This window comes from Paenibacillus hexagrammi (assembly GCF_021513275.1).
In the GTDB taxonomy this organism is placed as follows: Bacteria; Bacillota; Bacilli; order Paenibacillales; family NBRC-103111; genus Paenibacillus_E; species Paenibacillus_E hexagrammi.
This window is the reverse complement of record NZ_CP090978.1, coordinates 288,356-403,698: the sequence shown is the minus strand read 5'-3', so window position 1 is coordinate 403,698 and position 115,343 is coordinate 288,356. Positions and strand designations below refer to the sequence as shown.

Below are 115,343 nucleotides of genomic sequence, written 5' to 3'. Positions count from 1 at the left end.
CTGCGTATCCGTGGGATCGGACCTTGGACAGCTAATTACGTGATGATGCGCTGCTTGCGCGATCCTTCCGCTTTCCCCATTGCGGATGTGGGGCTGCACAATGCACTAAAGCTCGTTATGGACAGATCGGAAAAACCGAGTCTGGATGAAATTAAAGAGCTAGCTGTACATTGGAAAGGATGGGAAGCTTACGCCACTTTCTATTTGTGGAGAACATTATATTAATACTATGTTATATTTATGTTATATATTTGGGTATTTATAGAAAATAGTTGGAGTTTTCATAAAAATTCTTTATTTGAACGAAGTATTACGTTAGTTTATATTACATATAAAGAGAGATAGAAAGTGGTCGAACAAAGGAGAGATTGCCATGATCCAAATCAAACGCTATTCCACACTTGACCATGATGATGTATGGAGAATTCATTTGCTTGTCATTTCTGAAGCCGGAGTTGAGGCCACACATCAGCACTATCATGATATTCTTAACATTGATGAGCAATATTTAAAAACAGGCGGAGAGTTTCTAGTCGGCATTAATGATAGCGGCACTGTCATCGCGATGGGCGGACTTAAATTATTAGAAAATGGAAAAGCGGAAGTCAAGCGGCTTCGCGTCCACCCCAGCTATCAAAGAAAAGGCTACGGCCAGATGCTGCTGTCTCAATTGGAGGATAAAGCGCGCAGTCTGGGAGTGCAGCAGCTCATTCTGGATACATTAACCTCCCAGCATGGTGCCCAACACATGTTCACCAGCAACGGTTATATTCCACAAGGCTCCGCAGTGATCGATGGATTTGATGTTCTTCTCTACGAGAAAGCCCTTGCTTAACCCCAACAAGAGCTGCTGAAGCTCGTAATGAATCTCACTTCATAATAAACAGAGGTTGTTCCGTCGGAACAACCTCTGTTTATTTCATTTATTGTGCAGTCGCAGCAGACTGGTTGGACGCATCAGAGCCAGCACTAGCACTACCGTCCGCTTTCGCCCCGCGCTTGCCTCTATCATGGCCAAACTGCGGAGCCGTTCCTTTATGCTCAATGAACTGCTTCAGCGTATCGGTCATGCTATCCTTAAGCTTGGCAATCAGTTCCTCTTCCTTCATGCCTTTGCTTTCTGCAATTTCGGCCAATGACTTGCCAGCTTTGCGCTGGGCATCCAGCTCATCCTTTGTGATGCCGAGAATTTCGGCCATCTTCTCTGAATTCCCCAAGGGCCCGGCATCATGCCGCCCATCCGCCCCTGCGGTTTGCCTTGGAAGCCCATCGATTTCGGCGTGCTCTCGACCATTTTCTTCAGGCGGTCAGCAAGTCCCGCTTTCATCTTATCCGCCTGCTCCTGAGTAAGCTTGCCGGCTGTTACCGCATCGTCGATACGCTTGGTTTCTGCTTCCGTCAGCTTTTGGAGAAGCGCATCTTCCGTAAGATTTGCTTTTTCTTCAGCAATCTGGGCGATGGTTTTTCCCTGCTTGATTTCTTCTTTAAACACGCTAGCATCGATACCCAGAACTGAAGCCGGATCCATCATGCCTTTGCCGCCCATGAACCCTCCGATGAATTGCTCTTTATGAAAACCGCCTTTGCCACGGCTGCCGAAGCTCTTATGGTCTTTAGCCGCACCGGTCGACGGAGTTGAAGCTGCAGCAGCCGTACCCGCCTCGTCAGCGAACGCTTGATTATGCTGAAGCGCGAAGCCTCCACCTGCTAGCAATCCAACTGCCAACGTGCTCGCAAGCACCACTTTGACTACCTTTTTCAATTCACTTACCACCTTTACGTAGAATTTGTCCTACGCTCTCAAGTATAGGCAGTATTTGTGAAGAAACTTTGAAATCAAGCTTAATAGAAGCTAAAAATTTTGCCTATTTGCGAAAAAATGATGAATTCACGAACGCTGCCGGGCCAGCAGAGCAAATGACAGCACAGCACCGGCTTCCATTACTGCAATAATAATGGCCAGGAGAACCGCCGTCTGGCTGCCGCCACCCACAAGCGGAGCCATGGCACCGCCGACATCACAGTTGCCATAACAACTGATTATCCTATCAATGGTCAGGATGTCTGTCTAGCAACTGATCAAACCGATGGCACCGATAGGCAGGATGTGTCAGATGGGTCGGATGGGTCGGATGCTTCAGACGTTTTGAATGTTTCGAGTGAGTCAGATCGGAAAGACAAGGAACGCATTCGCATTCGCGGTCACACCTTAAACTTTCCAACCAAAGCCTGCAGAGTTTCCGACATTTCATTCAACTTCAAGGCGGTTTGCAGCATCTCCTGGCTGGCCGCAGTTTGCTCTTCGGTCATGGCCGCGACCTCTTCCGAGAACGAAGCTGTCTCTTCCGTAATCCTCGTAATTTCATGAACGGAGGTATCTACAGATTTCGCACTTGCCGACATTTGTTCTACCGTTGCTGTTACATCCATCACCTGAGAGCTTACGTGAGAGATTCGGAACATAATGTTCCGGAACGAATCCCCTGCACTCTTCATCGCTTGGACGCCGTCTTTGACATCCAGGCTGTTTTCATCCACTTTCTGTACCAGACTGTTAATGCTCCCAAGCATCACTTCAATTGTTTGGTTGATATCAAGCGTGGAGTGTGCGGCTTGCTCCGCAAGCTTACGAATCTCATCCGCCACCACGGCAAACCCCCGTCCATGCTCTCCCGCACGCGCTGCTTCAATGGCTGCATTGAGCGCAAGCAGGTTCGTCTGATTCGATATTTCTTTAATATGTGAAACGACCTTGCGAATTTGCTCCGATAAGACGGATAGCGCTGTCGCCGACTCCTGGATCTCAGAGAAGGTCTCCTCAATCCGGCCGATTTTACCGGCATTATCGAGCATCCGCTCCGCACTTTGGGTTGCTATTGAGTTCGTGTTGGCTGCAAGATCCGAAAGCTCCGTGGAGGTAGCCGCCACTTGATCGAGCCCGAATACCGTTTCTTGAAGTGCTGCGGAGATTTCCTGTGTTTGCGAAACCTGATGCTCCGCTCCTTGCGCAACCCGCTGTACAGAATGGGCGATTTGCTCAGACGCCTTGGAGCTCTCTTCCGCTCCCGCCCTCAGCAATCCGGACGATTGCTTCAGCTCCTCAGCACTTGCTTGTATATCGGTGATCATTCCTTGAAGAGAAGTCAGCAAGGCATTGGTCTGATCAGCCAAATCCTTCGTCTCGTCCTTCGTAGAGACTGATATCCGCCTTGTCAGGTCGCCGCCGGATAAAGCGATCTCCGCGATGGCTGCACCAACCTTCCGAACATTTTTCCCTGTACGTACACCGGTAAAATAATACGAAAGTGCAGCAGCGGCGAGCACCACCACCAAAGAGATATACAGCTGCATGCGAAGCTGATCATTCTTCTCCTCAAGCGCCCCGACCCGCTGCGCCGTCAACGCTTTCTCCGTTTGTCGGAAGGCGGAAATTTGCTCACGCAATGCATCCATATACGTTTTACCCGGATCTTCCTGGAAAAATTGCTGGATCCCTTTCGTATCGTTATTCCCTTTCATGGCAACCACTTTCTCCCCTGCTTCTTGTATCCAGCTCTCAGCATTTTTCTGAATCGCCTTTAGCTTATCCTGCTGGACGGGGTTATCCGCAACGAGCTGGAACAAGGCCTCAAAGTGCTTCTGCCAACCGGCTTTACCATTCGTATAAGGATCCAGATACTTCTTGTCTCCGGTAATCACATAGCCGCGCTGGCCTGTCTCCATATCAGCAAGGTCCTTCTGAATCGATTGTGCAAGGCTGTGGACTTCCATATCGTGATCGGTAATAAAATCACTTTCTTTTTGAAAGGCAGTTAACTGACTGCTCACACTTAAAATAGAGATAACAAAGCAAAGGACGACAACCAGAAAACCAAGTGCAATTTTATAATGGATTTTGTTCATTCGTTTGAGTAGTACTGTCATGGCTGCATGGCGCTCCTTGTTATGAGAATAAGTATCTGAAAGAATGACATATAATGCCTTACCTTTTTTCTTCAAAATCGCTCTGGCCGCATAGTATCCGCTTAGCGCAGAAGATAGCGTGCCGGGTCCGGGAAAGACCTGTTCCCCCACCTTATACATGCCCGGTAGAGACGTCCGAACACCTCTTGGATCCGTAACCGCATGAGCTATGGTTAGAGGAAATCCACCAACCTCGGCTTTGCCGATAAATTTCCGGTACGTTTTGGGGGTCCCTGCCTCCAGATACACAATGTGCTCCCTGACTGGAATCACTTTCTCGATTTCAGCGAGAATGGCGTCTGTACCCTTCTGCTTTTTAAAACTGTAAACCTCTTTAGGGCATTCTAACCAGCTCTCAGTTCTGGTATGGACAGAAGCCGTCATGGTAAGCTCCCCGGAAATCGGTTCTTGCTTTGCATTCAGCGCCTGCTGAAAGGTCACGTATACAGGCCCGTGTTGGTCCCCAAACAGATAAGAGTGCTGAGGTTTAGGAGCAATCTGAAAAGCAAAGGGCAGGGTCATGTCCTTCAGCCTCTCGGCTGCTGCAGCCTGCTTGATCACTGCATCCACACGGAAAGCCCCCCAGGAAAGGGAATGAGGACCACCAATCTCAGGCTCCAGCCCCAGACTGCCTCCTGTATTGTTAATCACGATGTCGAACGTGTACGAAGCTTTACGGGTTTGAACCAACCACTTCCCAGCTCCCTCCTCATACTGCACATGCTCCGCGGACTGACCGAGAAGCACTTCGCCTCCTAACGCGGCAATTCGCTCGGCGATCGCTTCGCTCAGCTGTCCGAGCCCTCGCTCCAGAGCAAAGCTCCCATACCGATAGACGGATAAAGCCAGACAGGCTGGGAGCAGAGCCGCCTTGCTTACATCCGTTTGCACAGCATCCACAAGCTGAAGATCGAGAAGCCTGCGAAGAGGTTCGTAGGAGTCCAGACGATATGCCCACATGAAGTCCTCCACAGTCCAGCTCGCATATTTGGCGAGCTTCAGAGAAGTCCAGGGATGTCTACACACGAAGGCAGGCAAATTTCCTACATCAACGAATCGCTGAATAGGTAGAGCAACCCCTGATTTCGTTACCCCCAGCACCCCTTTACTCAAGCTCTCCAGATGCCGCCAGAAGCGAAGAACGTCGTCTTTACGTTCGAAGAATTTGCTCTGCAGCTCCTCCTCCCATCGCTTTCGGTCCTTATAAATAGAAACCGTTCGATCCTTTAGAACAACATCCATCGGATGGAGCAGCTCCACTGCAGACAGCTGGATGCCCAGCTCCTGAAGCCTCTCGCGAAGAAGCCCCTGCTCTTCAAGACCAAAGGCTAACGTAGCTCCCGTAGGAAACATTCTTCCTTGACGAACATAGAACCCTGCCGAACCGCCGACTGTCGAAGCCTTTTCCAGAACAGTTACCTCGCAGCCACCCTTCGCCAAGTAAGCGGCAGCGGTTAGACCTCCTATTCCAGCTCCAATAACGCCTATCTTCATCGCCAATGCCTATCACCAGCTTTCCGTTTTCATTGTTGCAAAGACAAGGGCAGTCAATTCTCTTCTTGACTAATTTTGTATAACTTTTGTATCATTTTTGTATAAGATATTACCACCTTTTGTATAAGGTGTCTAGTCGTTTAGGCAAAGCAGTCCCACCAATACGCCAAGCAGAGCCAGCAATCTGTTTATTTAGGACCCGGCCAGCGGGTAGCTGAGCGGATCAGCAGCAGCTGGTAACCATTTTTTAGCAACATTCTTGTTGAATATTTGTATAAGTTTTGTTTACAATGGCGAGAGGAGGGAAGGAAGGGACAACCCGATGTATAGTATAAAAAAGGTATCTGAAATGTTGAATATTCCGGCTGTAACCATTCGCGCATGGGAGAACCGGTACCGGATCGTTACCCCTTTGCGTACAGAGGGCGGTCACCGATTATATAGCGATGCGGATATTGAAACGCTGAGATGGGTGAAGCAGCAGACTGAGGACAATAAGATGAAAATCAGCGAAGCTGTTTACCTGCTGCAGCAGCAGAAGAAGCCTGCCGTTCCGAGCAGCCTTCACAAAGTAACTCCCCAGCACCGAAATGAAATCATTGAACGATTGATTCAAAGCTTCATTAATCTAAGCAGCGAGCAGGCCAATGAACTGATTGATTTCGCCTTCTCCATGTATAACTTTGAGGACGTATTTCACACGATCCTGACTCCAGCTTTGTATAGAATTGGAGAGCTATGGGAAACGGGTCATATCACGGTCGCACAAGAGCACTTCGCAACCCAGCTCGTGCTGCAGCGGCTTCATCAGTTCTTTCGTATCCTACCTGTTCAGCCTCATTACCCGAAGGCGCTAGCTTTTTGTCCTGAAGGGGAATTTCATCAAATGGGCATTATGCTGTTCAGCTTATTTTTGCGAAATAAAGGTGTCGAAGTGATCTACTTGGGGCCTAATACCCCGTACGAAGGACTAACTGAGCTGATAGAATCAAAATCTATCTACGCCGTGGCAGCCTCGATATCCAGTCCCAAGCTGTCTCCCGCGTTGGAGGAATGGATCGGACATTGGAAAAAGCAGTTCCCACAGCTCGTGTTTGTTCTTGGCGGAAGCGGTCTTCATCCCTGCCCCCACTCTTTGCAGTCCTATGTGCTGGACAACACGCAAGAGGTCTGGGAAGCTTGGTTCCAAGCGAACATGAAGCTTTAACGCTTAGGCCATACACGAAAAACGACTTCATTGTCCTAAAAGGACGGTCGTGTCTGTTAACAAAAAAAGAGGGTGTCTCCAAATTTACTTTGGGACACCCTCTGAAATTTAATGCAACGCTATTGATGATATCTATAATTAGCAAAAAAACGCACCTGTTCACTGCAGGCTAGTATTTCAGTCGAGCTCTTTTGGCCCCCTTTTAGGAGGCAAATGTTACGCATAGAAAGAACACAGTTGTTGTGTTCACAGGGGACAGCATCGAAATTGACTAATCCGACGCACCGAGGGAACTAGCACGAATAGAGCTCCCGGACGTTGTGGAAATTATACAAATTAGAGCGCTAAGCCCCTGCTCCGCCTTCCGTTCTTCGATACTGCTGAGGCGTCATCCCGGTCTCTTTCTTGAAGACTTTGCTGAAGTACTTCTCGTCCGCGAAGCCAACCTTCTCGGCGATGTCCGCAATCTTCAGGAAGGAGTTCCCCATCAGCAGCTTGGCATGGCGGATACGCAACGCAGTGACGAATTCTTTAATGCCAATCCCGAATTTATGTTTGAATAAGCGCGCTACGTATTCCGCGTTCAGATAAAATTGAGCCGCTAAGTCCCTGATCATGAAGGGTTCGCAATAATGCCGCTCTAGATAATCCCGAATATCGTCTACCGTATTCGAGCGCTTTCTTCTGCTTGCTGCGACCGATATCCTCGACAACTTCTCCAAGCAGCCTACAAGACTTTCCGCCAACTTCTCCAACGAGAAGGCTCCCGCATCGTCCCAATAAACCAAAGCAGGCAAACCAACGCTTCCCTCCTCTTCGGCTGCTTGCGCTCCCAGGAGTTCTGGCAATTCCGATTCAATCCAGGGTTCCCCAAACCACTTCAATTCCCGCTCCCACCAGAGGATCTGCCTGTTGGTTAACGAACCGCTCTCGCAGCATTCATTCAGCAGCTTCCTTGTAAATCGATGAATGCCTTCGGCATTCCGTATGGACAGCAGCATGTCGCGCAGCTCTCGCTCTCTCTCGAGCAGCGAGAGCAGACCTGCAAAGTCCGCCGGCCGGTCATACACCCGATCCGGATCCGGCGCTAGCTGGTTGATTCCTTCCCAGGTCGAGAAAGCTGCCGCACTGACGGTTCCTAAGTCCTCAGGGAATGAGGCTCCGCGAGCGATCGCGATCTCAATCCGGATTCGGAATAAACCGAAGATACGGCGCGCAAGCTCTCTGCAGCTGGCAGTAGCATCGCCCGTACCGTAAACGATGAACATCACCGTGTTCGGTGCACTCAAATAGCGGAAGCCCATTCCGTGCTCAGGGAAATGCATCAGCTCTCCAGCCGCCTTCAGGAAGGAAGAGTCGAATGAATGCTTGCTATCCGCATGGAGACGCTCCATTCGCCCCGCTCTTTCATTCACCCTGCATAAGCAAAGTGAGTAAGGCCGTCCGAAGCCGGGACTCCAGTCCTCCTCCAATTGGGAGACAATGTCTGCCCGCATGCCCGGCCGATCGATCCACTGTGTCATCAGGCCGTCCTGCAGCAGCCGCTTCTGCTCATGGAAGACCATGGCGGAAATGTCTATGCGAGCGGCAGCTTCCTTCTCCTGCTCCAGCTCCCTCACCGCTTCCCGCAAGCGCGCGGTCACTTCGATCTCGTCAATCGGCTTGGTGAAATAATCGAACCCGCCGTATTCGATCGTTTTCTTCATATAATGGTAATCATCAAACCCGCTGACAACAATTGTTCGGTGCGGATAGGGTAGGCTGCGGAGCAGTTGAAGCAGCTCAACCCCGTCTTTGCGCGGCATGCACATGTCGATGAAGAGGATCTCGGGCTTCTCTTCCTGGATCAAGTGATAAGCCTCTTCGCCGTCGGAGGCTTCGAGCACGTCGTCAATCCCGATCGACGTCCAATCGATGACAGAACAGAAGAACTTCCGCGTCCGTCGTTCATCATCCACGATGATAGCCTTCATGCTTGGATCCCCCCGTTTCCGATGATCATGATGTTGTCCCGTTTCGGGATATGCCGAGGCAGCAGCAGGAAGACGCGGAAGCCTCCGCCATGGCGATTCTCCAGCCGAATCTCGGCGGAATCTCCGTAATAAAGTTGGATTCGCCGGATCAAGTTGACGAGTCCCACCTTCCTGTAAGGTTCCTTCTGATCGCGCTGTCGTTCAACGGCCTGCATGATCACTACAATCTCCCTCTCATCCATCCCCTGCCCATCATCTTCGACCGTGATGGAAAGCTTGCCTTCATCCCCGTCCTCGACCCTCAACGTTCGGATTCCCAGCATCCCTTTGCTCGACTTCGAATCGAAGGCGTGCTTAAAATAATTCTCTACCAAGGGCTGAATGGTCATCTTCGGCACCAGCCATTCGCCGCATTGTCCGTCTGTCTTCAGGTCCACCTGGAGCCTTTCCTCAAATCGATGCCCCTGAAGCTCCAAGTAAGCCCGGACATGCTCGATCTCCCTGGCTAGCGGCACCAGCTCTTCTTCGATATTCATACTGTACCTCATCATTTTGGACAAGGATCGAATCAGACGGTACACGTCATAATCCTCGTTCTCGTAGGCGAGTGCTGCCGTCGATTGAAGAGCATTGTTTAGAAAATGGGGGTTGAGCTGCGCCTGGAGCGCGTTGAGCTGCTGCGTCTTGTTCTGGAGCTCTAGGTTGTATTCCTTGATCATGAGAGAGCGGATCGTCTCCACCATCGATTTGAACTGATCGCCCACCACCCCGATTTCATCATTGCCGAGACTGTCATAATCGACCTGGAGATGTCCTTTCTTAATATGGCGGATATTGCGGATCAACGTACGAAGAGGCGACGTAATTCGGACCGACACGGCCATCGTTGCGATTACGGCCAGCACTAAGGCCAGCGCGCCGATTTGCAAGTTGATGCGGACAATCTCGCGTGCATTGCGGTTCAGGACCGCATACGGGATTCGCTTGACCATCACCCATCCCTCGTTCGTACCCGTTAGCTTGTTGAACATCGTAATACCGCGGAACCCACCATCCTCCCACTCCAAATACCCGCTCAAGCGGGAATCATTCTGGATCTTGACGTACCACTCCGGAGCGACGAAAGCGTCCTGCAGAAGGCCATCGTCTACTCCCGGCACAGATTGGAGCAGAGGCTGATTTTCCGGATTGAACAAATAAAATTCGCTGTCACCCCGAACGAACAAATCGTGAACCAGATCCTCCAGCTCCTGCTTGTCGATGGTAATCGTTAAAGAGCCCAGCACTTCGCTGCCGGGAATATCGATAAACGCGCGCTGATGCACGAGGTTCTGCCCATCCTGCATCGCGAAGTAACCCTTGTACGGATTACGCAGCAACGGCTCGCTCAGTCGGGCTTTGCCTGGATCCTGCCAGGTTCGCATCCAAAGCGCGGGTGTCAATGTATAGGTGTTACCGCTTTCAAAAAATTTCCAATCAACTCGTTTGATATTCGAGTTGGAGGACAGAATGGTTAGCAGCATATCCTTAACCTTTTGATAGAAGTCATCGTCCCCTTGGCTGTTTCTGCGGAACAGGTTGTTCGATACCGCTTTGTTATATAAGGTCAGCCCCAGTTGGTCGATCCGCTTCAGATACGAATCGATGTTCCGCTGTCCCGCCGACAGCAATTTGACGTTCTCCTGAAGCGTCTGCTCCCGAACCATACGGCTCGTATGCTGGTAATTGAACAGAATGGACAAGCCGAAGGGAACGATCGCGGACAGCATTAGCAGCACAATCAATTTATTACGGATGCTGAATTTTAGATCATTCATCGTCGGTCCCTCCGGGTCGTCTATCGAAATTTTGCGGGATCATGGCAAAACAAATCTTAGGCCCTAAGGCATAAGATTTGTTCCGCGAATCGTGTATGGCAATTACTTCTTGTACAGGTCCTTCCACGCTTCGTCCATCTTCGCCAGGGCTTCATCGTATTTCAGCTTGCCTGCGACGTAAGCTTGCATGGACGCGTGGAATTCATTGGTCGCTCCATCCGGCCAGCTGGAGAAATTCCAAGGAATCGTCTTGTTGGCCTTCGAGTACTCCAAAACGACCTGCGACAGCGCGCCTAGGCTAGTCGCCTCGATATTGTTGTAAGCCGGGATGTATTTAAATTGCTCGGTCAAGTACTTCTTGCCCGCGTCGGACGTCACCATCCAATTCATGAACGTCTTGGCCGCTTCCAGATGCTTAGATTCTTTATTGAGTGCCCAGAAGAGCGGAAGGCCAACCTCCAGACGGTCCATCTTCTCCGCATCGTCGTTAATCGGCAGCGGCATAAGCCCAATGTTCCCCATATCCGGGTTCATCTGACGCATCGGAGCTTCCGCCCAATCGCCTTGATGAATCATAGCGACTTGGCCGCCCGCGAACAGCGTCTCTTGCGTTTTATAGTCGGTCGTAATCGGATTATCATTACCATACTTCAGCGTCAAGTCCAGGAAGTTCTTATAATCTTCGAACAGGGCGTTGCCCTTGATTGTTGCCTTCCCATCTGACAAGTCTTGGATGAATTGATCCGGGTCCGGCTGCTGCGCGAACGGGATATTCATCTGATGCATGCCAAATATCCACCATTCCCCGTACCCGTTGCCGAACGGCGTGATTCCCGCCTTCTTGAGCTTCTCCGCCGCGTCCCTGAGCTCTGTCAGTGTCTTCGGCGTTTGGGTAATACCAGCCTTGGCGAAATGGTCCTTGTTGTAGACTAAGCCGAAGCCCTGCAGATTGTATGGCATGCCATACAGCTTACCGTCGATGCTGGCGGCTTCCTTCGCGAAGGGGAGAGCGTTCCCGACCCATGGTTCGTTCGACAAGTCTGCGATCCGTGATTGCCACAATTTCAGCATGGAAGGGCCGTCAACGGCAAACACATCAGGGCCATCACCGGCGGCGAATCGGGTCTTCAGGTCGGACTTCCAGTCGGTGCTTCCACCCACGATGTCGTTCACGATTTTAATATTGGGATATTTTTTCGAAAATTCCTCGGTCATGGCGTTGAACTGTTCCGAGATCTCTACCATGAAATGAAAGACGTGGATCTCCTGAACCTCGCCGTTAGTGGATGCGGATGACACAGGCGCCGCAGATGACGCCGTGGGGCTTGCCACCGATCCGTTGTTGTTGCTCGCGCACCCCGCTAGTGCAGATGTGGCCAGCGTCGTTACGAGCAGACTAGTCCATACTTTTTTCATGCTTACTGCCTCCCCATTTCTAGAATTATAGTTCATATCTGAATCTTTTTCTATGAGAAAGAGATCTATATCCGAGCTAGAACATTCCTTGCATCAAGATACATGCATTACCCCTTGACTGATCCTGCCGTGATCCCGCGGATGACATATCGCTGGAGGAACAGGAACAGCACGACGATCGGCGTCATAGACATGACAAGCGTAGCCAGCGCTAAGTCCCATTGATGGGAATACTGCGCAAAGAAGGAATACAACGCCAGAGGAATCGTAAAGTTCAGCTTATCCCGAATCACCATGGACGGGAGCAAAAAGTCATTCCAAATCCAAAGGCTGTTCAGAATGATCGCTGTCATCGTAATCGGCTTCAGCAGCGGGAACACAATTCTCCAAAACAGTCCCTGAATCCCGCATCCGTCGATAATCGCGGATTCTTCCACCTCGGCTGGAATCGATTTGACGAAGCCGTGGTACAAGAAGACAGTGAACGCAACGCCTAGACCGAGATAGAGAACGATTAGCCCCCACAGGCTGCCAATCAGATCCAATCCTCCCCCCACCTGCATGAGAGGAATCATGAGGGATTGGAACGGAATCACCATGGAGGAAACGAACAACAGCAGAATGAGTTGACTCGCCTTCCCCGGCCTTCTCGCCAACCGCCAGGCGGACGTCGAACTCAGCAGAACGATGCCAGCATTGCTGAACACGGTTACAAGTGCGGAATTGCCGAACACCCGGGGAAAATCCGTCGCTCCCCACGCCCGCTCGTAATTGCTCAGAATAAACGCCTTCGGCCAGTTCGCTGATCGCAGCATGATCTCGGGGAACGACTTGAACGAGTTGAGGATAACCAGATACAACGGGTACAGGAACACGAGGGCGCAGAGGACGATCGCCAGCTCGATCAACAGCGTTTTCCAAGTATATCGGGTCATCATGTTACAGCTGCACCTCCCGTCTCTTGGTCAGACTCACTTGCAGCAGCGTTATCAAGGAGACGACAAGGAAGAACAGGATCGCCTTCGCACTTCCAAGACCGTACCGGTTGTTCTGGAACGCTTCCTTATAGATGTTGAGCGTGACAGACTCCGTCGAATTGAAGGGGCCTCCCGCCGTCAAACTCAGGTTGAGATCGAACACCTTGAAAGACATGGACAGCGACAGGAACAGACAGATCGTAATCGACGGCATGATCAACGGTATGATGATATGAATCAGTGATCTCCACCCGCTTGCTCCGTCGATACGGGCCGCCTCTACAATAGAGGAGTCGACATTCTGCAGCGCCGAGATGTAGATGACCATCAGATAACCGCTCACTTGCCAGACGAACACGATCACCATGCCCCAGAAGCCGGTGCTGGCATCCCCGAGCCAGTTCATCTTAAAGAAGGAGAGGCCCGTCATTTGCCCTATGGAAGGAAAACCCTTCAACAGAATGAACTGCCAAATAAAGCCGAGCAGAAGTCCTGCCAAAACGTTCGGGATAAAGAAGGACACGCGAAGCAAATTCGTCAGCTTAAGATGGCGGCTCAGCGCCAGAGCGAATCCAAAACCGATTACATTGCTGAGCACGAGAGAAACGAGCATGAAACGGAAGGTGAACCCAAATGAATGAAGGAATCTGGTGTCTTCCGAGAATAGGCGAACATAATTATCCAGCCCTACCCAGGCGGCGGATCCGCTGACCCCGTTCCAGGAAGTAAACGAGTAATACAAGCCGAACAAAAAAGGGATCACTGTTATAACGAAGAAAAATAGCAGCGCGGGTCCGATAAATATACTGTCATGGAAAAGGTTTTTCGTTTGTTGTCGGTTCATTCGGCCGTCTCTTCCTTCCGTTCATGCTGTTTCGCTCCTTCGATCTGCTTTGCAACCTCCTTCAGCGGGATCGGGCCCCCTTTATGAACGGACTCATAAGCCGCAAACGCCACTCGGGCCGCTTGCAAGCCGTCTTCTCCCGTAACGGAAGGCTCGCGTCCAATCCGAAGCGAATCTGTGAAGTCGCGAATGAGCTCCAGATCCATGTTGTCTCCCCAGGATAGCCATTGCTCTCCTTTCGCTTCGAATACGCGAACCTGCTGAGCGAAGGCGTCGAGCGTCAGCGAGCCCTTCGTCCCGATCAGCTCGAGCGTGATATCTCCCCATGTCGGGTAGTTCTCGTTGCGTGACCAGCTGCAGTCGATCGTCGCGAACATCCCGTTATCGAATGTCAATGTCAGCAAGCCACAATCATCGATCTGGGTATCCGCAAACTTGCCGTACCCCGCTTCTGCGTACACCTCGCGGACCTCCATACCAGATATCCATCGAAGCAGGTCTGTGACGTGCACCGTATGATCGAGCAGCGCCCCGCCGCCGGAAAGGGCCGGGTCGGTGAACCAGCCGCTGGGGAACTTACCGCGATTGGTGCCTTTGGCGGCAAGCAGCGTCCCAATCTCTCCGCGCTCTACTGCGCGCTTCGCTGCAATGACCGGGGACACAAACCGAACTGGGAAAGCGGTCTGCAGACGAACACCGTGGTTCCGGCAAGCCTCGATCATGCGTAGGCCGTCCGCTTCGTTCGTAGCCAGCGGCTTCTCGCACAGCACGTGCTTGCCAGCCTCTGCTGCCGCCAGGACGTGCTCGCAGTGCCGGACGTTCTCCGACGTGACGATAACAGCGTCGAGAGGTCGGCTCAAGAGCTCGCGGTAATCGGACGTCCATTCGGCCCCGAACTGCTCGGCCGCCGCCCGCCCCCTGGCCTCGTCTTCATCAGCGATACACACCAAAGTGACGCCCGGCAATTGACGAATGGCATCCGCATAGCTATAGGCGTGCATATGGGCAAAACTGATGATTCCAATCTGAAGCATATGAGGTAGCCTCCTTTTGCCAGCTGCCACGAATTCACATGTGAATCATAGCAGCATAGAGTCATAAAATAGAGTCATTCAGATAGATAAATGGGTTGGCCGGTTGCGGCGGATCGGTTGACTGCACAGGCCATCTCCACTGCCTTGAGGCCGTCCTCGGCCGTCACTAGCGGCTCTTCGCCGGTAGCAAGGCAATGGAGGAAGTGGCGAAGCTCCGCTTCATACGCTCCGACGGCAAGCGGGCTCTGCGGCACCGCCACGCCAGGCCGTTCGTGTTCGGCGGAACAGGTCCTCACCACGAGCGGAACCTCCCGAGCGCTATCGTGCTCGAGCACACCGGCTTTACCCGCGAATTCGTAGGAAGTCACAAATTCGTCATGCGCCCATGAGCTCTCTACGTGTGCGATCGTTCCGTTACGGAAACGAACCGTCGCCAAGCCGTAATCCCTGTCCGCCTCAGGAGGCGTCATTTGGGCAAAAACCCGCTCCGGCTCTCCGAAGCACCACCGCAGGAAGTCCAGGTCGTGGATCATCAAGTCCAGGGCAAGCCCACCACTTCGATTACGGTCCTTGTACCAATCGTTCCACCCAGCCGGGAAGGGTCCGACCCGTGAGCACCGCGCCATTCCGACCTCACCGAAGGCTCCCTGTTGGAGTCGCTGCTTGGCCATGCGGTACGCTGGGAAGAATCGCACGACGTGGGCTACGAACAGTCTTACGCCCCGATCCCGACAAATATGGATCATCTCCCGCGCGTCTTCTGGATTGCCCGCCAGCGGCTTCTCACAGATGACTGCTCGGGCATGCCCAGCCGCCCGGATCGTAATTTCTTTATGGAGGTGTGTGGGTAAACAGATGTCAATGACGTCCAAATCCGCATGCCTCTCAGCTGCCTCCTCCATGGACGAGAAAGCTTCTCCTTCGCACAGAGCGGCAAGCTCCCTTGCACGTTCCAAGTCTGAATCAGCAATGCCGATCCAAGACACCTCGGGAATGTTGCGATATGCTTCCGTGTGAACGCTTCCCATTGTGCCTGCGCCTACTATCAATACTTTTGTCAACGTAATCACCCCGCGTCTTCATACCTGTATTGTAAGCTAACCCTTGCACAACTCCGAGCGGTACGGAATCGACTAAAAAGGTGGAATTATCCGAAAATTTAAAGCTGGATAACACGCAGGAAGTCTGAGAAGACTGGTTCCGTACGAATATGAAGCTGTAATGCTCATAGTGACAACAAAAAAGCGACCACTCTCCCTCGAAATAGAGGGAAGTGGTCGCTGTTTTTATCCTATTCGTTCATGCCGCTCTGGATCGCATCCATAATGGTATCGAGCAGTTCTTTAGCTGCATCGGGCTGCAGATCTCCTTTGGACACTTCCTTGCTGACCGCCTTCTGAAGCTCTACAAGCTTTTGGATCGTTTGAGCCAGCTTGCCTTTGTTGTACATATCCTCGGCTTGGGTGAGCTTGCTTTCGATGGAGGTACGAATTCCGTCATTCTTGAATTTGTCTTGCTCTCTCCATTTGTTTAGAATCTCCCGGATGATGTCGAAGATTGACTTCACCTTGAAGGTGTAGCTCTCCGACACCTGATTACCGGCCGCATCCCGCACAGCAAACTGTACGGTATGGGTGCCGAGCCCCAACTGCTTGGCCCGAAAGGTTTCGCCGGATGCAAAGACTTTACCGTCAAGCTGCAGCTCCTGCCAAGCAATCCCCGATAATGAATCTGACGCTTCCAGATCAAAGCGCACCGTTCCGAAAAATGGCACATCGTGAACAGCTTTTCCCGATTGAGTTAGGTTAGCAATTGGTGATGTTGTATCCAGTTGAATAGGCAGCGATTGCTCCGCCTCTTGATTTCCAGCAGCATCCATCGAATAATAGGAGATTTCATAGGAGCCTTCCGTCTGCACAGTGACGGGGCCTGTATATGGAATCCATTCTGTACCGCCGTTCAAGCTGTAGAATGTAGTAGCCACTCCACTTCCTTCATCGCTTGCCGTTAAAGTCAAAGTAACAGGCTCAGCGATCCATCCCTGCTCATTCGCAGCCTTAGATAATTCCGCTTTTGTAACCGGTGCCGACGTATCCGCTTGTACATGGAAATCCGCCAGTCCCCTAGGCTTCAATTGATAGACACCCTTGAAGATAGCTGCAACACCTGTAAGGTCAACGACCTGGCCTTCCTGATAAGGAAATCCACTCAAAATGAGCCCCGTTCTTCCATCCACGCGAACATGATTGCTGATCGCATCTTTCACTGCATCAAACTCGAAAGAACCGGTCGGCGATGCCGTGATGATATTTTGAATGGTGACACCGCTAAGCTGAACCAATTGCCCTTGATTCGCATCATTCACGGCTGTAACCGGAACTGCAGCAGGCAGATTCGACGTACCTGTCTTCGCAATTTCTACCGGATTAGAAAGCTCCAACTCGGTATTATATAACGCGGTAGATGCCGTAACCTTCACAACATCCCCTTGATGGAAGCCACTCTGGCTTTGGAATACATAAATGCCGCCCGTAGCATCCTGCAGATAAAAGGCTTGCCCGCCAAAAGCGCCGGGCTCCGTCGTCACAACTCCCTCGAGCGTAACCAGCGTGCCTTCCGCCTTACTGCGCGCTTCCGCTACCGTAATGGCCGCAGGAATCGGCGATTCTTCGTCCGGCAGCGGCTCCGCAGGAACATTGGCGATCGTTATCGCTTCTGTTTTGAGGTTGCTGCCGCTTTGCCTCAACCGCAGGTTCGCCGCTCCGTTCGTACCCGGCTTGATGCGAACCGTCAAATCTTTGTAAGCATGACCGTTAAGGTCCGAGGTTACGCTGAAATTACTGCTGTAGCCGTAAGACGTCGGCCAGGACCCGTCATCATTCTGCACCTCGGCAACCTGAGTACCCCCGGACAAATAAATCCCCATGCTATAGCCGGATGCCGTCGTGCCTGGAGGCAGATTGTCCACCGTAACACGGACTTGGAAGTCCTGCGCATTCGGCAGCTGCGCCTGATGGACGAAGCCGTAAGCCGCACTCGCTGTCGCTGCCGGGCCGCCGTAGGAGCCTGCCTTGAACGTGCTGCGGTCCCACCATTTGTAGCCCGCATCGGGAGCGGACCACGGCTCCGCTTGAGGCTCCGTAGAAGCCTCAGGCGCTTCAAAAGGCAGCAGAGCCGTTGGCTGATCCAGCTGCAAGCCCTCTACTTGAGCAAGGCTCGTATAACTTTCCTGCTTCGCCAGCCAATTCACCATATTGACGAGCAGCTTGTCGTCATTTTGTTCCTTGAAGCCATCGTAGGTTGTCTTCTTTTGGCCGTTCTCTTCTCTCAAATACTTGGGACTCGCGTCCTCTACCGGAGACGAATCGCCGATGAATGCCGCCTTACCTGCTCCAGCCTTAGCGATAGCTGCAAAAGGTCCTTCCGCAACTCCGCCGCCATTGTATACACCTTGATCCACGGCATTAGCCCAAGCCTCATTGGTTTGCGGCAGATAAACAATACCTTTGGCTTTCGTCGGGTCCATAATTGCAATCGTTGCGCCCGCATGCATGGCAACACTATTTACCGAATCTGTGATGCCCATCGACTGCTCAGGGGAAACGATGTTCGTCGCATTAATATCACCCAGCGCGTTATATCGGAAGCGAACACCGAAGTTGTCGGCCAGCCAGTCCGAGCTTGCTACTTCCTGCATAGCCGAAGATCCGGCTTCCTCCGCACTCATGCCCTTCGAAGGGTTGTCCCATGCGCCGCGGCGATATCCATTGAACACCTCCGAGGCATCCCAACGGTTTTTGTTCCGGTCAGCATTATAATGGTCCGCAATAAAAAAGATACTGCCGCCGCTCTCCACATACTGCTTCATGGCAGCTTGTTCGCTTGGCTTGTACGGTATATTGGCCTCACCGATAACAAATACGTTATAAGGGCTTAAATCTGCGAGCGTAATCGGAGCCGTCTTGCGAAGCTCCTTCACATAAAAACCATCGCCAGCCAAAGCATTGGCAAAATCGGAAAAGCCGCCGTCAATCACCCAATCCGCGGCACCTGCCGTCTGACCGTGCGTATTGTCAAACAGCACCTTTTTACCTGCATTCTCATTCACAACCTTAGCCTCGATGAATGGAGCCGGATCACTTGGCCCCTCAGCAAATACCTGCTGCAAGCCGCTTGTCGCCGCCATTTGCACAGGAAGTGCCACAGTTAGTGCCAATACGGATTTTGCCCATTTCGCCTTCCACCCTGCCATCTTACCCATCATATTCCTCCTTTGGTCAATAAAGTTAGCGCCTATCGACCCCATTCTATCACGCCAGTACTAGACTTAGTGATATTTTTTTGTAAATATGAGGAATTTTTGTGCAGAATGACAAAAGGATTGGAAGGAGGCGAAGCCGCAAATCCAGGAAGGCGATTCTAGCATTTTAGAAACTGGAGATAGGCACAGAAAAAGCGGCAGTCCATCGGACGAGACCTACATCCTGGACTACCGCTGTACCGATGACATGATTGTGATCCTTACAAATCATTATTGATAAACTTGATAACCTTAGCCGGGCAACCGCCTACGAGTGCGTGATCAGGGACGTCTTTCGTAACAACAGCGCCAGAGGCGATCACCGCGTTATTTCCAATTTTCACACCAGGGTTAATGACTGCCCTGCCTCCAATCCAGACGTTATTCCCAATGGTAACCGGCTTACCAAATTCAGCTCCGGATATTCGTTCCTTAGCTTCTAAGGGATGCGTAGCCGTATAAATATGAACGCCTGGGGCTAAGAAACAATTGTCTCCTATCCGAATCTCACACACATCCAGAAACACACAATCAAAGTTCGCATAAAAGTTCTCGCCAACATGGATGTTGTAACCATAATCGCAGCGAAACGTTGGCTCTACGTAATACTGGGTTCCAGTTGAACCGAATAGCTCCCGCAAAATTTCTTTCCTTCCTTCATCGTCCGTTTCCAACGACTGATTGAATAACCGTGTTAGCCGGCGCGCGTTCAACCGATCCTTCACTAGCTCCGCATCACCTGCTTGATACAGCTCACCGTTTAACATCTTTTCTTTTTCTGTTTGTGTTGGCATAGAAAACTTCCTTTCGAGAGGTGATAGATACAGCTTGCTTCACGATCCATGCTAGCAGCCATCCGTAATCATCAAATTGAGCGCTAAATGCTGCAAGCCCGCCAAATAGTCCTGCCTCCAATTACTCAACATGAGCATCGGCAAATGTTCCTTCGGAATGTAAGTCGAGCTGCGAGCTGCGATTCGAGCCAAAAGCGCTTCATCTACCTCGTCATCACAAAACACAACTGCCCTCGGATTAAGAATAGCTGCGAATGTGGCGATCAAACGGGCAACAGCGTCCGTCTGTTTGTCTCCAGCCAATACATTCCAGATATCCCCCTCTTCCAGCCGCAGTGCTTGCATAAAAGATAGTTCATCATACTGGGGTACAAAAGAAATCTCACCCGAAAAGAATGTACTGCCTCTGACGACATCACCATTGATCATAATGCCGGCGCCTGCCCCATTCTGACCGAAATACAGATAAACGAGCGATTCATTCTCGATCTCGAAGTTCGACGCATATCCAAAAACCGATGCATTCATATCATTTTCAATGACCACCGGAATTTGAAATCGAGATTCGAGCTCCCCTTTCAAATCATAGTCGTGAAAACTCTGATAGGAAGGGATATGGATGATCCTCCCATTGTTAACGGCACCGGGCACTCCGATAGCAATAGAGCGAAGCCTGGGGTACTTCTCGATCAGCGTCTCAATAAGGTCCGAGAGCAGCTGTACATCTTGCTGCAGTACACTTTGCTTTGTTCCGTGCTCTTTGACTTCCCCCATACAAGTAAATATCGAATAAGTCGTATCGCCCTTCTCCATGAAAATGGCCAGTCCCAACATGTATTCCGGGTCGTAGGTGTACCGTTTTGCCCTCCTGCCTCCGCTGGAATCGTCATCACCTGTGTAGGTGATTTCACCGTCCTTCTCCATCTGAGCGATAAATTTGCTGATCGTCGGAAAGCTAATGCCGAGTCGCTGGCTGAGCTCCGCTTTCGTGGCGCTTCCCATCATAATGAGACCCGCACGAATGCGGGAAATTAACGGCTCACTCATTTCATTCGGCATCTTAAACCCATTCGTCATACAGACCAAAGCCTTTCATCGAAATGTCGATACTTTTTAAAGTGTTTTAATAAGTTTAGATCATCTTAGCAGAAGTTGCTTGTAAGGGCAAATGATTTTTATTTTAAGTAATCTCCCCTAAAAAATCCTGCAATCGTGCAGATAAGCTGTTGACTTCAACCATGGTTTAAGTCGTATCATATTCCTGTCGACAAGAATAGAAACGATGCGGAGGCCTCCCGATGAACTATTGTTCCATTAGCGAAGCATCAGCCAGATTCAATATCCCGGAATCTACCATACGGTACTATGAGAAAAAGGGATTACTGCCGCTGATCGAGCGCAACGAAGCTGGCAGGCGGTTATTTTCAGAAAATCAAATGGCGCTCCTCGGAACGGTGATCTGTTTAAAAAACACGAATATGCCCATAAACGATATCAAACAATATATCGATTGGGTCGTTGAAGGAGACAGCACCATCGAGCTCCGGCTTACCATGATGGAAACTCACAAGCAAGCCGTTTTAGATGAAATTGCTCTGATGACAGCATCCCTAGAAGGAATTGACTACAAGATTGCCCGATACACCAAACATATTCAGGAGAGAAAAGAGGAACCATCATGAAGCTTTCAGGTAATACCATTCTTATTACAGGCGGAAGTGCAGGCATCGGGTTAGCTTTTGCGGAGCGCTTCTTACAAGCAGGAAATACCGTCATTATTTGCGGACGCCGCGCGGAAGTGCTGCAACAAGCAAAGGAGAAGTTCCCCAGCCTTATTACCCGTGTAAGTAACTTGGATATGGAATCCGAACGCATTGCCTTGTTTGACTGGGTAACAACGAACTATCCGGAAGTTAATGTGCTGGTGAACAATGCAGGAATTCAGCAGCGTTTCAATGTGTTAAAAGCAGATGTGAAAAAAGATTGGAGTTATTTCAATAAAGAGCTTACGACCAACATCGAAGCTCCTTTCCATCTAGCCATGATGTTTGCTCCCTTCTTTGCAGCCAAAGAAGAGGCGACCATCATCAACGTAACTTCCGGACTAGCCTTTACACCGTTTGCGATCGCACCGATTTATTCAGCGACAAAAGCGGCGCTTCATTCGTTTACCATGAGTCTTCGGCTCCAGCTATCCGATACATCCGTTGAAGTCATCGAAGTTGCTCCTCCTGCTGTGAATACCGACTTAGGCGGCGCAGGGCTGCACACACAAGGTGAACCGCTCGATGCATTTGCTGATGGGATATTCAAGGGATTAGAAGAGGGAAAACAAGAAATCGGTTATGGCACTTCCGTGGGTCGTTTACGCATGTCAAGAGATGAAATCGACGGATACGCGGCAAACATGTATCAGGCAACGAAGCATATGATTGAGTAGAGTATGGCATGCAATCATGTCAACAGTGTTTGGAGAAAAGCCACGAAGGCTCGTAATGGCCCGCTTTATCGATAATCTGGCGGCGGTAAGGACTTTAAAAAGTCATACCGCCGCTGTTTTTGTTGAGGTGGGCTTCCGATAACATAAAGTTCGAATATTCCATGCAGTTAAATCCACCAACTACAATCTATCCAGTGAAATGTGAAATGTAGAGACAATTCATGTGTTAATTGTGCTCATGCTCAAGCGCCGCAATCACCTCGGCAACCAGCCGATCGGCTCCAGCGACAAGACCGTCCGGGTGATGTGCCACACCTAAGCGAACTACGACCAAGTGCTGGGATGGGACGATGACAATATGCTGCCCCATATTTCCCATAGCGAAAAAGGCATCCCGCGGCACATGGGGCATCCCCCATGGAAGACCGTACGGCGCATTGCCGCTTGCGGGCAGATTGACCCAAAAACCTGCTCCATAGCCGGTGTTAAGCGTCTGTGAAGACGAGTATGCAACCCATCCTTCGGGGAGGACCCTCTCCTTTCCCGCCATGCCGTCATGTAAGTATAAGAGTCCAAAGCGGGCCCAGTCACGCGCGGAGGCTAACATTGACGCTGCACCGTTTGGTGTCCCCGTCGCATCAAACTCCAGCGTCACGTTGTTCATGCCGAGCGGACTGAATAGTTCATGCTGCGCAAACTGCCTTACATCTGAAGCTCGACCACCGACGGTGTCGCGAATAATACGCGAGAGAAGTATATAGTTGCCGTCAGTGTACGCCCACTTACTTCCAGGCGTAGTAACTAGTTTGGCATTCTCCGCGAACCCCGCCATGTCCCTTTCGAGAAAGACCATTCTAGATGCGGGGTCGAATCCTGAACTGGTCTGCTTAAGAGCAAGGCCGCTTGTTTGCCGTAACAATTCATCAATTGTAATCTTATGGCGAGGGTCCTTTTCATTCTGCCAAGCTGCAATTGGGGCAAATTGGTCGACATTCAATTTCCCCTGCCTGACTAGAATGCCAATCAGGGCGTTAGTGACCGACTTTGTCGCTGAAAACCCCAGCAGTTGAGTATCCATCCCTATGCCGGAAGCATAACGCTCGGCAACGATTTCCCCATTTTTGACCACGACGATTGCCTGGGTTCGTATATAAGGTGGTTGATCGCGCTCGGCAAAAGCATGGTCCAGCGCGGCGCGCAGCTGTTCGTTCTTAGGCTCCACTACAGCTGGTCCCGCTATTTCGGGTGCTTGTTGATTCGACAGACCAACTGGGGAAGCAGTGTTAGCAGCCGTGACCAGACTGATATCCTCAGGCTCATACACCAACACGCAACCTGTCCCTTCACCGTATATCGCACGAGTTTTATAAAGGCCCGCAATGGTCGTTGTCACTTCGTGTTCTTCACGGTCAACGCTAACGTGAATCAAACGGCTAATGATTCCAATCGCTCCTTCAGGCTGGACCATGTCGGCATATACCTGATTAGGATCAAGGCCTGAAACAAAGGTTCCGGAACAAATTTCCTTGCTGGCAAACCCCGAAGCAACCATCAATGGCTGGTACAGCAGAAGCCCTAACCCAACAGATAAAATCAGCACAATTGCTAGTACAAGAAAAGTAAATCTGCGTTTGATTTTATTTCTAAGCAGTACCGACACTGGATGAATGACGCGGAGTTGTTTCAATGCTTGATCAGCCCCCAACCTCTCAACTATACATTGTATACAGTGTATACAATGCATTATAAGTATACGGTGTATACCCGTCAACGTTCTGTGTTATACTGTGGCTATACTATTTGTTTTTGGGAGTCGTCGAATCGTGTTTAACAATAACAATGATCAAACACCTGAAGGTACAAAGAAAAGAAAAAGCTCTAGCCGCCTAAATCGAGAGGACATTGTGACGCTGGCATTACATATTGCGGATACGGAAGGAATCGACGCAGTGAGTTTTCGGCGCTTAGCCCAGGAGCTCGGAGTAACTCCTATGGCCATCTATCGACATGTACACAACAAGGATGATCTTTTAGACGCCATGACCGAGCATATGCTGGCTTCTTTTGATATCTCAGCAGTGAAGGAGACGAATTGGCGGGATCAGGTAAGGGGCTTGCTTTATGCTCTCCGTCAGGTGTTACTTATCCACCCCTCAGGCAAAACACTGCTGTCCAGGCGCTCTCTGCCCGCAACAAACAGGCTCAAAATTTTCGAGTTATCGCTTGGTATCCTTCGCAGCGCCGGGTTCGAGTCCCGGGAAGCGTTCTACATTTTTGAACACCTACTCAATCAAGTGGTATCGTTAGTTGCAGCCGGAGATGGGTACGTACAGGGGACGGAAGAGGAGCGCAGTTTGTGGGGAGCTCAATTGCTGGGATTCTATGGCAACCTTCCGCAGCAGGAATATCCTTCGCTCGTAGAAGCCGCCCCGAATATTGCAGCTAGCGTCGATAAGGACCGTCACTTTAAATTCGGTACTGACCTTTTAGTAGCTGGCGTGGAGGCAATGGCCGCATCCGTACGTTTAAATAATCCATAAGAAAAGATGCCCCAGCTATGAATTCGAACGCACAGCCTTGTTTGACTGGATTAGCAGAGGGAAAAGAGGAAATCGGACATGGCACATCCTCGGGGTGTTTACGCATGTCGAGGGATGAAATCGATGGTTACGCGGCAAACAAGTATAGAGCAACGAAGCATATGTCTGGCTCGTGAAGTGCAAAAAGCGACGATATGAACTTGTAAAAGTCTTACCGCCGCTTTTTATGTTATTACAGCTTCATTTATTTCACACTGAATCCAAACTGGTAATCCGCCCCCATTTTCTGATGTTGGGCATTTTCAATATTTCCTGAAACAATTACATCAATACCATTGCTTGAACCATATCCGGAATCTTCCGGGAGCTCGAGGTAAAGTCTTCGTTCGTTTTTTTCGTAACGGAACTTAAACATAGATTGAATCATACTGTCCCCATGTTTTCCGTCTAATACTAAAATGCTTGTTGCATTCAAAGAGTCAGGATTCATATCTTGAGCAAAAGTAATAGCAATGTTTGTTTTTTGATTTACATCAACCGCACCATTTCTGGGAGTGGTTGCCACGATCCAACCCGAAGGTTCAGGAGTACTCGTCACCATAGGGGGATTCAGAGGGCCATGCGTATTTTCCGTAGCGCTCATATAATTCCCGCATCCGAGTAACAGAAACAAAGAACATGCCAGCGCGACCACTTTGATTGTTTGATTACGCATGATTCCTAGCCCCTGTCAAAAACCCTGGTCGCGCAGGAATGATACAATCTGCTGCTGGTGATGCTGATCCCAATTCAGAAGATGCGAAACGATCTGACCTACAGACCACTTACCCTCCGATACCGGTGTCAGCCAAAGCCTCTCATCCAACGTTTCCAACGATGCCACCCAGGAGGAATAAGCGCCAAATACCCTAATAATAGATTCCACGTTCATAGGTAATCCCCATTTCAACATATATTGAATCACTAGACAAAAAATAATAACCCTGACTCTACATATTCGACGTAAAGTCAGGGCAAGTGGTTGCCTCACGAATTTTTTTATTGGTGTCATCTGAAGTTGTTTCTACTTGCTGCTTGTGAACTATGCGTACTTTGGTTCCAACACTTAGATCAGATCCGACTTTTGAAGTAGGCGTTCCACGATGGCCGCAACCTCGGCTCTTGTGATGTACTCTTTAGGTGCAAGCTCCGAATCGTCTCTCCCCGCAAGAATGCCTGCCCGCAAACTATCGGCAAGACTGCTTTTTGCCCAAGCGGATGCTTCCGTTGCATCCTTAAACGAGTTCAGCGTTTTATCCTCAGTCTTCTCAGTTTGATCTGTAAGCTTAGCTTTCAGGCCCGTGATCGTCATCGCCTTGTCTAAGATGACCGTTGCCTGCTCGCGCGTGATCTTGTCTTCCGGCCGGAAGGTTCCATCTCCGAAGCCAGATATCAAACCATACGACTGCGCTGTGTTTATCGCACCGTTATACCAGTCCGATGCCGCTACATCTGAAAATGGCGTTGCCCCTTGCTCCTGCTTGAGCCCCAAAGCACGGACTACGATGGCCGCAAATTCGGCGCGGGTGATGTCACGGTTGGGTTCGAAGGTGCCGTTCGCCGTACCGTCGATGATCATACGCGATCCCATATCGTTGACGGCTTCCTTCGCCCAGTGGCCGGTTACGTCACTGAACTCAACCGGATGCCAGATTACCGAGTACGTACTGTTGGTCAAGCTGTTGATGACCGCATAGTATTTTCCATTCTCCAGGACGATCCTCGTCGGCACATGGCGCACCGTTCCATCCGGGTCGACAACGACACCCGTCGTAATCTTCTTCGGATCGACGCCGTCCGGGATCGCAATTTTGCGCTCCACATACGCGCTGAACTTTTCTATTTCTACCGTTTTGTCTTGGTAGGCGCCTTTTACCGTAAAACTAACCGGCGGAGCGACGATCGTGAACTCCCCTTGGACCGCTGCATGTTCCTCGAATTTCACCTCATCGTTCGCCGGCTCGGAGATTTCGACCTGGACCTTGATGTCCTTCAAGTTGACATTGCCGCCAAGCTGCTTCGATACTTCAATGATGTTGATTTGTTGCGCTGGCAGCGTGTAGTCGCCCTTCTCCGTTTTGACTTGGAGAACGGCCCCTTTATCCTCCATGTTCTTGACCATCTGTCCGTTCAATTCCCCGACGATCTTATCGGAATTCGTTTTCACCGATACGGATACTACAGTGTGTCCTCCCGTCGACTGGAGCTTCTCGTCCAGTTTCTTCTCGTCGACGGTGATCGTGGTAATGGTCCGATTGTTTTCCTTTGAAGTTGATGCCTTCCCGAGATTTTCCTCATGACCATTGACGAATACCGAGGCCCCACTGTCGGATGGCTGCGAATCACCGGCGCTGGAACTGCTTCCGCTTGGAGTACCGCTCGACGCCGCTTTATGAGGCTCTCTCGGCGTCACCATATTGGAGGTGGAGGATGCGGCACCGCTGCCTACTGCGTTGATCGCTTTCACCGTAAACGTATAAGCCGTCCCGTTCGTTAATCCTGTTACCGTAATCGGGCTTGCCGTTCCGGTCACGACGATGCTGCCCGGCGAAGCAATCACTTCGTATCCCGTAATCACACTTCCGCCATTGTCTACCGGGGCCGTGAAGGTAATGTCGGCTTCGCCGTTACCTGCGGTTGCCGTAATGCCCCCCGGTGCTCCCGGAACCGTCACCGGAGTCGCCTCAGCCTGATTGGATCCTGCGCTCAAGCCACCCGTGTTGCCTGCCTTCACCACAAAGTAATAGGTGGTGCCATTTGATAGATTCCGAATGCTATAAGTTGAATAAGTCACTGTCGTTACCGTTGCGTCGGCAAATTGGCCGGATATCGTCGACATATACAGATTGTAATAGGTCGCACCTGGAATCGTATCCCAATTCAGATCTATTTGTCGATCCCCTCCGGTTGCCGCAAGGTTCTGTGGATTCGCGGGAGCATCAGGCAGGTCGACCACTTGCGTTACAGTAAACGTTACGTCCGTCATACCGGTTGCGGATACCGTGACAGCTGCCGTGTACGTACCTGCCGCCAAGCCATCTTTTACCCTGACCGTAAAGCTTGTTGCCGCGCCTCCGCTATTTAGCGTCGTTTCAGGTTGTGTGATCGTAAAATCATCTGCATTTTGTCCACTTAGAGTTGCCGCCAGTTGCAGGAGATTTCCAGTCCCGGTATTTAACACTGTGATCGTCTTCGTTTCCTGCGTACCGGATACGTAGCCTTGAATAAGCACATTTGACGTTTGATTTGCAATGGCGCCAATTGTATAAGTATGAGCATTCACCGTGACTGCGGCCGCGCCGCTCGCCGTTGTTGCCGACTTCGCTCCCGTCGCACCGTTGTTCGTGTTCGTTACAACGACGTAGTAGTATGTTGTCCCCAACGCGCCTGTCGGAGCGCTGTACGTCGCGTTCGTTTCGCCGCTGATTACCGTACCGCCTGTGCTGCTGTTGGTGTTATTGCTGTACCACTGGTAGCTCAGCGTTCCGCCGTCGCCTACCGTCGCGGCTATGCTCAAGCTCGGGCTCGCTTCGCCTTCGTTCACCGACGCTCCGCTCGGCTGTGTGCTGATCGCCGGAGCTTCGGCATCCATCAGCGCATTCACCGTGATTGCGGCCGCGCCGCTCGCCGTTGTTGCCGACTTCGCTCCCGTCGCACCGTTGTTCGTGTTCGTTACAACGACGTAGTAGTATGTTGTCCCCAACGCGCCTGTCGGAGCGCTGTACGTCGCGTTCGTTTCGCCGCTGATTACCGTGCCGCCTGTGCTGCTGTTCGTGCTATTGCTGTACCACTGGTAGCTCAGCGTTCCGCCGTCGCCTACCGTCGCGGCTATGCTCAAGCTCGGGCTCGCTTCGCCTTCGTTCACCGACGCTCCGCTCGGCTGTGTGCTGATCGCCGGAGCTTCGGCATCCACCAGCGCATAAGTGCGGATCGTCGTTCCCGCGCTCGCTGCCGATGCATTCTGCGTGTCCGTCGCCTTCACGCGAGTAACGAATGTATAATCCGTATCCGGCGTCAGGCCGCTGAACGTTGAACTGTCCTGCCACGTCAATCCGTTGTCCTTGCTGTATTCCTGTCCCGTTACCGCCGCCATTATAATGCTTGATGTCGTTCGGGCGTCCGGATTCGAGCCCAAGCTTGGAGCCGACGGTGCGTCCAGCCCGTCCGCCTTTGCCACCGCAGCTGTACCCGAGCTGGTCAGGCTGCCCGTCGCATGCGTTCCGTCCGCCGTAACCGTCACGCTGATCACCGCCCCGATGTCAGCTTGCACCGGCGTGTAACTGGAGCCTGTTGCGCCGCTGATCGCCACGCCGTCGCGGTTCCACTGGATTGTCGGCACATCGGCCGTAGTAATGGGAGTATAGGACACATAGGACCAGTCGACCGTCAGCGTTTGGCCATATTGGGCGGTCCCGCTGACCGATACCGTGCCGTACATCGCCGGAAGCGCATAAGTGCGGATTGTCGTTCCCGCGCTCGCTGCCGATGCGTTCTGCGTGTCCGTCGCCTTCACCCGAGTAACGAATGTATAGTCCGTATTCGGCGTCAAACCGCTGAACGTCGAGCTGTCCTGCCACGTCGATCCGTTGTCCTTGCTGTACTCCTGTCCCGTCACCGCTTCCAGTATGATGCTTGATGTCGTTCGGGCGTCCGGACTAGAGTCCAAGCTTGGAGCCGACGGCGCGTCCGGCCCGTCCTCTTTTGCCACCGTAGCAGTACCCGAGCTGGTCAGGCTGCCCGTCGCATGCGTTCCGTCCGCCGTCACCGTCACGCTGATCACCGCTCCGATGTCCGCCTGCACCAGCGTGTAGCTGAAGCCAGTTGCGCCGTTGATTGCCACGCCATTGCTGTTCCACTGAATCGTCGGCACATCGCTGCTAATCGATGACGTATACGTGATGCTGCTCAAATCTGCCGTCAGCGTTTCGCCATATGCTGCAGTCCCGCTGATCGCAACCGTGCCTCCCATCACCGCCGCTCGAGTTACCGTCACCGTATAGGTATTCGTCGTACCGTCCTGCGCAGTGACATCTACCGTAATCGTATTCGAGCCCACATCCAGATTCACTCCGCTCGGGCTGCCGCTTGTTACTGTGGAATTGTTAACCTTTACCGTCGCTGCACTGTCTTCAACCGTAGGTGTTATTGAGAGACTGCCCACCGCATTTCCGACACTTGCCGTATAACTTGTCGTTCCGCTTGCAAAACTCGGGCTCAATGTGCCCTGGCTTATTGTCAAATTACTGAGATTCGCATTGCTCGAAGCGGCTCGGGTTACCGTCACCGTATAGGCATTCGTCGTACCGTCCTGCGCAGTGACATCTACCATAATCGTATTCGAGCCCACATCCAGATTCACTCCGCTCGGGCTGCCGCTTGTTACTGTGGAATTGTTAACCTTTACCGTCGCTGTACTGTCTTCAACCGTAGGTGTTATTGAGAGACTGCCCACCGCATTTCCGACACTTGCCGTATAACTTGTCGTTCCGCTTGCAAAACTCGGGCTCAATGTGCCCTGGCTTATTGTCAAATTACTGAGATTCGCATTGCTCGAAGCGGCTCGGGTTACCGTCACCGTATAGGCATTCGTCGTACCGTCCTGCGCAGTGACATCTACCATAATCGTATTCGAGCCCACATCCAGATTCACTCCGCTCGGGCTGCCGCTTGTTACTGTGGAATTGTTAACCTTTACCGTCGCTGTACTGTCTTCAACCGTAGGTGTTACCGAGAGACTGCCCACCGTATTTCCGACACTTGCCGTATAGCTTGTCGTTCCGCCTGCAAAACTCGGGCTCAATGTGCCCTGGCTTATTGTCAAATTACTGAGATTCGCATTGCTCGAAGCGACTCGGGTTACCGTCACCGTATAGGTATTCGTCGTACCGTCCTGCGCAGTGACATCTACCGTAATCGTATTCGAGCCCACATCCAGATTCACTCCGCTCGGGCTGCCGCTTGTTACTGTGGAATTGTTAACCTTTACCGTCGCTGTACTGTCTTCAACCGTAGGTGTTACCGAGAGACTGCCCACCGCATTTCCGACACTTGCCGTATAGCTTGTCGTTCCGCCTGCAAAACTCGGGCTCAATGTGCCCTGGCTTATTGTCAAATTACTGAGATTCGCATTGCTCGAAGCGGCTCGAGTTACCGTCACCGTATAGGTATTCGTCGTACCGTCCTGCGCAGTGACATCTACCGTAATCGTATTCGAGCCCACATCCAGATTCACTCCAGCTCGGGCTGCCGCTTGTTACTGTTAATCCATTGACTTCTACACTCGCCGTGCTGTCAGATACCGTAGGTGTTACCGAGAAACTTCCCACCGCATTCCCAACACTTGCCGTATAACTTGTCGTTCCGCCTGCAAAACTCGGGTTCAATGTGCCCTGACTTAATGTCAAATTACTGAGATTCGCATTGCTCGAAGCGGCTCGGGTTACCGTCACCGTATAGGTATTCGTCGTACCGTCCTGCGCAGTGACATCTACCGTAATTGTATTCGAGCCCACATCCAGATTCACTGTGCTCGGGCTACCGCTTGTTGCAGTTAATCCATTGACTTCTACACTCGCTGTGCTGTCAGATACCGTAGGTGTTATCGAGAGACTGCCCACCGCATTTCCGACACTTGCCGTATAGCTTGTCGTTCCGCTTGCAAAACTCGGGCTCAATGTGCCCTGGCTTAATGTCATATTACTGAGATTCGCATTGCTCGAGGCGGCTCGGGTTACCGTCACCGTATAGGTATTCGTCGTACCGTCCTCGGCCGTTACGAGAACCGTGATCGTGTTGGAGCCTACACCCAAGTTCACCGTAGCCGAAGAGCCGCTATTGACAAACGCGCCATTCACTTTAATGGATGCCGTACTGTCTGCGACTGATGGCGTGACATTGATACTGGAGGTCGAATTCCGACACTCGCAGTATAAGACGTAGTCCCTGAAACAAATGTAGGAGTTAAAGTGCCCTGACTTAGAGTTAATCCAGCTAAATCTGAGTTATTGGATGGAGTATGCGATTCGAAGTAGCCTATGCTGCTGTCTCCGCCGGCTAACCACATCCCGTTCCCGTAGCTTATCCAATTGAATGGCGACACGAGCCCAGACTGTTCATTTTCAAGAACCCAGTTGGAGCCGTCGATGGAAGAGTAAAGATAACTATCTCCGCCAGCAACCCATTTGTTTCCTCCATACTCTACACTATATAGGTCCCCCCCAATCCATATTGAACCAATGTCCAAGTAATACCGTCAGGTGACGAAATAACGATTCCGCCAGTCCCTACTGCGATGAAAGAATCCCCACTATAGGCGACTGCGTTCAAGCCTGACCAATAATGACCGTCCGGGTCTCTTTCCGTCCACGAACCTGAACTTCCGTCGGCTGAGGTCCAAATGGAGCCGTCGTATCCAACAGCAACGAATTTCCCATCCCCGTAAACGATGCTCATGAGCGTAGTCGTGCCAACTGTCTGTTTTGCCCAGTTGTCCCCCGTCGAGGAGGTGTACACAGCCCCTTGATAACCAACAGCGACGAATTTGCCATTACCATATGCGACCCCGCACAAACCATCCGTTACCTGTGTGCCCGACGGATTCCCAAAACTTGGGGCCGATGTCGCGGATCTCATAATCGTAGAGGCTCCTGTATAATGAGGCTGCCCTACTATTACCCAAATAGTTCCGTTGTAGGCTACGCTCTTCACAGATAGATTCGAAATACTATTGTACTCATTCCAATTTGTTCCGTTTAGCGATACCCAATAACTGCTTTCCCCACCAACAACCCAATATCCCCCTCCGTATTTGGCACTGTACGTTTGTATGCTTGAGTCATTTGTTTGAACATTATCCCAACTTACACTTGCATGTGTCGTAGAGGCCCCACCTAAGAGGCCTGCCGCTACCGCCAGAACCGTCAATAAACCAAGCTTAACTGCATCTCGAAATCGCTCAAACCTTCTAATAATCTCTTCCATGTTTCCTCCCACTCCATACAATAAGTAACCTCCGCTTTCGGCTGAAGGATTGATCACCGATAAGAAATTGCTCAGAGTTGTGGTTGCCCAGCCCCTCCTCTTTCACTGACCTCCTTAACACCACCTGTTGCTATATAGGACTAATAACCCATTTCAATCGCTAATTATAATTCTTTTATCCCAAAAAAGAGTCAAACTAAAGTTGTAATCGGAATTTTTTTGTCATAAAACCTCGAAAAACAAAAAAAAGCCGACCCAGGCCTCTTTAAGGTCCCGGTTGCCGGCTTTACTTTTCCTATCGACTATTTGATGAATCCCAGGTCTCTTGCCCTGGCGATGGCCTGACCCCGCCGCTTTACCCCGAGCTTGCCATAGATGCGGAACACATGGCTTTTGACCGTCGCCTCCGCGATTCCGAAACGGAACGCGATTTCGCTATTGGACAACCCCTAGACAACTCCTGCAAAATTTCGGCTTCCCGCGCTGTCAGCGGTTCAACGGGCGCATCTTCAGCCGGCTTCGGAGCAAGGGCTCGATCGATAGCCGCGCTCCCGCCGGAATCGTTCAATACGCCAAGCTTCGCAAGACCGTCCGCAATCAGTCGCGAAAGCTTCTTGACCTGTTCCGGCTCCATCAAGGAGCCGGCCGCCCCACCCCGGTGTTTTTTCCGGATCTTGTCGAGGGTTTTGGCCAATCGCTGAGGGTCTACGGGCTTCATAATATAATCGAGTGCGCTCATATCGAAAGCCCGAACCGCATAATCGTCATGAGCGGTTACAAACACCACATCGATGGACGGATCCAGATCATGCAGCAGGCTGGATAGCCCCATCCCGTCAATGCCCGGCATCGATATATCCAGAAAAGCGACATGTATCGGATTCGATTTCACATATTCATATGCTTCCAACGAATGATGAAACGTATGGCAGACCTCGATCTCGCCGTTCCCGGACAGGAAATTGTTAAGCAGCTTAACCGACAGTTCTTCATCATCCACGATAATTGCCCGCAGCATGCTTCACCCTCCTGTCTGCTTGACCGGACGTGCGGGAAGCTCGAAAGAAATCTTCGTACCGATTCCCTCCACGCTTTCCACGCGTATACTCTTCCCATAAAGAAGCCGGAAGCGCTGATTGATGTTCCAAAGCCCGATTCCCTTCTTTTTCAGATCAGGGGTAAGAATTTCTTCCCGTTTCCATTCACTCATTCCGCAACCGTTGTCTTCGATTGTAAATTGGATGTAGTCATCCTTTTCCTGCTTGATGGAGATAGTGACGGTTCCTCCCTGCGGTCGGGACATCAAGCCGTGCCGGACGGCGTTTTCCACCAGCGGCTGCAGGATGAGCGGAGGAATCGGGGTGCCCAGATGGGCATCGACGTCATACGCTACACCTAAGCGGTCTCCAAATCGCACCTGCTCGATGTTGATATACGCCTTGACCAATTCCAACTCGTTCTCGATCGTGGTCAGCGAACCCATTTGTTTGAAGTCGAAGCCGCTTCGCAAATATTTGGAGAGATCCAGCGTCAATTCGCCCGCCTTGACGGCTTCGTTATCGAGACACAGCGCGGCAATGGAATTCAAGGCGTTATAAAGGAAGTGAGGCTTGATCTGAGAACGCAAAAAGGCGATTTCCGTCTCCTTCTTTTCCGCTTGCAGCTGCTGATTGTTGCGGATCATATTCACGATCGTCTCATTTAAAGCCGTGAAGAACAAAACAGCCGCCACATCAATGAGGATGTGCAGGAAATGGGTCTGCAGCACGGCGATCAGAGACTGCCCTCTCATGAGCGAGACGGTAATGAGTCCATCGAGACTATTGTAAACAACCAGCAAAAAGACAATTTGCAGCTTCCTTGCCATTTTTGCACCAATAAAAGTCTTTCGAACGATCAGAAAAACCGGGATACTGAGCAAAAGATTCAAAAATGTCGTAGTTAAACCCAAATTGATTCCATAATACAACCGGTACAAAAGGACAACTACAGACAGTACGATCCCTGACCACCATTCGCCATATAAGGTCCCGAGCAGCAGCGGAACGATGCGAATGTCCACACGATAATCGGCGGCGATCGTAACAGGAAAAGACATGCTCAGGAGAATAGCCAACCCGGCCAAGACGGAATGAACGATTTTTTCGTAACGGTTCCCCTCTGCCCTCTCCGCAAAAAAGACGCGATACGTAAAAAGCAGCGTTGCAATCAGTGCTAGCTGCAGCATAAAGTCCTTAAACACGCCCATGCTCATTCGATCGATCACCCTGGGAATATATAAATTTCGACATTATTTTATATAATTCGACTAATCCGCCAAAATTCCTGTTACTAGTTGTCCTTTCTCCCCCCTCGATCCGACATTCATGATGATGCCGTGTCCGAAGCGAGCAAGGTTCAGCTTACAGACGAAGTTGTTCTCAAAATGGCTAATGTTTATCAGGCACTCAGCGATAAATCGGTAAGCTCTTCCTTCAAAAAATGAAACAATTTAGCGCTCGCTGATGATGACGTAAAGGTCGATGTATTACATACTAAACCCATCAGCATATCGATAGATGCACCATCGAGCTTACGGGTTGTTAATCCCGGAGAGATTCCCTCCAGGGCGAGCTCAGGAACTAACGCAATCCCAAATCCCTCTTGTACATAAGGCTTCATCGCCGTCATACTGCCGATTTCCATCGTTTCTACCGCAATATTCCCTGTCTCTCGAAGGGTCATCTCTAGCTTTTTGCGATACGGGCAGCTCTCGGAAGTTACCAACAAAGTCTGCCCATTCAATTGCTCAGGCTGGATCGCGTCATATTGGGCTAGCGGATGGTCTTCAGGCAGTAGGACAACAAATTTCTCTTGAAACAGTGGTTGAAAATAAAGCTCCGAACCTACATTCGGAGATGAACAGATGGCGAGGTCGACCGTGCCTTTCGATAAAGCTGCCAGCAGGACGGGCGTCCCGGCTATCTCTAAGGCCACGCGAATTTTCGGATATTGCCTTGAAAACTTCTGCAGTAGCTTAGGAAATCGATAGCTTGCAGTAGGCTCTGTCAAACCAACTCGGATCGTCCCTACTTCTCCATTTTGCAAATCCGCTATGTTCGTTTGAAGCTGTTCCATACGTTCAATAATCAATAAACTCTGCTCCAAAAATAGCCTTCCCGCTGCTGTTAAGCTGCATTTCTTTCCACGCTCGATTAGCAGAATGCCTAACTCCGATTCGAGCTTCTGGATTTGCATCGTCACGGTTGACTGGGCATAGTTCAGTTCTTCTGCGGCCAGAGCGAAGCTGCCATGCTTGGCAATGGTTTGAAACGATTTTAAGGTTTTAAAATCCATAGTCCCCTCGTTGGAAATTCAGTAATTTTGAATTTTTCATTCAGATACTTCAATTATACAAAAGCATCTTTTCACATTACAATAATATTATTCCAATTACTGGAGGGGATTATTATGAAAGTAACTAAGCTGCCTTGGGCAGGCATTAAAGTTGAAACAGACGATACGACTCTTGTTATTGACCCGCTTTATCATTTCCCTACGAAATTCGGCCAGCCTCACGAGCCTTTCTTTCCACTGAACGAATTCGGAGATGTGGACGCCGTTCTGGTCACTCATCACCATCCCGATCATTTCGACCCAGAGGCCATTGCTCAAGCTTATGGCACAGAAATTCCTGTCTACATGTCATCTGAATCTATGAGATTCATAGGCCCCACTTCTTTGAAACAATTACATGGCGTCACTCTCGGACAACGCCTCCTAGTAGGATCAGCCGAGATCACACCCGCCTTTTCCATGGATGGATTCGGTGATCCTCAAGTTAGCTGGATCGTCAAAGGCAGTGGCCGCCAACTCATTCACTGTGGGGATACGCTATGGCACGGACATTGGTGGAATATCAGAAAAGATTACGGCCCATTCGACATCGCTTGTATGCCGGTAAATGCAGCTATCGTAAATTTCCGGGGTGATCCTCCAAGCGGCCAACCGATTTCACTAAGTCCGGAGCAAGCCGTTTCGGCAGCTCATGTATTAGGAGCGAAAACCTTGATCCCCATCCATTATAAAGCCATTGACTGCCCGCCTATTTACACACAAACTCCGGATTTGTTACATCGGCTTCATGCTAGTGCGCAGGAGCGCGGAGTAACGCTAGCTGTTCTCGATTCCAAGGGATCGATTGTGAGTTAAGCGGCCTTTCTCCATCCTCAGCAGCAAGTAATAAGATAACATCACAAACGCCAAGACTACGACTGATTTGATGCTTCCCATAGGGTTGCCTACAGCCATCTCAGACCAAAATGCGGAAATACAGTCAATCGTCAGGCCGGCATATACCCATTCTTTCAGCCTATAATAGTTAGGAATCAGCAGAATGATGATCGCGATCACTTTTGCTGTTCCAAGCAGAGTCAGAAAGTAGGCTGGGTAACCAAGATGCTGCGTGGTACTTACAAAAGTTTCCGGCGTGCGAGCAAGCTCATTAAAGGCACTGAGTGCGAAGCCTATGAGCGTGCATGCTGTAATGATCCAGTAGGCAATTTTGATTTTCTTCATTGTAGACAGCTCCTTTTATCATGTTTTCTTAACTCCTATGTAAATGATTGTAGATGGAATTAGAAACAGATGAAGCTGTGAAAAGTCATGAATTTACAAACAAAAAGACAGAACACTTGTGCAAGAAAGCATGATAATTTTCATGCTATGTGCCAAAAGTCATGTCTTTACTGGATAAAAGCTTGATGACGGACTGCAAAGAGTGCAGCCTGTGTTCGGTCTCGCAAACCAAGCTTGGCTATGAGGTTCGAAACGTGATTCTTCGCTGTGCCTTCCGTGATGACGAGGGTACCTGCAATCTCTCTGTTATTGAAGCCTTGACCCAATAAAACAAGGATCTCCTTTTCTCGTTCGGTTAGGGCTTCCAGACCAGCAGGATCTTCTGTGCTACGGGGATTCGGTTCCTCCATGTTCCGTTGCGACGTTTTCTTGAACTCGTTCAACAGCATAGCTGTGATATCCGATTGAAGCACTGTCCCTCCGTTATAAACCGTTTGAATCGCACTGACGATGGCCTCGGAAGGCATGTCCTTCAACAAATACCCATGAACGCCTTGTTCCAAAGCACGCATAATTAATTCCGCATCATCGAAGGTAGTCAGAATCAGGATTTTAGTCTCCGGCAGATGCTTTAAGATCAGCTGAGTTCCTTCGATACCATCCATGCCCGGCATACGAATATCCATCAACACCACATCCGGCCGCCATTCCAAAGCTTTAGCGTAAGCATCTCTGCCATCCATTGCCGTGCCAACTACCTCCATGCCCGGTTCAAAACCGATAAGGGCAGCCAGTCCCTCTCTCATGAGACGCTGATCATCTACGATCATAATTTTCAAAGCGGGACACGCTCCCTTTCTACTGCAGAATATGGAAATGCTCCTTCAACAGCAAATCCTTTGTGCCGATCCAGATGAAATCGCACCTCTCCATTCCATTCTTTCGCTCTTTCCTGTAACCCGATTAAGCCAAAACCCGGGTTAAGTTCATCCGGGACATGTCCGTCATTGTGTATGTTTAGGGAAAATCCGCTCTCGGAGTAGGTTAATGACACACTTACATTTTGGGCATTACCGTGCTTGTATGCATTCGTGAGGGATTCCTGAACCATGCGATAAACGGTTAGCTGAAGGTTGTGGGGCAGAGCGACGGGAACTCCTTTTAGTTCCATAGTGGTGTTAACTCCGGTGAATTTGGTAAACTCGGCACTTAACTTTTCGAGGCTGTCATACAGAGCGGTACCCCCCAAGGATTCATCCCGAATAGCCCTGACCGAAAGCCGAATCTCTTGCAGAGAGGATTTGATTAACTCTTCACATTCCAGATAGATTTGCCGACTGCGTGAGGAATCCGCATCACTGAGCTTGCGGGCTAACTGCATTTGAACCAATAAGGCCGTTAATTTATGACCTACCGTATCGTGAATATCCCGTGCAATGCGGATTCTTTCCCTAGCGGCTGCCCATTCTTCAGCATGGAGCGCATACTCCTTCAATTGCTCATGAGACTGCATCAAAAGGGTATACAACTGCAAGGCACTCTCCCGAGCCCGCTGATAATACTGGATCACAGCACTTACGATGCCCGCGAAAATAATAAAGGAGCAGGAAACGAAATAACCGGAGGTATCAAGCTTATGAGATACATACCAATCCAAACTGCCCATCGTTCCGGCATATACGGCTAGCAGCAGAAGACAGGTAAGGAGCAGCATCCGGGTATCCTTGACAAACATTAGAATCGCAAGTGTGGTAATCCCTATGAAAACATGGTTCGGGAAATTTCCACTTAGATAAACGTAGCTATAAGCCGCTGAAATGAGGAAATCGATAAGGAGGACATGAAGAAACCAACTTTGCCGTTTCCTTTTATGGAAATAGATGAAGTGAATCCAAAAGAACATCATCAATGAGATTACAACAATAACCAGATTCCAAAAAATCGTAAAAGAATGCTCAAAATAAAAAGCACTTGTTAAAGCTAAATCAAAGATCAGCTTGATGACGAAAAATGATCGCCATAAAAGGGGATTTTTTTAAGGAACTCAACCGCTTCGAGCATGCACTCCCTCACCTCGTTTCAACCCCATATTAGCACATTTCTTACTAAGCAGCGTGAAAATAATTCCATGTTTAACCAGAAAAAGGAGCCCCGTCGCAAACCTCGACAGGCACTCCTTGCTGCTTAATCTGTTTGTAGTTGACTTACTTCAAACTCCTGCCAAATCCTCAGCAGCATGACGCCGGCTTGAGCACGAGTCGCCGTATGCTGAGGCTGAAGCTCTACAGCGGTCATCCCCTGCATCCATCCTCTTGCCACTGCCTGACTGACAGCAGCCTTGGCCCAATCCGCCACCGAAGCAGCATCAGCGTAACTCTCCAAGACTGCTTGAGAAGCCGCCCTCGATGCAGGCAGTGCCCTCTCCAGCATAACCGCCAGTTCCTCGCGGGTAATCGGTGCATCTGGCCGGAACATGCCATCTGAGCCCTGTACGATTCCCGCTTCAGCAAGCGAGGAAATATACGGGTAATACCAAGCATCTCGGTTCACATCACGAAATTCAGCCTGAGCAGTTGGAGGGGAACGTGTTTCCGGGCTACGCCCCTCAGCCTCGAGAAGACGGGCGATCATTTTGGCAGCCTGAGCGCGGGTCACAGCTTCATCCGGCTTATAACTATCATCGCTAACTCCGTCTACCAGATGCTTGCCGACTAAGGCTTCAATATCCTTACGGCTCCAATGCCCCGCCAAATCGCTGAAGCTGCGGTCATAGAACAGCACTACGTAGCTTCCCCAATCGTTCATTTCAGCTGTTACCGTATGATGATGAACATCAACCAAACCTCCGATATAAACCCATCCAGAAGGTTCGGAAGCATCTAGCCGATACACACCCAATTTTCGCGAGTCCTTTCCATTTAATGACGCCGGGTCGTAAGCAAGGGTCAATCGGATTGAAGATCCCTGCAATCGTGTAGTCGATTGGAACGAAATCGTATCGGAAGCCGCACTGTAGCCCGATGCCGTTGTTTGCGGCTGCAAAGATGATGGTTGTCGCTTTGCTTCGACTTCTGCGCCAGTCAACGCCTGATTCGGCCTCATGCGCCACTTGGCCTTGCCATCGAACCAATCGTAGATCGCTTTACCCACTTCGATCGTTTGAGAGACTTCATCCTGATCAGGCTGCGGATCAGCAGGCGATTGATCGCTCCCTCCAGCGCCTCCAGCACCTCCAACGCTTCCAGTGCTTCCTCCGCCATGCCCGGATGAAGACGAAGAGGTCCGCTCTACCGTAACAGTCACCGCCTCCGATTCATTGCCCCGAATATCCACTGCGCTCAGCTTAACTCGGTACGTGCCGTTAAGAGTTAAAGGCGCAAAGCTGTACTGCCCGATGCCTTTCGCAACGGGCACTGCAGGACCGAACTCGGACTCGCCAGGCTTCTGCAACCTGAGCAGCAGCTTATTGAGGTCGGCATCCGCAGGATCCGTCCACCGAGCAATTAGCCCTTGCCCGTTGTCCGCGATAAGTGCGGAAGCATTCATGGGCGCAGCAGGCGGGGTCCGATCTGCAGCGGGCTGCTCCACGGTCAGAGGTTGACCGGTAACCATTACTCCGCTGGACTCTCTGCCGTCAGGAGCCACGGAAACAAGGCGAAGCTCGTAGCTCGTGCCCGGATGAAGATTGCGTGCGGCCAGCAAGCCCGCTCCCGGTGCTGCCGTCAGCTCTTGCGAGTACGCACTCTGTCCGGATTCACGCCACTGCAGCACATAATGATCAGGGTCAGCTCCGGACTTTTGCTGCCAGGTGATCCCGATAGCGTTCACGGCAGGCAATATCTGAACCTGCTCCGCTGCATCCTCGTAGGCAGGCAAAGTCTCCTTCACCTCAAGGTCTTGACTGAATTCATCTTGCATCGGTATTCCGGCATAGCTTTGTACGAACGGCTCCACTTGAACCCGGTAAGAGACCTCCGCCGTCCAATTCTGCTCGAGCGGTACAAGCCGGAACGTCCGGGCTAGAAGACGGCCTTTCCCATCAGCCTCCGCATGTACCGGCTCTATGCGGATCGGGATTTGCTGGCTGCCGTCACTCGTTTGTACATTAACCGTATCGGCTGTCAGCGACGAAGGCAGCATATACTTGCTGAACGTCAGGAGCAGCGCCGATGCGTCTTGCTCTTGACGTACATCGGTGACCTTCGGTGCCTGACGAGACACCATGCCCACATGGACATCGTAATGCGGAGGCAGCACCTGCAGCTCGGGACTGTAAGCCGTCTCGTAGCCTTCTTTTTCAAACTGTATTTGCCAGGAGCCTTCCGGCACATCCCAGCCATAGCGTCCCTCCCCTTCTGTGGAGAGCGGATTCTGCTGAAGGAACCATGAAGCGTCCCACGCCCGATACACGCCATCTTCCCCGCGCTGAAGCGCTGTTGCTTTTACGCCGGTGAGGCGATTGGAGGGTACAGCTTCATAGACATAACCGCTCGGGTCGTAGATCCAGAACGGATCAGCCCATCGCTTCTTACTGCTGCTGCCGGGAGGAATCCTTCTGTCCGATGGCAGCGGATGCTGAGAAGGGATGCCGCCGTTGTCGTTGTCATCCTTTTCTTTCTTTTTGCAGTCCGCGCTTGCCTGATCGGATGCAAATTCCTTTTGCAGACTATCCAGCTGCTCCTGAAAAAGTGAATTGAGCCTTGCGTTAATAGCCGCCGAAACACCCATGACAGCAACGCCGCCCAAGAAGCCCACTCCACTCGAAGCCAGCCCCATTGCGCTTAGCTGCAAAACGTACTGCGTCGACAGATTTTTTATCAGCCTCTCATTCAGATCATTAAGGCGATCGGCGTAGTACTGCTTATAGTGAGGCGGCAAGCACTCGGAACCTTGCGTCTGATCCATCATAGAATCAAGCGCGTTCATCTTCTGTTGATAGTCATATCCCGCTTTCAAGGCACCCAGTATACCTAAAGGCGAGGCAGCTCCAGGTGTCTTCACATCGAGTTTCATGTTCGCACCCACCCTGATGACCGCTTGAGCGTCCGCCTCTAGTATGCGAACCAGGTCCGATCTTTTCGGAAACAGCGCCACCGCCTGATCGACCGGCATGATGGCACTGACATCGATGACGCCTTTATCTTCATCAAAGCTGTACCGAAGATCGTAGACGGGAGGCGCTCCGACCGGCAATGGCGATGGATGAAAGTCGGATACGTCCTCGGTATAATACTCGACCGTAATCTTATCGTCCGGAAGCTCATCGTTAGCCAAGGTGACCGTCGCTGCTGTATGCCGCCCGTCTGTGGCAGGGGCAGCTAAAGCTGAAGCAGAAGAAGGTTCGGCCTGCTCGACGGTGGCATGATACTTCCTCAAGCCTTCCGGAAGCTTTTCCAATAGCTCTTCCTCACTGAGATTGGCATTTGAATACGGCAAGGGCTTGATGTCATAAGACGTCCAAATCGCATCCAAGCTCGTGTGAGGTGTCGTCTTCAGCCCTTCGAACCGCTGTGAAAGCGGATTGTACGTCAGCGGTATCGTTTCCCCTCCGATGTATAGGTTGACATGCTCCACGCGAGAAGGCTCTTGAAACTGAACTGCAAAGCGGAGAGGAGCTGAGGGATCGATGATGAAGGGAAACCTTGCAATACCGTTCGTCAAATCCACATCCATAACGGTCGGCTGCCCATGCAAGCTCGTAGATAGCTCTAATTTCGTTGGATAGGGTTGTGTAGGATCTAACTGAACCAAAGTCCTGGCAGACTCTTTAGAGGAACCGGAACCATTCTGATCCTGCATGCGGGCTATCGCACGAAGCGAATGAATGCCTTTTTCCGAATGATCCCCGAGTATAATTGGACTGAACCAAGTGCCGTTCGGAGAGGCTGTTGCAGAGCCAATTAGCGAATCTCCGTCCATCACAGCAACCTGACTGCCGGGTGGCGCCAATCCATCCACCATAAACGACGATTTGGATACAACCTCAGGGGCATGCAAGATTACATCATTTAGAAAAATGCTGGTCGTCCCGATTTGCTCGGTGACTGCCTCCGACGAGCCTGCGGCGGTAAACTGAATGCTTAGCTGCGGCTCAATCGAACTCCCACTGCTGGTATCTCCTGTTAGCTTTAACGTGTAGAGCGCGACTCCCTCCTGCCCCGGTGCGATTGCGCCAGGTAAAGCAGCACGATAAAGGCCTGGGCGAACCATTTCCACAGAGGCGGGTTGCCCGCCCACGATCACGCTTTCGGGAATAACAGAAGTTCCTCTTGGCTCTTCAAGAAGAAGCGAGGCACTGGCAGCAGACGCTGTGCCGCCGTTACGGAATTGTCCACGCAGACTCACTTTCCCGTCGTGCACGGCACTAGAAGGGGCAGACAGCAGATTGCCGGTCCTGTTCTGGAACCAACCGCCGGCATCTAATCGCATCGTGCCGAGGTTATGAAGCTCCCCTTCCTTGATCTCAAAGGCCGCAGCAGCCGATAGAGGCTCATTGCCCGAACGGTCGGTATCCGTCTGCAGGCGCAGCTCGTAGTGCCCGGCCCGTTCCAGCGCTATGCGGAAGCTGCCGTTATACAGGGAATACGCCGAAGAGGAACCCACCGTTTTTCCATCCTGATCTTTCTCCGTCAATACGGCAGTCACGTGCTCCAGCTCTCGATCTACAGGAAGCTCGATGATACCGGTAACGAGGCTTCTTTCGACTAGGTGTACCGTAGTTTCGCCTTCATTTTCTTGATTCAGCGCCGCTTCGGAACAACCTTCAATCCGGCCGTCCGTGACACAGATGCTGACCTTGTCAGAAGTAATCCCCGTGAGATGCATGGTCCCGTCGGTTTCGTACCCATTAACAAGCGTACCGTCCGCATTCATCGTGCGAATCGTATACTGACGGGAATATAACGGAATCTCCCGCTCAGGCTCGCCGAATCGATGCTCCACCAAATGAACCTTCACACTTCCTGTCTCTTCCGGCCGAACGCTTACGTCCAATCGGTTCGTCTGTGACGGCTGAACGAAAGCAGCGACAGTCCCTGATGTAAGACGCGGCCCGTCTCCAACCCGCTTCACCGTAAGCAGCGCACTTCCTTCCGGCAGTGTAAGCGTGTAAACTCCCTGCTCATTGACCGCTGCCGAACTGGTTCTGCCTGCGGATACCGCTTGAACAGTCAGACCGCTGACCGGATTGCCACGCGGGTCTGTTACGGTTCCCATGAGGGTACCGTAGCGGATGACCGCTGTTCTGCGAACCATCAATCCCTGCCCCAGGGTAACCACCTCCGGCTCCATCGGTGCATACGGCTGCGGCAGCTGGAATGTAAGCATCGCTTCATCTCCCACCTGACCTGCACGAAGATGTGCGACCCCTTCATCATCGGTGTATCCCGCTGTTAACGTCTTGCCGCCGTTCGGGTCAGCTAGTGATACAGCAGCAGAGGCAATCGCTTCACCCTGTTCATTGACAAGCTTCACCGTCAGGTCGGCGGGTACAACGACGTTGACAGCTCTAGCTGTCTTAAGTCCCGACTGAACGGTAATTCCGATGCTTTCAGCCAGTAGCTTGCCGTCCTGCGCAAGCAGCGTCGCCCGGTAATCATCCGCAGCAGGCAAAGCCGCTTCCAAATCAGTCTCCCCTGTATAGCTAATTGTTGCGCCAGTTTGCAGGCTTGGGCTCCAAATAACGAGCCGGGAGCCTGCGATGTACGACGCATCCGCCGTGACCAGCGTAAACGTGCCCCCACCGGTTACATGAACCGGAAGCCTCTCTGCGTCGCGTATGGCGGTCTGCCCTTCGCTATCCTTCATTTCCACGTGAACGGAGACGATCTGTTCGATCCCCTCTGTCAGAGGGAACGCCGCTTCATAGGTGCCGGACTTTCCTGCCAACTCAGGAAGCGGCAGCAAGGCCTCCTTATCCTCCGTCCCGCTGCCATTCGGCTTCCAGGCTTTATACCGAATTGTTGCGGCTACCGTATTCGAGGCGGTACCTTCTGCTCGGATCAGAAAATCGCTTCCCAGCTGCGCTTGCCCGCGTACCAGACTCGCAGCCTGCCAGCCTGCCCGGTCCAAGACAGGACCCGACGGGCTATCTGAGCTGCAGCCCTTCGGACAATCAGTCATGGCCTCTATATAGGGGTTGCCGAATTCGTCCCGCACACCGAAGTACTCGCTGATATAAACGATACGCCCGCCTGTTTCACTCATACCGATCTTGTCTGTATAGGTGGCGGGATGGCCCAGCTTCACCTGCTCGGACGTTTGCATATTCGTCCAAATGGCTCCGTGATTATTCAAATAAACCCCGTAGGGCGCTTGGAAATCCTCGTACTGATAAACGATACGCTGACCATCCTTGCTAGTAACCGGATCGCTGTACAAGATATGCTCGCTATCTCCGGCTGCCAGCAGCGAAGACGTGCCCATTGTCGCATCATACCTGTAAATGCTCCCCTGTCTTGCATAAGCTGTATACCTGCCGTCAGCGGATACGCTGTAATCCGTGACGTTCTGGGCGATGAATACCGGATCCTCATCGCCGAGCTTCTGCAGATATAGTGCAGTCGAACCGACATCCCAAGGCTCTGTTCGGTACACGACAGCATCCGTTCCGGCGATACAAAGGGAGGATAATCTTTTCCCGTCAAAAACCCGCTGGACGCGAAGGAAACTCTCTTCTTCCTTAGTCAAATCCGCAACGTAGATGTCAGTGCCTTCATCCGTATCATCTTTGGTAAGCGCAGCATCTGTTAAAAATGCCAGCTTATCCCCGCTTGGCGATATGCTGGGCGCATGTACGCCCGCTGCTGCGCTGGGGGCAATGGATCTCATACTGCCATCTGATCGGTCTACCACAAAGATGCGGCTTATTTGATCAGTATCGTGGGCGCCGAATGCCAGATAACGGCCGTCTCTGCTCAAGGACAGGTTCCCTATATCCGAAAGCTGCAGAGTCTGAGGCTGATATGCCGTAGTGAGCTTATTCGTTTTCAAATCCCTGACATAGAGAACCCCATTCTCCCCGTCACCGACACCAGGCAGCAGATTAGTTGCCTTGGACACGAAGGCCGCTGTGTTTCCGTCACCGCTGAGTGCCACACTCTCCGTGAGTCCGTTCCCCGCAATGCCCCCGTCCGTTCTGCTCAGCACCTGCTCTCCGGCCGTTGGCGTTCCTGCATAAATCACAAGCGGAGATGAGCTTGCGCCGGTTGCATCCACAGCCTTTACTTCATAAGCAGCTGCCGTCCTTGAAGGCAAACCTTGATCCCTGTATCCGAGACTGTCCGTTGAGCCGACATACGTGCCTTCCCGATATACCGCATAGGTAACTGTTCCGGTCAAACCACTCCAGGACAAGTCGATTTCATCGGCAGCAGTAGACAGCTAAGATCCATCGGTAGGGGCATCGGGGTTGATGAGTTGCGCCATCGGCAATGCGATTGGCACTTGCACGGAAGGCTGATCTCTTGCCGCCTTTTGCTCAATTCCGCTTCCATTCATAGTTCCATTCAGGCCAGTTTCCTCCGCCCAAACCCTACCTCCCCCGGGGAAGCCGGAATGGAGGAGAACAGAATGGCTGCCGTCAGCAGCGCACTGATCGGCTTACGTGTTCGTTTCCACATCATGCTTTATGCTCAGCTCCTTGTCCCTTACATCTTCTACTTGGGTCATCGGGCTAGTCAGTATGCTGGTCTTCACCGTTATTCTTGAACGTATTGCCCAAACCGGACCTGAAGTCCGTAGCTGTGCTATCTTCGTTCAACACCGCGATCCCATACTCTTCGTTGCTGCGAATCGTACAATTTTGGATCACAGGCCCCATGTCCTGCCAAAAGGACACTCCCTGCCTCGCATACTCGATGACGGCATACTGCACGTTCACTTCACCTGCCTGATCCCCTACATAGAGACCTTCCCAGGTACCGGGACGCGCCAATTCCGACGAGAAGGTTACCGGCTGCTCCGCCGTACCGACGGCATGCAGTCCGCCTCGCCCTGCTTCACCGACTCGCATGCCATAACCGTTCGACCAATTCGCTGTTACACCGGGCTCAACGGTCAAAAGCGGATTAGCTGCTCCTTCGATCACTACCGTCGTTTCGCTGTGATAAGGAACACCGACATTTCGCCAAATGGTGTTACGCGTTACTGTGTCCGTCGAAGTGCCCGGCGCAATGAGAATTTGATCCGCATCATTGCCCGTATAATCCCCGTCTGGCAAGCGGTTCGTTCCGTATACACCTGTGATAATAGGCGCGCCGCCTCCCTCGGCGGATGCCTTGGTGCCGGTAATATGCAGCCCATTGCTCTGAAGTGTTAGCTGACTAAGCCCTTGCAGCAGCATGCCGGCATACAAACTGTTCTTGATCTCCGTATCATTCATCATCACCGAAAGCGGCTGTGTATCGCTGTGCACGCCGACAGCCCCTTCGCTGATATCCCCGGCATACTCGATACGGGCATGCTCCAGCGACGCCCGTCCTTTCACGGTCTGGCTAAAGAATTGAATCCCCCTCCAGAAGCCGGGCTCAGCACCGGCGGTGTCAGCTGTCAGCACGACCGGTTGCTCCTCCGTACCTTCCACAACAAGTCCTCCGGGAGCATCCTCACCTATTCGAATCGAAGCCGCTTGTTCAAAATGAACGACAGCCCCCGCTTCAATCGTCAAAACCGGGCTGTCCTTGCCGCTGACAATGAAATCGCCCTTTACGAAATGCGGACTGCCGCAGACTCCCCAGGTTTCGCCGCCAGGCTGAATCGTACCGCTATGCGTCTGACCGCCATCATGCGTGCAGCCGCTATTTGTCGCTACGACGGCCGTATTGCGTTCGGAGTCGAAGGAAACTTCAGCCCCTAACGATTCCGATACAAACCGCAGTGGCACATAAGTGCTGCCGTTAATGAGCATGGGCGGCACATCCAAGGTAACCGCATGATCTCCCGACTGGGCATCTGTCCGTCCGATCCACAGCTGGACCTTCGTAGTTCCCTTCATCGCTGTAGCAGACTTCCTCACATCATCCCACTCGATTGTGGCATTCAATCTCTCGAAAATCGCCCGCATCGGCACCATCGTTCGCCCATCCACCAGATAAGCACTGACTGTCAGCTTACTGCCGTCCACCTCCACATCAACGGCCTGATAGTCGGATGCAAATGCCGGCACGGCAAGCAGCAGCAGAAACAGTGCCGAAACCATCGTTATTACCCATCTTCTCATACTTCCATTTCCTCCTATTCCTAAAGCGTATTTAGCCAATTCTCATGCTAGAGTCATCGAAGTCATCCCTCTAGTGACCGAAGTCATAAGGAAAGTCATGAACTGCAAAAATCCGTATACCAGTCAGGTTCTTTGCCTTATAATGGAACCGATATTAGCGGAAGTTCTACATTGGAATTAGGAGAAGATACCGTTGTCCACGAAGATAAGAATTGTAATAGCTGACGACCAGACACTGCTGAGAGACGCTCTTCAAACGATTATTAATCTCGAACCTGACATGGAGGTCGTCGGAGTTGCGGAGAACGGAGAACAAGCGACAGAACTGGTACGCCGGCATCAGCCGGACTTGGTGCTAATGGATGTGCGAATGCCTCAGCTCGACGGGATCGCCGCCACGAAAATTATCATGAGAGAATTCCCTGATACGATGATTGTCGTGCTGACCACATTTGCGGAGGATGAGTACATTGTGGAAAGTATGGCTCATGGGGCCAAGGGATTTTTGCTGAAGGATATGCCTGGCGAAAAAATTATTCAAGCCCTTCGGGATGTGTATCAAGGCCAACTGATGATGCCGTCCATTATCGCCAGCAAATTGGCTGCCCGCATTTCTTTTTTAACCTCAGGACCCCAGAAGCCTCTGACGCTTGATCGTACGAAGCTGCAGGGCATTACCTTCACAGAAAGAGAAAAGCACATTATCCAGCTCATGCTGGACGGCAAATCCAATAAGGAGATGGCCAAGACGCTCTACATGAGCGAGGGAACCGTCAAAAATTACGTCAGTATCATCTATCACAAAATCGGCGTTAAGGATCGCACGAAAGCGATTCTGTGCCTCAAAGAAATGTTCTCTTGAAGATATTTACACACAATTCGGAGGTTAGAGGTGCAGGCGTGTCCCACTTGGCTAAACGACTAGGAAAATTACTTCTCCAATACGCCGTGTTTTTGTCTATTCTGATTGGAATCGGCATCGGCCTTACTTATATGTTTAACGGCGGCTCGTTTAGCGAGCAAAATTTGCCCGATGGAAAAAGCCTCATAGAGAACACTTCTGTATATGTAGGCGAGCTTTCCGTAGAAAACGGCAATCTGCTGGACCATGGAGAGGTATGGAAACAGCTCCTCGATCCACATGCTGAATCCGACCTACAGCAAGTTCAGCCTGTATTCTGGCTTCGAACCGTGTTTTCAGATGATGCAGGAATTCGCGATCCGGTGCTTTGGGTACGGAATCTCAACCGATATGAAATATTTATTAATGGGGAATCCGTCTACCGATACCATATCGATGATCCTGACCCTCGCAGGAACACGCTCTCCCAGTTCCACCCCATCGATCTCCCCATACCATTGTCCGGGGCTGTCGTTACGGTTAAGGTGGTAGATGAGGTCCCGCTGCAGATGGATACTCATTTTAATCTAAGCGACAAGGAATCCACTTTTCGAGAGCTGCTTCTGGAAAGCGGCGTTAAAACGATCACGGGGATTATCTTTCTCTTCTTAGGAATCTCTTGCTTGGTCCTGTACCTAGCCGCTCCCAGGCAGCTGGTCTATATGTATTTTTCGCTCATGAATCTGTCTGCTGCCATCACCTGCTTGTCCGTGTCATTATTGCTTAATTATTATATGGACCTTTCAAAACTCGTTTATTGGGATAAAATAGCGCTGCCTCTCACCACACTCGCCTTCGTTGGATTTATTGAGCAAATCTACGGTAAAGGGTACCTATCCATGCACCGTTGGCTTCGCTACCTATTGACGGCTTTCACAATCTGGTTCGCTATTACAGGCTGGTACCATATAGACCTGTACTTATGGATGAACTCGGTCTTGAAAAAATGGATGGATATCTTCACCTTAATCGTAGTCTTGGTGTCCTTGTCTTTAGATCAAAGTCGCCGATCCGCTGGAAGCGGAGGAAGGGCAGGAATGGATTGGGTCCTGTTTGGCAGCGGAATCATGGCGTGTATCGCGATAAAAAGAATGCTTTTTCAATACCATCCCTCATGGAGCGGGTATCTCTATGAACTCTCACCGATGTTTGTGATGTACTGGAATACCGATCTGATCTTCGTCGGACAATTTGCTTTTATACTGTGTATGGGGCTAGTGCTCGTCAGGCATCTCTCCAGTATCCACATTCGCGTCCGAGAGTACGCCCTACAGTTGCAAAGCCAGAACACACGCTTGAAAGAGCTCGACCGGTTGAAGGATGAGTTTCTAGCCAACACGTCTCACGAGCTAAGAACGCCCATCCACGGCATTATCGGAATTACGGAATCGCTTCTGGACGGAGTGGCCGGCAGTCTGCCCTCACCTGTTCAGGCGAATCTGAAGCTCGTCGTAAGCAGCGGACTTCGTCTGACTCGACTGATCGATGATATTCTTGATTTTTCCAAATTAAAGCATCGGGACTTACTTCTAAAGCCCACAGCGGTACATCTGCGTCCCGTCGCAGCTCTTGTCTTTGCCATGTTTGAACCGATAGCCCGTAAGAAAGGCGTTTTACTGAAGAATGACGTGAATGAGCAAACACCTCTTGTATGGGCAGATGAAAACAGACTTCAGCAAATGCTGTACAACCTAATTGGGAATGCGATCAAATTTACGGAAAACGGTGAGATACGAACTTCTGCTAGAGTTAATGGAGATTTTGTAGCACTAGAGGTTCGGGATACGGGGATTGGCATTGCACAAGATCAGTTGGAAACGATCTTTGAGCCTTTTGAGCAGGCAGAGAGCGGTCAACTAAGAGGCGGCACTGGACTAGGACTTTCCATTACACGCAAGTTGGTCGAACTGCATGGAGGGAAGATATCCGTGCACTCGACGCCTGGAACCGGTACTGCTTTCTCACTCATCTTGCCCACAGCTGTGCATGCAGCAGATGCACCTGTATCGATACCGACCAGCGATTTGTTCGTGCACCTCCAGAACGAGAGACTTAATGATTCTCCTTTTGAAGATACTGAATATATTGTGGCATCAGGAAGAACTGATGCGGCAGAAGCTACGATTCTAGTAGTGGACGACGAGATTGTGAATTTGCATGTATTAACCCATTTCTTAACAGGATCACCCTATCGGATCCTAAAAGCCAGCAGCGGAAAAGAAGCTCTGCACCTCGTAAAGGAACACAGCCCTCAACTCGTTCTACTTGATGTGATGATGACCGATATGAACGGATATGAAGTTTGCCAAGAGATCAGACGGTATAAAAACGCATGGGAATTACCTGTCTTGCTGCTTACAGCAAGAAATCAACCCTCTGACGTTGTCAAAGGCTTCGACGTTGGCGCGAATGATTATTTAATCAAGCCCATCGCGAGAAAAGAGCTGCTTGCGCGTGTTCAGGTTCATTTGGAGCTATCCAGACTGCATCAATCTCTTGAAGAGCTTGTTATCCAGCGTACGGTAGAATTGGAGGAGACGCATCGTCAGCTCCAGGCTTCCATGCAGGAAACGTTTGAAGCGCTCGGCGAGGTTGCCATTTATGAGGAACGAAGCCGGATTGCGCATGAAATCCATGACATTCTCGGACATCGTCTGACCGGAGCAGCCATGCAGCTCGAAGCTGTCAAGCGGTTGGTCCGACATGACCCCGACACTGCATTAACCAAGCTGGAGACTGCACTCGCAGCTGTCCGTGGGGGACTTGAGGACGTTCGCAGCGCGGTCCGCATGATGAAGGATGATTTTGCCAACACCGAACTCGAACAGTCCGTCCGTGCTCTAATTGAAGAAACGGAGGCGCTGACCGGCGTCACGATCGATTGCCATCTCGGGGAGCTGCCTCCACTGGATGCCATGCAAAAAAAGGTCATCTACTATGCCCTGCAGGAAGGCCTAACCAACGGAATCAAGCACGGCGGGGGCCGCAGCTTCAGCTTCCATCTTCAGTTGACACGTGATTTTCTGGAATTCACTCTTTGGAACGACGGAGCCCCTTACGTTTCGGTGCCTCATGGGTTCGGACTCAGCACCATGCGGGAGCGTATCCAACATCTAGGGGGATTTTACAGCTGAACCCTCCGGATGACGGCCGGGGAACCGTGCTTTCTATCCAGATTCCTGTTCACGATTGATCCATAGCTTCGGATACAAATCAAAACGGTTAAGACCCCTGAATCAACGGGGCTTAACCGTTTTGTTGCTTGTATATAGAATTCACGTACTTCACGTACACCTCGTACACCTTGATAAAAGTCCATCTCTTTCACCCCGCATCAACCTCACATCACCTTAGATGCGGAAGCACGCTGCTCCACATGAACGGAAACGGTATCGGATGTGTGGAGCTCGTCGATCCGAACATAGCGGAAGCCCTGACCTCTCTGTTCTTCCAGCACCTCCGCCAGAGCGACAAGCATCGCAGCAGGCGCCTCACGATCTGCGCCGAAGGTCTCCCCGCAGTCGTGCAGCAGGATAATGGAGCCGTCTTCCATCCGGGATTGCAGCTTATCCTTCAGCGTGTTCTTACCTGTCCGGCTGCGCCAATCATGAGCCATGAGCGACCACAAGACAAAGGTATGTCCTCTCTTCCACATAAAATCGCATCCGTTCAGCACACCCCAAGGCGGTCGGTAATACGAAGGGCGCTCCCCTGTAAGACGTTCAACGACTCGGGAGGTTCGATCCACCTGCTTGTGCACGGTCCAGGGGAGCATGAACCAATTCGCCCGATGCACGTAATTATGGACGCCAATCTGGTGTCCTTCCCGATGCATGCGTTGAATGATCTCGGGATACGCTTCCGCTTTGGCTCCGAGAACGAAGAAGGTAGCCTTTACTCCATATTGATTAAGCAAATCGAGCAGCCGCGGCGTATACGCCGGATTCGGTCCGTCATCGAACGTAAAAGCAATTTCCTTCTCACCTGCTCCCCGGCGCACAACCCCGACGCCCAAGATTCTGGTTAGGAACCAAGGTACAAGCGTGTACAGCGCACTGAAGCCCAGAATCACGGTAAGGACGCTTTTCACAGCTCATCACTCCCTTCTGCACATGCAGCCTTCGCCTCTCCTGTGAAGGCGGAAGCAAACACCTCTATGCATTAGCATATGTGGCTACTAGTCTGCCATGTGCCTGAACATTGTGATGTCTTGTTTCCAATATGGCATTCAGCGTATCAATCGCCCCCAGACCGGAACGGAGGCTTTCGCTTTCTTTTTCAAAGCGGTTAGCAGTGCGCGGTTCTTCATCACCTGCAGCAGCTGCATTTTCAAATCCGCCGCATTCTTCGCTTCGATTGCAGCACCCAATCCCACCAGATAGGCCGCGTTGTCCTGCTCCTGGCCGGGTATGGGCTTGTAAAGCATCATTGGCAGCTCCAGCGCGAGCGCTTCGGATACCGTTAGCCCTCCGGGCTTCGTAATAATTAGATCCGATAAAGCCATCAGCTCATGAACATGATCGATAAATCCAGTAATCAACACGCGATGATGCGTTTTGGGTCCACCCAGTTCTTCTTCAAGCAGGTGCTTCAGCTTCTCATTGCGTCCGCACACGAAAATAAACTGTATCGGAGCGAGCTCATCCGACTGCAGCACAGATAGAAATTGCTTTCCGATCAGACCATGACCACCGCCCATAATGAGCACCGTCGGCAGCTGCTGATCCAATCCGTACCGCTCTCTCAGCATATTCCGGTCATACTGCCGTGTAAAAGGAAGACGGATCGGAATGCCGGTTACGCTAATCTGCTGCTCAGGAACACGGTAACGAAGCAGCGCTTGTTTGACATGATCAGCTCCAACGAGATACCTGTCTGTGCAAGGATGAATCCAATAGCTGTGCGCTGTGTAATCCGTTATAACCGTTACGGTTGGAATGCGAATCAGCCCCATCGACTTCAAATGAGACATAGCCGCGGCAGCCCCCGGAAACGTGCAAACCACCTCAGTCGGTCTCACTTGATGCAGCAGCTCCAGCATCCGGTCTGTGCTGAACGATTTCATACGCTTAAACATATGCGAGAAGGTATTGTCTTCTCTTGTTTTGCGGTATAAGTACCCGTAGACGGACGGCAGGCTTTTCACCCACTGCATGTAGCAGTATTTGCCCACCGAGTGCAGGTAAGGATGTGTCCATTCCAAAAAATCGACGATTTCCACATCAACATCGGGCCTGTAGTACTGCGCAGCCTCCAATATCGCCTGAGCCGCTTTATTGTGTCCGTCTCCCAATGAACCCGTCAGTATTAAAATCTTTTCTCTCTGTCTCTTGATCACTTGCGAAGACCCCCTTGTAACACACTTCCCGCTCTTTCTGTATATAGGGATTGTTTTATTCCTATTGTACCCATGTCTAACGATGTTCCTACGTGCGGAACCGGCCGTTTGAAAATCAGCCAACGATTCACTGCGTAGCTCAAGCCCTCTGCAATGATGACGGCTCCGACAATATCAAGCAGCACATGCTGTTTCACAAACTGCGTAGATATGATAATCAGCAGCGACATCCCCGTTACTGCCACTCTATAGAGCTTTGGAATCCTAACGGATCCCCAATACGCTTTCATGATGAGATAAGAGGTCAACACATGCGTACTCGGAAAGCAATTAAACGGCTCATCATTATCATATACCCATCCCATCAGCTTTTGTATGGTACCAGTTCCCGTAACCTCCGGTCTGGGCACATAGGTCTGATACACGGCATAAATGCCGTAACAGAGCAGCAGGCCCGCCAAGAATTGTATCAGTGTCCGGTAGTAGACCTCCTGGTGCTTACAAATCAAATAAACAAAGGATACCGCAAGAAAAACATACCAGCTTAAATAAGGAATCACAAACACCGGAAGAAACGGCAGCTGCCGGTCTAAATCCGTGACCAGACTGTGTGAAATACCTCCCGCATGGTTCAGATGCACATAGATCGTTCCAATAAGAGGGATAAGCCCCAACGAACCTAACGCCCAAAGCATTGACTTTGGTGATCCATCCTTCATCATATCTTCCTCCTCATGACTTGACGACTGTTTTATGAAAAAGTTCACTTATCCGTCATTTGTTACTTTCATCATAAAGGAGATTCTCAAGAGTCAAAACGCACTTTGGTTGTGTCTTGGCTCAGACAAAGGTCGTACTATTTCCCCGACTAAGGGCGGGGCAGCTGTAAGTTCGCCGACGCAGGACACATGAAAAACTAAGAATATGATAGACCTTTAACGGAGATACTTCTATCGATTCGAACAGGAAGGGAGGGGAACCGACATGCCGAATAACGACAACAGCAGCACAGGCCAAAAGCCGCAAACGAGCAACAACCAAGACTCCGAGGTTGCACAATCCAAATCCAAGAAAAACAAGTAAGCGAAATAGGCCGTCATAGAAAACGGTGTATGCAGAGATAGGGCGCAGGCTGATCCTTCCACGACCTTTGTCAACAGTTAAAGGGCGCAACACACGTATTCGTGTTTGCGCCCTGAACTGTTGCTCCAAGAGCTTTCATGACTAGCTTCACAAGCTGCTCTTCGAGAGCTCTTACCTGAACTTCCCGGCACTTTTATATTTTGATCGGGCATTCTTATGCAATGAAAAGGCGCAACACATGTATTCGTGTTTGCGCCCAATTTTATGGGTGGGAATGCTCATCTGTTGATCCCCGATATTGTGGATAAGTCAACCTGTGGATATGTGTACATCAATTACTGAACTTATACACAGCAAGCTTTGGGGATATGTTGATAATGTGGATATCTATGTGCATAAGTTAATTACGGCTTGCTCGCTGGCTCCATGATATATCTCCAGCCGCCGCTGGCTGTGATATCCTCCCCTTGTTCTGCTCCATAAGCCTCGCACACAAAGCCGGGAACCTCGGTTCCGTCAGCCAGTTCCACTTTGCCAATCCCGAGAGGTGCTGGAATCGCTGCTGCAAAGCCGCCGAATGAAGCGATCGGCATCTCCCATAGCTCGAGTTCTACCGAACCGCCTCCGGAAGAACATTTAATCAAGCCCGGCTTCTCAGGGCTTGTCGGCAGCTTGACCAGCCGATACTTCGCTGCAGTCCGCTCCAATCGCAGGAACGTCGCGCCGCAGCCTATCATTTGCTTCTCGAGCGGGAAGCCTCTCATATGCAGCCCGCAGACGGCTACTAACGTGGTGCCGGAGGAAGCATTTTCGGCAGCGGCAGTTCTAATCTTTGACGCCTCACCTATGCCAGTGCCAGTGCCAGTGCCAGTGCCAGTGCCAGTGCCAGTGCCAGTGCCTGCACCCTCTCCGCTATCAGCAATCAGCTCTATACTCATATCGCCATTCATAACGGCTGGTTTCAAAGCAACCCCGCCGGCTTGCAGTATATTATCCACAGCCGCAGCCGTTATCTCCGACTCGCTGTGAGCCCATTTGTCTGCCATGCCGCAAATGAGACTCTCATTCTCAGCCAGCGCAAACAGTGTGATGCCAAAAGGCGTGTCTGGCGCAGCATCACCCGCTGGCACGGCCACGGCGCATAGATCCAGCAGGTTGCAATGGTTCGTATACCGCCCCATATCCCGGTTCGTGCCAACCGGGTCCTGACGAACCTGCTCGCGGGTCCATGTCCCCCCGCAGGTGGGCATGACCAGCACGGCGTCCTGCAGCAGACGCCGCGCCTCCAGCTTCAGGCGCTGCAGCTTGTGATGCGCCTGGAAGACTGCCGCGGCGTCGTAGCCCGCGGCAGCCGAGCCCGAGCGCAGAATGCGCTCCGTCACTGGGAAGGCCGCGCCCGGTCGCTCCTCGATGAAGCTGCCGAGGGCAGCCCATCGTTCTGCGACCCACGGGCCTTCATAGAGGAGTGACGCCGCCTGCGCGAACAGCTCCGCATCCACGTAGTCCACGTGGATGCCCAGCTCTTGCAAGCGCCGGACGGCTGCGTCCCAGGCGCTGCTGTACTCGCTCGCGTTCGGCCCGTAGAACGCGAGCGGCTCCGCCGGCAGGCAGACCTTGGCCGGCAGCCGGTCTGCCTTCGGGCGCGGGACGCTGCGCGACCACGGGTCGGCCTCGTGCGCGCCCCGCGCCACGGCATCCACAGCCAGCGAATCCGCCAGGCTGTGGGCGAACACCGTGACGCAGTCGAGACTCGCGCACGCTGGCACTACGCCGAGGGTCGGCCACGCGCCAAGACTTGGCTTGTAGCCGACCAGGCGGTTCAAAGCCGCGGGCACGCGTCCCGAGCCCGCGGTATCGGTACCCAGCGCGAAGGCCGCTTGCCCTCGCGCCACACATACAGCGGAGCCAGAGCTAGAGCCGCCGCTGATCAGTTCGGGGCGAAGCGCGTTATGCGTCTCCCCGTAAGGGCTGCGCGTGCCGACCAGGCCTGTGGCGAACTGGTCGAGGTTGGTTTTGCCGACGGGGATAGCCCCCGCGGCGATGAGACGCCCGACCACGCCTGCATGATCAGCAGGCGTGTACGCGTATTCCGTGCAGGCTGCCGTCGTCGGCACGCCTGCAAGGTCGATGTTGTCCTTCACCGCGAAGGGGATACCCCAAAGTGGTGCTTTATCGAGGTCGAGCCCTGCGAGATCGTCCAAGTACGGCTGGATCAGCTCCCGGGAAGGAGGGGTAATCCAGATGTTCATGTCTCGGTCCGCCTCCGACCGAGCAATGATCACATCCATAACCTGAGAAGGCGTAATAGACTTGCTTCTATATAACTCGCGCAGCGTAGCTACATCCAGCTCCAGCGGCAGCAGCGGTTGATTAGAGTTTGAGTAAAAGCTCTGACTTGAGTTCCGGTTTAAGTTCGGATCCAAGTTCTGGCTCCAATTTAGGTCCTGATTCCAACTCGGGACCTGGCTCGGATTCTGGTTCAAGCTTGTGTCCGAGTTTGAGCTCTGGCTCACGTTCGGATCCGAGTTTGAGCTCTGGCTCACGTTCGAATCCGAGTTCGAGTTACGATTCTGATTCTGATTCTGACTCTGACTTCGGCTTTGACTCTGACTCATGCTTCTGCACCTCTCTTCCTTCTATTGAGCAATACCGACAAGAAGCTGACCGGCATGAACCTGATCACCAGGGTTAACGAAGATGGAAGACACGTAGCCGTCACAAGGCGCATGCTGCGGGAATTCCATTTTCATACTTTCCAGAATGGCTAATTTGTCACCTTTCTTCACAGGCTCGCCCGGATTCACGAGCACCTTCCACACGCTGCCTGGCATAATGCCGCGTACACCTACCGTACCTTCAGGCAGCTCATCCTCCGGTTTTTCCTCTGGTGCCTCTTGCTCGGATACGTATTCTGCGAGTCCTAAAGCCTTCCAGCTGTCTCGCTCCGCTTTGAAGGCTATCTGCTGCTGTTCTCGGAATGCAGCCGTGCTTTCCTCAATCGAAGCAAGGAATTGCAGATACTCGCCAAGATCAAAGGTTGTTTCCGTAATATCCGCCTCATAGCGGCCGCGCAGGAAATCCTCGCGCAATTTCAGCAGTTCATCCGCTTCGACCGGATAAAACTGAATCTGATCAAAAAATCTCAGCAGCCAAGGCTTGCCGGGCTTGAAGCTTTCGGTGGATCGCAGGCGATTCCACATCTGGATCGTACGTCCTACGAACTGATAGCCTCCGGGACCCTCCATACCGTACACGCACATATAGGCTCCCCCGATACCGACGGCGTTCTCCGGCGTCCACGTACGGGCAGGATTATACTTGGTCGTGACAAGTCGGTGGCGCGGATCTACAGGTGTCGCTACAGGCGCTCCAAGATAGACATCCCCGAGGCCTAGCACCAAGTAATTCGCTCCATAAACGATGTCCCGCACTTGTTCAATGCTATCCAGTCCGTTGATACGGCGGATGAACTCCAGGTTGCTCGGGCACCAAGGAGCATCCGGTCTGACACCCTGCTGGTAGCGTTCAATCGCCAGCTTGGTAGCCGGGTCGTCCCAGGAGAGCGGCAAGCGCACAATCCTCGACGGAACACGGAACGATTCCAAAGGCGGAAGTGCCTCATCGATTCGGATGATTCGCTTGCAGGCTTCTTTGACCGTGATGAGCGACAAATCAATATGCACCTGCAAGGAACGGATACCCGGCGTTAGATCAAGCACAGGAATCGCTTCGCTGTCGATAATCGCCTGCATCAGAGCCTGCACCTGAAAGCGAAGCAGCAGATCCAATTCCAGCTCACCGTACTCGACGAGCAGATTTTGATCCCCGCAGCAGCGGATCGTAATCGGGAAGCAGCGTCCTTCCGCCGATTGAAACAGCTTCGGGTATTCCGCTGTGATCGTTTCGCCCACATCCGACAACCCTGCCGATTTCAATTCCCATGGATCACCGGCGCCAGTCGGTTTGAGCTGCAACACATCACCACTGCCAGTCGCTTGCAGCTGTAACAGTTCTCCACTTCCACTTGTTTGCAGCTTCGTCAGATCATCGTCCCCTGCTGCTTGCAGCTGTGCTAGATCACCGCTACCTACCGCTTGCAGCTGTGCTAGATCATCGCTGCCTACCACTTGCAGCTGTCCTAGATCACCGCTACCTACTGCTTGCAGCTGTGCTAGATCACCGCTACCTACTGCTTGCAGCTGCGCTAGATCACCGCTACCTACCGCTTGCAGCTGTGCTAGATCACCTCTGCCTATTCCCTGCAGATTGCCCTCCTGAGCGTCTCGGAGGGCCTCCGCCTCTTCAAGCGTCAGCAATCGGAAACGCACCGTATCTCCCGGATGAAGCTGACCGATTTTCCAGAACTCCGCTGACGCCGTTGTCACCGGACACACGAACCCTCCCAAGCTCGGACCGTCAGGTCCTAACAGAATCGGCATATCGCCGGTTAGATCCAGCGTACCGATGGCATATGCATTATCATGAATATTCGAAGGGTGCAGTCCCGCTTCTCCGCCATCCTCACGCGTCCAGAGCGGTGCAGGGCCTTTCAAACGGACCCCCGTTCTCGAACTATTAAAATGTACTTCGTAGCTGATTTCCGTTAACTGCTGCAAATATTCTGGCTTAAGGAATTCTCCCGTACAGTGAGGCCCCGGGATAACGCCCAGCGTCCACTCACGGGTCATCACAGGCTGGAACTCCTTCGGCAATGCCACGCCTGCCGTCTGATCAGCTGCTCCCGACTTCGCTGCGATGCCGCTAATCAGCTCGGTAGCCTCTTCACATCCTGCTGCCGCCTGTCCTTGTGCCAATGTCTCCGCTCGCAGTCCTGTAAGCTCTTCAGCAGCCTCTTCACGTCCCGCTTCCGACGGCTCACCCGGTTCCTGACTAGCTTCCAGCCTATTTCGCTGCTCCGAAGCTCCCATGAGAGCTGAAGCGGTCGCTTTAGGTACACTCAATCCCGAACCGTACTCGACCTTGCCGTCGGCAAGACCCGCTGCCGCCTCGCGCACCGCAGCGGAAGCCGCTCTCGTTCTGACAACACCCAACACATCGCCAGGGCGCAGCGCCCGACCGCCATGACCGCCGAAGCCGCCCAGCGTAAAGGTCGAGGCGCTGCCCAGAATACGAGGCATATCGAGTCCGCCCTCGATCAGCAGGTAGGCGCGCATGCCCATCTTCGCTTCGCCGAAGCTGAGCACCTGCCCTTTGGCAGCCATGAACGCCTTGTAGGTTTGCACCGGCACGCCGTCCAATTCAGCCAGCATATCTGCTCCCGTTATGCAGATTCTCATATCACTGCGGAATTTATAAGCACCTCCGCGCAGCGTCAATTCAAGGCCCGGAGCATCGTCCGGATTGCCGAGCAGCTTGTTACCGATGCGGAACGACAACGGATCCATCGGCCCGCAAGGCGGTACACCGACATCCCAGTGACGGATACGTCCGGGATAGTCCTGGACGGTGGATTGAATGCCTCCGTCCACCACTTCAATGGCATGTTCAGCTGGCTCAAAACCGTTAAGCAGCTGTGTAAACACATGCCCTTCCACCACATCCCGCTCCCGCAGCAGCTCCTGCAGGTATTGCAGATTCGTTGTGATACCGTACATGCGCGTCTCTTCGAGAGCGCGGATCAGCAGCTGAATCGCTTCGGCACGGTCTTTCCCGTGCACAATGATTTTGGCGAGCATCGGATCGTATAGGGTGGTTACGGTTAAGCCGTCGCGAACCCATGTCTCGTTTCTCGCATTGGGCGAAAGATCAACATGGTCGAGCTGGCCTGCGCTCGGACGGAACTGCTGCAGACAATCCTCGGCATAAATACGCGCCTGGATGCTGTGGCCTTTCGGTTTCCCGACAAGGGAGGATAGCTGCTGAAGCTCGCCCGCAGCTTCACGGACCATCCATTCCACCAGATCGATCCCGAGCACTTCCTCCGTAACCCCGTGCTCTACCTGCAGGCGGGTGTTTACTTCAAGGAAGTAAAACTCACCGGTCTGAGGATCGTACAGGAACTCGACCGTCCCTGCGCTGCGATACCCTACCTCAGCAGCAAGGCTTCTTGCTGAAGCGAACATCGCTTCCCTCACCTCATCGGTCAGATTCGGTGCAGGACTTTCTTCAATTACCTTCTGATTGCGGCGTTGAATGGAGCAATCTCTCTGCCCAGAGCGACAACTTCACCAAAGGCATTGCCAAAGATTTGTACTTCGACATGGCGGGCTCTGGCAATGTATTTTTCGAGAAACAAGCCGCCGTTCTTAAAGTTCGTCTCAGCCAGATGGCGCACACCGTCGTAGGCGGATCCCAGCTCCTCATCGTCGGCGCAAACCCGCATACCGATGCCTCCGCCGCCTGCCGTGCTTTTTAGAATCACCGGGTATCCGATCCGCCCAGCTTCTTGCAAGGCTTCTTCCAGTTCAGTGATCAGGGACGTGCCCGGCAGCATCGGCACACCTGCCCGCTCTGCGATTTCCCTTGCAGAATGCTTAAGTCCGAACATCTCCATCTGCTCCGGAGTCGGACCGATGAACACGATGCCACGCTCCCGGCACGCCCGCGCAAACTCGGCGTTCTCGCTTAGAAAGCCGTATCCCGGATGAATCGCTTCTGCCCCCGTCTCCAGAGCCGTCTGCAGAATCAGCTCAGCATTCAAGTAGCTCTCCTTCGCAGGCCCCTCTCCGATACATACCGCTTCATCCGCATGATCGACATGAAAGCTGTCTTGATCCGCACTTGTGTATACAGCCACCGATGCAATTCCCATAGCCCGCAGCGTCCGCTCAATTCTTACGGCAATAGCGCCTCGATTCGCGATAAGTACTTTTTTGAACATAGGTACCACTCCTTGTCAGTTGGTTCTTCTTGAAGTCATCCGGTCTTCCAGTAAGCAGCCTACTTCTCCCAAATCAGGACCCGAATCGGCGTTGGGTTATACGCATTGCATGGATTGTTAAGCTGCGGACAGTTGCTGATCAACACCATCGTCCTTCCGTGTGATTGCATTTCCACATAAGCTCCCGGCGAGGAAACGCCGTCATCAAACTTGAGACCGCCCTCCGGCGTTACAGGTACATTCATGAAAAAGTTCACGTTCGGCGCCAAATCTCTCTTCGTGTAGGCCCCATCATGCTTAGCAAGCTGCAGCATAAAGGTATCCCGGCAATTGTGCATCGATAATTTCTCGTGCGCATAACGCACCGCATTGCTTTGCGCCGAGCAGGATCCCCCAACAGTGTCGTGGCGCCCGCAGGTATCGGCTACAATTGTTAACAGCTCCTTGCCGGACTCTGCCCGCAGCACCGAGCCTGCCGTCAAATAGATGTTGCCCTGGCCGGCGATTGTCGCGACCGCGCTGTAATGATCCTCCGGGTTATCCGCATCGTAAAACAGCGTATCCGCGGCCTGATTTCCCTCCAGGTCGACAATTCGCAGTACCTGACCTGGCTTTAATTCGTGCATCCAGCCGTCTCCGGCAAGCACAACCTCGTTATACAGCGCCTCTTCGGCCTTTCGCGGACTTTCCACACGGTTGAATACACCCATTCCTATCTCCCCTTTAACGTTCGTTCCATTTAAAATCCTGATAATTCGTAGTACTCCCATGTATTTTCAAACGCCCGACGATTCTCTGCGCGATGATTCAAGCAAGCATCCTGCTCATGCACCGGCTCTGCAGCCAGAACTTCCAGCTTCACAGGCACCGAAGGATAAAACTCTCTCGGATCAAGCGGATTCGGTGTATTTGACAGCACCATCAAAACATCCATTTCCGTTCTCAGCGTCACGGCCGCCCCAGCCGGACAATGATCAACGGCGAAGTGCATCTTGCCTTCCAAGTCACAGCTCACTTTTGAGAATAGGTTGACTACCGGCATCATATCCCGCATCCCGAGACCGCTGCGTACTAGCTCGACGGCAAAATTCTCCTGCCCGCTTCGCAGCCACTCATTGCGCAGCTCCTGATAGTTGGTCGCCCCGTATTTGGCATCCGTCGCAAGCCGGCTCGTATAACCAGAGATCGTATCATGCCAGCCCAGACTATCCTGCACAAAGCTGGCCATAGCTCTTCCGTTATCGCTCATCAAGATATTCCCTTTGGTCAAGTGAGCCGTATACTGGGCCTTGAGCGTATCCGGCATGTTGTAGCGCTCCGTCAAGTCTCTTGCGTTATAAAATTGAATCGATACATTCGCCCCGGCTTCCAGCGCCGTAAAGCAAATCAGCTTTCCTCTGCCGATGATCCCCGACCATTTCCCGCCAGAGGCGATCGTGATACTCCATGGCTTTGTCATATTGTCCAGCTCCCCTTCTCCCCACTTGAATATGCTGATGATAAACAAAAAGGAGACACCATGAGACTTGTCGTCTCGATGATATCTCCCAGGCTTTTATCCTTCCGTGGCGCTCTCGGTTTCCCAAAAGCGGTTTACTCTTGGACCAGACCCAACCAAGCTGCAGCAGCTTGTTGGCGGAACCCTAGTAAACAATATTATTCGTTTGTGTTAATTAACGTAACACCACCGCTACCAACTGTCAATCACTTTTCATGAAATCCAGCTTATTTTTCATTCCCTCTTCTCATTTTTCAATTAAAATGTTATATTAACTGACATAGATAGTGTAATCCTCACCATTTCCTCTTGCATGCTAGCAGAAATGAAGGTACAAAGTGAAGGTTCATTACATATTCATTGTTTTCTAGGGTTCCGCGGACTTCGTCCGGTCTGGTCCGAGAGAAAACGCACAGCGTCAGCCTGTGTTCACGGAGGGACAAAAGCCCGGGAGGATATTCAATCATGGATATCTCCGGGCTTTTTCCTATACGTATACGAATTCCGATCCATTCTACTAGGGGAGAGTGCCTGACATGACGAACGAAGTAACATTACGCAAATCTTTGAGCATGTACCAAGTGGTCTATATGGGGCTGGCCTGGATGACCCCTATGATTTACTTCTCTATTTATGGAATAGCCTATGAAAACTCACACGGCATGCTGACTCAAGCGTACTTGTTGGCCTTTGCCGCTATCTTCTTTACCGCCTACAGCTACGGAATCATGTCCAAGACCTACCCCACTTCAGGCTCTGCCTATACCTATACGTCCAAGAGCATTCATCCGTACCTCGGGTTTCTGGTCGGCTGGGCCCTGCTTCTGGACTATTTTTTCTCACCGATCATTGCCTGCCTCACCTTTGGCATTTATCTTCACGCGCAGTTCCCCTCCATTCCGGCTTGGATATGGATCGTGGGCTTAAATGTCATTCTTGCTTTCGTTAACATCGTGGGCATCAAATTTTCGGCGAACATCAGCAAAATCTTTGTCTGGATTCAGATCGTATTCATCGCCGTGTTCTGCTTGTTCCTGCTGCGGAATCTCACCGGAGATATTCACCCCATGCAGCCTCTTTTCCAATCAGAGGTGCCGTTCCCTTCTATTCTAGGCGGCGCTGCGATTATCTGTTTCTCATTCCTGGGCTTTGATACCGTAACAACCATGTCAGAAGAAACGGTTGAATCAGGGCGAACGATTCCTAAAGCGATCATGATTATTATTTTTGCCGCCAGCATCATCTATCTCGTCCCTTCGTATCTCACCCAGCTGATCTATCCGCATTTGTCCTTCCAGGATGTCGATTCGGCAGGCTTTGAAATCGTAAGAATAGTCGGCGGCGCAGCTCTCAGCTCGGCTTTCATTACGGTACTCATTCTGGCCATCTTCACACAGGGCCTATCGTCCGTTACCAGCGTGTCCCGTCTTCTGTATGTCATGGGCCGCGATTCTGTTCTGCCTAAGCGGGTCTTCGGCTCGCTTCACCCCAAATTCCAGACGCCCGTTACCAATATTATCATCGTCAGCGCGATATCCTTGTTAGCTCTAGCGATTAGCCTGGATACAGCAGTAAAGTTCGTGAATTTCGGAGCGCTTACCGCCTTTTTCTTCGTGAATGTATCGGTTATTGCCAAACGCTATGGCAGAGATAAGCAGCGAAGCTTCGTTCAGACGCTCAAATTCTTGATTTTACCGGCAGTCGGCGCCAGCTTCATCGGGTACTTACTGCTGCTGCTCGATCATGACGCCTTATGGATGGGGCTGATATGGGTGGCCGCCGGCATTGTATACAATGGGTTGAAGCGAGTGCGGATGAGCCTCCTGAACGAATTGAAAGCTTCCAACCAAGACGCGGCCCTCCCTCAGCGGATACAGAAGCAGTCCTAGCAACATGTCAACAGCGAACGAAGATACTCTACCGCTATTCAGAATGAACCTTGCCTGATCGACAAAATCCCTCATGAACCAACATGGGGGATTTCGTTATTTCACCCTACAAGAAAAAACCATATTTACTTAACTTAGGTCGTAGTTTGAAGGATTTCGTAAAAACATTGTAGAAATTGTCCCCATATTACACATTTTGCAATCTCCATTCTTACCCGCATAGCTTATTTACCATCCAGACCAAAAGGCAGGTAACCGAATTGAAATCGCAGACGCAACCTTACCGAATTGCGGTATTTACACCGCATATTGATGGGGAGTACTTTGGGAAAATATTATCGACCATCTCTGTAGAGGCTCAAACCAGAGGATCCCAGTTAACGATTATACAAACACAAATCAATCATCCGCATGATGAACCGAACGAGCACCCTGTCTTCATCGATCAATGCGATGCTTGTATTGTCATATTAGACGGCATCGGTTCTTCCACGGCCCAGCTCATTGCCCAGACCGGCAAGCCTGTCGTCTCTATCGGTCATGTTCAGCCTGATATCGATTGCCACTCCATCCTCATTGACAATACCGGGGGGATGAAAGAGGCCGTATTACACCTGATCGACCATGGTCATAGAGAGATCGTCTTCGTTGCTTTTACTCACCAACAGGATCAAATGGAGAGGTTTCAGGCCTACAAGGAAGCTCTTGCTGAGCGAGGCATCCCCTATAATCCGAAGCTGGTTTGCTACGTCTCGGATAACCTTCAGGGGGAGGAGCGGAGGCCGTACCTATGCTCCTGGAGAGTGGTGTTCACTTTACCGCTGTCGCAGCCGGTACAGACCGTAATGCCATCGGATTCCTATCCGCCTGGCATGAACATCATGCAGGAGTTGGCAGAGAATTGGCGGTCGTAGGCTTTGACGATATTGAGCAGGCTAATTACGAATCCGTTTCGCTCACAACGGTCAAGCAATCCTATGAGGGTCTTGGCACAGCCGCATGTAACGTTCTGTACCGTTTGCTTGAAGGCTTACAGCCCGAACAGCGCGCAACAAGAGTCCCAACGACATTAGTGGTGCGCACCTCCTGCGGCTGCCAGGACTCCAAGAAAGAGCTAAGTGAAAGGCTGCTGCAGAGCGAGAAAACCATTGAAGAACTTCGATCCTCCTTGCGCAAGCTGGAGTACAGTAACTACGAATTGATTCAGGGGCTTATCCGCGTTACCTCGAATGAGAAAATCGATCTATCGAATCTACTGATGAATACTTCACATTGGGGATATCTGGCTTTATGGGACCAGAACTCTCAGCAGCAAGAGCTTATCATAGATCGGGTATTCAGTAAAAAAGGATATCAAGTGCCGGAAGTAGGGGAACGCATCCCTATCAAATCTTTTCCCCAACTGAGTCACTTGCCCGATTCCACCCAAGCCGGGGGCTCGGATATTGTCTTCGTCCACCCTATTCAGAGCGAAAATTACGATTGGGGCTTCCTTGTGCTTGTCGGTCCACTCGAAACTTTACATTATCTGTTCATCAATGACCTGGGCAGGCATACCTACACAATTCTTGCCGCCGCCTTGGAAAGGGAGTTTCTGTTCAAGCACATCCGTTCAATCGCCGAGCGTTTGGAGATTGTATCGGAGACCACCAACGACGGGATTTGGGATTGGAATATTATCACGAACAAAGTGGAGTATAATTTTCGCATTTACAACATGCTGGGCAAAATGGCTGGTGACTTGTCCAGTGATCCTCAGGATCTATTGAACTTGATCCACCCGGATGACTTAGACGCTTTCAGAAACGGCATTTTGGAGCATGTTGATCACAAGACACCGTTCCAGCTTGAATTTCGAATTCGCCGTTCCGACAGCAGCGGTTATCTTTGGCTATACAGTACCGGAGAAGCAATTCGGAACGAAACAGGCAAAGGCATCCGAATGATCGGCTCTTTCACCGATATCACCAAGCGTAAAGAGGATGAGGAGCGAATCCGGCGGCTCGCTTATCACGATACACTGACAGGCCTTCCGAACCGGCTGAAGTTCTTGGACAAGCTGCAGACGAGCATGGAGCACTGTGAATCGGACAACAGCAAGCTTGCCGTCGTCATGATCGATTTGGACCGATTCAAATACATCAATGATACACTTGGTCACCACTCCGGCGATACGCTGCTCCAGCACATCGCCGAGATGCTGAATCAAAGCGTTCGAGACAGCGATACCATCGCTAGATTGGGTGGAGACGAATTCATTATTTTACTGTCACCTTTGCAGGATTTGGACGAGGCTGAAGTTATTGTGGACCGGATTATTGAAAGAATCAGCCAACCGCTCAATCTTGACGGAGAAGAGCTTTTCACAACAGCAAGCATTGGCGTGTGCCTGTTCCCTGATCATGGGGGCGATTGCAACACATTGATCAAATACGCGGACATGGCTATGTACAAAGCCAAAGAGAGCGGCCGCAATCAAATGATTGTGTACACGGAAGAGCTCAGCTCCAAAGTAAAGCAAAATTACAATTTAAGCACTAATTTACGGAAAGCCATCGAGCGAAATGAGTTTTCGCTGCACTATCAGCCTCAGGTCGATTTGAGAAGCGGCAGTGTGATCGGGGTCGAGGCGCTTATACGTTGGAACTCGCCGGAATACGGCATGGTGCCCCCGGGTGAATTTATTCCGTATGCGGAGGAAAGCGGACTCATCGTCCCCATCAGTAAATGGGTGCTCAAAGAAGCTTGCCTGCAATTAATGAAATGGCAGGCCCAGAGGTTCCCGACACTGGTGATGTCCGTCAACATATCGGCTCAGCAGTTCCGTTCCGCAGGCTTCTCCAAATGGATTAAATCCGTACTGGACGAGACCGGAGTCGATCCTAATCTGCTCTGTCTAGAAATTACGGAAACGACCGCCATTCAGGACATGGAGCATAGTGTCCAGATGCTGAAGGAAATCGTTCATCTCGGGCTGTATATCGCCATCGACGACTTTGGCACAGGCTATTCCTCCTTGGTGCTGCTCAAGCGGCTGCCGATTCACATGGTGAAAATCGATAAATCCTTCATCCGCGACATGAGCGGAGACCAGGATGACGCGGCAATCGTCAAAGCCGTCATCGCGATGTCGCACAGCCTTGGGCTGTCGGTTATCGCGGAAGGCGTGGAAGGCAGGGAACAGCTCGAACAGCTGAAAACACTCGAGTGTGACTATATCCAAGGCTATTATTTGGGTAAGCCCATGCCAAGCGATGCATTCACGGCATACATTCAGTCGTATTCCAAGGATGCCGTTCGATAGCCCGCGAGCTGACCAGCCGGCCCGCAAAGTAAAATCCCGACGCGATGTGTCGGGATTTTTTTGCCTCACAGGGAGCTTTGCAGCGCGAGGGACAACCTGCGGATGCCTTCCCCCAGCTCCTCTTCGGACGCTCTGGAGTAGACCAGCCTTATTTGATTGGAGATTGCACCATAGACAGTACCCGGGTACAGCAATACTCGATGGCGGATGCATTCTTCTACAAGCCTGCTGTCGCTCACTTTGAAAGGAAGCTTGACCCACAAATAATAGCCGCCCTCAGGGATGATCCATTTGGAACCCCTTGGCATATATTTGGTGAGCGCATCCAGCATAATGTCCCGCCTTCTCGTTAATTGCCTCGTAATGATTTGCAGCCTTCCCTTCCACTCTGGCGAGGATAAGTAGGCTTTAGCAAGCTGCTGCGAAAGCGCACTCGTACTGAAATCCATCTGCTCCTTAGCTGCGGTAAGCCTTTCCACCACAGACTTGGGGGCGACCATCCAGCCGATTCGCAGCCCCGGCGCAGCTATTTTGGACAGTGTTCCTAGATAAATCACAAAATCCCCGCCGTTATGCATCGCGAGCAGCGATGGCGGTGCGGCTGGAGACCCGCCGAGCGTCAGCAAGCTGTATGGGTCATCCTCGATGATGGGGATGCGCAGTTCTTCGGCAATCTCGAGCAGCTTACGACGGCGATCCGCAGGTAGCGTTGTCCCTGTCGGATGCTGGTACGTCGGATTCACAAAGATCATTCTAAGCTTATGATGGCTGTGAAGCTTCCGTATCTCCTCCGGGCGAATTCCGTAATCGTCCACCGGAATCGGATATAAACGAAGACCGGAAGCTGTAAATATCGTTCTGGAATACATGAAGGATGGACGTTCCAACGCAATTGCGTCCCCGGGAGAGAGCAAGCATTGAATAATGAGATTAAACGCCTGCTGAATGCCTGAAGTGATGAGAATTTGCTCAGGCTGCACCTCAACTTTATGCTCTGCTTGCATATGATCAGCGATCGTCTCCCGAAGTCCTCGATCTCCGCCTGGCTCCCCGTACTGAACGGCATGCTTCAATGAGATCTGCTTGAGCAGTTGATCCATCCATGCTACAGGAATCAATTCTTCCGCTAATTCGCTGCTGGCTAAATTGATATAGGACTCATCCCTGAGCAGCTCCTTGACCCGTTGGGCAACAGGCTGGTTCGGCAGGAACAAGCCGCCATTCACGTAATCCTTCCAATTAGGCGAACGCCTGGGCGTAATGCCCCACAGGTCCTCGCTTACCTTAGTCCCGCTGCCCTGTACCGATTTGATCAGCCCTGTTGCCCGCAGCTCGGCATACGCCAAGTTAACGGTACTTCGGTTAATTCCCCACTTGGAAGCGAGCTCCCGCTCCGAAGGCAGCCTCTCGCCGGGAAACATATGTCCCGTAACAATCCCATTTTCGATATATTGAATGATCTGCTTAAATAGAGGAATATGACTGCTTGTATCTGGCTGCCAATTCAAGACGGTCCCTCCCATTCCTAGTATAAATGACCGGATATCAACGAAAAATGAAGTCGTGCAAACTGGTTGGCTCGAAACCCGAGCAAGTGGTTGGTTACTTCCCCCACCATTTGCGTTATGATAGAGGAAATTCGAATCTAAAGGAGTGCGATCGTTCATGACTGGCGAATGGCTTTTTTACATTATCGTATTTGTTCTCATGGCTGTTGCCGTTGTTGCCACGGTTCTGGTCGGCATGTCCAGGAGCAACCGGGAAGGCAATCCGGACTATTTCAAGAAAACTGATCGAAAAATGACCCGGCTCACGATGTATTATGTAATTTGCTTTGGTGCCGCTATTCTGGCTCTTGGCATATATGTTTACAATCTATGAGTCCATCTACCGTTCGGAAGAGCCGAGAAGATCCATCAGCCGTCAGACTGCGTCCGCTTACGTAGAGTCTGATGGTTTTTTTATTTACACGGAGCTCATGAGTATACACAGCGTTACTTGCTAACACTGAGGTGTGTACTTGCTTTGACTGCCTGAATACCTAATAATTATTTTTGTGTCACTGAACGTGACTCATTTTACCATAAGCGAAGGAGTGATTCGTAATGAATTTGCAAAATAAAACAGCCATCATTACCGGCGCAGGGAAAGGCATCGGCAAAGCTGCAGCTATCGCCCTCGCCAAGGAAGCCGTACATCTGGGATTGATCGCGAGAAGCGGCGGCGACCTGGAAGCTCTTCAATCCGGGCTCACAGCCGCTCACGGCGTGAAAGTCTACACGGCCACCGCTGATGTGGGCAGCAAGGAGGAAGCGGACCGTGCCGTCAGTCTGCTCGGCGAGCAGCTCGGAGCTATTGATATCCTGCTGAACAATGCCGGTACGGCTCAATTCGGCACCTTGGTCGACATGGATCCTGCACAATGGGAACGTATTATTCAGACCAACCTGATGGGCACCTACTACATAACGAGAGCCGCACTGCCGACGATGCTGAAGCAAGATGCGGGCAGCATCATCAATATCGCCTCAACAGCGGGCGAACGCGGCTTTGCTACGGGCTCCGCCTACTGCGCCTCCAAGTTTGCCGTCATGGGCTTGACTGAAGCGCTGATGCAGGAGGTTCGCAAATCCAACATCCGAGTGACAGCCCTCACGCCCAGCACCGTGAATACGGAGCTTGCTGTAAATACAGGTCTGCCTATTGGAGATGAAGACCGTATGATGCAGCCGGAGGATGTAGCGGAGCTGATCCTAGCTACCTTGAAGCTGCCGCTGCGAGTGTTTGTGAAAACCGCGGGAATCTGGACTACCAACCCACAATAACAGCTTGCGCAGCATGATAGGAGGCGAATGCCACAATGTCCCAACCATCTACACCGATCCCATTCTCCATTCTGGATCTGGCTCCCGTTATTGAAGGAGGTACGCCGCGCGATTCCTTTCATCGATCACTTGACCTTGCGCAGCATGCCGAGAAGTGGGGCTACCACCGATATTGGCTGGCCGAGCACCATAACATGCCGGGCATTGCCAGCTCCGCCACATCGCTGGTGATCGGCTATATCGCGGCAGGCACCAAGCATATCCGCGTAGGCTCCGGCGGCATTATGCTCCCAAACCATGCGCCGCTAGTCATCGCCGAGCAGTTCGGAACGCTCGAGTCGATGTATCCGGGCCGTATCGACCTCGGTCTCGGTCGGGCTCCTGGGTCCGACCAACTGACGGCCCGCGCGCTGCGCCGCGGCTTGGGCGGCGACGGCCACGACTTCCCGGAGATGCTCAGCGAACTCCGCGGTTATGTAAACCCTGCCCTCGAGTCGGGCAGGCCAGGGGTCCGCGCCTTCCCGGGCGAAGGCCTCGACATCCCCATCTGGCTACTGGGCTCCAGCGGCTTCAGCGCTCAGCTGGCAGGCCAGTTGGGACTGCCTTTCGCGTTTGCGAGCCATTTTGCGCCGGATTATCTGCTCCCGGCGCTACACTTGTACCGGAGCGATTTCCACCCATCCGAAGCGCTCGAGAAGCCTTGCGCCATGGTCGGGCTGAACATCATTGCGGCTGATACCGATGCCGAAGCACAGCGGCTGGCTACTTCGCATCAGCAGCAGTTCTTGAACATCATCCGCGGTCGTACCGGCCTGCTCAAGCCTCCCGTGGACAGCATGGAAGCACTATGGTCCCCGCAGGAAAAAGCGCTGCTCACGAAGCAGCTGAGCTATTCCATCGCCGGCAGCAAAGAAACCGTACGAAACAGGCTGCGCGACATTCTCGACATCACGAAGGCGGACGAGTGCATCGTTACCACTCAGGTGTACGATCATAACGCCCGCTTGCACTCGTACGAGCTTCTCGCCGAGGTCGTACAGTCCTTATAACTGCCTTAAGAAAAACCTAGCCTGCGGCTAGGTCCTTGTCTGTACCCATACTTTTGAGCATGGGGAGGAATTGGATATGGGCTTCCAACCGCTGTTAAAGTCATGTTCTTTGAATATTTGAAGTGGTATGAACACGACTTTAAAGGCGGCCGCTTTCGCTTTTCCACCCCATATCCATTCCCTTTCTTCTACTTTGTGCTTCCTTCTACTTCTCTAGGACCGATCCTGTCTTCAATCCGGTACTCGTATCCATGAACTCCCTTGTAATACTCAGGGTACATTTCCCCCTCACATGCTTCGCATGAAAACTGCGGAGGTACTTCTGGATCTCCATCGTCCATCATGTCAAAATCTCGAACTACACTAAGCGGGATGCCTTCGCTGTGCGAGCACGTCAAACACAGATACTTGACGAACTCCTTGGATTGCAGGTGCTTGCTTAGGCTCAATTGTTTGCTTTTCTTTTTCTTTGCTGGTTTTCGTTTTTTCGATACTGGTGAGATCGTAAATCATCCTTTCTAAGCAGCCCTTCGTTTTCTTACATGCTGCGTATCTTATCTTGAGTTTTCCTTCCTCTAGGCAGACTTCTCCCTTGTATTCATAGTAGCATTCGCACTTCGGACAAACTAGCGGATCATTACCACTCGCCTTTTGAATCTTCTCCTCCAGCTTCTTCGCTGTAATCGTTTTTTTACTTGTACAATCCACTTCCTTGCTTCTTTCTGCCAATTGCTCACTAAATCTTTGCATATTTTCTTTATTCGCCTTGCATAAACACCATAATATCGGATGGTTTTGAAATTTCCATCAGGAATATGCCGAATAACCCGAGCAATAAACTCCTCTACGGTCACCTTTTCTACTCTCTCTTCTCCGCTGGTTTTATCATGGTAGCTGAACACCACATACTCACCGTCGTATTCTTTTATCCTTTTTAACGCTATCGCGGGTCGTTTCATATATCGTCCGATGTAACCCAGTTGTTCCTTCACATTCCCTCTTTGCTTCGGAGCATGCACATAGAAACCTTCTCCATTCGCTGAGTAGGCCTTCTGCAATCTTGCCTGTACTTTTCTTTTTTCTTCTCCGTTCAGGCTTCTTCGTATCAGCTTTAATACGCTTTCGGGCTTATAGCTTCTGCTTTTTACAAAAAAAAAAAAAAAAAAAAAAATTTCGTGCGGGGGAGGGTCTCCCTAGTTCCAAGCATAACTTTCACAGCATGCCGATCCTCTTACACCGGAGGTTCTTCCGCGCTGCACTTCCAAGGGCTTCACGCGTTCCATGGTCTTCGCCCATCATCTCGGAGCTCGACTCCCTCTTGTCCTTTTCAGGGTCTTTTTGACGATGCGGCAGGATTCACTTTACGTTACGGCCTGCTGTTTTGCTCGCTCCCTTCTCAGGGATACTTTGTCACAGGGCTTCAACCTTAGGATCTCTCCACCAGTTGCCTGTCAGCTACGAGGCGACTTGGCTCTTACCTCGACCGGACTTCCACCGGCTAGTTGTGCCTAGCTTGGCTAGGCGCGCAGACAACAAAAAAGCCAGTAGCTTACGCTACTGACTGGAGACCTGTTCGGAAACGGCCCCTATTTATCTTTTTCTTTATCTAATAAACCGTATAAAATCGAAATAATTCCAAGAATTAATAGTAAAGGAATAAAAATATTATCTCCAAAATGGGGGTAAGTAGGTGATGTGTCTACACTAGGATAACCGTTTGATATCATAGGTACTGCACTAATTGTCGCTACTATTTTCGCCACTAAACGTTCGCTTGTATACAAAAATCCGTCAAAGCTAATAAGAACGATACCATACTTGAAAAATTGCGTTTTCATTAGTTCGTATCTACAGACCAATCAATGTATCTAACTGGTTCAGTATAATTACCATACACAGTACCTTCATAGTTGCCACTAAAATAACCATATTGCTCAATCGACCATGTTCCACGGTTATAGATAGGGGTGATATAATATGAAGTAGAATTATGTAGGGTATCCGTTTGTGGTGGTCCAGAATAAGTACGTTCTGTTGTAAATGTAAAAGTAAGTTCCCTTGTTAGACTAGTTTCCATTTCGCTACTAGCATTAGCGGTTTCGCTAGCAGATAGGACACCGTTTGTAGCAGATACGCTAGAAGTAACCCCAATTGTATCTTTAACTCTAGATTGATCTGTCAGTTTTACGACTTCACTAGATGTTAATTTAATTGAACTTCCGCGAGCTACGGATCTAACGAATTTGGCTTGTCCTACAACATCCCAGTCTGTAACTTGCTTCACTTTATTTATGTATGTACTGAACATCATTGGGGAAACGCTTCGAGGAGCATCAATTACACTTCGGATAGTAAGGGTTGCGCCCGCTGGAAGAGATTTAGTTAGTTGATCGATTACTTTTTGTGATACCTTATCTGAAATCTCAGGTGCAATTTTTACTGTCACATTTCGCTTTACAATAGGAACCTCTTGTGCGTTTACAGTAGATCCCCCAATTGAACTACTAGCTAGAGCTACTCCTACTAAAGCAGTAACGGCAATAGTTTTAATATTTCTCATAAATTTGATTAATCTCCTTTATTTTCCTATTTTTTTGTTACAAATTGATAGTATCATAGAATATCGGATTTGTTAACATTTTTTTACTTTTTATAGTAATCCAAGGTACTTTCAGACTCACTATCACTTGCGCAGGCCCGCAACGTAGTGGGGATGGAACAAAACAAAAAGCCAGTAGCGTTAGCTACTGGACAGAGTGTTAACAAAGCCCCCAGTTTTCGGAATCTTTGTTGTTATATGGGCTCTATTTCATGAAAACGAGATGACCAATAAGGTAAAAATATAAGATTGCCACCTATCCGGCACTGTGGGCTAGGATATTGGCAATCTTTTTGAAGTTCTGGCATAATGGCGGTCATCAATGCAGGCCCTGAGTTTTAAAGCTTTTTACCGTTTGCCTAACGATCTTGTCGAACCGCCTCATCCAATTCGTCTATATAAGTCCTTGTACTCTTGCTGACTTCTTGTTTGATGAACTTTTGTTTATTGGAATTTGGTTACTATGATCCGGCACCAGATCTTTTAACCCAAGACCTAGAAACCAACGATAAGCGGTGTTGAAAAAAAACTCTTATTCCAATTTTTTGCACGGAACGAATGCCGTAAAGATAGCCGATAACCAGCATTTTGAAGTAACATTACGGGGTTTGCAGAGGGGGGCCGTTATCTTCACAGTAGAAAGGGCATAATGAATAAGAAGTCGATATATTTTTGAATGGATGATTGGAAAGGACCAGGTATTCGATACAGACGAATTCAAATTGATTTTGGACATAAAGATTAGAGTGAAGCATGAGGACCAACGCCTTAACAGTATAATTATACTAAATTAACGCAGTAACTCGATAAAGAAATTGATATAAAAACAGCCTGTTGAGATTTTTCAACAGGCTGGCCGTAGTATCGCCAAGATACTTCGGCCTTTTTTGTTAATCATTGCCCTCTTGGTGCATATGCTCGGTCTTCAGCTCGGAGCGCAGCAGCTTTATATGGACATCAACCGTGACAGGCGTTTGGCTGAACAGCTCATTCCAGCTCGCTTCCTTCAAGGCTTCTTGGTACTGCTTGTAATGCTTGCGGTACAGTTCTTCACCGAAACCAATCACGTCAAGCCCCAAGTCCTGCTGGGTTGTCTGAATCGCTCTACTCATTTCTTTCTGCACATACTTTGATGCGAGTTCTTCTAGCGTCTTGAATCCGGACACCTTTTTCAGCATTTCGTCTTGATCGATACTTCCGACTAAACCCTCACCCGTTAGCGATAAACGGATATTCAGCTTCCCCTGTTCAAAACTAACATTCCTCTTGGCCACCATATGGAGAACGCGAATAGCCGCATAATACCCTTCATTTTGAAGAGGTACGGAGAATACAGTCTGGTGTACGCGATTTCTAGCCATTAAAATCATTCTTGTTTCCTCATTCGTCAGAAAACCCTTTAGTTTATCCTTGCGCAGAACAGCCCCTCCGGCAATTCGTACGATCGCCTTTGGCGTCGAGCTTTTAACACTTTCCATACCGAAGGCTTTAGCCGGTATCCCCGCTACCGTGACAGCTCCGAGCAGTGTTTCTCTGCCATGAGCCAGAATAGATTGGGATAGGTCAAATAAACGACTGTCCTCAATCCCGCCCCAGGACCGATAATATCCCTCGACCTGAGATTTGATTTTTAAGCTCGAGAGTCCTCCGCGTGGATAGAGAACCTTTAGAATATCCGAGGCCGCGACATCCTTGGAAATTAATACAAGGACATCTTCTCTGACATATCGAGTTCGTTGCAGAGCATCCAAATAATGATCCATTCCCTTTCGGGCCAATCGCTCATCAATGATAATGACCCGGATGTGTGAGAGAATCATGGTCCGGTCCAGGCTCTCATTAAATCGGCCTGCCGCCTCCGCTATGGTGTTCATTTCCAGGGAGCTTACGATACTGGGCGCGGCTCCTTTACCGCTCTTTTGCTGCTGCGCCTCACTTGCATTCAAAGTCTCAATCGTGACGCGGATTTTATCTCCTTCGCCAGGCTCTAAGGCAATTCCCGTAATAAGGGCCGTCTTATTCAATTCCATCAGGTCCCAACAGCCTGTTAATAGAACCATCATACCGGCAAGTTGGAGGCCAAATAATATTCGAGCTATGTGCCGCATATCCGGATCGCTTCCTTTATTCAGCTTAGTGCACTCTCCATTACCATTTATCAACTAGGATTCTTTACCCGACTCTTCCCCTGCAGCAGGAACCGGTATGCGCACTAGAGCATCCTTCTGTCCCCGCAATCGAAAAGGGGCAAATGGAGATAAGTAAGGCTGCCCGAAGTTCTCTAGTCTCACTAAATGGATCAACAAAAAAGCCCCGCATAAGATAACACCGTATATACCCAGAACTGCAGCAAAGCATGTGACAGCGAAGCGCAGCAAGCGGATGTAAGAGCCAAAGGAATATACAGGGGATACGAAACTGGACATCGCAGTCAAAGCTACGACAATAACCAAAATATTGGAAACAATTCCCGCGGCAACCGCAGCTTGCCCTAGTACAAGAGCGCCGACAATGGATATTGCTTGCCCTACCACCCGAGGCATCCGTGTCCCGGCTTCCCGCAAAATTTCAAACGTAATTTCCATAAGCAGAATTTCTACAATTGTGGGAAATGGAATTCCTTCACGCTGGGCTGCGATGCTAGTAAGCAGAAGCGTTGGAATTAATTCCTGATGATAGGTCGTGATCGACACATACAACGCTGGCAGAAATAGCGAGATAAAAAAGGCAAAATACCGAAGAAGCCGCGCAAAAGAACCAAATGCATACCACTGGTAATCATCTTCAGGAGATTGAAAAAAATTCGTTCATAACCGTTGGAACAATGAGTACAAAGGGACTCCCATTCACAATAATAGCCAATTTATTCTTAATGAGCAGCGCACAAGTCTTATCCGGTCTTTCTGTACTATATATAGTAGGAAACAGTGAGAAGCCTCTGGGACGCAGCAATTCTTCCAGGGTGCCGGAGTCGAGCAAGCTCTGGACCTCGATTTGTTTTAATCGAGCTTTTACCCGCCTGATCACCTTGAGGTCCACGTTTCCTTCTATATAAGCTACATACACATTGGTACGAGTTTGTTTACCAACGGTATACTGGTCAAAACGAAGCCGCTCATTAAACAGTCGTCTGCGAATGAGGCTCATATTCGTTTGCGCAGATTCCGTGAAGCCTTCTTTTGGGCCTCGAACCACCGTCTGCGTGGTAGGCTCATCTACAGAACGGGTTTCCAGATTCTTGACGTCAATCGACAATATCATTTCCGCATCATTGACAGCAAGACCCGCATACCCTTCCAGCAATTTGCCGGTTAATTCTTCCAGCCGTTCGACCCATTGGGTCGTGAGACCTCCGAAACAAGCCTCCCTGAGCTTTTCAAATATCGCGCTGGATAGGTACTCGTCCGTTTCTAACGTAAACTGTGACATCGGCTTTATGATATTGTCCATCATAAACACAGAGCTTGTCATCGTTTTCAAATAACAGAGCAGCCCTTCCATCCCTGCTATTCGGACCGGTACCATCATCAGATCATCCGTATTTCCGAGAACCTGCTGCAAATAAGCCTTAACGTCACTGCTAGAAGCGATTGATAAGCTTTCATCAAGAGATTGGGTACGGCTCATGTCGGCCTCCTTTTCGTGGTTTGCGGATTTTCAGCAGCAGCCCCGTACATAGCGGAATCAGCAGCTGGAATGGGATGTGAAGAACATAGATGACATATTTCAGCCCTTCTTCGCTATGTTCGGCAAAGTTCCGTGTCACCAGCAGCGACATTGCGCCAACCAACAGGGCAAGCGGAACCACGTAAGAGCGACTGGCTTTTCGAAAGACAGTAGACAACCCCTGAGCGCCGGCATACAGAAAAACAGCACATTTCAAAACCACACCAAAAATAATAATCAATCCAACCAGCGTATCCATACGAGTGATAAACTCAACAACGTTAATAAGACGCGAGGCGTCGAGTAAGGGAAATGCGGAGAATTTCTCGTAATCTTTCCCCATAGCTGCGGTCTGGATCAAATCAGACAGGGTCAAAATCATACCGGCCGTTATGATCGCGAGTAAACCCGATTTTCGGAATTGTCGTCTATCGCCCAGACGTGGAGCAAACACAAGGAAAACAATTAATTCTCCGTATGGAAACCACAAGGTGGATGTCACGCTTTCTTTCAGTTCAGGTAGTATTCCATCCGAGAACAAGGGGAGCAATCTCTCTGGATCCAGGGAACCGCTAATGAGCAAGAGTATGGAAATGGTGAGGAAAAATAGCAGAATAAATACAACGATGCTTTCAGACAGCCTCCCTAACATTTGAATGCCTCCCGCTGCCGCGTAAGCAACTACGAGTACAAATAGAACAACAACCACTTGCCCAGGGGTGTAACGCAGAATGGTCGTCATCACAAGCTCCAGCATATCCCGGACGTTGCGGGCGCCAATGTACAAAAAGTAGGTGGAATAGCTAATCACAAGTGCTTTACCGGCGTATTTCCCCCAAGCTCGAATCAGTAAATCATAGTAGCCCTTACCGGCATCGGCGTACAAAAGAATGACGTACATCATGAACAGCATGACAGCAGGAATCAATGAGAATATCTCAACCAGCCACACATCGTTAACCTGCTTGGGCGTTCCGAAAATAATGGCGGTAGCTAGTAAACAAACCAACAGCAGCGTGAACGTTTGCATCGAGGATAAGCGACCGTTCATCGTCTTGATCCCACACGTTTGACGCGGTTTTCCCTTTGTTTGCTCCCCTGAATGTCCGCCAGGAGACCGGCACTCAAGGAGGCGGCTAGGAGCAGATAGGTTTTCCAATTATCATAGTAACCGAAGCTTTGACGATATAAGGTGGCCCCCAGCGATTCCCGATACACGAATGTATCCATAACGGCAAGCAGCAGCGAAGAACAGACGGTTACAACCAATATGCCGAGCGTTGTCATCCATATCTCCTCTCTAGAACAATGTTTCTAAATCTTCCCTATTTTTCGCAGTATAAATGGGAATTATGTATACACAAGGAAAGTGATATGATGCTTGGAGGAGGTGAACCTGAGTGGGAATTAAAGACATAGAATGTGTTACTCTGGGAATGGGTTGCTTTTGGAGTCCTGAGGCGCTATTCGGACAGCTGGCGGGAGTGCTTCATACGCGTGTTGGATATGCCGGAGGGACGACTGAGAACCCTCCTATCGACAGCTAGGAGATCATACCGAGGTGGTCGAGGTGAACTTCACGCCACATATCATTCATCTAAGAGATCTCCTCGAGCTGTTCTGGAACAGCCATCATCCAGATAACATCAATGATTACAAGGGGAATCAGTACAAGTCCCTCGTCCTCTATCGAGATGAGGAGCAGCGGCGTGCAGCGGAGGAACTTATGGAGCAGCGTAAGCAATCGGGGAAGGGCAGACCTAAGACAGAGCTCGCTCCTTTCCAGGCATTTTATCAGGCAGAAGATCGGCATCAAAAATACTACTTACAACGATATCCCGATGCCATGAATAAGCTCAGCCTGCTGTACCCGACCCAGGAAGAACAAACAGACAGCACACTGGCTGCAAGGCTGAACGGTATGGCGAAGGGATATACCAATCTGGGGCGGATTATCGAGGAGATAGCGGTTTGGCCGATTAGCGAAGGGCAGCGGAATAACATGATCAGCTTGATAAGACAGATTCGCTGGTAACGGGGGAACCCTGATGCAGATAGGGCTGTGACGGCCTTGAGTACCCTCGCCTTACAGCAGCTTAAACAACTCCTTCGCGGACACACGGGAAACGGGGATTTTCGTGCGGTTCTTATCTTTTAGAGTAAGCGTGTACGCTCCATTAAACCAAGGGATCAGCTCATCCACCTGATTCAGGTTAATCAGATAGCTGCGGTGGGGACGGAAGAAGTGGCAGCCCTGCAGCTTCTCTTCTAATTCATTCAATGTAAATTTGGACGAGGTGTAATGGTGATCTGTCGTATAGAGATGAATCACTTTATCCTCTCGCATCGCATATAAAATGTTCTCCGGGCCGATCACGACAATTTTCTCCCCGTCGTCCATCAAGATTTTATTCAGCTTCGATGCGGAAGCCGCTTCCTCTTTTGCACCAACCGGTGTTTCAGCTTGCTCCGCCTTTCTAGTGCGGACTCTTTGAAGCGTCTCCTTAAGTCTCAGGTAACTGTACGGCTTCAATAAGTAATCCACAGCGTTTAATTCAAACGCATCTATCGCATAGCCTTCATGGGCGGTCGTAAATACGATGCTTAGCTTCTTCATTCGGGCCCTAAGCATTCTTGCCGTTTGAATGCCGTCCATTTCAGGCATTTGAATATCCAGGAAGATGACATCAGGGATATGCTTTTCCGCAAGCGCCAACAGCTCTTTTCCATTGATAGCGCTTTCTAAAATTTCCAAATCCTCTTCTTGCTCCAGTAGGTAGATAAGCTCTTCTCGAGCCAAACGCTCATCTTCAGCTATCATCACTTTGATTTTCTTCAACAGCCTCACCTCCTACTATTCAATATACAAGAAGAAAAAAATACAGCCGGTTTTAGAAAAAACCGACTGCATTTTCTAAACTTTCATATCTCCTGTTTCATGAGTTAAGCGCCAATGTTGGCCTTCACCATAATTTCTCTGTATTTGGCTTCATCCTTCTGAGCGGATAGCAGAGTTCCGATGATACAACCGATAAAACCGATTGGGATCGAGATGATACCCGGGTTCGATAAGGTGAACAGCGGAGCCCCGACAAGAATGGCTTTGCCTGCTACAGGATTCCATACGCTTGGGCTTAGAGCTACCAGAATCAGACAGCTGAGCAGACCCGAAAGCATCCCCACTATAGCTCCTGTCGTGTTAAACCGTTTCCAGAATACGGTGAATAAAATAACCGGAAGATTCGCACTCGCTCCCACCGCGAAGGCCAGTGATACGAGGAAGGCTACATTCAGCTTCATCGCAAATAGCGACAAGATAATGGAGACGATCGATACGCCGACGGACGCCCAGCGCGCTGCCTTCATTTGCTCCTTGTCTGTTGCGCTTCCCTTGCGGACAATATGTCCGTAGAAGTCATGCGCGAAGGCCGAGGCCGCCGTAAGCACGAGACCGGCTACCACCGCAAGAATCGTAGCGAAGGCTACTGCCGAGATGAACGCGAACAGGAAGTCGCCGCCAAGCGCTTTAGCAAGCAGCGGAGCCGCCATGTTGCCGCCCGGGTCTACAGAAGTGATGGCTTTAGAACCGACGAATGCCGCAGCGCCGAAGCCGAGGAACATGGTCATCACATAGAACACACCGATAATCCACGTCGCATATACAACCGAGCTTCTTGCCGTCCGCGCGTCTTTTACCGTGAAGAAACGGGTTAAAATGTGCGGCAGACCTGCCGTTCCCAGGACAAGCGCCATATTGAGCGAAATGGTGTCGAGCGGAACCTTATATTTATTTCCCGGATTCAAGAACAATTCTTTCAGCGGGGTTGCGGTTTTCATATGCTCGAACATGGCTGTTACACTGAAGCCGAACTTGGCGAATACGATCAGAGAGATAATGAGAGTTCCACCCATCAGCAGTACAGCCTTCGTAATCTGTACCCAGCTTGTCGCGGTCATTCCACCGAATACGACGTAAACGGTCATCAGCACACCGACAATCAATACAGATGTATACATATCGATGCCGAGCAGCAGCTTGATCAAGCCGCCCGCGCCCACAAGCTGCGCGATCATATAAAAGGTACTAATTGTAAGCGTATTCAAAGCTGCTACGCCGCGCACCTTCTTGTTATCGAAGCGAGCTGCAATCATATCCGCCATCGTATACTTACCCAGGTTACGCAGAGGCTCTGCTACCAGGTACAACACGACGAGGTAAGCGACCAGGAAGCCGATACTGTAAAAGAAGCCATCGAATCCCGCTAATGCGATGGAGCCCGTAATACCCAGGAAGGATGCCGCCGACATATAGTCTCCGGCGATAGCGAGCCCGTTCTGCCAGCCCTTCAGCCCGCCGCCCGCAGTATAAAATTCGCTCGTGCTGTTCGTTCTTTTGGCTGCGTAAAACGTAATCACCAAGGTTAGCACAACGATGGCTATGAACAGAATAAATGCGGTAACGTTCATCCGGCTTGTCCTCCTCTTTCCTGCTTGATCTCGTCAACCATTTGATCGAATTTCACCGATTTCTTCGAGTAAATGATACACAGCACCCAAGTCATGATGAATTGCGCAAAGGCGAATACCCACGCCCAGGAAACAGGGCCGAATGCCGTTTGATTGAGGACTTTACTGTAGGAGGTCAGGATCGGCAGCGCAAAGTAAAATACCAAGAAAAACAAGGTCATCGGGAACAAAAATCTCTTCTTGCTGGCCACTAATGCTTGAAACTTCGGCGACTGCTCCACTTGGGCGTAGTCTTGATCGTTCATCCGCATGAAGATTCCTCCTAAGGAAACGAATTGTACAGAACTCATCTATGTAAGCGCTTAATCAAATTATAGTATGCTTCTCCCGGTTTGAATCGAGTTTCGCCCCAAATGTTAATTTTCCGGTATGAACGGCAAAAAAACAGCTGTGAAACGTCCGTGTTAAGTGAAAATACAATTGTAGACTGGTCATGAAAATGAGATAGCGGCGGACCAAGACTGAAAAATAGTGCTACTTGTTGATTTGTTTCGATAGCAGATAGTACTCTACATCCATCATTAAAAACACAGACAATATTAGAAAGTGAGTGATCAATAAATTCAATCTCGAAGTATTGCACCGAAGAAGCGAACGCTACGAATGGATATGAACTCTTTAACAAAATGGAAGTGCCGGAAAAAGAAAATCCTCGAAAACTCGCAAAGGCAACAAGTACCTCCGAGCGGCACTAATTGAAGTCGCCCACTCCGTATGCAGATCCGACAACTACCTGGGAGCCCAGTACCGTCGCATCGCCGCGCGAAAAGGTCGAGACCGTGCAGCTGTAGCTGTCGCACATGCGCTACGAGCAATTTTCGGGGTAGCTTAATCCACTATTGCATTTGCTGAGGGGCTTTTCATGATGACCGTCCCTGTCACGCCGAGTTGTTTTGCATTTGATGCTTATCTTACTGCGCGCCTTCTCGGCGGTAATAGTCGATGACACCACAAGCGCCGTTAACTCCTTCGCCGAACGTGCCATTCGACCGAGGAGGCACAGCCTCCTATCTCTATCGAATCCTCGTATAGAGACGCAACTGTTCGGCCAAGCGCTCGAGTTCGGCCATCGCCGCAAGTGAAGGGCTGTTGAGCTGTGTGGCCGTCGAGCTTCTCAAGAAGCGCCGTAGCATGACCGTGAGCAGCCCTTCTGGCAGAGTCTGCAATGCACCGAAAAAGCGAGGTACTGGTGACGTCGGCATGGCGGCCAGGTTCTGCCGCATGAGGCGGATCATGCCTCGGACCGCTTCCGGATCGTCGGCCAGCGCTACTGGGCCGCCCGCCGTGTTCACCGCTTGCAAGAGTGGTACCTCGAACGCGGCGTGTGTCTTGAGCCAAGTATCCATCTGTGGCTCAGCCTTGGCTTTGAACCCGGCAGTGCGGAACTCCTGTACGATCCGTTCCAGTCGCGGGGTGGTACGGCCATCGGGTTCGCCGATCGGCATCGTCGAGAAAAGGCGGGTCATGATGTTGGTCGGGCGGTAGCGGACCACGTCGCCGTCCATCATGCCGGCGAACGTGGGGAAGCCGAGCAGCGCCCTCTTGTGTCCGATCACCGCGCCAAGCGGCTCCGCGCCGGCCGCCCAGTTGAGTAGGAACAGCACGTCGCCTTTGAGACCAGCGAGTGTTCCCAGTAACTCGTCCACCTGATGGGTGCGGACGAACACGGCGATCAGGTCGTACCCGTTGGCAGGATGCTCGACCACTGGCACCGATACTTGCTTGACTGCGGGGCTGTCCCCTTCGGCGAGCTGCACACCGTGCCGACGTAGGGCGGCCAGGCGCTCGCCCCGGGCAAGGAGCGAGACGTCGTGCCCGGCCTCATGCATGCGGGCAGAGAACAAGCTGCCGAGAACCCCGGCGCCGTACACTAGCAGTTTCATATGACAGCCCCCTTTCGTACGTTTGTTTCAGTCATACGTCCGTTTGACTCAAATATATTGGAACAATCAGCCGCGACTTTGACATGCTCTGTCGCGGCACCTGCTGTATTGGCGATAGCTTCCGCTATGGTCTGATATTTCATTCTTATCCTCCTAACATCTTGACTATAAGACAACGTGTTGTATGATTAATCATACGGCTTTGTCTCAGTTTCAACAACCAACAGTTTTATTTCATTTGTCGGATTGTATTTTGTTTGCGAAAGGGGTAAGAGATATGAATAAGCAGCCTGAAATAACGGAAAAAACAAGACAAACTTTTATCAGTGTTTTTTGCGAACTTTATAGCCAAAAACCGATAGAGAAAATCACAGTACAAGAAATTGCAAACATATCTGGATATAACCGAAGTACCTTTTATCAATATTTTACCGATGTTTACGATTTGCTTAGCATCATCGAAAATGAAATATTGGATTATATCCGGGAAAAATTGAAGAATACAGAGAAAATCGAAACAAATGCACAGGATTTGCTCCTGCTTTTCCAAGAAAAAGAGGCATACCTAAATGCCTTACTAAGTGATTACGGTAATATTCGCTTTATTGAAAAGTTGAAAGATGAATTTTTTTCTGATGAGCAGAAATATTGTTTCCCTAAAGATAGTTCAGTAACACCCTATTTATTAGAATTTCACATCTCAACTTCGTTTTCACTGCTTCGTCTTTGGCAACGCAGGCAAAAAGATTTGCCTCCAGAAAAATTAATTAGTTTGATAGATATGCTATTTACTTCGGGAATATCGTCTATTACTAGAAACTGTTAGCCTGCTCGCTTTTCTATTCTTTGGATGCATAGGAATACAGGAGCGTGAAGCTACAGTACGCTCCACTGTCTTGAGAACATCCTGTGAGTCAGAGGCCTTTTATTAGGAATCCATTCGAACTAACCTGCCCTTAATGAAAATGGAGCAGATGCCGCCGGGCAAACTGCTCCATGAAGGGTTGTACTAACGTTCCCCGGTAGTTCAATCCAATTAGGTAATATTCATTTATTCCTCTGTAAGAAACAAGCATGTGAAGATACACTGTCGACAGCGTATCTTCGCCTGCTTGTTGTTTAATGGCGCATACCTTCTCTTCGCTAGGCGACGAGACTGATTAAATTGTTATCGGGGTCCTTTATAATCGCATATCGCTCTCCCCAAGGTGTATCTCGCGGCTCGAAGAAGCCGTCATACCCAAGCGCCGTCAACTGACGGTACACGTCGTCCAGCGCTTCGTTGCTGGAGAACTGAAAGGCGAGCTCGGTCCGGTAGCCGATAGGATCTTCCCAGCCTTCAAAAACACTCTTTACTGATTCCACCATATCGAATGCAAACACAATTCCTTCTTGCTCCACGTCTACGTGATGCGCTTCGTCGGCGCCGTCCGGAATAGCCAGCCCCAGCACGCGATAAAAATCCAACGCCCTCTTCATCTCTTCTACATAAATCGCGACTCGTTTCAACTTTACCGTCATGTTTTGCAGCACCCCTCGCCTTGATTGATTTTCACTCCCATTATAGTAATTATCTCTCATTGCAAAATAGTAAAAAACGGACTTCCTCACTCCTGCTTAGTCAGCTGTTTGAGTGGAAGTCCGTAATATCGCTTAAAAACGCCAGCGAAGTGCGACTGATCGTAGTACCCGTGTTGAAGCGCCAAATCCGTCAAGCTGAAATAGTCTCCGCTGTACAATTCCTCAAGCACGCTTTGAAAGCGGACGATGCCGAGCATTTCCTTCGGGCTAAGGCCAAGCTCCAGTTCAAAGGCCCTTCGCAGATGCCTCTCGCTGAAGTTCACTTTATCCGCCAAATCCGTAACGGAAAGATTACCTTTGACCTCGTATATATACTGCATGCTCTGGTAGACCAAAGTGGGAGCAGATGCCTCGGTCGTAGCCAGTATTTGGCCCAATTGCTGCTCGACGATCTCGATCCTGTCTGGTAACGATTGGGCAATCAGCAGCTTTTCGACCCAATCGAGAGCCTCTTGTCCCCAGAGATCCTCCAAAAACACACGATTTGCCGTTAATGTCGATATTGGAGACTTCAGGATCGTGCGAGCCGACTCCGAATACAGCCGGATGCCCCATACCGATCGTGCTTTTGAAAACTGCAAAACTTCGACCTGCGTCGTTAGCCCTACGACATAAGCGGCCTGCCTGCTTGATGAAGCGAACAAGTCCACTATAATATCGACACAGCCATCGGGGATGACTCGATGCCCCGGATTTCCCGGTACTGGCAGGAGATCCACCGTCCAATAGGCAGCTACATGCGACGCCAGGCGACGGCTCGGCGCAAACTCCCGGAAATTGTGGGAGTGGAAATGCAACTGCGGCTGCAATTGCGGAGCATGCAAGGGTCGGTAAGGATGGCTCATCTGCGCTTCTTCCTCCTACTACGTGAAAAATCTTACACCTTAGCGGCTTTCAAGGCTAACCTGGCTCACCGAGGACTGTATTCCACCTCATGAATGTATTGTAACAAATGAAAAACTCCGAAGGCCACTTCATTTTCACAAATCACCGTTTCTTATACAGCTTCGTTTGCATCGAGTCCATCTGTACCGCAAGGAATCGTGAAGGAAATGCGGCTTCCGCCTTCCGGCCTGTTCCTAATTTGAATCCTGGCTTCAGCTCCAAAAAGATGAATCAGCCTCTGGTTCACATTATAAACACCGATGCCATTGCCTTCTTTGCTGGTCACCGGCTTATCGCCAAGCACATGAAGGTGCTCCTCCGGAAAGCCTGCGCCATTGTCTTCCACGCATACTTCAATCCGATCGCCGGTCAGCCACAAGCGAATACGTATCCATCCCCCGCTGCCCTGCTTGTTCAAGCCGTGCATAATACTGTTCTCAACCAGTGGTTGGAACGTGGCAGGCGGGATCAGGGCGGCTTCCACGCGTGGATCCATGTCCAGTAGCACACTGAATTGGTCGGCAAAGCGTATCTTGATCAGCTCCAAGTATGTGCTGAGATGCTTCATCTCCTGCTGAATAGGGATCAGCTGTGAGGAGGTTATTTTCAAACTGAGACGCATATACGTACTTAACTGAATCATGACATGCCGGGCAAGGTCGGGATTGACCCGGATTAAGGAGTGAATCGCGTTCAAGGTATTGAATAGAAAGTGCGGATTGATTTGAGCCTGCAGCATCCGAAGCTCTGCCTCCTGAAGAAGAGACGCCATCTTTTCATGCGCCGCCACACCCAGCTGGTAAGTAAACAGCTTGCTAAGCCCTTTAGCCAGCTCAATTTCGACCTTGCGGATTTCATGATTTCTTTTGTAAAAAATAGCAATGAGACCTGCCGCTTTGCCCCCCTGCTGAAAAGGAACCAGAATGGCCGCATCCAATTTGACGAACACTTCCGCCCACTCTTTGTCCAGGCTGTACGCAATCTGAACCTCGCCGGTCTCGAACGCTTTGTTCGAGAGTTCGATAAAAGCAGTCTGCTCTAGCATACGGCTTGACGCGCCTGCACCGACATAGGCAAGCATTCGCTCCGTATCCGTCAACACGACGGCAGCTGCTTTCATCTCTCTAGCGAGCAGCTTGGCCGTTGCTTCGGCCGTCTTGCTCGTAAGACCCAGCTTCAAGTGCGGGAGCGCCAATTCCACAATGTGCAGCGCCCTCTCCGCTTCATGAGCGGCAGTTCGGTCCTCCTCCCGCATTGCAACCTGGAGCATGGTCATGAAGATCGCGATAGAGATGCTGTTGGTCAGCATCATCGGCAGCCCGATCGTATTGACCAATTGAATGGCCGCCCCCGAATCGGTCTGCGGGACGAGAATCAAAATCGTACCCATCAGTACGACTGGAGCGAACACACCGCAAAAAAACGCGATCGGAGTAGGGACAACCCGGTTTTGGATGAACAGCTTGGCGATCAGCCCCGTCAGTATACCGATGATCGGAGCGGCTACCGCACTGCCCAGTCCTGCATAACCGCCGATGTAATAGAGATGAAGACCGGTGATGATGCCAGCGCCAAGCCCGACGCTGATCCTACCGATCAAGCCACCTATGACTACGCCCACCAGCGCTGAATGAGCGACAGCTTCATAATGATGTAGAGGAAACAGCCACAAGGAGGATTCCAAGGTAAAATCATCCCGGACGACGATTCCCGCGTAGGTGCCAAGCACACCGAATAATCCGAAAAAAACGGATGAATAGATAGCTCGCAAGATCGACATTTCCTTATCGAATAACTGGCGAAAGAATGAAAAACGAGTCAAAATAAATGTAAGTACGAGCAGCATACCCATTCGTTCAAACAGCAGCAGAATTAAATCTTCCAAATGGTTCGTTCCCCTTCTTCTCGATTAACGGTCCATTTGCATACTATTCTACAAGCTCTATCATTTACCTGTCTTTTATTGTGCTGCTGCCCCCGCCGCCGCCTTATTTTTGATAAATGTTACAAATAGGAGCCGCACAATAGGTCCCACAACGATCAACTGCAGCGGCAGAGCAAAGATAAAGTTGATTCCCACTAAAGAGACATAGTCTGCAAGCAGAGACTTCTCCTCGAGCTGATGATTCATGAGATAAGACACGGCCAGCCCATATATGGACATACAGAGCACCATGCCTATTACCATACAGACGGATATGGAGAGAATCATCAGCCCCTTCTTGGATGGATCCAAGGGCAGGGATAGCACGAGCTTCTTAGCAGCCGGACCTACGATAAAGGACTCCACACTAAACGCGATGAGGAAGCCCAAAAGCAGTTGAAGCAGGATGCCCGTTACCGGTACGCTGCCTATTAATCCGTGAGTCCATAAATTATAGAATGTCATCCCTATGACCATTCCGCTGCACATCATCAGCCCAAAATACACATTTTTCCTTCTTCGTTGTCGGCAATTTTCATCATCCTTTCTTCATACCCTTGTCATTATAGAGATCGCACCACCCCTCGCATAAGTGACAAGTTTGTGAATCTTTTAATGATAAAGCCTTTATTCTCCATCGCTTAGGACTTTTGTCCAGTAAGATGGCAACATCCGATTGTCTAATTATGGCAATTATTGTTACAATGACAGGAAAAATATAACGATAGGGGGATTATCATTTGATAGGTTTAGCATTATCCGGGGGTGGTTACCGCGCTTCCTTGTTTCATCTCGGGGTGATGGCCCGATTGGCGGATGACGGGCTGCTGAATAAGGTGAGGGTCATTTCATCGGTTTCCGGGGGTTCCATCATCGGCGCCTACTATTACAAGAGAATGTGTGAAGAATTGGCAAACAACTCGCTGGAAACCGATGAAGATTATAAACAGCTGCTAGAACAAGTCATGAAGGAATTCCCTTACCTATGTTCAGGATGACGCTCGTGACCGTGTGTTGTATGCAGCCGGAATATCCCAAATCATACCGAAGCAGTTCATCCGTTTCCTTCTTCGCTTGGGCGTCGGAAGGACGTTTCTGCGAAGGCTCCCTTTAGAGCTGCTGCTCATGTCCAAGCTGGAGCTGGTCATGGGAAATCTGTTTTTTCAGACTGCCGAATTCAAGCAGCTGCTTGCTGCCGCCTCTCAAAGCGACACGGCCAAACCCGAGCTCGTTCTCAATACCTCCATCCTAGAAAACGGGAAGCCGTTATTCCTCTCTACAGACCCTGCTAGCCCTCTGTGGCTGGAAAACAAGCGCAATCATGGCATCGATTTTCAAGATGCGGCAGCCTTGCCTTTATCCAAAATGGTGGCTGCATCCGCCTGCGTGCCGGGCATTTTCAATCCCATCGAAATTCCCTTCAAGGATACCGCAGTCCATGGCGTGGACGGCGGCGTCCTTGACAATCTCGGCTATCATGCCATTCAGTTGCTTCAGCAGGATGGCATGCCCATCCTGATCAGCGATGCCTCTATGCCGATCGGTGCTGAGCATTACGGAAGTGTCAATTTTGTACAGTCATTTTTTCGCATTCAAGATATGTTCATGGACACGATCCGCGATTTACGGTTGGGTCATGAGCACAATCCTTTTCTTGTTGATATGCGTACTGATCTTCCCGGTATCGATCCTGCGGTACGGCAGCTTGCCATGGACATGAGAACGGATTTAAACTCATTCACGGAGGTCGAAGCCTACTCACTTCATGTATGCCGGTTACTGCGCATGCGCACAGCAAACCGCCCCATTACGGCAGCAGCAAGCCTCTTCAGACGCGGCAGCTGCGGAACAGCCTCTCGGGAATTGGCCTTTTATGCAAATAAGCCCGTATATGCAAACGCCTACTCCGGCATATCTGACAAGCATGGGACAAAAGTCTCGCAAGCGGGATCCATTTGCCGGTATGTCCGTCTTCCGCATTCTTAGCTTTTTATATCTCTTGCTATATATCGGTCTGTTCGTCTATATTGGCGTCGAGCATGGTATTTATAAAGCCTTATGGTATGTAGGACTTATCCCAGTTATCGCAGCTGCTGCCGGCGGACTATTGATCTTACGGCGAACCATTCGCCGGGGCCGTGCCCGAGGTACTCTCGCTTCCTTGACGGAGTCGATGTAAGAAACTCACACAATACAGGAGAGCCGCTAAAGTGATTTCCAAGCATCACTTTAGCGGCTCTTTGCATACAGCTTATTCCTTACAGCTGGGAAATTCGATCCGATTCAATCCATTTCAATCTGCCTCAATCCAGCTCACGCTGCCATAAGTCCTAAACCCACTTGTTATAGGTGCACTCTCGCCCACCTAAGCTTCAAACATAATCCGGCCTGTCTGAGACAGGTCGTACCCTTGAATCGGACGCAGCTCGCTGCGGAACGCTTCCGATTGCAGCACCTGCTTGACCTGCTCGATCCATGCGAGGTTTTCTGGCTTTTTGACCATAACAAGGTCGTACCGTTCCTGGATGAGCGGGATAAACTCCACACCCCCCACCATCTGGGCCGCCTTCTCAATACCGACACCGAAGTCCGCTTCACCGATCGCCACTTTACCGGCCACTCCCATATGATTGGTGGATTCCTGCTCATATCCAGCTAACTGCTCAGGAGAAATGCCGTGAAGCCGAAGCTGTTCATCCAGGAGCACTCGCGCTCCTGAGCCTTTCTCCCGATTAGCTATCCGCAGTCCGGGCTGAGCTAGATCAGCCCAATCTCGCAGCTGCTTGGGGTTGCCCTGCTGAACATATATGCCGGCCATTCGGGAGACCAGATTCACTACCACGTAGGAGGAGCCGATCAATAGTTTGCGGATATAGGGAATGTTGTACTCACCCGTATCCCCATCGAGTAAATGTGTGCTTACGATATCGGACTCTCCCTTGTACATAGAAATTAGGCTGTCCAGACTGCCTACATAGGAGCGAAGCGGTCTGTAGGGTGCCACTTTTTTTTCCATGTGCTTAGCCAGAATGTCTAGACTGATGTCCTGCCCCGTAATCACAATGGTCATCTTTGCATCCTGCGCAGCGAGTGGAGCGGCCAAAGTAGCTGGAGCTTCGAGCGGTTCCCCCTTGGGAGCGCTGGACAGACTCCCCTTGGCTCTAGCCTTATACGCTTCGAGATCCGATGCGTCAACGCGCATTTGTTTGCCAACCCGGTAAGCGGGCAGCTCCCCCTCTTTTGATGAGATCGTATACAGTTAGTTTGGATATTTTCAGGAGTTTCGAAATTTCTTCCGTTGTATAGGAGATGTCAGCTGTCATGATTGTCCTCCAAAGGCCGTTTTCATCCGTATTCTCTCTATCATAAGCGCATACCTGTACCATATCAATGTTCATCATTTACGAATGGAGAATCATTCCTTATAATTAAATATAACTAGTTATAACTAAATATATAGATAATAGGATGTCGGAGGAAGCCATATGTTCAAAAAAGGTAAATCTATTTATGTTTTATTAGGTATCGTGATGACTTTCCTATGGATTACCGGCTGTTCCAGCACTCAAGCTCCTCAAGCAGAATCAACAACTCCTGCATCCCCTGGCGCCCTGTCCGCTTCTCAACCAGCCGCAGAACAAGTGGAGCTTACCATCTCCGCAGCCGCCAGCCTGACTGATGCTCTCAAAGACATTCAATCCAGCTATGAAGGCAAAAACAAACAAATCAAGCTGAATGTTAACTTTGGCGGCTCTGGGGCTTTGCAGCAGCAGATTGAGCAGGGAGCGCCGGTTGACCTCTTCCTATCGGCTGCAACCAAGAATATGAAGGCTCTTGTCGACCAACAGCTGGTCGACCCCGCAGAGCAGACGAACATCCTGCTCGGGGAACTCGTCGTGGTCATACCCTCTGACAGCGCTACTGGCATTCTGAAAGAAGAGGATCTGAAGAATGATGCGGTCAAGCATATCGCAATGGGAGTGCCGCAGACTGTGCCAGCGGGGAGCTACGCCAAAGAAGCCTTGACCAACTCCTCAGCTGTGGGACGCTTTGCAGCCAAAAGTCGTTCAAGCGAAAGACGTGCGCCAGGTACTCACTTATGTAGAATCCGGCAATGCCGAGGCGGGCTTTGTTTATAAGACGGATGCACTCTCCTCCAAGAAGGTCAAGATCGCATTCCGCGTTAGCCCGCAGTCTTACACACCGATCGAGTACCCCGCCGGTATCGTGAAGTCAACCAAGCACAGCAAGGAAGCCGCCGACTTTTACAGCTATCTGCAAAGTAAAGAGGCACAGGATGTATTCGTCAAATACGGCTTCGCCGTTCCCAATTAATTATGGCACACTTTGACTGGAATGAGTTTACCGCACCGATCCTGCTCTCTTTAAAAGTCGCTCTGCTAGCCAGTATCATCGTGCTAGTGCTTGGAGGATTCACCGCTTGGAGAATGTCGCGCCGCCGCTTTCGCGGCAGGACCGTGCTGGAGACCGTATTTCTTCTGCCTCTTGTTCTGCCTCCGACTGTTGTCGGGTTCATTCTGCTTGTCCTGTTCGGCAAGAAGAGCGGCATTGGCTACGTATTGGACCATGTGTTTCATGCGTCCGTTATTTTCACATGGGGAGCTGCCGTCATTGCTTCGATCGCCGTGGCTTTTCCGCTGGTGTATCAGACGATGAAGACCGGCTTTGCTGCAGTAAGCAAGGACTTGGAGGATGCCGCCAGATCCATCGGAGCAAGTGAGTGGCAGGTACTGCGCTACATTACTCTGCCCCTGGCATGGCGCTCCGTAACGACCGCTTATATTCTCGGCTTTGCCCGTGGACTCGGGGAATTCGGCGCCACCCTTATGATCGCGGGAAATATTCCGCATCAAACACAGACACTGCCCACCGCCATCTATATCGCCGTGGAATCCGGAGAGCAGACGCTCGCCTGGTGCTGGGCTGGAGCGATCATCGCGATTTCCTTCCTGCTTATGCTGATTGCAGGCAGGAAGCCCGCAGCCAACTGAAGGATAAAGATATTTGCAGCAGAATCATTGTACGTACGCATGAACATTGCTGTTTGACCGGGAATCATTTAAACTAAATGGAAGCTATGCATTCGTACGCATTTCTGTTCCATACTCTATAGAGCCTGCAGGAGAATATCATGATTGAAATCAAAACATCCAAGCTAAGCAAAGGGGAATTTAACTGGGGGAGTATTTGCTACGCAAGATATCAAGAAAGGCACCTTAATTCACGAAGCCCCTGTTATTACCTACGAGAACGAAGAGCATGAATATATTGAAAAAACGACTCTCGACGACTATGTATTTAATTTCGGAGCTAATCACTCGGCAGTCGTGCTGGGATACGGCAGCTTATTTAATCACTCCTACACGCCTAACGCATCCTACGAATTGAATTTCGACAACCTTACCGTAGAATTCTATGCTTATACGGATATTAAAGCCGGTGAAGAAATTCTCATTAACTACAATGGCGAGGAAGATTGCGATGATCCTTTATGGTTTTTAGAAAATGACTGACCCGATGCGGGGCTGCTGACAAGCAGCCTCGTTTTTTCGTATTATGACACTTCCTTCAAGGGACCGTTATTTCAGCATAGATTGAATTATAAAGGACTTTTATCCAATACCGTCGAAAGCAGTTTCGATACTCTTATGCGATCTTACTTACACCCAGAAAGAGGTCTTCATACCATGAAGAAACTGCTTGCAAGTGTTCTCTTGTGCATCACCATCGGCACAGGATGCTCATCTACGAATCCCCCGCCACAACCAACCGCCACCCCGGCCGAAACCGATCCTAAGATCGATTTACAAGCCTGGATTATGGCAGACAGCCCTAGAGGCGACAAAGATTTCATGGAAACGATAGATCCTTTTTTACAATCTCATCCCAACATCTCCGTCAAGGTTAAGGTCTTGGACTGGGGAACTGCTTGGAGCGATATCACGAAAGCTGTTGAAAATGGAGAAGGACCGGATATTCTGCAGCTTGGCAGCACTTGGGTTCCGACAATCGCTTCCATGAACGGAATCGACGATATAACAAGTCATATTACTGATGTTGGAGGGGCAGACGCCTATCTTCCGGCAAGCTGGAACTCAACCATGATTCAGGGCGGCAGCAGTGTGTACGCTGTACCTTGGTTTGTAGATGCACGCGCGATCTACTACCGCAAAGATGCCTTCCAAGCTGCAGGGGTGAATCCTGCTGAAGCCTTTCAAACCTGGGATACATTCAAGCACGCATTGGAAAAAGTCAACGGCGTAACCATCCAAGGTGTCCAAATGAACGCTCTCGGCATCCCTGGTAAAAATGATTGGAATGTGCCGCATAATATATTCCCTTGGATTTGGGGTGCAGGCGGCTCCGTCTTTGCCCCGGACCAGAAAACCGTGGCTCTGAACAGCCCTCAGGCACTGAATGGCATTATGTATTACACCGGGTTAGCGAGAGAGGGATTAGCGGACACTGCTTCCCTGGAAAAAAACACAGGGCAAATCGAAATGGATTTTGCCAACGGCAAGGATGCCGTCATCGTCACGGGACTGTGGATGATCCGTAATTTTAGCACGCCTCAGGACCAGGGAGGATTTGCAGGTAAACCGGCCGCCGGCAACTACGCGGTTGCTCCTCTGCCTGCAGGACCGCAAGGGCGAGCTACGTTCATCGGAGGCAGCCATTTAAGCATATTCAAACAATCCAAACACAAAGACGCGGCATGGCAGCTGATCAAGTATTTATCGAGTGACGAGGCGCAAGCGGATTATGCCAAGCGTGTAGGGATGATGCCTGCCAAGAATAGCTTGATCTATTCTCCGGAGCTCACACAAGACCCTAGCTACGCAGCGTTTGCGGAAGCCACGAAGTACGGGCATTCCTACCCCGCCATTCCGGAGTGGGGCCCTGCCGAAACGACACTAGTTAAGTCGTTCTCGAATATTTGGGACATTGTAGCTGATAAAGACAAGAATTACACCAAGGAAACCATCCAACAACAACTGGACGAAGCCGCAAAAGAAATCAGCATCATCATGAATCAGTAACTCACAAAGGCTGATTTTTACTTCATTTGATAAGGAAGGAGGCTGTCCCGCATGCTGCGCATCCGCCGAACATCCGGCATGAAACCGATATCGGCATCCTTTCGAGATTTAATGAAAAACACGGCATTCCGGCTGATCGTATCTCTGCTCGTCGGAGCCATCGCCATAGTTGTGCTGCTATCTTCACTCTCCTATCAGCAAGCTATGCAGATTCTGAACGATGAATCTTCGAAGTCGTCTCAGCAAACAATCATACAGACCAGCAGGCACATCGACTATATTCTTCAGACCTACAAAGAATTCACGAATACGATGTCGCACGATCAGGAGCTGCTGAATAAGCTGCTGGTATTTTCCAATGTAGATGACCCGTCAGGCTACGAAATGGTTGTAGGCCAGCTTACGAGCGTACTAACCTCCTATAGCAATTCCAATGCATCCGTCGAGTCGATCACCTTGTTTTCGGCGGATCAGACGAAAGTCGTATCAACCTTGTCTAGGCAAGCCCTTCTGCCAATGATTCGCAAGGATAACGCCGAGGCTATTCAAGCAACGGATTGGAATAAGGTCATCCAGTCATCGCCCGAGGACACTTTATTTTTGGACACCCGCACAAGCGGTTTTGTCAGCAGTTCCTCCAATGGACCTTTGTTTGCCATTGTGCGGATTATAAAAAGCCCGTTTAACAGCCATAAAATCTTAGGCATGCTGCTCATTGAAATATCCACAGAAAATTTAGAAAAGGCTTTAAAGGGCTTCAAGCTTGGAAACGGCGGAGGTTATGTGGTTGTCGGCGGGCAAGGAAATATTGTTATTGCCTCTGATACAACCGCAATCGCCGCTTCTTATGAAGGGTCCATCCCTCCCGTTCTGCCTGAGAGTGACGGCTCTTACATGGGTCATTACGACACCGAAGATCATCATGGGATATTGCAGAATTACACGTTCCGGCGTTCGCCGCTTTCAGGCTGGACACTGATCGGCTACTATCCCAAAGAAGAGCTTGTAGCCCCTATGAAGCAGGTCATATGGAACACGATTCTCATCTCGCTAATCTGCAGTCTTGTCGCCGCATTCGCCATCGGGATTCTCGTTCAGAGGAATGTCGGAAGCCCGCTGCGCAGTCTGCGACTCTTGATGCAGGAAGGCGAGAAAGGAAACCTGGGGGTTCGAACCAGTTTCCAGGCCGATACCGAAATAGGCGATTTGGGACGGGCCTTTAATCGCATGATGGACCAAATCTCACTGGCTTACTATGATACACTCACCAATCTACCCAACAGACGTCTGCTGGTCGATCGATTGGAGGCCGCCTTCCAGCATGCTGAAGAGCAAAGCCATGAGCTCGCTGTTCTCTTCATTGATCTCGACCGTTTCAAGATGGTGAACGATTCACTCGGTCACCATGCCGGGGATTTGCTGATCCAGAGCGTCGGACAAAGGCTGCAGCAATGCATTCGTGAAGGAGATACGGTAGCGCGTATTGCGGGAGACGAATTCGTCATTCTACTCCCCGAGCTGTCGGACAAATCCTATCCGATACCGATCGCGCAGCGGGTGCTGGACAAGCTCCGCACACCTTTCTCCATTCTGGAGCATGACGTGCGTATCTCAGGAAGCGTAGGGATCGCCTACTTTCCTCAGGACGGCTCCGATGCAGAGGCCTTAATCAAGTGCGCGGATATGGCGATGTACGAAGCGAAGGCAACCGGCAAGAATAATTTCAAAACGTATGATCCTGCCATGTCCATTCGTTCCCACGAACGGCTTGTCATTGAAAATGATCTGCACCGTGCACTGGACCAACAAGAATTTCAACTCTTCTATCAACCGAGGGTTGATCCTAGGACGGGAACCATTCAGTGCTCGGAGGCCCTGCTGCGTTGGAAGCATCCGAAGCTTGGAATGATCCCGCCGGATAAATTCATTCCGATTGCCGAGGAATCGGGGCTTATCGTTCCATTGGGGGCTTGGGTGCTTCACGAAGCCTGCAGGCAAAATAAAGCTTGGCAGGATGCGGGGTATGCACCGATGAGAGTAGCGGTTAATGTATCGGCCAAGCAATTTGGCCGAGGTCTTACAGATAGCGTCGCACAGGCCCTTAAGGAAAGCGGCCTCGCACCGGATTGGCTGGAGATCGAAATTACGGAGAGCGTCCTGACCGATAATGAAAATACGGTTATTGCATCCTTACGCAAGCTGAAGTCAATGGGCGTTCACCTTGCTATTGATGACTTCGGAACCGGCTACTCGAACTTGGCGTTCCTCATGAAGTTCGAAGTGGATACGTTGAAAATCGATCGTTCCTTTATCCAAAATATTCACAGGAACATCGAGCATCAGCTGATAACGACGTCGGTCATTTCTCTCGCCCACAACCTGGGCATGCGAGTGGTTACCGAAGGCGTGGAGACCATCGAGGAGCATCAGTTCCTGCTGAAATATGAGCCGAATGAAGCACAAGGCTACTATTATGCTAGACCTGCTTCCGCCCTTGCGTACGAGAAGGATAACCTGAACAAACAAGCTCACATCGGATAAAGGCCGATGTGAGCTTGTTTATCGTTATCCTTATTGGAAATTCGGCAATCACTATAATCTTTTTACATTATTGTAAAATTCAATCCCTGCAGCGATGATAATTTCACAACGGTGAGTTTGCCTGCGATGATGCCATAGGCTTGGTGATGAGTGCAATTGGAATAAGAGTAGACCCACATTTTCTTCGATTCATCGAACCCCAAATATTTCATAAAATCCATTCTTTTTCGCAAATCCTGAATCGTCATTAGCGCTCTCCTCCGCTTTGGGCTTTTTCATATTTATTCGCGGAGAGAGGGGGTTTTTCAGGGGAGTCACGCTTTGGTAAAATATCACAGGATACCGTGATGAATTATGAAGTTAAGAGAGATAGCCCCTGTTTAACGGCTTGCAATGACTGATTGAATACATGCATGCACATCTCATAAACAGAACGTCCGTCATCGAACAAGTCGGTCATTGCGTAGTTCCAACTGGGATCGTATAGCGATGCATTTCCTGCGCAGGTAGGTAGACGAACGCTGGAGGCTCTTCAAATGCTCGCCAGACAAGAAGTTCGTTCAGACATTTATGGTATTTATCCCGCTGAGAAGGCGAATGAGGCGCTCCGGGTTTTGGAAAAGGGGGTGACACGAGGGAAGCTGCTACTCCAGTTTGCAGCCGATTAAGCCAATTCGTAAAATTGGGGTGGAATCATTTAAATAGAGTTCCTGATTCAAGTATAGTTAAGAGGGCCTCCCTCAGTCATTTAATGACTTATGGGACACCCTCTTTGTTTGTCGGTACCTGCTAATGAATCAAGTGCAGCCATTTCCAATACGGCACGCAGAGCACCGCTAACGCGATGACCGCAGCAGCGTAGCCTATCGCGATTCGCTGCCCCTGCCGATGGCTGAAGGCTTTGCCCTCCGAGCTGTAATAAGCCGTTAAGTAGGTAGGAGATTGATACGAGAAAAAGAACGGGTCAGTCGATAACAAAATGACAAAAACAAGAATCCATGGATGAATGCCGGCCTGCTGCGCAAGCGGCAGTAAGGCAGTAACAAGCAAAATGACGGCCGGGTCGTCCCTCACCACGATGGTGACAAGGAAGGAGATAAGAATCACTGCAATCAGAAAAAGTGCCGGACTGGCAATGAATGTGGTCATATGCTCGCCCAAAAAGGCGGACAGCGCATCGACGATGCCCAGCTCAGAAGCAACGGTTGAGAAGCTGAACGCCACGCCAAGAAATAACAGGAATGTCCAATCGATGCCAGACGTTAAGGTTTGCCTGTCCAGCACGCCGCTAATGACCAGCACGGCGAAGCCGACAAGCAGAATCCAGGTGCTGTCGATCCCATGCAGCGGCTGCAGGATCATCAAGAGGACGCAGCCGAGCACCGTAGACAAGGCTATTCGTTCTTCCTTCGACAAGGGCCCCAGCAGCGCCAGCTGCTGATCGAGAACACTGCCGGAGATTTCCTTGGCAGGTGCCGTATGTTTGAACAAGATCCTCAGTACGGCCAGCATGACACCCGCGAATACGAGGAATGCCGGCAGCGCATACAGCGCCCATTGCAGCCACGTGACGGACTGCCCAGTCGACGCGACTAGTCCGAATGCCATAACATTCGTATAGGAGCCCATCATGACAAAAGGGGCCGTAAATCCGTAAAAAATCATGGCGGCAAGCCCCAGACCCGCTGATCCTTGGTCTCTCTCCCTGAATCCCATGGATTCAGAGATCGTCTGCGCAATCGGCACACCGAGCGAGACCTTAGACGAAGAGGACGGAATCAGCGGATTCAGCAGTATGCCTCCAGCTACAATTCCCCATAGCTGCCCTCTGTAATGAGAAGGGAATCTCTTCAACATATGCAGCGAAAACCGATACAAGATGCCGGACTTGGTGACGACAGCGCTGAGCCCCATGATGCAAATCATGTACAGCCAGGTCGGCGTTCCAAAGCCGGACAATGCCGCTTCCGGCGCTGCAATTCCATTAAGAACCCACAGCATGACCATGCCCAGCGCCACAATATAGTCGGGGATAATGCCCACAATCCAGAACACCACGGCCGCAAGCCCGATACCGATAAAATCCATAGCAGAGCGGGACAAACCGCCGAGCGGAGGCATGTAGTGACAGGCGGACAGGCATAATGCGGCGAGCAAAACGGTTATCAGGGTCGTCCGTTGATTCCGTCCGATCAAGCGTGCAGCCCGTTCGGCAAAGAGCTTGCTCCTGCCCGCCGCTAGCTTTTGCTTTGCCAGATTGTACTGCCGGTCCTAGTCTTCTCGCTGCTCCCGCGGATGCGCCTTGTGACATGGAGACCGTCATGCTCTCCGCCATTTGCAGATATTCCAGCGCCTGCTGCTTGCGATTCAGCGATTGACACAACGCCGCCCCCCACTCATACAAGGAAACCAGCTGCCCTGGGAAAAATACCGCTGTTCCTAGCGCCAGCGCACGCTCAATCACAGAAAGCCCCAGCTCCGGCGCATTCAACTTGCAGTATGGAATGTAGCCCTGCAGCACATCGAATCTTTCCGCAATCAGTTGTTCCGGACAGCGCACCAGCAGCTCATATATCGAGTCTTGCTGCTCCGCCGCTCCTTCGCGCCAAGCCTGCTCTGCGATATCCAGTGCCGCAGGCCAATTGCCTGCGTCCATCCTCAGCAGCAAAGCGGCCCGCCATTCTTTGGCACGCAGGTAATAGGCCAGCGCTTCCTCGCGCCACTGCGCTTTGACTTCGTATCCGAACCTATCCGTACCCAGGTTGGATACAATCGGCCTGACCGAAGCCGACAAACGAATCTCGCCGGGGTCCTTGGCGGCAGATGTCGATATCAGCCAGTCACTCAGCTTCGGATATGCCTCCATCATTTCTGAGAGGGATTTCTGATACGTATAAGTGAGAATCCCTGTGGTAATAGAAGGTATCTCTGCGCTCCAGCATAGGAAGCGTATAGCTGGTTCCGGAAGTCCCTCTAGCTCACGCAGAAGCCAGTCCGACTTGGATTCCTGCGACTCCTGAAGCTTATCGTTCGTGGCCACAAGTCTTTGCGACAGCAGCCGAATGAAATAGGAGGAAAGGATCGCATGCTCGGAGATCAAAGCGTCGAATGTCTCACGATCTATGACATAGAGCATGGCATCCGCAGCCGCCACCGCCGCAGCCGAGCGGGTCTCGCCGGTAAGGAGCGCCATCTCCCCCAGGCTCTCCCCTTCTTCCAGTAAGGCGAGGGACTGTCTCTTCCCTTCGCTGTAAGCAAAGAGCTCAATCCGTCCCTTCCCGATGATGTACATATGCTCCGCCGGGTCACCTTGTTCAAACAAGACTTCCCCTGTGGGCACCCATCGTTTCTCCAGCTTGCCAAGCAGCTTGGCTAACTCCATATTGGAAAGCCCTTTGAACATCTCTATCGCTGTAAGTTCCACTAGAAGCCTACCTTTACACGTTTGATACCTCTATTTTATATAAAATTGCTGTGTATCGTAAGCATTTTTTAACCATAGGGCAATTTGGTGAGAGGCTAACTGCTGCCAATCATCGAAAACTGTTGAGCCCTTCATCACGACTTGACCGGCAGTTGAGATAAACGGCTTACTCCGTCCTTTAATGACGAGAACGTTTATAAAAATGTAAGCCGAATTTATGGAGTGAAACTTATAGATTCGCTTAGATTTCTAAAAAAGCCGAGGAGCTTCCTCCCCGGCCGCTTACAGCTTCTTTAGTTGCTCAGCGCAATCTCATCCACATACACGTTTGCCGTTCCTGAACCGCTGATATCCTCCAGCTTGACGCCTATCGCTTTGACAGCATCCAGATCGGTGACTCCTGTCAAAGGAATCGTAAGCGTTACGAACCCGCTCGCATCCACGGCAGCAGGAGTCCCTGAATCGTACCATGCCCAGTTGCTTCCTGTCTTGATATACAGCCGCGCCTTGGCGTTGCCCGCCGACAATTTCACCTTTGCCGAGAGCTGCTGCACGCCTGAGAAGTCGAATGACTCCTCTTTATACAGCTCAAAGCTTGTGCCTGATAAAGAAAACTCGGATTGCAGCGCTTGACTCCCTGATGTGTACACATCGGAGGTTACCGAAGGAGCTGTGGCATCCGCGTGATTCTCAGAAGCACTCACGCCCCAGCCCTGCACATCGGTCTCAAAGTCATACAAGGTCCCCGCTTCATGAGGCATACTGCCCGATCCCGTGCCGCCATTAGGCACACTGCCGGAGGCCGCGTCGTAAACCGCCTTCATATCGTCAAAATAGAACGTGCTGTTCATCATAGCTCCATTAACAGCATTCGTGTAAATCGAAAATTCCTGAACATTTTTCAATTTTTCTTTCGTTAAGGTTCCCGTCGCTCCGTGAACAGGCACAAATTGATTGAATGCCATCTGCTCCAAACGGCCTTCCGTGCTTGCAGTCGAAGGATAGTACTCATAGTAGCCTCCATCCACTTTCAACTGGATGACGAGCTTCTGATTCATGCCGTCTGTCTTCATCCAGGCCTGCAGCTGATTAAATTTGGACCAATCCACACCGCCAAGCGTTTTGGTTGCACCCGCATAGCCCGCTCCCGCCAGCTTGTAGTCATATTTCATCCCGTAATTGCCGGATTGCTTGTTCGCGCTATCGAGCGATACGGTCACACCGTCTCCGCTAGCACCAATGAATTTCATTCTTAAGGCATCACTGCTGCCTTGGTAGGCCTCGAACGTATCGACAACAGCCGGGTCAGTCGGAGCTTCCACGTACACGCTGTACAGCCCGATGTTATCTACATAGATAGGACCATCCAGCGAAAGTCCGCTGCCGACAATGGAAATCGCCAAGGAGGCTGCCTCCGCCGATTTTTGCGGATCGGTCAGATCGATGCTGATCGGATACTTATACATGGCTTGCCCGGCAATGGTGATTTGCTCCAGCTCGGACAGCTTTTTATACGTCGAATTCATGCCGTATTTGCCGCTATCCGACCAATCCGGAGGCAGCTGCACAATACCTCTGAGGGCCGCATCCGCGTTCTGGCTGCCGGCTGACACCGGTACATATACATCCAATTTAACCCGCTTTACATCTGGCAAGCTGACCAAATCCTTGATGCCCGGAAGCTCCAGCTTCAGCTCCTGCCAGGTATCGGTCGACACAAGACCCGTGGTGTTGATTTTGAGCAGTCCGTTGCCGTCCGCCGCCTCGCTCTCAAAGCCGGTTGTGATGGCGGTGCCGTTCCCCGCTTCCCCGGACCAGGAGCCGTTATTTTGAACCCCTTCTATGCCATTGTCAAACGTTAATTCATTCATCAAGATCTCATTTACTTTGACGAACACGGTATTCGTCTGCTCATTTGTAACAGCTTGATCGGCCCCATACACTTTCACGGTAAACGTAGTCGTCTTGCCATTGTAAGCAGCCGCAGGCGACCAATCAGCGGAATAGTAGCCCTCCTCATCCAGGGTCATCGGAACCTCCTCCGTGGAGCCTTCCGCTATGTAGACGACTTTTGCTGGAGTTTGATTCAGCACTCTCGCCCTGATCTTGGTTGTAGCGCTTCGGACGGTGCTTTGTTCAACCGGTGAAGCAATGTGCATGAACGGCTGCTCTGTTGCGGCAGTCAGCTGTTTATTATAAACGGTACCTACTTCTTTGCTGAAGGCTGTGTAGGGATCATTGTAAAAATCAACGAAGTCGCCAAGCAGCTCGTGACTCTTCGGCTCGAAGGTTTCCACGTCTTTATATGGGACGAATAAGTTGCCGTTCAGGTTAAAGTTCGCCCAGGTTTGCATGTAGGCGATGCGCTTGGCATCCGGGTCCGCCTTAATCGCATTCAATACATCGGTGAACCAGTGCAGGTCACCATTGCCTGTCGTTTTCATACCGCTTGGACTGTATCCGAACTCAGAGAAGGTCGCGATCTTCCCTTTGGCATCAGCGAGCTTTGAGATCATCGCCAAGTCGCCGACCATATTGTTCAGGAAAGCCGTCGTTCCGGGGGAACTTTGGTTGTCGTACTGGTCCATGCCGAGAATATCGACATAGTCATCTCCCGGATATGTCTTCAAATATGTCTCCTGGTTGCCGCCAAAGGTGCCGTTAGGAGAAAATACGTACAGCAGGTTATGCACATGCTTCTGATCTCGTAAATATTCGACCGCATAGCGGTAAATCTCTACATATTGGCTTGTCGAAGTGGTTTGGGCTCCCCACCAGAACCAGCCACCGTTTTGCTCGTGGAACGGACGGAACAGAATCGGAATCAGCTCGCCGTTATCGTCCTTCAGATTGTCCGCAAGAGCTGCGATTTGATCCAGAAAAACATTGAACTCCGCGTTCTTGTCCCCTCCCGGCAAAATGTGTTCCACGACATCCCCGGACGTATCATTAAAGCTGCCGCCCGTTACAAAGTTCGGCATGTGAGAGCTTAAGGCAATGATGCCGCCTTCCCGGTGCGCTTTTTGCATCAGATCAATCAGGTTCGCCCTGCTCTGTTCCGGATCGCCGGACACGCCCGGCTTCTCCTTGCCTTCCAAGCTTAGCGTATCCCAGCCAAAAACCGCCGGGAAGTCACCTGTAGCTGTCTTCACATCGGAATGCTCACCCGTCATATCGCTAAAGGTGAAGCCGACATCCGTTGTATGCTGATGGCCGAAGAGCACTTGCTGTCCACGGGTGTCTTCCAGATAAGCAAACAGCGATTTCGCAGCCTCTGTCGCCTGGCTGTCTACGAGATTCTCCACCCGGCCGCTGCTTCCGTTGTCTCCTCCGCTGCTGCCTCCGCTGCTGCCCCCACTGTTTCCACCGCTTCCGCCACTGCTTCCACCGCTGCTTCCGTTCCCTGATGGCGTTGCTGCTTCAGCCGCAGGTGCTGCCGTCCCTTTATCAACGGTGACCTTGCTGCCCTTCTCGACCGGCTTACCGTTGAACTTGACTCCCTCGGCTTGTACATCGGCTTTGGTAATGGTGCCCTGACCTTCAATCGTCGTGCCCTGAGCCGCTGTATTCAGCTTCAAATGCTCGATAGCAGCCCCTTCACCGACTATCAGCGCTACCGGCTTATTGGCCTCTACACGGCTAATCGTCGTCCCCTTGCCCAGCTCGAGCTTGGATTCGCTGTTCGCGGACAGGCTGCCAATCTTCGTCACTCCTTGCGTCAAAACACGTACCGAGCCTTCCTTCCGGTTCACATTCACATTGCCCAGCGTAGCATTGTTGAAAATAATCGTGTGATCTCCGCCGCCTGACACATAGGTCGTGCCCTTCACCACGACATGGTCCAGCGTCACTTCGCCGCTGCCGATTCCCGCGGTCAGATACAAATCGCCGGAGATGACCGCATCCTTAAGAACAACGCCCTCATGATTGATAACGGCATCCCCGTTAATCGTCCCGCCGATCACGGTTCCCTCAGCTGAATAATAGGCAGCAATTAATTTATCGATCCATGTAACAAGCTCTGCTCTTGTGATCGAGCCTTGCGGGCGGAACGAGCCGTCCTCGTAACCGCTTACACTTTCAGCAAGCGCTTGAACCGCTTCAAGTGCATAGGACTTGATATCGCCTTTATCCGTGTACTGCAGTGCTGCCTCGCCTGCGGCGCTCTTCTCAAACGCTCTGGCCAGCAGAACAATGGCATCTTCACGTGTTATGTCCGTTTCCGCTTTGGCTAAGTTTCCGGGGAATCCCTGATAGTAGCCCGCTTGCTTAGCGATAGATACCGCGTCCTTGTACCAAGCAGATAGAGGAACATCATCGAAGGGTTGCTCCGCTTTTTCATAGAAACCAAATATGCCGTTCAAAATGGTAACAAGCTCAGCCCTCGTAATCCCCTGATCCGGTCGGAAAGTACCGTCTTCGTATCCATGAAAGACTCCGCTAGTCATCCATTTATGGATACTGGCCTGTGCCCAGTGGTCTGCAAGGTCCGTTGAAACGGCGGCCTCCGTTTGTCCATATGCAGGAGCTACCATCGACATGAGCATGGCGGCAGACGTAGAGATCGTGATCCATTTGCGATTCTTCTTCATGTAAAGCCTCCCTATTACAGTTTAGTAGACGCTAACAGACAATAACAAACATATTGAAAAATAACAAAAAAACTTTTTGACCACTCTGTAAAAACGGTTACATTGGAAGTTTACTCCTATAAATACAGAAAGAAAATGGTTTCATTTATCTTTTATTGTACTTTTTCGCCCTAATTTTGTTATTATTTGTTATTATTTAATTAGCTAATTTCGACAACACTATTATTCTTTCATGCTTGCTTCTGCATGATGATCTCGAAATCTTGATGCGCTTTGTGCTGTGGCACCCCAAACTAAACCTTCCTGTCCGATTGGATGCCCGCCTCGTCTAGACAGTCTACAATTCAGCTTTAACAACAAAGATATAACAAATATCAATAATTATTTATTGATAAACGATAAAATTAATGGTACTATCAAAACTGAAACGTACAGAGTGAGGTGATGGTTATGAAACATGTGCGAGGTTCAACCACTTTTTTAAAGATCGTCCTTCTTGCCATGGGAATCGCAGTACTTGCCTTGTGTATATTCGTACTGCCAGGGATCGCCGGCCGAGATGCGGAGGCACATCCAGAGACAGCTTACTTGCAATATCCGTTCTTAATCTGTGCCTATTTACTGTGCATGCCCTTGTTTAGTGCGCTGTATCAAGCATGTAAGCTTCTGACCTATGTGGAAAAAGGAAAGACTTTCTCGGGAGGGTCTGTTAGAGCGCTGCAGATTATAAAGCGCTGTGCGATTACCATTATTGTGTGCGTCGCAGCCGGATTATTGTTCGGGATCCTATGGATCGGAGGAGACATTGCAGGGGTTGTCATGCTTGTATTTATATGCATAACGGTGTCAAGCATCATTGCGGCATGCGCGTCAATTTTTCAGAAAGTTTTACAGGATGCCATCGATCTTCAATCACAACTTGATCAAACCGTGATAATATGAAACTAATTCAATGAGGTGCTTATGATGAAACGGGAAACGCTTTTTCTGAAGCTCGTAGTTATTCTGATTGGAATTCCGATACTTGCATTATGTATCTTTTGGCTGCCTTGGGTCGCTGGTGAAATCAATAAGCATTTGACGACTTTTTGGTTGTACCCTGCTTTAGTAGGGCTATATGGATCAACCCTTCCATTCTTTGCCGCCTTGTACCAGGCATTTAAACTGCTCACCTATATGGACAAGAACCATGCTTTCTCGGAGTTATCTGTCACAGCATTACGGCGTATCAAATACTGTGCCATTACAATTTGCATCCTGCAAACGGCCGTGATACCCCTGTTATACATGATCGCAGAGCTGGACGACGCTCCGGGTCTTATTATCATGGGATTGATTATTCCATTCGCTTCACTTGTGATCGCAGTGTTTGCCGCTGTCCTGCAGAAGCTCTTGAACAATGCTATCGATATAAAAACAGAAAATGACCTGACGGTTTGAGGTGAAATAACATGGCGATTATCATCCATATTGATGTGATGCTGGCAAAACGTAAAATGAGTGTAACCGAACTATCGGAGTTAGTTGGGATTACCATGGCGAACCTTTCTGTCTTGAAAAACGGAAAAGCAAAAGCAATTCGCTTTTCGACGCTTGAAGCGATCTGCAAAGCGCTCGATTGTCAGCCCGGCGATATATTGGAGTATAGATTTGAAGAGGAAAGCCTGGAGTGAGCCACCGAGGAATACATTTCTATATGAGATAAACAGCCTACTCCGTCCTTTAATGACGAGTACGTTTATATTTCAAATAAGCCTGCCACCCCTCACAGCACGAATACAGAGGGTAAGGCAGACTTTTTTTCTTTTCGCACATCTTCCTGGAACCGTTCAGATTTGCAAAGCCCTGTCGTGGTAATTGATCAATTCGCTAAACGTACCTCCTGCTGCATGGGCGAGGAGTTGATAGCTGCCTTGTTGTACAATAGCTCCCTTCTCCATCACAATAATATGATCGGCAGTACGGATCGTAGAAAGTCGATGAGCGATGACGATAACGGTCATGCTGCCTCGAATTCGTTCAAGCGCTTCCTGTATTTTCGTTTCATTCTCACTGTCTAACGCGCTGGTGGCTTCATCAAGAATCAAAACGGAAGGCTTCCGCAGGATGGCTCTTGCCAATACGATTCGTTGGCGTTCCCCTCCGGACAACCTCACCCCCCTGTCCCCAAGCATCGTCTCCAGCCCATCCGGCAGCTGTCTGACAAATTCATCAGCCGCGCTAAAGCGTAGGGCCTCCCAAAGCTGATCATCGGTCGCATTTGGAGCACCCATACATAGATTTTCCCTAAGGCTCATGTGAAACAAAAAAGGATCCTGCGGGACATAACTGATGGCGCTGCGGAACATCGCGGAGCATTCGCGCAGCGGCATGCCATCGACGAGCACCTCGCCTTGCTGAGGCTGAATGAGTCCGATCAGAAGGTCAATCAGTGTGCTTTTGCCTGCTCCTGATTTGCCGACTATCGCAACCATATGATGAGCCGGTATGTACGCATCTACACAAGAAAGTGCATAAGAGCTGCTTTGAAGATCATATCGGTAGCTGACAGACCGGCATTCTATACCTTGCTGGATGCGAAAAGAACGGTCGGCTCCGGGCGCTAGTTCCAGCTCGTGAAGGTCAAATTCTCTGCTTCCTTCGGCTTGCTTTTGCAAATCCGCCAAGGTTTGGAAAGCAGGCAGTGTTTGGGCCAAATTCTCCCATCCGGTCTGAAGAGCGGAGAATTTAGGCCATAAGCGGGAGCATATCAGAACGACTAGTAGTAACGTCGCGGTTTGCACATGAAAGACAAGCAGCGCACAAAGCAAGAATACAGCGATACATACTCCTGATGCCAGCTTATAGAAATATTGGGAATCGGCTTGAAGATGGCTGAACCGGACCATATTACGCTCCATTCGCAAGCATAGCGAACGAAACCAATCGGCATGCCGATTCTCCGACATGTTACTTTTAATTTCCTTGATCCCTTGAAAATGCTCTGTCATCCCCGCCATATAGCTTTGCATAAGTGTAGTAGCTTCATTTCCACAAGCCCTGGATCTGGCAACAGACCTGCGGGAGATCATACCTAGCATCAAGCCGCAGAGCAGGACAAGCAGCGTTAGTGTCACGGACAGCCATAAGGCAATTCCAATCTGAACGGCCGTATACACGAACGTTGTAATGATTTGTAAAAACGTAAAAATTCCATAGCTGATCCGCGGCAATTCCTGTGTCATCGCATGTGTAAAATCGGATTTTCTCTTGGTAAGAAAGAACGGCCAATTAGCGAAGAGCAAAGACTCATACACTTCCGTCCGTACATGGCGGATAAACTGCTGCTCCATACTTATACTGCGATGGGATAGATACCGCTGCATGGAAGCTTGAAGCACGAGAAGTACCATAAACAGGCCAACAATAACCGATAGCTGAAGGGAGTCGGAAAGGTGACGCAAGCGTCCAAGGATAAAAGCGAAGTAAGAGCTTGGGGATCCCTCGGCCCCTTTTAGCCCCAATAAACTTAGCATCGGTATTAATAATAGGATGCCGATTCCATCGAGCACACTGCTCAGCATCATCCCCAGCTGGTTTATATACAGCCTTGGCCCTGCAAATGCATGAAATTTTTTAACATAGATGAGTAGCTGCGCCATCTCCGGTCTCCTTTTAGCCCATTCCAAAGTGAATACTCGCTGCTTCATCTTGATAACCTACGATACCAAGGATTCGATCGATTAATTGGGGAATTGTCATCTCGCTGTTCGGCCTGTGGATTTGACGAATCGGGATTTTGGAGCTTAGCTGGGATATTTCCGAGAAGTGCCATTGTTCTTTGCCAAAAGGGGCAGCAAAAAGTTTCTATAGGTATGCATATGTAAAATGGGAAGACATTGCAGTCCGCTGCATGCCTTGATTTGTATGCCGCTCTGGTCCGATTTGTTTAATTCAAAAATACCGCCGAGCGGGATTCGATCACTTTGAAAGACTTGAGGTACCGGCAAAGCATATTTCGTTTCGTAGAGGTTTTCGCAATCTGCTGGCGACATTCCTAGATAATCGAAGCTTTCCTGCCACAGCTTTTGCTGTGGGTAGGAGGGAATGACGATCGGAATCTGCCGGTCGGGACCTCCCCAGGAGATCGCAATGACATCATCACTCAGGAGGGAATAGCCCCTTTGAATAAGGCCGCAGGCTAACGTTGATTTCCCCGCTCCCGACTCCCCGATAAAGGCATAGCCTTTACCGTCAATGACGACCGCACTGCCGTGAAGCGGCAGAATCCGTTTTTGCATGAGGATAGCCCCCATACATGTCCCAAGCAGATAAAGCCGGATCTGATGCTCCTTCGCCCCATTTAAAGGAGAAACGGTAATCTCTTCGCCTCCTCTTACACTGAATATCGCAATCTCGGGCACATACAATAGGAATTGCTCGTCCAGATAAGCGTAATATTCCCCCTGCTTCCCATACTCGTTCCAGATATCTTGTAAATCACCGAGCATGATGCGTACATCAGGTTGAACATGTTCATGGCTGATCAGCAATACTTCGGGTAAAGGAATTTCGCTAGCCATATTGAAACCAAAAGCACGGTAAACAAGTGTCCGCATCTTCCGCTTCTCTCCCCATTGCTTTCATCATTGTGGTAATAAAAAGCCCTTATACACTAGAAGATATAAGGGCCTTGGAGCATGAGTGTATAAACATAATTAGGAAGCATCCGGCTTGCAGTCGCGATTATTGCTGCCCTTGCCGTTTTTGTCAGGAACACAACCGTTCGGTCCTCCCATTGTCATAGAGACGTCCAGGACTTCCAGAGCAGGCTCATTCCAGGTTTTTTTCAGCTGTTCATTCATAGATTTCACCTCCCTTCAAGTTATGCAGCTACATCATTCTTTTTAAAAATCGAGCCACTATTGAAGCCTGCATGATGATCTTCACATGAGGGTCATATGCCTGCTCCGGCTTGGGCTGAGGTCCTATTTTCGCCAGAGATGCTTGGATTTGATCGATATGGAGCAGACCTGCCAGGAAACTGTCCCGGCATAACGCTTGGACTTCCTCGGATACCACTCCCCATGAAGGCAGAACACGATGAATCCAGTCGGCCCCTTGAATCCCATATATCCGCTGATTCATGCGCACCTCGTCTGGCAAATAGCCGTTTGTGGATCTTCGAATGAGCGAGCGGGACACACCGTTTTGAACATATTGCTCCAAAGGCAGGGACAGACAGAAACGGACAACTCTGGCGTCACAGGTAGGGTCCCTTTCCCATAGCCCATATCGCAAGGACAGCTTGGTTGAAGAGACGCCTTGATGATTAGACACCGCGAAACTCTTGAACTGATCATCCCTTGCTGCAATATCATCCATCGCATATTCATGCAGTCCGACATCATGATGCTTGAGTTTTTGATAGACCTTCGTTCTCGCGGCGAACTCCGGATGGATTAGCCTGGGGAAATCCGATTTGCTAGAAGAGAAAGGAATCGCGATAAGAAGGGAAAAGCCAGCTTGGCGATGATGGGCAAGGACCGGGACCTACGAACCTGATGCTGCCGAGAATAGTATTTAAGCTCATTGTGTAAGCGGTTCCATTTAAATTTCCTCAAAAGCTGCCCATAATAGTCGTAAGCGGGTCCCCAGGATATCGTGTAGTTTCCCCGTGAGCCGTTTAACAGTACGCCAACATCAGATTTTTGAGCATGCTCCAGTATGCCTTTTATCCAGAATGAATTTTCAATGAATTTATAGGGGGCCTCCATGAGATCAAGGATATCATCCACATCGTCAAATGAACTGCGCTCAGGGAAGTCCAGGTAGTTCGTCTTGATATTGCCGACATGATTGGCAATGGCCTGAATATAGGGGGTTTCATTAGCCATCATGCGCCTGGAGGTCCAATCCACAAAATCGCTGGGAGGAATGTAGCTGAAAGCAAGCAGCTGTTTGCCAGCTTGACGCAGAGGCTCGGAGGCGAAGCTGACGACAGCTCCTGAGTCCAGACCGCCGCTCAAGCTAGCTCCAACTTGGCGGAAGGTCCGCAGCTTGGATGAAACCGCTTGTTGGAACACCTCGCGAAAAGCCTCCTCATACTCCATATTGGACTTAAGCTTAAGCGGTGAACCACAGGGCTGCAGACTCCCGAATTGACGTACTCGCAGGGTTCCCTGTGAGACGGTGAACGTATGGGCCGGCGGCAGCAGGTAGATGTCCTTGTACACGGTTGCTTTCGCGTCAACGGTATCTAAGATAATAGGAATAGCTAAAAATTCAGCCAACCAAGACTCGTTTAATTCTGTTTTGTATCCGGGCAGATCCAGCAGCGGCTGAACTACGGTACAGCAAGCAAATCGTCCTTGATGCTCCATATAATATAAAGTTCGATTTCCTAACAGGTCCCGAGCGCCAAACAACAGCCCCTTGTTCTCATCCCATAAGACATACGCATAGTCGCCCAAAATATATTGAGGAGAATCCTGTCCCCATTTGACATATGCTCGAATAAGCAGCTCAGCATCTGTCATTCGCTTCCGATAGGCTTGACCAATATGTAATCGTTCAAACAATTCTTCCCTATTGTCGATGATCACGTCGGCTGTGATGGCGATCTTATGATCAGAATCGTAAACCGGCATGCTCTCTCCTACAGATTCAGGGGTCACCCATTGTGCATGGCAGAGCAAAGATACGTAGGAACCCTGCCCCTGCCATAATCCTGCAGAATCAGCCGGATATTTCTGCAGGTGCTGCATCATCTTATCCAATGAGTCACTTGAGATAGCCTCTTTGTTGTAGGAGAAAATACCTGCTATTGCGCTCATAAGAACCCCCAGCCATATTTCAATAGTTCAATATTACTAATACATTTTGTATCATATCACACAAAAGATACGTTGTGTATCTTATTTTTTTGCATTCGTTTTCTGGCGGGGATAGAAAAACAGCCGAGCTGTTAGCTGGCTGCCTCCGTATCTTTACAGCTATGTAAATGGTTCATCCTACGTGCTTATCCTAAACGCGTTGATGGTCTGCCCTCCACGATCTAATGGATCTTTTGATAGCGTCGGGCTTCAAATTTTCTTTCACTGCCTGTTCGCACAAAGGAGGGAACTCCTCATCGCTTGCGAAGCGCAGGGCAATGAGCTGTGGAATCGTTAGGCTAGGATCGATCCACCTACCAGTGAGTTTATAGTGACGAAGATCCTCTTCCGTGCGAATAACGCGATCCTGAACCTTTAGTCCTACGCTGCGGGACACTAAGATCAGCAAGAGCATCATGATGCTCAGAAATAGCAGCAGCAAGGAGGCAAACACAGCATTTCCTCCTGCGATTTGAAGCCCTGCA

The 115,343-nt window shown here is 50.6% G+C and carries 87 protein-coding genes, 9 pseudogenes and 2 riboswitches (2 of these 98 running past the window's edge); of the genes and pseudogenes, 30 read left to right on the top strand and 66 right to left on the bottom strand.

What is annotated here, in order from left to right; all coding sequences use genetic code 11:
• Together L0M14_RS31340 and L0M14_RS01820 are read left to right on the top strand one after the other, a co-directional pair.
• Positions 1 to 225 carry the final stretch of a DNA-3-methyladenine glycosylase family protein gene (locus L0M14_RS31340; protein ID WP_311198814.1) on the top strand. Its footprint begins 888 nt before the window's first position, so 225 of the gene's 1,113 nt are visible here — the last part of the coding sequence; its start codon lies off the left edge, out of view; the stop codon is at positions 223 to 225.
• A gap of 148 nt (positions 226 to 373) precedes the next feature.
• Positions 374 to 835: a GNAT family N-acetyltransferase gene (locus tag L0M14_RS01820; protein WP_235120393.1), complete on the top strand. Its 462-nt coding sequence runs from the start codon at positions 374 to 376 to the stop codon at positions 833 to 835.
• An 88-nt stretch (positions 836 to 923) separates the two neighbouring features.
• Here the strand turns inward: L0M14_RS01820 and L0M14_RS01815 are convergent, their stop codons facing one another.
• The 3 genes from L0M14_RS01815 to L0M14_RS01805 form a co-directional block, all read right to left on the bottom strand.
• Complete coding sequence (locus tag L0M14_RS01815; RefSeq protein WP_235120392.1) at positions 924 to 1,109, bottom strand: hypothetical protein; 186 nt, start codon at positions 1,107 to 1,109, stop codon at positions 924 to 926.
• Positions 1,106 to 1,762, bottom strand: a complete 657-nt coding sequence (locus L0M14_RS01810) for a YckD family protein (RefSeq protein ID WP_235120391.1) — start codon at positions 1,760 to 1,762, stop codon at positions 1,106 to 1,108. The genes L0M14_RS01815 and L0M14_RS01810 overlap by 4 nt, the downstream gene beginning before the upstream one ends.
• Positions 1,763 to 2,202: 440 nt before the next feature.
• On the bottom strand, positions 2,203 to 5,457 hold the full coding sequence (locus tag L0M14_RS01805; protein WP_235122779.1) for an FAD-dependent oxidoreductase: 3,255 nt from the start codon (positions 5,455 to 5,457) through the stop codon (positions 2,203 to 2,205).
• Positions 5,458 to 5,779: 322 nt separating this feature from the next.
• Between L0M14_RS01805 and L0M14_RS01800 the strand changes: the two genes are divergently transcribed.
• Complete coding sequence (locus L0M14_RS01800) at positions 5,780 to 6,664, top strand: MerR family transcriptional regulator (RefSeq protein WP_235120390.1); 885 nt, start codon at positions 5,780 to 5,782, stop codon at positions 6,662 to 6,664.
• A gap of 344 nt (positions 6,665 to 7,008) precedes the next feature.
• Here the strand turns inward: L0M14_RS01800 and L0M14_RS01795 are convergent, their stop codons facing one another.
• The 10 genes from L0M14_RS01795 to L0M14_RS01750 form a co-directional block, all read right to left on the bottom strand.
• Positions 7,009 to 8,637, bottom strand: a complete 1,629-nt coding sequence (locus tag L0M14_RS01795; protein ID WP_235120389.1) for an AraC family transcriptional regulator — start codon at positions 8,635 to 8,637, stop codon at positions 7,009 to 7,011.
• Positions 8,634 to 10,454, bottom strand: coding sequence for a cache domain-containing sensor histidine kinase (locus tag L0M14_RS01790; RefSeq protein ID WP_235120388.1), 1,821 nt, complete (start codon positions 10,452 to 10,454; stop codon positions 8,634 to 8,636). The genes L0M14_RS01795 and L0M14_RS01790 overlap by 4 nt, the downstream gene beginning before the upstream one ends.
• A gap of 102 nt (positions 10,455 to 10,556) precedes the next feature.
• Positions 10,557 to 11,870: an ABC transporter substrate-binding protein gene (locus L0M14_RS01785; RefSeq protein WP_235120387.1), complete on the bottom strand. Its 1,314-nt coding sequence runs from the start codon at positions 11,868 to 11,870 to the stop codon at positions 10,557 to 10,559.
• 107 nt (positions 11,871 to 11,977) lie between these two features.
• The gene (locus L0M14_RS01780; RefSeq protein ID WP_235120386.1) at positions 11,978 to 12,808 is read right to left on the bottom strand and encodes a carbohydrate ABC transporter permease; all 831 of its coding nucleotides are present in this window, start codon (positions 12,806 to 12,808) and stop codon (positions 11,978 to 11,980) included.
• 1 nt (position 12,809) lies between these two features.
• Positions 12,810 to 13,691: a carbohydrate ABC transporter permease gene (locus L0M14_RS01775; protein WP_235120385.1), complete on the bottom strand. Its 882-nt coding sequence runs from the start codon at positions 13,689 to 13,691 to the stop codon at positions 12,810 to 12,812.
• The gene (locus L0M14_RS01770; protein WP_235120384.1) at positions 13,688 to 14,725 is read right to left on the bottom strand and encodes a Gfo/Idh/MocA family protein; all 1,038 of its coding nucleotides are present in this window, start codon (positions 14,723 to 14,725) and stop codon (positions 13,688 to 13,690) included. The genes L0M14_RS01775 and L0M14_RS01770 overlap by 4 nt, the downstream gene beginning before the upstream one ends.
• A gap of 74 nt (positions 14,726 to 14,799) precedes the next feature.
• A complete protein-coding gene (locus tag L0M14_RS01765) occupies positions 14,800 to 15,786 on the bottom strand; it encodes a Gfo/Idh/MocA family protein (RefSeq protein ID WP_235120383.1) in 987 nt (328 codons plus the stop codon).
• A 230-nt stretch (positions 15,787 to 16,016) separates the two neighbouring features.
• Positions 16,017 to 18,986: an OmpL47-type beta-barrel domain-containing protein gene (locus L0M14_RS01760; protein WP_235120382.1), complete on the bottom strand. Its 2,970-nt coding sequence runs from the start codon at positions 18,984 to 18,986 to the stop codon at positions 16,017 to 16,019.
• Between the two features lie 260 nt (positions 18,987 to 19,246).
• Positions 19,247 to 19,819 (bottom strand): sugar O-acetyltransferase, encoded by a 573-nt coding sequence (locus tag L0M14_RS01755; protein WP_235120381.1) that lies wholly within the window; start codon positions 19,817 to 19,819, stop codon positions 19,247 to 19,249.
• Positions 19,820 to 19,870: 51 nt separating this feature from the next.
• The gene (locus L0M14_RS01750; RefSeq protein ID WP_405030814.1) at positions 19,871 to 20,896 is read right to left on the bottom strand and encodes an ROK family transcriptional regulator; all 1,026 of its coding nucleotides are present in this window, start codon (positions 20,894 to 20,896) and stop codon (positions 19,871 to 19,873) included.
• A gap of 221 nt (positions 20,897 to 21,117) precedes the next feature.
• Here L0M14_RS01750 and L0M14_RS01745 point away from each other — a divergent pair, with 221 nt between their 5' ends.
• Together L0M14_RS01745 and L0M14_RS01740 are read left to right on the top strand one after the other, a co-directional pair.
• Positions 21,118 to 21,501 (top strand): MerR family transcriptional regulator, encoded by a 384-nt coding sequence (locus L0M14_RS01745; RefSeq protein ID WP_235120379.1) that lies wholly within the window; start codon positions 21,118 to 21,120, stop codon positions 21,499 to 21,501.
• Positions 21,498 to 22,259 carry an SDR family oxidoreductase gene (locus L0M14_RS01740; RefSeq protein WP_235120378.1) on the top strand — a complete coding sequence of 254 codons (762 nt, stop codon included), beginning with the start codon at positions 21,498 to 21,500 and terminating at the stop codon, positions 22,257 to 22,259. Before L0M14_RS01745 ends, L0M14_RS01740 begins: the two co-directional genes overlap by 4 nt.
• 226 nt (positions 22,260 to 22,485) lie before the next feature.
• Here L0M14_RS01740 and L0M14_RS01735 read toward each other — a convergent pair whose 3' ends face one another.
• Positions 22,486 to 23,946, bottom strand: a complete 1,461-nt coding sequence (locus L0M14_RS01735) for a serine hydrolase domain-containing protein (protein WP_235120377.1) — start codon at positions 23,944 to 23,946, stop codon at positions 22,486 to 22,488.
• A 136-nt stretch (positions 23,947 to 24,082) separates the two neighbouring features.
• Between L0M14_RS01735 and L0M14_RS01730 the strand changes: the two genes are divergently transcribed.
• Complete coding sequence (locus L0M14_RS01730) at positions 24,083 to 24,799, top strand: TetR/AcrR family transcriptional regulator C-terminal domain-containing protein (RefSeq protein WP_235120376.1); 717 nt, start codon at positions 24,083 to 24,085, stop codon at positions 24,797 to 24,799.
• 244 nt (positions 24,800 to 25,043) lie between these two features.
• Here L0M14_RS01730 and L0M14_RS01720 read toward each other — a convergent pair whose 3' ends face one another.
• The 9 genes and pseudogenes from L0M14_RS01720 to L0M14_RS01685 all read right to left on the bottom strand — a co-directional run bounded on the left by L0M14_RS01720 (position 25,044) and on the right by L0M14_RS01685 (position 36,154).
• The gene (locus L0M14_RS01720) at positions 25,044 to 25,514 is read right to left on the bottom strand and encodes an Ig-like domain-containing domain (protein WP_235120375.1); all 471 of its coding nucleotides are present in this window, start codon (positions 25,512 to 25,514) and stop codon (positions 25,044 to 25,046) included.
• Between the two features lie 15 nt (positions 25,515 to 25,529).
• Positions 25,530 to 25,730 (bottom strand): DinB family protein, encoded by a 201-nt coding sequence (locus tag L0M14_RS01715; protein WP_235120374.1) that lies wholly within the window; start codon positions 25,728 to 25,730, stop codon positions 25,530 to 25,532.
• A gap of 174 nt (positions 25,731 to 25,904) precedes the next feature.
• Entirely contained in the window at positions 25,905 to 31,070 is a 5,166-nt protein-coding gene (locus tag L0M14_RS01705) for a cadherin-like beta sandwich domain-containing protein (protein WP_260115431.1), read from the bottom strand.
• Positions 30,952 to 31,692 carry a cadherin-like beta sandwich domain-containing protein gene (locus tag L0M14_RS30860; protein ID WP_260115430.1) on the bottom strand — a complete coding sequence of 247 codons (741 nt, stop codon included), beginning with the start codon at positions 31,690 to 31,692 and terminating at the stop codon, positions 30,952 to 30,954. Before L0M14_RS30860 ends, L0M14_RS01705 begins: the two co-directional genes overlap by 119 nt.
• Positions 31,693 to 32,035: 343 nt before the next feature.
• Positions 32,036 to 32,818 carry a hypothetical protein gene (locus L0M14_RS01700; protein ID WP_235120373.1) on the bottom strand — a complete coding sequence of 261 codons (783 nt, stop codon included), beginning with the start codon at positions 32,816 to 32,818 and terminating at the stop codon, positions 32,036 to 32,038.
• Positions 32,819 to 33,120: 302 nt separating this feature from the next.
• Positions 33,121 to 33,264 (bottom strand): helix-turn-helix transcriptional regulator, encoded by a 144-nt coding sequence (locus L0M14_RS31780; RefSeq protein ID WP_350340488.1) that lies wholly within the window; start codon positions 33,262 to 33,264, stop codon positions 33,121 to 33,123.
• Between the two features lie 293 nt (positions 33,265 to 33,557).
• Positions 33,558 to 33,836, bottom strand: a pseudogene (locus L0M14_RS31775) (LytR/AlgR family response regulator transcription factor); the annotation flags it as partial.
• A gap of 3 nt (positions 33,837 to 33,839) precedes the next feature.
• Positions 33,840 to 35,072: a sensor histidine kinase gene (locus L0M14_RS01690; protein ID WP_235120371.1), complete on the bottom strand. Its 1,233-nt coding sequence runs from the start codon at positions 35,070 to 35,072 to the stop codon at positions 33,840 to 33,842.
• Between the two features lie 185 nt (positions 35,073 to 35,257).
• Positions 35,258 to 36,154, bottom strand: coding sequence for a LysR family transcriptional regulator (locus L0M14_RS01685; RefSeq protein WP_235120370.1), 897 nt, complete (start codon positions 36,152 to 36,154; stop codon positions 35,258 to 35,260).
• Positions 36,155 to 36,268: 114 nt separating this feature from the next.
• On the opposite strand from L0M14_RS01685, the gene L0M14_RS01680 reads away from it, so the two are divergent.
• A complete protein-coding gene (locus L0M14_RS01680; protein ID WP_235120369.1) occupies positions 36,269 to 37,009 on the top strand; it encodes an MBL fold metallo-hydrolase in 741 nt (246 codons plus the stop codon).
• On the opposite strand, the gene L0M14_RS01675 is transcribed toward L0M14_RS01680, so the two are convergent.
• The 5 genes from L0M14_RS01675 to L0M14_RS01655 form a co-directional block, all read right to left on the bottom strand.
• A complete protein-coding gene (locus tag L0M14_RS01675; protein ID WP_235120368.1) occupies positions 36,971 to 37,375 on the bottom strand; it encodes a DoxX family protein in 405 nt (134 codons plus the stop codon). The genes L0M14_RS01680 and L0M14_RS01675 overlap by 39 nt on opposite strands.
• Positions 37,376 to 37,542: 167 nt before the next feature.
• Entirely contained in the window at positions 37,543 to 38,205 is a 663-nt protein-coding gene (locus L0M14_RS01670) for a response regulator (RefSeq protein WP_235122777.1), read from the bottom strand.
• Between the two features lie 5 nt (positions 38,206 to 38,210).
• Positions 38,211 to 39,089 carry a sensor histidine kinase gene (locus tag L0M14_RS01665; protein WP_235120367.1) on the bottom strand — a complete coding sequence of 293 codons (879 nt, stop codon included), beginning with the start codon at positions 39,087 to 39,089 and terminating at the stop codon, positions 38,211 to 38,213.
• A gap of 470 nt (positions 39,090 to 39,559) precedes the next feature.
• Positions 39,560 to 46,714, bottom strand: coding sequence for an S-layer homology domain-containing protein (locus tag L0M14_RS01660; RefSeq protein WP_235120366.1), 7,155 nt, complete (start codon positions 46,712 to 46,714; stop codon positions 39,560 to 39,562).
• Positions 46,715 to 47,048: 334 nt separating this feature from the next.
• A complete protein-coding gene (locus L0M14_RS01655) occupies positions 47,049 to 48,593 on the bottom strand; it encodes a stalk domain-containing protein (RefSeq protein ID WP_235120365.1) in 1,545 nt (514 codons plus the stop codon).
• A gap of 193 nt (positions 48,594 to 48,786) precedes the next feature.
• Between L0M14_RS01655 and L0M14_RS01650 the strand changes: the two genes are divergently transcribed.
• Both L0M14_RS01650 and L0M14_RS01645 read left to right on the top strand, forming a co-directional pair.
• Entirely contained in the window at positions 48,787 to 49,455 is a 669-nt protein-coding gene (locus tag L0M14_RS01650; protein ID WP_235120364.1) for a response regulator transcription factor, read from the top strand.
• 47 nt (positions 49,456 to 49,502) lie between these two features.
• Complete coding sequence (locus L0M14_RS01645) at positions 49,503 to 52,628, top strand: ATP-binding protein (RefSeq protein ID WP_235120363.1); 3,126 nt, start codon at positions 49,503 to 49,505, stop codon at positions 52,626 to 52,628.
• Positions 52,629 to 52,834: 206 nt separating this feature from the next.
• On the opposite strand, the gene L0M14_RS01640 is transcribed toward L0M14_RS01645, so the two are convergent.
• The 8 genes and pseudogenes from L0M14_RS01640 to L0M14_RS01605 form a co-directional block, all read right to left on the bottom strand.
• Complete coding sequence (locus tag L0M14_RS01640; RefSeq protein WP_235120362.1) at positions 52,835 to 53,584, bottom strand: polysaccharide deacetylase family protein; 750 nt, start codon at positions 53,582 to 53,584, stop codon at positions 52,835 to 52,837.
• A gap of 138 nt (positions 53,585 to 53,722) precedes the next feature.
• Positions 53,723 to 54,832, bottom strand: a complete 1,110-nt coding sequence (locus L0M14_RS01635; RefSeq protein ID WP_235120361.1) for an MGDG synthase family glycosyltransferase — start codon at positions 54,830 to 54,832, stop codon at positions 53,723 to 53,725.
• Complete coding sequence (locus L0M14_RS01630; RefSeq protein ID WP_235120360.1) at positions 54,829 to 55,554, bottom strand: phosphatase PAP2 family protein; 726 nt, start codon at positions 55,552 to 55,554, stop codon at positions 54,829 to 54,831. Before L0M14_RS01630 ends, L0M14_RS01635 begins: the two co-directional genes overlap by 4 nt.
• A 765-nt stretch (positions 55,555 to 56,319) precedes the next feature.
• On the bottom strand, positions 56,320 to 58,278 hold the full coding sequence (atzF, locus tag L0M14_RS01625; RefSeq protein WP_235122776.1) for an allophanate hydrolase: 1,959 nt from the start codon (positions 58,276 to 58,278) through the stop codon (positions 56,320 to 56,322).
• A 273-nt stretch (positions 58,279 to 58,551) separates the two neighbouring features.
• The gene (locus L0M14_RS01620; protein ID WP_235122775.1) at positions 58,552 to 61,824 is read right to left on the bottom strand and encodes a carboxyltransferase domain-containing protein; all 3,273 of its coding nucleotides are present in this window, start codon (positions 61,822 to 61,824) and stop codon (positions 58,552 to 58,554) included.
• Between the two features lie 36 nt (positions 61,825 to 61,860).
• Positions 61,861 to 62,756, bottom strand: a pseudogene (locus L0M14_RS01615) (ATP-binding protein); the annotation flags it as partial.
• 59 nt (positions 62,757 to 62,815) lie between these two features.
• The gene (locus tag L0M14_RS01610) at positions 62,816 to 63,466 is read right to left on the bottom strand and encodes an urea amidolyase associated protein UAAP2 (RefSeq protein WP_235120359.1); all 651 of its coding nucleotides are present in this window, start codon (positions 63,464 to 63,466) and stop codon (positions 62,816 to 62,818) included.
• Between the two features lie 29 nt (positions 63,467 to 63,495).
• Entirely contained in the window at positions 63,496 to 64,215 is a 720-nt protein-coding gene (locus L0M14_RS01605; protein WP_235120358.1) for an urea amidolyase associated protein UAAP1, read from the bottom strand.
• 83 nt (positions 64,216 to 64,298) lie between these two features.
• Positions 64,299 to 64,414: riboswitch (guanidine-I (ykkC/yxkD leader) on the bottom strand.
• A gap of 196 nt (positions 64,415 to 64,610) precedes the next feature.
• Positions 64,611 to 64,710: riboswitch (guanidine-I (ykkC/yxkD leader) on the top strand.
• An 80-nt stretch (positions 64,711 to 64,790) separates the two neighbouring features.
• On the opposite strand from L0M14_RS01605, the gene L0M14_RS01600 reads away from it, so the two are divergent.
• The 3 genes from L0M14_RS01600 (at position 64,791) to L0M14_RS01590 (ending at position 69,447) form a co-directional block, all read left to right on the top strand.
• Positions 64,791 to 66,143, top strand: coding sequence for an APC family permease (locus L0M14_RS01600; RefSeq protein ID WP_235120357.1), 1,353 nt, complete (start codon positions 64,791 to 64,793; stop codon positions 66,141 to 66,143).
• 260 nt (positions 66,144 to 66,403) lie between these two features.
• Entirely contained in the window at positions 66,404 to 67,057 is a 654-nt protein-coding gene (locus L0M14_RS30855) for a LacI family DNA-binding transcriptional regulator (RefSeq protein ID WP_260115429.1), read from the top strand.
• On the top strand, positions 66,940 to 69,447 hold the full coding sequence (locus L0M14_RS01590) for an EAL domain-containing protein (RefSeq protein ID WP_260115474.1): 2,508 nt from the start codon (positions 66,940 to 66,942) through the stop codon (positions 69,445 to 69,447). Before L0M14_RS30855 ends, L0M14_RS01590 begins: the two co-directional genes overlap by 118 nt.
• Before the next feature lie 65 nt (positions 69,448 to 69,512).
• Here the strand turns inward: L0M14_RS01590 and pdxR are convergent, their stop codons facing one another.
• The gene (pdxR, locus tag L0M14_RS01585) at positions 69,513 to 70,955 is read right to left on the bottom strand and encodes a MocR-like pyridoxine biosynthesis transcription factor PdxR (RefSeq protein WP_235120356.1); all 1,443 of its coding nucleotides are present in this window, start codon (positions 70,953 to 70,955) and stop codon (positions 69,513 to 69,515) included.
• A 157-nt stretch (positions 70,956 to 71,112) separates the two neighbouring features.
• Here pdxR and L0M14_RS01580 point away from each other — a divergent pair, with 157 nt between their 5' ends.
• From L0M14_RS01580 to L0M14_RS01570, 3 genes are all read left to right on the top strand, one after another.
• The gene (locus tag L0M14_RS01580) at positions 71,113 to 71,328 is read left to right on the top strand and encodes a hypothetical protein (protein WP_235120355.1); all 216 of its coding nucleotides are present in this window, start codon (positions 71,113 to 71,115) and stop codon (positions 71,326 to 71,328) included.
• A 224-nt stretch (positions 71,329 to 71,552) separates the two neighbouring features.
• The gene (locus L0M14_RS01575; RefSeq protein ID WP_235120354.1) at positions 71,553 to 72,272 is read left to right on the top strand and encodes a 3-ketoacyl-ACP reductase; all 720 of its coding nucleotides are present in this window, start codon (positions 71,553 to 71,555) and stop codon (positions 72,270 to 72,272) included.
• Positions 72,273 to 72,307: 35 nt separating this feature from the next.
• On the top strand, positions 72,308 to 73,321 hold the full coding sequence (locus L0M14_RS01570; RefSeq protein ID WP_235120353.1) for an LLM class flavin-dependent oxidoreductase: 1,014 nt from the start codon (positions 72,308 to 72,310) through the stop codon (positions 73,319 to 73,321).
• Between the two features lie 363 nt (positions 73,322 to 73,684).
• On the opposite strand, the pseudogene L0M14_RS32310 reads toward L0M14_RS01570, so the two are convergent.
• From L0M14_RS32310 to L0M14_RS01530, 8 genes and pseudogenes are all read right to left on the bottom strand, one after another.
• A pseudogene (locus L0M14_RS32310) lies at positions 73,685 to 74,439 on the bottom strand (transposase); the annotation flags it as partial.
• 468 nt (positions 74,440 to 74,907) lie between these two features.
• Positions 74,908 to 75,159 (bottom strand): hypothetical protein, encoded by a 252-nt coding sequence (locus L0M14_RS01555; RefSeq protein ID WP_235120352.1) that lies wholly within the window; start codon positions 75,157 to 75,159, stop codon positions 74,908 to 74,910.
• Entirely contained in the window at positions 75,159 to 75,881 is a 723-nt protein-coding gene (locus tag L0M14_RS01550) for a hypothetical protein (RefSeq protein WP_235120351.1), read from the bottom strand. Before L0M14_RS01550 ends, L0M14_RS01555 begins: the two co-directional genes overlap by 1 nt.
• A 929-nt stretch (positions 75,882 to 76,810) precedes the next feature.
• Complete coding sequence (locus tag L0M14_RS01545; RefSeq protein WP_235120350.1) at positions 76,811 to 78,028, bottom strand: Ger(x)C family spore germination protein; 1,218 nt, start codon at positions 78,026 to 78,028, stop codon at positions 76,811 to 76,813.
• A gap of 54 nt (positions 78,029 to 78,082) precedes the next feature.
• Positions 78,083 to 78,664, bottom strand: a pseudogene (locus L0M14_RS30850) (spore germination protein); the annotation flags it as partial.
• A 40-nt stretch (positions 78,665 to 78,704) separates the two neighbouring features.
• Positions 78,705 to 79,547, bottom strand: coding sequence for a spore germination protein (locus L0M14_RS30845; RefSeq protein WP_260115428.1), 843 nt, complete (start codon positions 79,545 to 79,547; stop codon positions 78,705 to 78,707).
• Positions 79,525 to 80,637 (bottom strand): GerAB/ArcD/ProY family transporter, encoded by a 1,113-nt coding sequence (locus L0M14_RS01535; RefSeq protein WP_235120349.1) that lies wholly within the window; start codon positions 80,635 to 80,637, stop codon positions 79,525 to 79,527. Before L0M14_RS01535 ends, L0M14_RS30845 begins: the two co-directional genes overlap by 23 nt.
• Complete coding sequence (locus L0M14_RS01530) at positions 80,634 to 80,873, bottom strand: hypothetical protein (protein ID WP_235120348.1); 240 nt, start codon at positions 80,871 to 80,873, stop codon at positions 80,634 to 80,636. Before L0M14_RS01530 ends, L0M14_RS01535 begins: the two co-directional genes overlap by 4 nt.
• A gap of 149 nt (positions 80,874 to 81,022) precedes the next feature.
• Between L0M14_RS01530 and msrA the strand changes: the two are divergent.
• Positions 81,023 to 81,621, top strand: a pseudogene (msrA, locus tag L0M14_RS01525) (peptide-methionine (S)-S-oxide reductase MsrA).
• 51 nt (positions 81,622 to 81,672) lie between these two features.
• Here the strand turns inward: msrA and L0M14_RS01520 are convergent.
• From L0M14_RS01520 to L0M14_RS01510, 3 genes are all read right to left on the bottom strand, one after another.
• Positions 81,673 to 82,425 carry a LytR/AlgR family response regulator transcription factor gene (locus L0M14_RS01520; protein WP_235120347.1) on the bottom strand — a complete coding sequence of 251 codons (753 nt, stop codon included), beginning with the start codon at positions 82,423 to 82,425 and terminating at the stop codon, positions 81,673 to 81,675.
• Positions 82,426 to 82,529: 104 nt separating this feature from the next.
• The gene (locus L0M14_RS01515; protein WP_235120346.1) at positions 82,530 to 84,053 is read right to left on the bottom strand and encodes a solute symporter family protein; all 1,524 of its coding nucleotides are present in this window, start codon (positions 84,051 to 84,053) and stop codon (positions 82,530 to 82,532) included.
• Complete coding sequence (locus tag L0M14_RS01510) at positions 84,050 to 84,358, bottom strand: DUF485 domain-containing protein (RefSeq protein WP_235122773.1); 309 nt, start codon at positions 84,356 to 84,358, stop codon at positions 84,050 to 84,052. Before L0M14_RS01510 ends, L0M14_RS01515 begins: the two co-directional genes overlap by 4 nt.
• A gap of 380 nt (positions 84,359 to 84,738) precedes the next feature.
• On the opposite strand from L0M14_RS01510, the pseudogene L0M14_RS01505 reads away from it, so the two are divergent.
• A pseudogene (locus L0M14_RS01505) lies at positions 84,739 to 84,930 on the top strand (transposase); the annotation flags it as partial.
• A 196-nt stretch (positions 84,931 to 85,126) separates the two neighbouring features.
• Here L0M14_RS01505 and L0M14_RS01500 read toward each other — a convergent pair.
• Complete coding sequence (locus tag L0M14_RS01500; protein WP_235120345.1) at positions 85,127 to 85,996, bottom strand: ketopantoate reductase family protein; 870 nt, start codon at positions 85,994 to 85,996, stop codon at positions 85,127 to 85,129.
• Positions 85,993 to 86,139, bottom strand: a complete 147-nt coding sequence (locus tag L0M14_RS01495) for a hypothetical protein (protein ID WP_235120344.1) — start codon at positions 86,137 to 86,139, stop codon at positions 85,993 to 85,995. The genes L0M14_RS01500 and L0M14_RS01495 overlap by 4 nt, the downstream gene beginning before the upstream one ends.
• Before the next feature lie 134 nt (positions 86,140 to 86,273).
• Here L0M14_RS01495 and L0M14_RS01490 point away from each other — a divergent pair, with 134 nt between their 5' ends.
• Positions 86,274 to 86,822, top strand: a complete 549-nt coding sequence (locus L0M14_RS01490; protein ID WP_235120343.1) for a TetR/AcrR family transcriptional regulator — start codon at positions 86,274 to 86,276, stop codon at positions 86,820 to 86,822.
• Positions 86,823 to 87,139: 317 nt separating this feature from the next.
• Here the strand turns inward: L0M14_RS01490 and L0M14_RS01485 are convergent, their stop codons facing one another.
• The 4 genes from L0M14_RS01485 to L0M14_RS01470 form a co-directional block, all read right to left on the bottom strand.
• Positions 87,140 to 87,517 carry a VOC family protein gene (locus L0M14_RS01485; protein ID WP_235120342.1) on the bottom strand — a complete coding sequence of 126 codons (378 nt, stop codon included), beginning with the start codon at positions 87,515 to 87,517 and terminating at the stop codon, positions 87,140 to 87,142.
• An 86-nt stretch (positions 87,518 to 87,603) separates the two neighbouring features.
• Entirely contained in the window at positions 87,604 to 88,422 is an 819-nt protein-coding gene (locus tag L0M14_RS01480; protein ID WP_235120341.1) for a helix-turn-helix domain-containing protein, read from the bottom strand.
• Positions 88,423 to 88,574: 152 nt separating this feature from the next.
• Positions 88,575 to 90,347, bottom strand: coding sequence for a LytS/YhcK type 5TM receptor domain-containing protein (locus tag L0M14_RS01475; RefSeq protein WP_235120340.1), 1,773 nt, complete (start codon positions 90,345 to 90,347; stop codon positions 88,575 to 88,577).
• A gap of 75 nt (positions 90,348 to 90,422) precedes the next feature.
• The gene (locus L0M14_RS01470) at positions 90,423 to 90,893 is read right to left on the bottom strand and encodes a DUF2798 domain-containing protein (RefSeq protein WP_235120339.1); all 471 of its coding nucleotides are present in this window, start codon (positions 90,891 to 90,893) and stop codon (positions 90,423 to 90,425) included.
• Between the two features lie 233 nt (positions 90,894 to 91,126).
• Between L0M14_RS01470 and L0M14_RS01465 the strand changes: the two genes are divergently transcribed.
• Genes L0M14_RS01465 through L0M14_RS01455 form a run of 3 tightly spaced genes read left to right on the top strand, consistent with a single transcriptional unit; the run spans position 91,127 to position 92,565 of the window.
• Complete coding sequence (locus tag L0M14_RS01465; RefSeq protein WP_235120338.1) at positions 91,127 to 91,384, top strand: patatin-like phospholipase family protein; 258 nt, start codon at positions 91,127 to 91,129, stop codon at positions 91,382 to 91,384.
• A 13-nt stretch (positions 91,385 to 91,397) separates the two neighbouring features.
• Complete coding sequence (locus tag L0M14_RS01460) at positions 91,398 to 92,372, top strand: patatin-like phospholipase family protein (protein ID WP_235120337.1); 975 nt, start codon at positions 91,398 to 91,400, stop codon at positions 92,370 to 92,372.
• Positions 92,350 to 92,565 carry a hypothetical protein gene (locus L0M14_RS01455; RefSeq protein ID WP_235120336.1) on the top strand — a complete coding sequence of 72 codons (216 nt, stop codon included), beginning with the start codon at positions 92,350 to 92,352 and terminating at the stop codon, positions 92,563 to 92,565. Before L0M14_RS01460 ends, L0M14_RS01455 begins: the two co-directional genes overlap by 23 nt.
• A 186-nt stretch (positions 92,566 to 92,751) precedes the next feature.
• On the opposite strand, the gene L0M14_RS01450 is transcribed toward L0M14_RS01455, so the two are convergent.
• Together L0M14_RS01450 and L0M14_RS32170 are read right to left on the bottom strand one after the other, a co-directional pair.
• On the bottom strand, positions 92,752 to 93,534 hold the full coding sequence (locus tag L0M14_RS01450) for a substrate-binding domain-containing protein (protein ID WP_405031019.1): 783 nt from the start codon (positions 93,532 to 93,534) through the stop codon (positions 92,752 to 92,754).
• A pseudogene (locus tag L0M14_RS32170) lies at positions 93,534 to 93,709 on the bottom strand (helix-turn-helix domain-containing protein); the annotation flags it as partial. The pseudogene L0M14_RS32170 and the gene L0M14_RS01450, both read right to left, overlap by 1 nt.
• Before the next feature lie 162 nt (positions 93,710 to 93,871).
• Between L0M14_RS32170 and modA the strand changes: the two are divergent.
• From modA to L0M14_RS31335, 5 genes and pseudogenes are all read left to right on the top strand, one after another.
• Positions 93,872 to 94,721: pseudogene (gene modA, locus L0M14_RS01445) on the top strand (molybdate ABC transporter substrate-binding protein).
• 2 nt (positions 94,722 to 94,723) lie between these two features.
• Positions 94,724 to 95,398: a molybdate ABC transporter permease subunit gene (gene modB, locus L0M14_RS01440; RefSeq protein WP_235120335.1), complete on the top strand. Its 675-nt coding sequence runs from the start codon at positions 94,724 to 94,726 to the stop codon at positions 95,396 to 95,398.
• Positions 95,399 to 95,538: 140 nt separating this feature from the next.
• A pseudogene (locus L0M14_RS01435) lies at positions 95,539 to 95,920 on the top strand (SET domain-containing protein).
• Positions 95,921 to 96,094: 174 nt separating this feature from the next.
• On the top strand, positions 96,095 to 97,447 hold the full coding sequence (locus tag L0M14_RS01430; protein ID WP_235120334.1) for a sugar ABC transporter substrate-binding protein: 1,353 nt from the start codon (positions 96,095 to 96,097) through the stop codon (positions 97,445 to 97,447).
• Between the two features lie 51 nt (positions 97,448 to 97,498).
• Entirely contained in the window at positions 97,499 to 99,988 is a 2,490-nt protein-coding gene (locus tag L0M14_RS31335; RefSeq protein WP_311198813.1) for an EAL domain-containing protein, read from the top strand.
• A gap of 62 nt (positions 99,989 to 100,050) precedes the next feature.
• On the opposite strand, the gene L0M14_RS01410 is transcribed toward L0M14_RS31335, so the two are convergent.
• On the bottom strand, positions 100,051 to 100,236 hold the full coding sequence (locus L0M14_RS01410) for a hypothetical protein (RefSeq protein WP_235120333.1): 186 nt from the start codon (positions 100,234 to 100,236) through the stop codon (positions 100,051 to 100,053).
• A 288-nt stretch (positions 100,237 to 100,524) separates the two neighbouring features.
• Between L0M14_RS01410 and L0M14_RS30835 the strand changes: the two genes are divergently transcribed.
• Positions 100,525 to 100,656 carry a hypothetical protein gene (locus L0M14_RS30835; protein ID WP_260115425.1) on the top strand — a complete coding sequence of 44 codons (132 nt, stop codon included), beginning with the start codon at positions 100,525 to 100,527 and terminating at the stop codon, positions 100,654 to 100,656.
• 121 nt (positions 100,657 to 100,777) lie between these two features.
• Here L0M14_RS30835 and L0M14_RS01405 read toward each other — a convergent pair whose 3' ends face one another.
• The 3 genes from L0M14_RS01405 to L0M14_RS01395 all read right to left on the bottom strand — a co-directional run bounded on the left by L0M14_RS01405 (position 100,778) and on the right by L0M14_RS01395 (position 108,004).
• A complete protein-coding gene (locus tag L0M14_RS01405) occupies positions 100,778 to 102,091 on the bottom strand; it encodes an SLC13 family permease (RefSeq protein ID WP_235120332.1) in 1,314 nt (437 codons plus the stop codon).
• Positions 101,973 to 103,412: a Crp/Fnr family transcriptional regulator gene (locus L0M14_RS01400; protein WP_235120331.1), complete on the bottom strand. Its 1,440-nt coding sequence runs from the start codon at positions 103,410 to 103,412 to the stop codon at positions 101,973 to 101,975. Before L0M14_RS01400 ends, L0M14_RS01405 begins: the two co-directional genes overlap by 119 nt.
• Before the next feature lie 293 nt (positions 103,413 to 103,705).
• A complete protein-coding gene (locus tag L0M14_RS01395) occupies positions 103,706 to 108,004 on the bottom strand; it encodes a glycosyl hydrolase (RefSeq protein WP_235120330.1) in 4,299 nt (1,432 codons plus the stop codon).
• A 450-nt stretch (positions 108,005 to 108,454) separates the two neighbouring features.
• Between L0M14_RS01395 and L0M14_RS01390 the strand changes: the two genes are divergently transcribed.
• The 3 genes from L0M14_RS01390 to L0M14_RS01380 are packed head-to-tail and all read left to right on the top strand — an operon-like array spanning position 108,455 to position 109,677.
• Positions 108,455 to 108,946 (top strand): DUF2975 domain-containing protein, encoded by a 492-nt coding sequence (locus L0M14_RS01390; protein WP_235120329.1) that lies wholly within the window; start codon positions 108,455 to 108,457, stop codon positions 108,944 to 108,946.
• Positions 108,947 to 108,967: 21 nt separating this feature from the next.
• A complete protein-coding gene (locus L0M14_RS01385) occupies positions 108,968 to 109,444 on the top strand; it encodes a DUF2975 domain-containing protein (protein ID WP_235120328.1) in 477 nt (158 codons plus the stop codon).
• A gap of 11 nt (positions 109,445 to 109,455) precedes the next feature.
• Positions 109,456 to 109,677 (top strand): helix-turn-helix domain-containing protein, encoded by a 222-nt coding sequence (locus L0M14_RS01380; RefSeq protein ID WP_235120327.1) that lies wholly within the window; start codon positions 109,456 to 109,458, stop codon positions 109,675 to 109,677.
• A gap of 156 nt (positions 109,678 to 109,833) precedes the next feature.
• Here the strand turns inward: L0M14_RS01380 and L0M14_RS01375 are convergent, their stop codons facing one another.
• The 6 genes from L0M14_RS01375 to L0M14_RS01350 all read right to left on the bottom strand — a co-directional run.
• On the bottom strand, positions 109,834 to 111,645 hold the full coding sequence (locus L0M14_RS01375; protein ID WP_235120326.1) for an ABC transporter ATP-binding protein: 1,812 nt from the start codon (positions 111,643 to 111,645) through the stop codon (positions 109,834 to 109,836).
• Positions 111,646 to 111,789: 144 nt separating this feature from the next.
• On the bottom strand, positions 111,790 to 112,602 hold the full coding sequence (locus L0M14_RS01370) for an HPr kinase/phosphorylase (RefSeq protein WP_235120325.1): 813 nt from the start codon (positions 112,600 to 112,602) through the stop codon (positions 111,790 to 111,792).
• 99 nt (positions 112,603 to 112,701) lie between these two features.
• Complete coding sequence (locus L0M14_RS01365; RefSeq protein WP_405030813.1) at positions 112,702 to 112,848, bottom strand: paeninodin family lasso peptide; 147 nt, start codon at positions 112,846 to 112,848, stop codon at positions 112,702 to 112,704.
• A 28-nt stretch (positions 112,849 to 112,876) separates the two neighbouring features.
• The gene (locus L0M14_RS01360; RefSeq protein ID WP_235120324.1) at positions 112,877 to 113,323 is read right to left on the bottom strand and encodes an asparagine synthase-related protein; all 447 of its coding nucleotides are present in this window, start codon (positions 113,321 to 113,323) and stop codon (positions 112,877 to 112,879) included.
• 122 nt (positions 113,324 to 113,445) lie between these two features.
• A complete protein-coding gene (locus L0M14_RS01355) occupies positions 113,446 to 114,819 on the bottom strand; it encodes an asparagine synthase-related protein (RefSeq protein WP_235120323.1) in 1,374 nt (457 codons plus the stop codon).
• A gap of 190 nt (positions 114,820 to 115,009) precedes the next feature.
• Positions 115,010 to 115,343, bottom strand: partial view of a DUF6526 family protein gene (locus L0M14_RS01350; protein ID WP_235120322.1) — the 3' portion only. The gene runs 113 nt beyond the window's last position; only the last 334 of its 447 coding nucleotides appear in the window; its start codon lies off the right edge, out of view; the stop codon is at positions 115,010 to 115,012.

Excerpts from the sequence above, each read along its gene's own strand:
- L0M14_RS01820 (WP_235120393.1), top strand. The coding sequence starts at position 374 with ATGATCCAAATCAAACGCTATTCCACACTTGACCATGATGATGTATGG.
- L0M14_RS01815 (WP_235120392.1), bottom strand. The coding sequence starts at position 1,109 with ATGAAGGAAGAGGAACTGATTGCCAAGCTTAAGGATAGCATGACCGAT.
- L0M14_RS01805 (WP_235122779.1), bottom strand. The coding sequence starts at position 5,457 with ATGAAGATAGGCGTTATTGGAGCTGGAATAGGAGGTCTAACCGCTGCC.
- L0M14_RS01800 (WP_235120390.1), top strand. The coding sequence starts at position 5,780 with ATGTATAGTATAAAAAAGGTATCTGAAATGTTGAATATTCCGGCTGTA.
- L0M14_RS01795 (WP_235120389.1), bottom strand. The coding sequence starts at position 8,637 with ATGAAGGCTATCATCGTGGATGATGAACGACGGACGCGGAAGTTCTTC.
- L0M14_RS01790 (WP_235120388.1), bottom strand. The coding sequence starts at position 10,454 with ATGAATGATCTAAAATTCAGCATCCGTAATAAATTGATTGTGCTGCTA.
- L0M14_RS01785 (WP_235120387.1), bottom strand. The coding sequence starts at position 11,870 with ATGAAAAAAGTATGGACTAGTCTGCTCGTAACGACGCTGGCCACATCT.
- L0M14_RS01780 (WP_235120386.1), bottom strand. The coding sequence starts at position 12,808 with ATGATGACCCGATATACTTGGAAAACGCTGTTGATCGAGCTGGCGATC.
- L0M14_RS01775 (WP_235120385.1), bottom strand. The coding sequence starts at position 13,691 with ATGAACCGACAACAAACGAAAAACCTTTTCCATGACAGTATATTTATC.
- L0M14_RS01770 (WP_235120384.1), bottom strand. The coding sequence starts at position 14,725 with ATGCTTCAGATTGGAATCATCAGTTTTGCCCATATGCACGCCTATAGC.
- L0M14_RS01760 (WP_235120382.1), bottom strand. The coding sequence starts at position 18,986 with ATGGGTAAGATGGCAGGGTGGAAGGCGAAATGGGCAAAATCCGTATTG.
- L0M14_RS01755 (WP_235120381.1), bottom strand. The coding sequence starts at position 19,819 with ATGCCAACACAAACAGAAAAAGAAAAGATGTTAAACGGTGAGCTGTAT.
- L0M14_RS01750 (WP_405030814.1), bottom strand. The coding sequence starts at position 20,896 with ATGACGAATGGGTTTAAGATGCCGAATGAAATGAGTGAGCCGTTAATT.
- L0M14_RS01745 (WP_235120379.1), top strand. The coding sequence starts at position 21,118 with ATGAACTATTGTTCCATTAGCGAAGCATCAGCCAGATTCAATATCCCG.
- L0M14_RS01740 (WP_235120378.1), top strand. The coding sequence starts at position 21,498 with ATGAAGCTTTCAGGTAATACCATTCTTATTACAGGCGGAAGTGCAGGC.
- L0M14_RS01720 (WP_235120375.1), bottom strand. The coding sequence starts at position 25,514 with ATGCGTAATCAAACAATCAAAGTGGTCGCGCTGGCATGTTCTTTGTTT.
- L0M14_RS01715 (WP_235120374.1), bottom strand. The coding sequence starts at position 25,730 with ATGAACGTGGAATCTATTATTAGGGTATTTGGCGCTTATTCCTCCTGG.
- L0M14_RS01700 (WP_235120373.1), bottom strand. The coding sequence starts at position 32,818 with ATGGAAGAGATTATTAGAAGGTTTGAGCGATTTCGAGATGCAGTTAAG.
- L0M14_RS01690 (WP_235120371.1), bottom strand. The coding sequence starts at position 35,072 with ATGAGCATGGGCGTGTTTAAGGACTTTATGCTGCAGCTAGCACTGATT.
- L0M14_RS01685 (WP_235120370.1), bottom strand. The coding sequence starts at position 36,154 with ATGGATTTTAAAACCTTAAAATCGTTTCAAACCATTGCCAAGCATGGC.
- L0M14_RS01680 (WP_235120369.1), top strand. The coding sequence starts at position 36,269 with ATGAAAGTAACTAAGCTGCCTTGGGCAGGCATTAAAGTTGAAACAGAC.
- L0M14_RS01675 (WP_235120368.1), bottom strand. The coding sequence starts at position 37,375 with ATGAAGAAAATCAAAATTGCCTACTGGATCATTACAGCATGCACGCTC.
- L0M14_RS01670 (WP_235122777.1), bottom strand. The coding sequence starts at position 38,205 with ATGATCGTAGATGATCAGCGTCTCATGAGAGAGGGACTGGCTGCCCTT.
- L0M14_RS01665 (WP_235120367.1), bottom strand. The coding sequence starts at position 39,089 with ATGCTGCTCCTTACCTGTCTTCTGCTGCTAGCCGTATATGCCGGAACG.
- L0M14_RS01655 (WP_235120365.1), bottom strand. The coding sequence starts at position 48,593 with ATGAGAAGATGGGTAATAACGATGGTTTCGGCACTGTTTCTGCTGCTG.
- L0M14_RS01630 (WP_235120360.1), bottom strand. The coding sequence starts at position 55,554 with ATGATGAAGGATGGATCACCAAAGTCAATGCTTTGGGCGTTAGGTTCG.
- L0M14_RS01620 (WP_235122775.1), bottom strand. The coding sequence starts at position 61,824 with ATGGTCCGTGAAGCTGCGGGCGAGCTTCAGCAGCTATCCTCCCTTGTC.
- L0M14_RS01610 (WP_235120359.1), bottom strand. The coding sequence starts at position 63,466 with ATGGGTGTATTCAACCGTGTGGAAAGTCCGCGAAAGGCCGAAGAGGCG.
- L0M14_RS01605 (WP_235120358.1), bottom strand. The coding sequence starts at position 64,215 with ATGACAAAGCCATGGAGTATCACGATCGCCTCTGGCGGGAAATGGTCG.
- L0M14_RS01600 (WP_235120357.1), top strand. The coding sequence starts at position 64,791 with ATGACGAACGAAGTAACATTACGCAAATCTTTGAGCATGTACCAAGTG.
- L0M14_RS01580 (WP_235120355.1), top strand. The coding sequence starts at position 71,113 with ATGACTGGCGAATGGCTTTTTTACATTATCGTATTTGTTCTCATGGCT.
- L0M14_RS01575 (WP_235120354.1), top strand. The coding sequence starts at position 71,553 with ATGAATTTGCAAAATAAAACAGCCATCATTACCGGCGCAGGGAAAGGC.
- L0M14_RS01570 (WP_235120353.1), top strand. The coding sequence starts at position 72,308 with ATGTCCCAACCATCTACACCGATCCCATTCTCCATTCTGGATCTGGCT.
- L0M14_RS01555 (WP_235120352.1), bottom strand. The coding sequence starts at position 75,159 with ATGAAAACGCAATTTTTCAAGTATGGTATCGTTCTTATTAGCTTTGAC.
- L0M14_RS01550 (WP_235120351.1), bottom strand. The coding sequence starts at position 75,881 with ATGAGAAATATTAAAACTATTGCCGTTACTGCTTTAGTAGGAGTAGCT.
- L0M14_RS01545 (WP_235120350.1), bottom strand. The coding sequence starts at position 78,028 with ATGCGGCACATAGCTCGAATATTATTTGGCCTCCAACTTGCCGGTATG.
- L0M14_RS30845 (WP_260115428.1), bottom strand. The coding sequence starts at position 79,547 with ATGAGCCGTACCCAATCTCTTGATGAAAGCTTATCAATCGCTTCTAGC.
- L0M14_RS01535 (WP_235120349.1), bottom strand. The coding sequence starts at position 80,637 with ATGAACGGTCGCTTATCCTCGATGCAAACGTTCACGCTGCTGTTGGTT.
- L0M14_RS01530 (WP_235120348.1), bottom strand. The coding sequence starts at position 80,873 with ATGACAACGCTCGGCATATTGGTTGTAACCGTCTGTTCTTCGCTGCTG.
- L0M14_RS01515 (WP_235120346.1), bottom strand. The coding sequence starts at position 84,053 with ATGAACGTTACCGCATTTATTCTGTTCATAGCCATCGTTGTGCTAACC.
- L0M14_RS01510 (WP_235122773.1), bottom strand. The coding sequence starts at position 84,358 with ATGAACGATCAAGACTACGCCCAAGTGGAGCAGTCGCCGAAGTTTCAA.
- L0M14_RS01500 (WP_235120345.1), bottom strand. The coding sequence starts at position 85,996 with ATGAAACTGCTAGTGTACGGCGCCGGGGTTCTCGGCAGCTTGTTCTCT.
- L0M14_RS01495 (WP_235120344.1), bottom strand. The coding sequence starts at position 86,139 with ATGAAATATCAGACCATAGCGGAAGCTATCGCCAATACAGCAGGTGCC.
- L0M14_RS01490 (WP_235120343.1), top strand. The coding sequence starts at position 86,274 with ATGAATAAGCAGCCTGAAATAACGGAAAAAACAAGACAAACTTTTATC.
- L0M14_RS01485 (WP_235120342.1), bottom strand. The coding sequence starts at position 87,517 with ATGACGGTAAAGTTGAAACGAGTCGCGATTTATGTAGAAGAGATGAAG.
- L0M14_RS01480 (WP_235120341.1), bottom strand. The coding sequence starts at position 88,422 with ATGAGCCATCCTTACCGACCCTTGCATGCTCCGCAATTGCAGCCGCAG.
- L0M14_RS01455 (WP_235120336.1), top strand. The coding sequence starts at position 92,350 with ATGTCCGTCTTCCGCATTCTTAGCTTTTTATATCTCTTGCTATATATC.
- modB (WP_235120335.1), top strand. The coding sequence starts at position 94,724 with ATGGCACACTTTGACTGGAATGAGTTTACCGCACCGATCCTGCTCTCT.
- L0M14_RS01430 (WP_235120334.1), top strand. The coding sequence starts at position 96,095 with ATGAAGAAACTGCTTGCAAGTGTTCTCTTGTGCATCACCATCGGCACA.
- L0M14_RS31335 (WP_311198813.1), top strand. The coding sequence starts at position 97,499 with ATGCTGCGCATCCGCCGAACATCCGGCATGAAACCGATATCGGCATCC.
- L0M14_RS01410 (WP_235120333.1), bottom strand. The coding sequence starts at position 100,236 with ATGACGATTCAGGATTTGCGAAAAAGAATGGATTTTATGAAATATTTG.
- L0M14_RS30835 (WP_260115425.1), top strand. The coding sequence starts at position 100,525 with ATGCTCGCCAGACAAGAAGTTCGTTCAGACATTTATGGTATTTATCCC.
- L0M14_RS01395 (WP_235120330.1), bottom strand. The coding sequence starts at position 108,004 with ATGAAGAAGAATCGCAAATGGATCACGATCTCTACGTCTGCCGCCATG.
- L0M14_RS01390 (WP_235120329.1), top strand. The coding sequence starts at position 108,455 with ATGAAACATGTGCGAGGTTCAACCACTTTTTTAAAGATCGTCCTTCTT.
- L0M14_RS01385 (WP_235120328.1), top strand. The coding sequence starts at position 108,968 with ATGATGAAACGGGAAACGCTTTTTCTGAAGCTCGTAGTTATTCTGATT.
- L0M14_RS01380 (WP_235120327.1), top strand. The coding sequence starts at position 109,456 with ATGGCGATTATCATCCATATTGATGTGATGCTGGCAAAACGTAAAATG.
- L0M14_RS01375 (WP_235120326.1), bottom strand. The coding sequence starts at position 111,645 with ATGGCGCAGCTACTCATCTATGTTAAAAAATTTCATGCATTTGCAGGG.
- L0M14_RS01370 (WP_235120325.1), bottom strand. The coding sequence starts at position 112,602 with ATGCGGACACTTGTTTACCGTGCTTTTGGTTTCAATATGGCTAGCGAA.
- L0M14_RS01365 (WP_405030813.1), bottom strand. The coding sequence starts at position 112,848 with ATGAATGAACAGCTGAAAAAAACCTGGAATGAGCCTGCTCTGGAAGTC.
- L0M14_RS01355 (WP_235120323.1), bottom strand. The coding sequence starts at position 114,819 with ATGAGCGCAATAGCAGGTATTTTCTCCTACAACAAAGAGGCTATCTCA.